At 43.8% G+C, this 115,343-nt stretch carries 102 protein-coding genes, 3 pseudogenes and 1 riboswitch (2 of these 106 only partly in view); of the genes and pseudogenes, 77 read left to right on the forward strand and 28 right to left on the reverse strand.

Annotated features, from left to right (window positions below; genetic code table 11):
* Window positions 1-1,413: the 3' portion of a hypothetical protein gene (locus QT716_RS01400; RefSeq protein ID WP_317933908.1), read on the forward strand. Its footprint begins 237 nt before the window's first position; the window shows 1,413 of its 1,650 coding nt (coding positions 238-1,650); its start codon lies beyond the left edge, outside the window; the stop codon is at window positions 1,411-1,413.
* 226 nt (window positions 1,414-1,639) lie between these two features.
* Window positions 1,640-1,957 (forward strand): annotated as a pseudogene (locus QT716_RS01405) (JAB domain-containing protein); the annotation flags it as partial.
* 793 nt (window positions 1,958-2,750) lie between these two features.
* On the opposite strand, the gene QT716_RS01410 reads toward QT716_RS01405, so the two are convergent.
* Window positions 2,751-3,398, reverse strand: coding sequence for a response regulator transcription factor (locus QT716_RS01410; RefSeq protein WP_317933910.1), 648 nt, complete (start codon window positions 3,396-3,398; stop codon window positions 2,751-2,753).
* Window positions 3,399-3,464: 66 nt separating this feature from the next.
* A riboswitch (cyclic di-GMP riboswitch) is annotated at window positions 3,465-3,546 on the reverse strand.
* Window positions 3,547-3,713: 167 nt separating this feature from the next.
* Between QT716_RS01410 and QT716_RS01415 the strand changes: the two genes are divergently transcribed.
* From QT716_RS01415 to QT716_RS01450, 8 genes are all read left to right on the forward strand, one after another.
* Window positions 3,714-4,253 carry a hypothetical protein gene (locus QT716_RS01415; protein WP_317933912.1) on the forward strand — a complete coding sequence of 180 codons (540 nt, stop codon included), beginning with the start codon at window positions 3,714-3,716 and terminating at the stop codon, window positions 4,251-4,253.
* A 29-nt stretch (window positions 4,254-4,282) separates the two neighbouring features.
* Window positions 4,283-5,056: a hypothetical protein gene (locus QT716_RS01420; RefSeq protein ID WP_317933913.1), complete on the forward strand. Its 774-nt coding sequence runs from the start codon at window positions 4,283-4,285 to the stop codon at window positions 5,054-5,056.
* A 46-nt stretch (window positions 5,057-5,102) separates the two neighbouring features.
* Window positions 5,103-5,759 (forward strand): hypothetical protein, encoded by a 657-nt coding sequence (locus QT716_RS01425; protein ID WP_317933914.1) that lies wholly within the window; start codon window positions 5,103-5,105, stop codon window positions 5,757-5,759.
* A 477-nt stretch (window positions 5,760-6,236) separates the two neighbouring features.
* On the forward strand, window positions 6,237-6,716 hold the full coding sequence (locus QT716_RS01430) for a GNAT family N-acetyltransferase (RefSeq protein ID WP_317933915.1): 480 nt from the start codon (window positions 6,237-6,239) through the stop codon (window positions 6,714-6,716).
* Window positions 6,717-6,859: 143 nt separating this feature from the next.
* Window positions 6,860-9,904: a hybrid sensor histidine kinase/response regulator gene (locus QT716_RS01435; RefSeq protein WP_317933917.1), complete on the forward strand. Its 3,045-nt coding sequence runs from the start codon at window positions 6,860-6,862 to the stop codon at window positions 9,902-9,904.
* 155 nt (window positions 9,905-10,059) lie between these two features.
* The gene (locus QT716_RS01440) at window positions 10,060-10,674 is read left to right on the forward strand and encodes a class D sortase (protein WP_317933918.1); all 615 of its coding nucleotides are present in this window, start codon (window positions 10,060-10,062) and stop codon (window positions 10,672-10,674) included.
* A 26-nt stretch (window positions 10,675-10,700) separates the two neighbouring features.
* Window positions 10,701-16,292, forward strand: coding sequence for a SpaA isopeptide-forming pilin-related protein (locus QT716_RS01445; RefSeq protein WP_317933919.1), 5,592 nt, complete (start codon window positions 10,701-10,703; stop codon window positions 16,290-16,292).
* A 241-nt stretch (window positions 16,293-16,533) separates the two neighbouring features.
* Window positions 16,534-17,445: a sensor domain-containing diguanylate cyclase gene (locus QT716_RS01450; protein WP_317933920.1), complete on the forward strand. Its 912-nt coding sequence runs from the start codon at window positions 16,534-16,536 to the stop codon at window positions 17,443-17,445.
* 47 nt (window positions 17,446-17,492) lie between these two features.
* Here QT716_RS01450 and QT716_RS01455 read toward each other — a convergent pair whose 3' ends face one another.
* Window positions 17,493-18,623 carry a BTAD domain-containing putative transcriptional regulator gene (locus tag QT716_RS01455; RefSeq protein WP_317933921.1) on the reverse strand — a complete coding sequence of 377 codons (1,131 nt, stop codon included), beginning with the start codon at window positions 18,621-18,623 and terminating at the stop codon, window positions 17,493-17,495.
* Between the two features lie 156 nt (window positions 18,624-18,779).
* Complete coding sequence (locus QT716_RS01460) at window positions 18,780-20,537, reverse strand: sulfatase-like hydrolase/transferase (protein ID WP_317933923.1); 1,758 nt, start codon at window positions 20,535-20,537, stop codon at window positions 18,780-18,782.
* Between the two features lie 219 nt (window positions 20,538-20,756).
* Here QT716_RS01460 and QT716_RS01465 point away from each other — a divergent pair.
* Window positions 20,757-21,164: pseudogene (locus QT716_RS01465) on the forward strand (signal peptidase I); the annotation flags it as partial.
* An 86-nt stretch (window positions 21,165-21,250) separates the two neighbouring features.
* On the opposite strand, the gene QT716_RS01470 reads toward QT716_RS01465, so the two are convergent.
* Window positions 21,251-23,506, reverse strand: coding sequence for a TOTE conflict system archaeo-eukaryotic primase domain-containing protein (locus tag QT716_RS01470; protein WP_317933927.1), 2,256 nt, complete (start codon window positions 23,504-23,506; stop codon window positions 21,251-21,253).
* Window positions 23,507-23,742: 236 nt separating this feature from the next.
* Entirely contained in the window at window positions 23,743-24,363 is a 621-nt protein-coding gene (locus tag QT716_RS01475; protein ID WP_317933929.1) for a hypothetical protein, read from the reverse strand.
* Window positions 24,364-24,976: 613 nt separating this feature from the next.
* Here QT716_RS01475 and QT716_RS01480 point away from each other — a divergent pair.
* The 6 genes from QT716_RS01480 to QT716_RS01505 all read left to right on the forward strand — a co-directional run bounded on the left by QT716_RS01480 (window position 24,977) and on the right by QT716_RS01505 (window position 32,075).
* Window positions 24,977-25,198 carry a heavy-metal-associated domain-containing protein gene (locus QT716_RS01480; protein WP_317933930.1) on the forward strand — a complete coding sequence of 74 codons (222 nt, stop codon included), beginning with the start codon at window positions 24,977-24,979 and terminating at the stop codon, window positions 25,196-25,198.
* A gap of 15 nt (window positions 25,199-25,213) precedes the next feature.
* Window positions 25,214-27,106: a heavy metal translocating P-type ATPase gene (locus tag QT716_RS01485; protein WP_317933931.1), complete on the forward strand. Its 1,893-nt coding sequence runs from the start codon at window positions 25,214-25,216 to the stop codon at window positions 27,104-27,106.
* A 12-nt stretch (window positions 27,107-27,118) separates the two neighbouring features.
* On the forward strand, window positions 27,119-27,814 hold the full coding sequence (locus tag QT716_RS01490; protein ID WP_317933932.1) for a Crp/Fnr family transcriptional regulator: 696 nt from the start codon (window positions 27,119-27,121) through the stop codon (window positions 27,812-27,814).
* A gap of 390 nt (window positions 27,815-28,204) precedes the next feature.
* Window positions 28,205-29,446 (forward strand): threonine synthase, encoded by a 1,242-nt coding sequence (locus QT716_RS01495; RefSeq protein ID WP_317933933.1) that lies wholly within the window; start codon window positions 28,205-28,207, stop codon window positions 29,444-29,446.
* A gap of 88 nt (window positions 29,447-29,534) precedes the next feature.
* Window positions 29,535-30,764, forward strand: coding sequence for a dicarboxylate/amino acid:cation symporter (locus QT716_RS01500; RefSeq protein ID WP_317933934.1), 1,230 nt, complete (start codon window positions 29,535-29,537; stop codon window positions 30,762-30,764).
* A 132-nt stretch (window positions 30,765-30,896) separates the two neighbouring features.
* Window positions 30,897-32,075 carry a YeiH family protein gene (locus tag QT716_RS01505; protein ID WP_317933936.1) on the forward strand — a complete coding sequence of 393 codons (1,179 nt, stop codon included), beginning with the start codon at window positions 30,897-30,899 and terminating at the stop codon, window positions 32,073-32,075.
* 40 nt (window positions 32,076-32,115) lie between these two features.
* Here the strand turns inward: QT716_RS01505 and QT716_RS01510 are convergent, their stop codons facing one another.
* The gene (locus QT716_RS01510; protein WP_317933938.1) at window positions 32,116-33,033 is read right to left on the reverse strand and encodes an NADP-dependent oxidoreductase; all 918 of its coding nucleotides are present in this window, start codon (window positions 33,031-33,033) and stop codon (window positions 32,116-32,118) included.
* Window positions 33,034-33,406: 373 nt separating this feature from the next.
* Here QT716_RS01510 and QT716_RS01515 point away from each other — a divergent pair.
* The 12 genes and pseudogenes from QT716_RS01515 (at window position 33,407) to QT716_RS01570 (ending at window position 43,457) form a co-directional block, all read left to right on the forward strand.
* Window positions 33,407-34,206 (forward strand): annotated as a pseudogene (locus tag QT716_RS01515) (DUF3100 domain-containing protein).
* Window positions 34,206-34,658 carry a hypothetical protein gene (locus QT716_RS01520; RefSeq protein ID WP_317933940.1) on the forward strand — a complete coding sequence of 151 codons (453 nt, stop codon included), beginning with the start codon at window positions 34,206-34,208 and terminating at the stop codon, window positions 34,656-34,658. The pseudogene QT716_RS01515 and the gene QT716_RS01520 overlap by 1 nt, the downstream one beginning before the upstream one ends.
* Before the next feature lie 274 nt (window positions 34,659-34,932).
* Window positions 34,933-35,061, forward strand: coding sequence for a hypothetical protein (locus QT716_RS01525; RefSeq protein ID WP_317933941.1), 129 nt, complete (start codon window positions 34,933-34,935; stop codon window positions 35,059-35,061).
* A 23-nt stretch (window positions 35,062-35,084) separates the two neighbouring features.
* The gene (locus QT716_RS01530) at window positions 35,085-35,258 is read left to right on the forward strand and encodes a hypothetical protein (protein WP_317933942.1); all 174 of its coding nucleotides are present in this window, start codon (window positions 35,085-35,087) and stop codon (window positions 35,256-35,258) included.
* A 293-nt stretch (window positions 35,259-35,551) separates the two neighbouring features.
* Window positions 35,552-36,532: an ABC transporter ATP-binding protein gene (locus tag QT716_RS01535; RefSeq protein ID WP_317933943.1), complete on the forward strand. Its 981-nt coding sequence runs from the start codon at window positions 35,552-35,554 to the stop codon at window positions 36,530-36,532.
* A gap of 5 nt (window positions 36,533-36,537) precedes the next feature.
* Window positions 36,538-37,566, forward strand: coding sequence for an ABC transporter ATP-binding protein (locus QT716_RS01540; RefSeq protein ID WP_398292084.1), 1,029 nt, complete (start codon window positions 36,538-36,540; stop codon window positions 37,564-37,566).
* A gap of 27 nt (window positions 37,567-37,593) precedes the next feature.
* Entirely contained in the window at window positions 37,594-39,357 is a 1,764-nt protein-coding gene (locus QT716_RS01545; protein ID WP_317933946.1) for a peptide-binding protein, read from the forward strand.
* Between the two features lie 69 nt (window positions 39,358-39,426).
* A complete protein-coding gene (locus tag QT716_RS01550) occupies window positions 39,427-40,392 on the forward strand; it encodes an ABC transporter permease (protein ID WP_317933949.1) in 966 nt (321 codons plus the stop codon).
* Window positions 40,393-40,403: 11 nt separating this feature from the next.
* Window positions 40,404-41,315 (forward strand): oligopeptide ABC transporter permease, encoded by a 912-nt coding sequence (opp4C, locus tag QT716_RS01555; protein WP_317933951.1) that lies wholly within the window; start codon window positions 40,404-40,406, stop codon window positions 41,313-41,315.
* Between the two features lie 16 nt (window positions 41,316-41,331).
* On the forward strand, window positions 41,332-42,840 hold the full coding sequence (locus QT716_RS01560; RefSeq protein WP_317933952.1) for a carboxypeptidase M32: 1,509 nt from the start codon (window positions 41,332-41,334) through the stop codon (window positions 42,838-42,840).
* A gap of 292 nt (window positions 42,841-43,132) precedes the next feature.
* Entirely contained in the window at window positions 43,133-43,261 is a 129-nt protein-coding gene (locus tag QT716_RS01565) for a hypothetical protein (protein WP_317933953.1), read from the forward strand.
* 67 nt (window positions 43,262-43,328) lie between these two features.
* Window positions 43,329-43,457 carry a hypothetical protein gene (locus QT716_RS01570; RefSeq protein WP_317933955.1) on the forward strand — a complete coding sequence of 43 codons (129 nt, stop codon included), beginning with the start codon at window positions 43,329-43,331 and terminating at the stop codon, window positions 43,455-43,457.
* Window positions 43,458-43,532: 75 nt separating this feature from the next.
* Here QT716_RS01570 and QT716_RS01575 read toward each other — a convergent pair whose 3' ends face one another.
* The 7 genes from QT716_RS01575 to nikC are packed head-to-tail and all read right to left on the reverse strand — an operon-like array spanning window position 43,533 to window position 50,223.
* Window positions 43,533-44,831, reverse strand: a complete 1,299-nt coding sequence (locus QT716_RS01575) for a sodium:solute symporter family transporter (RefSeq protein ID WP_317933957.1) — start codon at window positions 44,829-44,831, stop codon at window positions 43,533-43,535.
* A 6-nt stretch (window positions 44,832-44,837) separates the two neighbouring features.
* Window positions 44,838-45,539, reverse strand: a complete 702-nt coding sequence (locus QT716_RS01580) for a response regulator transcription factor (protein WP_317933958.1) — start codon at window positions 45,537-45,539, stop codon at window positions 44,838-44,840.
* 18 nt (window positions 45,540-45,557) lie between these two features.
* On the reverse strand, window positions 45,558-46,319 hold the full coding sequence (locus QT716_RS01585; protein WP_317933959.1) for a sensor histidine kinase: 762 nt from the start codon (window positions 46,317-46,319) through the stop codon (window positions 45,558-45,560).
* A gap of 40 nt (window positions 46,320-46,359) precedes the next feature.
* Complete coding sequence (locus tag QT716_RS01590) at window positions 46,360-47,364, reverse strand: ABC transporter ATP-binding protein (RefSeq protein ID WP_317933960.1); 1,005 nt, start codon at window positions 47,362-47,364, stop codon at window positions 46,360-46,362.
* Window positions 47,355-48,374: an ABC transporter ATP-binding protein gene (locus QT716_RS01595; protein WP_317933961.1), complete on the reverse strand. Its 1,020-nt coding sequence runs from the start codon at window positions 48,372-48,374 to the stop codon at window positions 47,355-47,357. The genes QT716_RS01590 and QT716_RS01595 overlap by 10 nt, the downstream gene beginning before the upstream one ends.
* Before the next feature lie 13 nt (window positions 48,375-48,387).
* Window positions 48,388-49,308, reverse strand: a complete 921-nt coding sequence (gene nikB, locus QT716_RS01600) for a nickel ABC transporter permease (protein ID WP_317933962.1) — start codon at window positions 49,306-49,308, stop codon at window positions 48,388-48,390.
* Window positions 49,309-49,320: 12 nt separating this feature from the next.
* Window positions 49,321-50,223 carry a nickel transporter permease gene (nikC, locus tag QT716_RS01605; RefSeq protein WP_317933964.1) on the reverse strand — a complete coding sequence of 301 codons (903 nt, stop codon included), beginning with the start codon at window positions 50,221-50,223 and terminating at the stop codon, window positions 49,321-49,323.
* 190 nt (window positions 50,224-50,413) lie between these two features.
* Between nikC and QT716_RS01610 the strand changes: the two genes are divergently transcribed.
* The 9 genes from QT716_RS01610 (at window position 50,414) to QT716_RS01650 (ending at window position 58,710) form a co-directional block, all read left to right on the forward strand.
* Window positions 50,414-51,991, forward strand: a complete 1,578-nt coding sequence (locus QT716_RS01610; RefSeq protein WP_317933965.1) for a glutathione ABC transporter substrate-binding protein — start codon at window positions 50,414-50,416, stop codon at window positions 51,989-51,991.
* 60 nt (window positions 51,992-52,051) lie between these two features.
* Window positions 52,052-53,308 carry an amidohydrolase gene (locus QT716_RS01615; RefSeq protein ID WP_317933966.1) on the forward strand — a complete coding sequence of 419 codons (1,257 nt, stop codon included), beginning with the start codon at window positions 52,052-52,054 and terminating at the stop codon, window positions 53,306-53,308.
* Entirely contained in the window at window positions 53,301-54,530 is a 1,230-nt protein-coding gene (locus QT716_RS01620) for an amidohydrolase (protein ID WP_317933967.1), read from the forward strand. The genes QT716_RS01615 and QT716_RS01620 overlap by 8 nt, the downstream gene beginning before the upstream one ends.
* Window positions 54,531-54,596: 66 nt before the next feature.
* Window positions 54,597-55,490 (forward strand): DMT family transporter, encoded by an 894-nt coding sequence (locus QT716_RS01625; RefSeq protein ID WP_317933969.1) that lies wholly within the window; start codon window positions 54,597-54,599, stop codon window positions 55,488-55,490.
* A 126-nt stretch (window positions 55,491-55,616) separates the two neighbouring features.
* On the forward strand, window positions 55,617-55,745 hold the full coding sequence (locus QT716_RS01630) for a hypothetical protein (protein ID WP_317933970.1): 129 nt from the start codon (window positions 55,617-55,619) through the stop codon (window positions 55,743-55,745).
* Between the two features lie 67 nt (window positions 55,746-55,812).
* Complete coding sequence (locus QT716_RS01635; RefSeq protein WP_317933972.1) at window positions 55,813-55,941, forward strand: hypothetical protein; 129 nt, start codon at window positions 55,813-55,815, stop codon at window positions 55,939-55,941.
* 67 nt (window positions 55,942-56,008) lie between these two features.
* Window positions 56,009-56,137, forward strand: coding sequence for a hypothetical protein (locus QT716_RS01640; RefSeq protein ID WP_317933974.1), 129 nt, complete (start codon window positions 56,009-56,011; stop codon window positions 56,135-56,137).
* Between the two features lie 303 nt (window positions 56,138-56,440).
* Complete coding sequence (locus tag QT716_RS01645; RefSeq protein ID WP_317933976.1) at window positions 56,441-58,135, forward strand: methyl-accepting chemotaxis protein; 1,695 nt, start codon at window positions 56,441-56,443, stop codon at window positions 58,133-58,135.
* 449 nt (window positions 58,136-58,584) lie between these two features.
* Window positions 58,585-58,710: a hypothetical protein gene (locus QT716_RS01650; protein ID WP_317933977.1), complete on the forward strand. Its 126-nt coding sequence runs from the start codon at window positions 58,585-58,587 to the stop codon at window positions 58,708-58,710.
* Between the two features lie 74 nt (window positions 58,711-58,784).
* Here QT716_RS01650 and QT716_RS01655 read toward each other — a convergent pair whose 3' ends face one another.
* Window positions 58,785-59,333 (reverse strand): GbsR/MarR family transcriptional regulator, encoded by a 549-nt coding sequence (locus QT716_RS01655; protein ID WP_317933979.1) that lies wholly within the window; start codon window positions 59,331-59,333, stop codon window positions 58,785-58,787.
* 195 nt (window positions 59,334-59,528) lie between these two features.
* Between QT716_RS01655 and QT716_RS01660 the strand changes: the two genes are divergently transcribed.
* The 4 genes from QT716_RS01660 (at window position 59,529) to QT716_RS01675 (ending at window position 62,780) form a co-directional block, all read left to right on the forward strand.
* Complete coding sequence (locus QT716_RS01660; RefSeq protein WP_317933980.1) at window positions 59,529-60,791, forward strand: quaternary amine ABC transporter ATP-binding protein; 1,263 nt, start codon at window positions 59,529-59,531, stop codon at window positions 60,789-60,791.
* Window positions 60,784-61,635, forward strand: coding sequence for an ABC transporter permease (locus QT716_RS01665; RefSeq protein WP_317933981.1), 852 nt, complete (start codon window positions 60,784-60,786; stop codon window positions 61,633-61,635). The genes QT716_RS01660 and QT716_RS01665 overlap by 8 nt, the downstream gene beginning before the upstream one ends.
* Window positions 61,632-62,534 (forward strand): glycine betaine ABC transporter substrate-binding protein, encoded by a 903-nt coding sequence (locus QT716_RS01670; protein ID WP_317933983.1) that lies wholly within the window; start codon window positions 61,632-61,634, stop codon window positions 62,532-62,534. The genes QT716_RS01665 and QT716_RS01670 overlap by 4 nt, the downstream gene beginning before the upstream one ends.
* Window positions 62,535-62,606: 72 nt before the next feature.
* Window positions 62,607-62,780, forward strand: a complete 174-nt coding sequence (locus tag QT716_RS01675) for a hypothetical protein (RefSeq protein WP_317933985.1) — start codon at window positions 62,607-62,609, stop codon at window positions 62,778-62,780.
* A 193-nt stretch (window positions 62,781-62,973) separates the two neighbouring features.
* Here the strand turns inward: QT716_RS01675 and QT716_RS01680 are convergent, their stop codons facing one another.
* Complete coding sequence (locus QT716_RS01680; protein ID WP_317933986.1) at window positions 62,974-63,987, reverse strand: nuclease-related domain-containing protein; 1,014 nt, start codon at window positions 63,985-63,987, stop codon at window positions 62,974-62,976.
* A 414-nt stretch (window positions 63,988-64,401) separates the two neighbouring features.
* On the opposite strand from QT716_RS01680, the gene QT716_RS01685 reads away from it, so the two are divergent.
* From QT716_RS01685 to QT716_RS01720, 8 genes are all read left to right on the forward strand, one after another.
* Window positions 64,402-66,627: a HelD family protein gene (locus tag QT716_RS01685; RefSeq protein ID WP_317933988.1), complete on the forward strand. Its 2,226-nt coding sequence runs from the start codon at window positions 64,402-64,404 to the stop codon at window positions 66,625-66,627.
* A gap of 515 nt (window positions 66,628-67,142) precedes the next feature.
* On the forward strand, window positions 67,143-67,640 hold the full coding sequence (locus tag QT716_RS01690) for a PH domain-containing protein (protein ID WP_317933990.1): 498 nt from the start codon (window positions 67,143-67,145) through the stop codon (window positions 67,638-67,640).
* Window positions 67,637-69,130 (forward strand): PH domain-containing protein, encoded by a 1,494-nt coding sequence (locus QT716_RS01695; RefSeq protein WP_317933991.1) that lies wholly within the window; start codon window positions 67,637-67,639, stop codon window positions 69,128-69,130. Before QT716_RS01690 ends, QT716_RS01695 begins: the two co-directional genes overlap by 4 nt.
* A 70-nt stretch (window positions 69,131-69,200) precedes the next feature.
* Window positions 69,201-70,028, forward strand: a complete 828-nt coding sequence (locus QT716_RS01700; protein ID WP_317933992.1) for a tryptophan-rich sensory protein — start codon at window positions 69,201-69,203, stop codon at window positions 70,026-70,028.
* Between the two features lie 329 nt (window positions 70,029-70,357).
* Window positions 70,358-70,987 carry a TetR/AcrR family transcriptional regulator gene (locus tag QT716_RS01705; protein ID WP_317933993.1) on the forward strand — a complete coding sequence of 210 codons (630 nt, stop codon included), beginning with the start codon at window positions 70,358-70,360 and terminating at the stop codon, window positions 70,985-70,987.
* 2 nt (window positions 70,988-70,989) lie between these two features.
* Window positions 70,990-71,889, forward strand: a complete 900-nt coding sequence (locus QT716_RS01710; protein ID WP_317933994.1) for an ABC transporter ATP-binding protein — start codon at window positions 70,990-70,992, stop codon at window positions 71,887-71,889.
* A complete protein-coding gene (locus tag QT716_RS01715; RefSeq protein WP_317933996.1) occupies window positions 71,889-73,484 on the forward strand; it encodes an ABC transporter permease in 1,596 nt (531 codons plus the stop codon). The genes QT716_RS01710 and QT716_RS01715 overlap by 1 nt, the downstream gene beginning before the upstream one ends.
* Window positions 73,485-73,698: 214 nt before the next feature.
* Complete coding sequence (locus QT716_RS01720) at window positions 73,699-74,514, forward strand: STAS domain-containing protein (RefSeq protein WP_317933997.1); 816 nt, start codon at window positions 73,699-73,701, stop codon at window positions 74,512-74,514.
* A gap of 55 nt (window positions 74,515-74,569) precedes the next feature.
* Here QT716_RS01720 and QT716_RS01725 read toward each other — a convergent pair whose 3' ends face one another.
* Window positions 74,570-74,857, reverse strand: coding sequence for a hypothetical protein (locus QT716_RS01725; protein WP_317933998.1), 288 nt, complete (start codon window positions 74,855-74,857; stop codon window positions 74,570-74,572).
* 236 nt (window positions 74,858-75,093) lie between these two features.
* Between QT716_RS01725 and QT716_RS01730 the strand changes: the two genes are divergently transcribed.
* Window positions 75,094-76,602 (forward strand): BCCT family transporter, encoded by a 1,509-nt coding sequence (locus tag QT716_RS01730; RefSeq protein WP_317933999.1) that lies wholly within the window; start codon window positions 75,094-75,096, stop codon window positions 76,600-76,602.
* An 89-nt stretch (window positions 76,603-76,691) separates the two neighbouring features.
* Here the strand turns inward: QT716_RS01730 and QT716_RS01735 are convergent, their stop codons facing one another.
* Both QT716_RS01735 and QT716_RS01740 read right to left on the reverse strand, forming a co-directional pair.
* On the reverse strand, window positions 76,692-77,378 hold the full coding sequence (locus tag QT716_RS01735) for an N-acetylmannosamine-6-phosphate 2-epimerase (RefSeq protein ID WP_317934000.1): 687 nt from the start codon (window positions 77,376-77,378) through the stop codon (window positions 76,692-76,694).
* A 12-nt stretch (window positions 77,379-77,390) separates the two neighbouring features.
* Window positions 77,391-78,941 (reverse strand): maltose/glucose-specific PTS transporter subunit IIC, encoded by a 1,551-nt coding sequence (locus tag QT716_RS01740; RefSeq protein ID WP_317934001.1) that lies wholly within the window; start codon window positions 78,939-78,941, stop codon window positions 77,391-77,393.
* 148 nt (window positions 78,942-79,089) lie between these two features.
* Between QT716_RS01740 and QT716_RS01745 the strand changes: the two genes are divergently transcribed.
* Window positions 79,090-79,884 (forward strand): MurR/RpiR family transcriptional regulator, encoded by a 795-nt coding sequence (locus tag QT716_RS01745; protein WP_317934003.1) that lies wholly within the window; start codon window positions 79,090-79,092, stop codon window positions 79,882-79,884.
* A gap of 162 nt (window positions 79,885-80,046) precedes the next feature.
* On the opposite strand, the gene QT716_RS01750 is transcribed toward QT716_RS01745, so the two are convergent.
* Complete coding sequence (locus QT716_RS01750) at window positions 80,047-80,616, reverse strand: manganese efflux pump (protein ID WP_317934004.1); 570 nt, start codon at window positions 80,614-80,616, stop codon at window positions 80,047-80,049.
* 371 nt (window positions 80,617-80,987) lie between these two features.
* Between QT716_RS01750 and QT716_RS01755 the strand changes: the two genes are divergently transcribed.
* The 7 genes from QT716_RS01755 to QT716_RS01780 all read left to right on the forward strand — a co-directional run bounded on the left by QT716_RS01755 (window position 80,988) and on the right by QT716_RS01780 (window position 86,057).
* Window positions 80,988-81,110: a hypothetical protein gene (locus QT716_RS01755; RefSeq protein ID WP_317934006.1), complete on the forward strand. Its 123-nt coding sequence runs from the start codon at window positions 80,988-80,990 to the stop codon at window positions 81,108-81,110.
* A 515-nt stretch (window positions 81,111-81,625) separates the two neighbouring features.
* Window positions 81,626-82,546 (forward strand): ribokinase, encoded by a 921-nt coding sequence (gene rbsK, locus QT716_RS01760; RefSeq protein WP_317934008.1) that lies wholly within the window; start codon window positions 81,626-81,628, stop codon window positions 82,544-82,546.
* Window positions 82,547-82,571: 25 nt separating this feature from the next.
* Window positions 82,572-83,021 (forward strand): M20/M25/M40 family metallo-hydrolase, encoded by a 450-nt coding sequence (locus tag QT716_RS16255; protein WP_398291975.1) that lies wholly within the window; start codon window positions 82,572-82,574, stop codon window positions 83,019-83,021.
* On the forward strand, window positions 82,973-83,284 hold the full coding sequence (locus QT716_RS16260) for a M20/M25/M40 family metallo-hydrolase (protein ID WP_398291978.1): 312 nt from the start codon (window positions 82,973-82,975) through the stop codon (window positions 83,282-83,284). The genes QT716_RS16255 and QT716_RS16260 overlap by 49 nt, the downstream gene beginning before the upstream one ends.
* Complete coding sequence (locus QT716_RS01770; RefSeq protein WP_317934010.1) at window positions 83,248-83,775, forward strand: M20/M25/M40 family metallo-hydrolase; 528 nt, start codon at window positions 83,248-83,250, stop codon at window positions 83,773-83,775. Before QT716_RS16260 ends, QT716_RS01770 begins: the two co-directional genes overlap by 37 nt.
* Window positions 83,772-84,692, forward strand: a complete 921-nt coding sequence (locus tag QT716_RS01775) for a nucleoside hydrolase (protein WP_317934012.1) — start codon at window positions 83,772-83,774, stop codon at window positions 84,690-84,692. The genes QT716_RS01770 and QT716_RS01775 overlap by 4 nt, the downstream gene beginning before the upstream one ends.
* A 75-nt stretch (window positions 84,693-84,767) precedes the next feature.
* Window positions 84,768-86,057 carry a uracil/xanthine transporter gene (locus QT716_RS01780; protein ID WP_317934014.1) on the forward strand — a complete coding sequence of 430 codons (1,290 nt, stop codon included), beginning with the start codon at window positions 84,768-84,770 and terminating at the stop codon, window positions 86,055-86,057.
* 14 nt (window positions 86,058-86,071) lie between these two features.
* On the opposite strand, the gene QT716_RS01785 is transcribed toward QT716_RS01780, so the two are convergent.
* The gene (locus QT716_RS01785) at window positions 86,072-87,064 is read right to left on the reverse strand and encodes a LacI family DNA-binding transcriptional regulator (RefSeq protein WP_317934016.1); all 993 of its coding nucleotides are present in this window, start codon (window positions 87,062-87,064) and stop codon (window positions 86,072-86,074) included.
* Between the two features lie 176 nt (window positions 87,065-87,240).
* Here QT716_RS01785 and QT716_RS01790 point away from each other — a divergent pair, with 176 nt between their 5' ends.
* The 4 genes from QT716_RS01790 to QT716_RS01805 all read left to right on the forward strand — a co-directional run bounded on the left by QT716_RS01790 (window position 87,241) and on the right by QT716_RS01805 (window position 90,593).
* On the forward strand, window positions 87,241-88,470 hold the full coding sequence (locus tag QT716_RS01790; protein WP_317934017.1) for a NupC/NupG family nucleoside CNT transporter: 1,230 nt from the start codon (window positions 87,241-87,243) through the stop codon (window positions 88,468-88,470).
* 337 nt (window positions 88,471-88,807) lie between these two features.
* Window positions 88,808-89,953 carry a PstS family phosphate ABC transporter substrate-binding protein gene (locus QT716_RS01795; RefSeq protein ID WP_317934018.1) on the forward strand — a complete coding sequence of 382 codons (1,146 nt, stop codon included), beginning with the start codon at window positions 88,808-88,810 and terminating at the stop codon, window positions 89,951-89,953.
* 20 nt (window positions 89,954-89,973) lie between these two features.
* The gene (locus QT716_RS01800; protein WP_317934019.1) at window positions 89,974-90,228 is read left to right on the forward strand and encodes a hypothetical protein; all 255 of its coding nucleotides are present in this window, start codon (window positions 89,974-89,976) and stop codon (window positions 90,226-90,228) included.
* Window positions 90,229-90,257: 29 nt separating this feature from the next.
* Complete coding sequence (locus QT716_RS01805) at window positions 90,258-90,593, forward strand: hypothetical protein (protein ID WP_317934020.1); 336 nt, start codon at window positions 90,258-90,260, stop codon at window positions 90,591-90,593.
* Between the two features lie 256 nt (window positions 90,594-90,849).
* On the opposite strand, the gene QT716_RS01810 is transcribed toward QT716_RS01805, so the two are convergent.
* Window positions 90,850-91,704: a GNAT family N-acetyltransferase gene (locus QT716_RS01810; RefSeq protein ID WP_317934022.1), complete on the reverse strand. Its 855-nt coding sequence runs from the start codon at window positions 91,702-91,704 to the stop codon at window positions 90,850-90,852.
* A 115-nt stretch (window positions 91,705-91,819) separates the two neighbouring features.
* On the opposite strand from QT716_RS01810, the gene QT716_RS01815 reads away from it, so the two are divergent.
* Together QT716_RS01815 and QT716_RS01820 are read left to right on the forward strand one after the other, a co-directional pair.
* A complete protein-coding gene (locus tag QT716_RS01815; RefSeq protein ID WP_317934023.1) occupies window positions 91,820-92,371 on the forward strand; it encodes a hypothetical protein in 552 nt (183 codons plus the stop codon).
* A 121-nt stretch (window positions 92,372-92,492) separates the two neighbouring features.
* Window positions 92,493-93,227: a sulfite exporter TauE/SafE family protein gene (locus QT716_RS01820; protein ID WP_317934025.1), complete on the forward strand. Its 735-nt coding sequence runs from the start codon at window positions 92,493-92,495 to the stop codon at window positions 93,225-93,227.
* Between the two features lie 53 nt (window positions 93,228-93,280).
* Here QT716_RS01820 and rsgA read toward each other — a convergent pair whose 3' ends face one another.
* Window positions 93,281-94,345, reverse strand: a complete 1,065-nt coding sequence (gene rsgA / locus QT716_RS01825) for a ribosome small subunit-dependent GTPase A (RefSeq protein ID WP_317934026.1) — start codon at window positions 94,343-94,345, stop codon at window positions 93,281-93,283.
* Window positions 94,346-94,722: 377 nt separating this feature from the next.
* On the opposite strand from rsgA, the gene QT716_RS01830 reads away from it, so the two are divergent.
* On the forward strand, window positions 94,723-96,177 hold the full coding sequence (locus QT716_RS01830; protein WP_317934027.1) for a plasmid pRiA4b ORF-3 family protein: 1,455 nt from the start codon (window positions 94,723-94,725) through the stop codon (window positions 96,175-96,177).
* Window positions 96,178-96,233: 56 nt separating this feature from the next.
* Here QT716_RS01830 and QT716_RS01835 read toward each other — a convergent pair whose 3' ends face one another.
* Window positions 96,234-97,544 (reverse strand): aminotransferase class V-fold PLP-dependent enzyme, encoded by a 1,311-nt coding sequence (locus QT716_RS01835; protein ID WP_317934028.1) that lies wholly within the window; start codon window positions 97,542-97,544, stop codon window positions 96,234-96,236.
* A 193-nt stretch (window positions 97,545-97,737) separates the two neighbouring features.
* On the opposite strand from QT716_RS01835, the gene QT716_RS01840 reads away from it, so the two are divergent.
* Complete coding sequence (locus QT716_RS01840) at window positions 97,738-98,907, forward strand: ankyrin repeat domain-containing protein (protein ID WP_317934030.1); 1,170 nt, start codon at window positions 97,738-97,740, stop codon at window positions 98,905-98,907.
* 128 nt (window positions 98,908-99,035) lie between these two features.
* Complete coding sequence (locus tag QT716_RS01845; RefSeq protein WP_317934031.1) at window positions 99,036-99,971, forward strand: carbohydrate kinase family protein; 936 nt, start codon at window positions 99,036-99,038, stop codon at window positions 99,969-99,971.
* A 49-nt stretch (window positions 99,972-100,020) separates the two neighbouring features.
* Here QT716_RS01845 and QT716_RS01850 read toward each other — a convergent pair whose 3' ends face one another.
* Both QT716_RS01850 and QT716_RS01855 read right to left on the reverse strand, forming a co-directional pair.
* A complete protein-coding gene (locus QT716_RS01850; protein ID WP_317934032.1) occupies window positions 100,021-101,592 on the reverse strand; it encodes a putative bifunctional diguanylate cyclase/phosphodiesterase in 1,572 nt (523 codons plus the stop codon).
* A gap of 365 nt (window positions 101,593-101,957) precedes the next feature.
* Window positions 101,958-102,830: a glycerophosphodiester phosphodiesterase family protein gene (locus QT716_RS01855; protein WP_317934033.1), complete on the reverse strand. Its 873-nt coding sequence runs from the start codon at window positions 102,828-102,830 to the stop codon at window positions 101,958-101,960.
* A gap of 155 nt (window positions 102,831-102,985) precedes the next feature.
* Here QT716_RS01855 and QT716_RS01860 point away from each other — a divergent pair, with 155 nt between their 5' ends.
* The 7 genes from QT716_RS01860 (at window position 102,986) to QT716_RS01890 (ending at window position 108,254) form a co-directional block, all read left to right on the forward strand.
* Entirely contained in the window at window positions 102,986-104,119 is a 1,134-nt protein-coding gene (locus QT716_RS01860) for an ABC transporter ATP-binding protein (protein ID WP_317934034.1), read from the forward strand.
* Window positions 104,116-105,018, forward strand: a complete 903-nt coding sequence (locus QT716_RS01865) for a carbohydrate ABC transporter permease (protein WP_317934036.1) — start codon at window positions 104,116-104,118, stop codon at window positions 105,016-105,018. The genes QT716_RS01860 and QT716_RS01865 overlap by 4 nt, the downstream gene beginning before the upstream one ends.
* Window positions 105,015-105,833, forward strand: a complete 819-nt coding sequence (locus QT716_RS01870; RefSeq protein ID WP_317934038.1) for a carbohydrate ABC transporter permease — start codon at window positions 105,015-105,017, stop codon at window positions 105,831-105,833. Before QT716_RS01865 ends, QT716_RS01870 begins: the two co-directional genes overlap by 4 nt.
* Window positions 105,834-106,070: 237 nt before the next feature.
* Complete coding sequence (locus QT716_RS01875; protein ID WP_317934040.1) at window positions 106,071-107,432, forward strand: ABC transporter substrate-binding protein; 1,362 nt, start codon at window positions 106,071-106,073, stop codon at window positions 107,430-107,432.
* Window positions 107,433-107,724: 292 nt separating this feature from the next.
* Window positions 107,725-107,904 (forward strand): hypothetical protein, encoded by a 180-nt coding sequence (locus tag QT716_RS01880; protein WP_317934042.1) that lies wholly within the window; start codon window positions 107,725-107,727, stop codon window positions 107,902-107,904.
* 28 nt (window positions 107,905-107,932) lie between these two features.
* The gene (locus tag QT716_RS01885; protein WP_317934043.1) at window positions 107,933-108,100 is read left to right on the forward strand and encodes a hypothetical protein; all 168 of its coding nucleotides are present in this window, start codon (window positions 107,933-107,935) and stop codon (window positions 108,098-108,100) included.
* Between the two features lie 28 nt (window positions 108,101-108,128).
* Window positions 108,129-108,254, forward strand: a complete 126-nt coding sequence (locus QT716_RS01890) for a hypothetical protein (RefSeq protein WP_317934045.1) — start codon at window positions 108,129-108,131, stop codon at window positions 108,252-108,254.
* Between the two features lie 132 nt (window positions 108,255-108,386).
* On the opposite strand, the gene QT716_RS01895 is transcribed toward QT716_RS01890, so the two are convergent.
* From QT716_RS01895 to hutG, 3 genes are all read right to left on the reverse strand, one after another.
* Window positions 108,387-109,493, reverse strand: a complete 1,107-nt coding sequence (locus QT716_RS01895; protein WP_317934046.1) for a M24 family metallopeptidase — start codon at window positions 109,491-109,493, stop codon at window positions 108,387-108,389.
* A gap of 120 nt (window positions 109,494-109,613) precedes the next feature.
* Window positions 109,614-110,807: a sodium/glutamate symporter gene (gene gltS, locus QT716_RS01900; protein ID WP_317934048.1), complete on the reverse strand. Its 1,194-nt coding sequence runs from the start codon at window positions 110,805-110,807 to the stop codon at window positions 109,614-109,616.
* Complete coding sequence (hutG, locus tag QT716_RS01905) at window positions 110,804-111,763, reverse strand: formimidoylglutamase (RefSeq protein ID WP_317934049.1); 960 nt, start codon at window positions 111,761-111,763, stop codon at window positions 110,804-110,806. Before hutG ends, gltS begins: the two co-directional genes overlap by 4 nt.
* A gap of 130 nt (window positions 111,764-111,893) precedes the next feature.
* Here hutG and QT716_RS01910 point away from each other — a divergent pair, with 130 nt between their 5' ends.
* Both QT716_RS01910 and QT716_RS01915 read left to right on the forward strand, forming a co-directional pair.
* Entirely contained in the window at window positions 111,894-112,772 is an 879-nt protein-coding gene (locus QT716_RS01910) for a LysR family transcriptional regulator (protein WP_317934051.1), read from the forward strand.
* 133 nt (window positions 112,773-112,905) lie between these two features.
* A protein-coding gene (locus QT716_RS01915; protein ID WP_317934052.1) for an EAL domain-containing protein crosses the window boundary here: on the forward strand, window positions 112,906-115,343 show its 5' portion. Its footprint extends 88 nt past the window's final position; 2,438 of the gene's 2,526 nt are visible here — the first part of the coding sequence; it begins with the start codon at window positions 112,906-112,908; the stop codon falls past the right edge of the window.

Consider the following 115,343-nt stretch of genomic DNA (forward strand, 5'->3'; position numbering starts at 1 on the left):
AATGTTACTGCAGGTAACCTGACTGTGAAAAATGATAATAGTGTTCGTATCGAATCAAATTCTGGCACAGCAATTACAAACACAATCGTTCAATCGGGAGCTACTTTAGATGCAAACGGCGGTTCATTCGGTACGATTGAATTAACACCGACATCTTCAGCACCAATTGAGTTGAGAGGTAACCTAGCAGGAAGTGCAATCACTGTCACAAAGTCAAATGTTGTTCTTAAGGTTGCTGCTGGTGCAACGGTTGGAACTTTAAATATTGAAGCAGCTGCGACTGGTACGACAGTTGATAATGCAGGAACTATTAACGAGGTTATGGCAAATACAGATAACGTTGTAATTGAAGGGAATCAACCAGAAACAGTAACTCCTGGAGAGAATGTTGAATTGGCTGTATCAGTTGGTAGCGAAACTGAACTTAAGTCTGCACTAGAAAAAAATTATGCTGTTATTAATCTGAAAAATGGCTTCGAAGTGATTAGTCCGATTTTAGTTTCCAAAAAAGTTACTATTAATGGTGAAGGTAATATTATTACTAGATCAAATAGCTTCAAAGAAATTGTTCAAGGTAATGGACTTCCAAAGATTAATTCTGTAATTGTAGTGTCTCAAAATGGCGCTATTATCAATAATTTAGTTGTAGATTCTAATGGGAAAGAAGAAACAGGTTGGCAGGGGCTTTACGCATTGCAAGTGTACAATGCAAAGGACGTTCAACTAAATAAAGTTTTGCTTAAAAATGGAGATGGAGGATTAATTGTCAATGGCTCGACAGTAAAAGCTACTGACATTTCCACATCAGGAAATGAATATGGTGGTATTGAAGTCTCAAAAGGAGCAGAAGCTGGACTTTCCAATAGTGCTTTAACTATCACTGGTGAGTCTTCACATGAAGACGCTGAAGGAAAACCAGCAATTTGGGTGTATCCTGGACAAGGAACACTGAGTTCAGATTTATATGAAGTAACTGCTACAGAACAAGGTAATGCCAATAATCAAACGTATTATAACTTACGAACATCTTTAAGTGTATATGACTTCGAGATTGGTGAATTTAGTAGTGTTGTAGCTGGAACTCCTGTCGAGGTCCCAGTGACACTTAAGGCGACAGCAGTAAATAAATTGGGTTACGAATCTGTGATTGCTGAAGTATCAACAACTAAAAAGCCTGCAGATTCTTCTGTTAAATTCTATGCACTTGACTCTAATAACACACCAATTTTACAGACAGATAATGGTGTGTGGGGACCAAATGCCGGTTTCCTATTACCGAAAGATCACAATGCTACAACTCCTTTCAATGTAACATTTAGTAAGTCGGGTAACTATACCATTACTGTAAAGCTGAAGGATAAAGTTACTAATAAATACATTGCAGAGAAAACGGTAAATGTAACTGCTGAATAAATTTAGTAATTGGTGCTAGATTTAAACACAAGTTAGACCCTATGGCTAGTTTAATAAGTAAATGAAAAAAATAGTCCTTTAATCGAGCAATCGGTTAGAGGGCTTTTCTTTTAGCTTCGCAACCGTATCAACTAGCATTTCAAATAGATATTATAATCCTGAATACACGAAGCGTCCTCATCCACTCAACCGGATGAGGACGCTTTCTAATTGTGGAGGAGAAACCATGAAAGAAACTAACCAGTACACGAACACTCTACAGTCATCCGAAACATCACTCACACAGTCTACACAATCCAAGTCTCATCCAGCCAAGCGAGTTGACATTGTGTCCTTGCGAATGGTGAAAGAAACCAGCCTACTGTACAAGAACCGTTCCATCAAGAGTCCAGAAGATGGCTTCCACCTGTTCAAGCAGTTCCTAGGGGAACTCGACAGAGAATACTTTGTCGTCATGTGTCTCGATGTGAAGAACCAACCAACACACATCAATGTGTGTCATGTAGGCAGCCTGAATTCCAGCATCGTTCCTCCAAGAGAAGTGTAAGCGTCAAATAAGAGTTGCCCCATGTTAATGAGTAGCTTCATTACTACTCTTTTCCAACTTTTCCTTATTACCTTTTTGTTTCTGTTCGTTTTGGAATTCAATATATCGTTTAAGTGTGAGGCGATAATGAGAGTCATCAGGATACTCCCTATCAATAGATGCTATCAATGAAGAAGTAAGCTCTGTTTCTCCGTTATATGTGTAGTGCAAAATAGAAGTACAGAGTTGTGAAAAGGAAAAGTACATAACGTTGCAACTATGAATTAATAAAAAAAGGCTTGCCAGCCTTCCAAATGTTTATGGCACACTAGAAATGTAGGGAACGGCAGCTAATTTATGTATAAAAAAAGGCCACTTGCCAACATCTAAATAACTATCTATCCTCTTGTATGGACACAACTTTTACAGGAGGTAGTTAAGGAGATGCTAGCAATGTGTATTAGGAGGACTTTCTTTATTCTGCTTATCTTGAAATTCAGAAGTATCTTCACGACGTAATGTGAGTAAGGATTCAATCGTCCTTCACCCAAGAAATTGATTGAGGTTTTTATGTCTGTGCTACGACCTGTCGGATTTTGTTAAAACGACTTTCAGAATGGTTATTGTACGTTTGTGAAATCGTTTTGATTCTTGGTTATTAGTGGGAATGGCAGGAGAACACCATAATGCCACAGGTGAAGATAATGGGTGTCTAATGTGCGACGCATAATTCGGACATCTTGAAGAGTGAATAATTAGGTCTTTCAACCAACATCTTCTTATTATTGAAAAGATCAGACTTGCAATGTTTTTACACACTCACTTCATAGCAAGCGATACCTCTTGCATTCGCATACAGTGCTGCATGCGTACGATCAGCGAGTTCCAGCTTTGCCAGCACTTGACTGACGTGTTTTTTTACTGTGTATTCCGTTACAAACAGTGATTCTGCGATTTGACGATTAGAAAGCCCATGGCCGAGTGCTTGAAGTACTTCCAACTCTTTTTCTGTTAGCTGGTGATAAGGATCAGATTTTGAACGGCCATCTAGGGATGTTTCTAAAAAGCTTTCTAATATGTGCGAATCATAATAGCGTCTTCCAAGATCCAGTAGCTTCAATGCGTGTATAAATTCTTCTTGAATGGCAGTACTTGCAATAAGTCCTTCTATATGAAGTGCTTTAACTTGTGAGAATTCCTGTTTGGTAACATGTTCTGCTAATAACAACGCTTTCCCTGCGTATCCTTCTTTTCTCGCTTCTTTGATCAGTTCCAGACCACTTGTTGTGCCAAACCTCCAGTTAGTAATAAGCAAATCGGGTGAATGCTGTTTAATGGATTGGATAGCTTGTCCCTTTGATCCGACTTCCCCGATAATATTGAATTCAGGTTCAGCGGATACTATGGAGCATAGTCCTCTTTGCACAAATGGCCTGTGATCTGCAATCAATATCCTCATATTCCACCTCGTTCTGTTTAGTTTTAATCCATAAAAAAGACCTGAAGATATACGGAGGTCTCCGTGATCTCAGGTCGGTTGCACCAATAACTCCATACATTCCAGGTGCCCAAATACAGAATGTATATCTACGTTTTCCTTCTTATATCTTTCCTTCTACCGTAATTATACATTTTGGGGTCAGTATATTCTGTCATATTGTGTATTGAAATTTATCTAGTTTTGTCTAACGGTCTTGGTATTCCCAATTTTAAGACATTTAGGTAGCCAATGGTGGAACTTGAAGTAGACTAATGTTTTAAAAAGAGTAGCCCAATGAGGGAGGATACAGTGACAAAAGATACCTATACTGAAGGTAGTTCCACAGACGCAACAAAACGAAAACAAATAAGGGGGAAGAAACAAACCTATTTGCATGTAGTGAGGTGTGAAATGAAAAAGAAGCTGGTCGCAATCATAATGATCTTTTTACTAGTAGCAAGTTCATCAGTGAGTGCGAAAGAAGAAAGTCATTTTTTAAAAGATTGGTATGAAAAAGCATTTAAACCACTAAGTGAAGAGGTAGGTGCAAAAACTGGTGAGGGCCTAGTGCTTACTATCAGGACTTCTAGAATCATCGGACAGCAAACTAAGTCTGCCTTCAGTATTGCCATGCTTGAATTCGGTGATGCCGAAACCAAAGAAGTGGTTCTAGGGATTGGTGAATATAGAAGGCAAATGCAAAGTGAGCTCACGACTACATCTGATGAATTGAAGAAACAAAATTTCGAAAGCTATAAAGCACAATTATCCATCGAGCAAACGGTAGCTGAAGACGTGGATACACTCTTAGCGGACGTACTAGGACAAGAATAACAACTAAAATTAGAAAAGAGGAATTTATTATGTTGAAAACAATGAAAAGTAAAGTAATCGCAGGAGCAGTTACGGTAGGACTTCTATCAGGTGGAGGTGTAGTACTCGGTGCTACTGATGCTGGTGCTCAACTAAAAGATTGGTACGATGCGAAGTTCTCAGCGGCAAGCAGTAATGTGGTAACTGATTCTTATAACTATGCGAACTCAAAAGTCCCAGGTCTTGCTGCAGAATACCAAGGAATTAAAGATACTACTTCTAGTAAACTTAAAGCAAAGGGTGAATTTGATACTGGCGTGACAAACGCAGCAATTGATAAGCAAAGTAAGGAATATATCGACAAAATTAATGCTCAAAAAGCACACATTGAATCGTACTTATCAAGTCAATTCGATGGCTTGTCTTCAGCCGCAAAAGGTCTTATCGATCAGTCAGGAAAAGATGCTCTGAATTTTGCTAATAGCGATTTAGCAAGTCATGCTAATGCAGAAGGCCAAAAAGCAATTGCAGATGTCAATTTGAAAGTAAAAGAAGCTACTGCAGAAGCGGCAAGACAATTGCAAGCAACAATTGATGGTGCTAAATCATCGTTGCAAAGTCAATTAAATACTGAACAAGCTGCTACAACTGCTGAAATCAAAACTATGATTGACACAGAAATTGCTAGATTGCGTACGGTTATTACTTCCACTAATAATCAACTGATTAAAAAGCAAGAAGGGATGATTTCATTTGCGGCGAAAGGGTTATTATTGGCCGGCCAAGCTGAATTAGACAGCATTGTAAATAACATGAATAAATAAGTTGTGAACAACGTTAGGAATTGGCATCTTAGAAAGGATGAAACCAATGTGGAAAAAAGGCGGGGTATTCCGCAAAGCAATGATCATTCTGTTTCTTTGTCTGATTGGGCTGACAGCAGGAGGCGGACTCAATAAAGCATTTGCAGACCAGGATATCCAAAGCCGACTGACCGATTGGTTTGACAATAGAAAGAATGAGTCAATCAGTGAAATGGACAGAGCGATAACTTTAGAAAAAAACAGGTTGATGGATCAGCTCCGTATTGAACTTCAACTTGAAATGAAAAGAGCGCAAGTCCAACTGGCCCAGCACACTGCGAATGTTACTGCTGAGCAAATCAGTGAGCTCCAGAAGTACGCCGCTGAACTATCAGCGGGAATAAACGTAAGTACGGATGCTGAGAAAAAAGAAGTCTCTGCCAATATATCTACTGCGTTGGAAGAAGCCAAATTATTACTACAGAAATCGGCAGTTGCGCCTAATCTTCCTGAAGTACCTAAGGTAGAAAAGGTACCTGAAGCGGGGCAAGACAAGGCGACTCAAGAGTCTTCGAGTAGTAAACCGGCTGAAACACCAAAATCAGAATCTAGTCTCCCACCGTCAGACTCGACTGATGTGATTGAAGAGCCAGTTACACCTCCTGTGATTTCATCTGAAGTGTCTAAGACGACAGAAGCTTCTTCTGATGACGTCGAGGAGTAATAAACTCTGTGCACCGCCCAGTTTATACGCTATTCAAACAACTTGATAAGATGAGTGAATTGGTAAGTCCTTTGACCGAGCAATCGGTTGGAGGACTTTTCTTTATTCTATTTATCTTGAATTTCAGAAGCTCTTTTAACGACTTAATGTGTGTGAAGAATAGATTGTCTTTCTCCCGAGAAATCAATCGGGGATTTTATGCTAATAATTGGTGCCTGTGCAAAATAAAACTGAGAAGCTCTACAATTCGCTTATTTCATTCCCGTGAAAGAAAGTGGTAGCGCAGTCAGATCGCGCGGTATTTCATATACTTACAGTACGCATGTCTTGGCCCTCAAAACGCTAACTTGCGAATAGTTTACTAACAGTACTGAAAATCCGCTATACTAATGGAAGAAGTAAGAATAGCAGTTCATCGTGTCGAAATGATGTTGTCATCACAATTCATTCACCGTACACGAACAGGAGGTAACAAACATGCAAATCCGTGAAATTGAGGAACCGGACAATCGTGCAATGGAGTCGATTATTAAAAAGTCACTGGAATCTGTCGGCCTAGACATACCCGGCACAGCCTACTTTGACCCTCAGCTTGGGGAGCTAGCTCACTATTATCAGCAACAGGATCACGCTCAATATTGGGTTTTATTAGACGAGCAAGAAGCAGTAGTAGGCGGCATAGGTATTGGTCCTTATGATGAAGAGAATGGAATCTGTGAGTTGCAAAAGCTGTATATTGCCTTTGAAGCACAAGGGAAAGGCTATTCGAAAGAGCTTATGAAAACGGCGCTAAATTTCGCAGGGCGACATTATTCTGCTTGTTATTTAGAGACTTCAACGAAACTTGCAACTGCCAATCTCTTATATAGTAAGTTTGGCTTTCGATTACTCGATGAGCCGCTGGATGGATCGGAGCATGGTGCGATGGATGCTTGGTATTTGAAAGACTTGAGTTGAAGTAAAGGGATATCTAATTTGTCCGATTCGAAGCTATTTACCAAGCAACTTTTCTCAAGTACTCTATAAAGGCAATGAGTACGAACAAAATACCACCTAGTGACATAAAAAGGATTGAAAATGCGATGGCTGAGAGCGAAAAGATGAGTGTTAAGAAAATAGTCTTACTTATTGGCTTATTTGTCGTTGTGCTTACAAGTTTCCGATTGCTTTGGATCCAGCATCATCAGCTGCCTGATCATCCGCATGCTGAGCGAGGTGTAGTGGACTTAAGTGATTGGAAGTTTGAGGGGCAGCGACCGATTACGTTAGATGGGGAATGGGAATTTTTTCCCCATGAGTTCATAACCTCTTCATCTAAAGAGATTGAATCAAATACATACATAACTGTCCCTGGTGATTGGAAAAAACAGCTAAACAGTAAAGATTCTAAAGCTGCATATGGATATGGTACATACCGGTTGAAAATCCGACTTCCTGACACAAAAGAGGAACTGTTTGGGATTCAAATGAAGCAAGCGACATCCGCATCACAGATCTTTATTGATGGAGAGTTGATAAGCGGTCAGAATCATGTTGTGAAGTCGAATAGCAATGCATCAGCGGAAAGAGGGCCATACAAGGCTTTATTTCATAATGAAGCAGACGAAATCGAATTGGTTGTTCATGTCTCGAATTATGATCTTCCTTTCTTTGGAGGGATTATGGATAGCGTTAAGATAGGGACTGCTGCCTCTGTCATCAAAGAACATCATACTTCAACCACTCTTCAGCTCATTGTAGCCATCATGTTTCTGCTCCACAGCCTATATGCCATCTTCATTTACTTCGCCGGTAAATTGAAACATCAGAAAGAAGTCCTATATTTTGGATTTCTTCTATTGTTAAGTGGAATCTCTAATTTAATTGATGATGATGTCGTTTTACAACTGCCTCTATCAATTGAATGGAGCAATAAGTTGTTATTGTTAATTTTGATTAGTGTCCTGTTGGTCATGGTGAAGTTTGTGAAACATCTCTATCATTTGGAAAAAAAGTCTGATCAATATATCTCGATTTTGTATGGATTGTTATTAGCGGCTATGATTTTAACGCCATTTCACTATTACTTTTATTTAATTATTGGACTTGCATTATTTTATGGAGCAGGAAACTATTATTTATTCAAGCATACGATTCATGCAGTTAGAGCAGGTAATCCGAGTTTCTTATTCATATTGTTGTTCATAACCAGCTACACATCAAATATTATTTGGGGATTCGGCATTAAATTTGGATTTTCAGATATACCCTATTATCCATTTGATTTTGTTGTTATGGTACTAGCGATCGCGCTTCTTCTCTTAAATCGTCATATTCATGTAGTGAAGCTGAATGAATACCAAACCAAAGAGTTATTACGAGCGGATCAGCAAAAAGATGATTTTCTTACGAATACTTCCCATGAGTTACGGAATCCGCTTCACGGGATTATTAACATAACTCATACTGTGCTAACGGATAAGAATGAAAGGCTATCTCCAAAAAACAGAGACAACTTGGAGTTGCTATTGCGAATTGGTAAGCAGCTGACGTTTACGTTGAATGACTTGATAGACAGTACGAGACTTTCGGATAATAGTGTTCAACTGAACAAAGAAGCTGTTAATATCCATAATGTCGTGTCGGCCACGGTGGATATGGTTGGTTTCTTGAAAAATGGTAAGCCAATTACGCTGCAATCGAAAATCCCGGAATCATTCCCAGAAGTGAATGCCGATGAAAACCGGGTCATTCAAATTCTATTCAATCTGTTACAAAATGCAGTGAAATTCACAGACGCAGGAACCATTACGGTGTGTGCCACTCATAATGAAAAGGAAGCCACTATTTCTGTCCAGGATACTGGAAAAGGAATGAGTAATGAATTTCAGAAAACCATTTTCAAACGATATATACAGAAAGAGAGCGGTGCTACTTCTTCTGGTGGGGTTGGAATCGGGCTCACCATTTGTAAACAGTTAGTGGAATTGCAAGGAGGAACAATTTCTGTTGAATCGAGCCTTGAGAATGGAGCAACTTTTAGCTTTACACTGCCACTAACAAAAAGTGAAGAACGTCCTTGTATACCTAGTAAAGCAGTTCAAGTCTTGAAGTCAACCGAATATTTGGATCCATATCCAATCCTGGAAGACTCCAATGTTGTAAAACCTCATATTCTAGTAGTGGATGATGTTTGGGTTAACTTGCAGGTGTTGAAAAGTTTACTACAAGAAAACTACACCGTGTCCGTTGCATCGAGCGGTAAGCAGGCATTGGAGTTGATGGAAGACCATGGGTTTGACTTAATGATTATCGATGTCATGATGCCCAACATGTCCGGCTATGAATTGACTCGGATTGTCAGAGAGCGCTTCTCTATTTCTGAACTGCCGATTGTTCTTTTGACCGCACGCAGCAAGCCGGAGGATATCATCACCGGTTTCCTTTCGGGAGCGAATGACTACGTAGCGAAACCGATGGATGCATTATCACTACAAGCGCGAGTTCGCGCGTTAACGAATCTGCGTCTAGCCGTAAAAGAACAGAACCGGATGGAAGCGGCGTGGTTACAAGCTCAAATCAAACCGCACTTTTTGTTCAATACGTTAAATACCATTGCATCGTTAGGCGAAGTCGATCCGGAGAGAATGGTTAAGCTGCTCAACGAATTCGGAAATTATTTACGCAAGAGCTTTTCTGTACAAAATACACAAGATCTTATCCCGCTGTCGAATGAACTTGAGCTGATCAAGTCTTATTTGTATATTGAACAAGTACGGTTTGGAGACCGTCTCCAAATAGAATGGAATATTGATTCGCTTGATAATCATCAAATTCCTCCGTTGTCGATTCAAACTATTGTCGAAAACGCCGTTGCGCACGGAGTGATGAAGCAAATCAGCGGGGGAACAATCTTAATCAGTATTGCCAATTTAGAGCATCAGTTTGAAGTGATGATTAAAGACGATGGAATTGGAATGAATGCCGACCAATTGAATAATTTGGGGAAAGAAACTTCGTCAGGCGAACAAGGAATAGGATTGAAGAATACAAATCGGCGATTGAAAAAACTGTTTGGTACTAAACTAGAAATAACAAGTGCAGAAGGTAAAGGAACGACGGTGAAGTTCAGAGTTCCTTACAAAAGCAGCAGAAATATAGAGTAGTAAAAATGATTTGGAAATCTATTTACATTGGAAGAACTCCTTTTTAGGGGTTCTTTTTTATTTGTTTAAGAATAGGTTAAGAATCTAGTAAGAAGACTGTAAGCTGCGGACAATATAATTATGAAGTGATGAGTCAGTTAAAGAATTGGGGGAGGATGCGTATTCGAAAACTTTTCGGTGCGTTGCTTTTGATGGTCGGAATTGGGATTTTGTTCTTACCTTTTATGGAAAAAAGAGCATATGAGAAAAGCCAGGACGAAATTCTTAAAGCATTTGAGAAACTCGGGAGTTTTGATGCAAGTGCGCAAACTCTAGAACTGCCAAGTAGTGAGGAACACAAAAATGGTGATGACTCTTCAGTAGAGTTACTGGATGGCGTGAGAGGATTACTGCAGATTGACAAAATCGATCTAGAGATGGCGATATTTGACGGGGTCTCAGCAAATGCCCTGCAAAAAGGAATCGGTATGATTGAGCCTAATAAACAATTTGACGCAAACAATATCGGACTAGCCGGCCACCGTGCAGTTGCACATGGTAAACAGTTCAACCGATTGGATGAGCTGAAGCTGGGCGATGAAATGTCAGTTGTAACGCAAGAAGGTACATTTCACTACGTCATTACAGATTCATATGTCGTTCATCAGTCAGAAGTATCTGTCCTCGATGAAGGAGACAATCCAAGACTAACACTCGTTACATGCACGCCAGTCGGCAGTCTTCATCCGCCAAATCGACTGATTGTACAGGGAGAACTGAAAGACAAATAAGTGAACACATATCTAGGGGGAAGAGCATGAAGAAGTTCAGTATCTTTGCACTAATGTTGTTGTTAGTGGGTCAAACAATTTTTGGTCCATTGCTAACAATTCAAGCAAGTGCTGCAGGGATTTCACAATTTACATTTGCTGAAAAGAAGTCGACCGTTGCCGGTGGAGAGCTTTCAGCAGAATCTGAAATCAGTTTAGAGTATCAATGGAATTTAAGTGAAGAGCTTGAACAAGATAGCAAGTTTTCACTGCCATTCCCAAGTGGACTTACAGCAGTTAATGCAACGGGAACAGTTCAAGCAAATGGAGCAGTCATCGCCTATTCAATTTCAAACGGCATGATAAGTGCATCAATCACAAAGGAAGCTCCAACAGGTACAGGGAGTTTCAAGATTGCTGCGAAACTAGCGACTGGCGCTACAGGATTTACATTTGCAGGGCAGACTGCAAATGTACCTGTAATAGCAGAAGAACCTGTAATTGGAAAAGTTGTGGAAAAAGCTGATGATACCGAGAAAGAATCTATCGGTTCTGATTCAACAGAGAAATCCGATGACCATTTAGTGAAGGATCAAAGTCTATCGAATGATAAAGAAAATGAATCTGATTCAACTATCAATGACGAAACTGGTCAAGCAGATAGTGACAATGGAGAAAGCTTAGAAGCAGATTCCGATAGTACTCTTGAAAAACCTGGGATTGAAGAAGATGAAGAGGAGCCAACAGATTCTAAGGAAAACGAAATTGAATCTAACCCAGAAGAAGAGCTGAGTAACGAAGATGATGAGGCGAAAGAAGAAGTTGAAGGAACTCCAGTAGAAATTAAAGAAAATATTTTAACGGGTGTTGAACTTTACTATAAGAATAAAAACGATGGCGAAAAAGTTGAATCTGTAGATAAAGACACGGTTATTGGACTTAAATACACATGGGCATTAAAAGATAAACATGGATACCCAGCAGGTTCTACGTATTCATTCCAGTTGCCACCTGAGTTGAAAATTTTCAACACAGTAAATAAGGAAAAGATGATGTTTAATAACGAAGTAATAGGCTACTTTTCAGTCGATATGAATGGGAGAGCAACTATAGAATTCACAAATATGATCAATGAGTATTCTAATGTGAATGGTTTTGTTGAAGTCCAAACTGAATTGCGCCAAGATACCATTATTACAGACGGAGAAGTTGTCATTACACCAATTGCTGGCGGACACACCGTAACGATACCTGTGAACTTTAATCCAGGCGGACCAGTAATTGAAAAGAGTGGGAAACCAAACAGAGCATATAACGGGGAAACCATCACATGGACAGTAGATGTGAATAAATCGTTAGAGTCACTTAAGAATGCAAACGTACTGGATCCTGACCAAGCAGGACAAGAATTTGTAGCAGGCTCATTAAAAGTTTATAACTTGAATGTGAAAATGAATGGTCATTTTTCAGTTGGCTCGGAAGTAAATCCATCGGGTGTGAATTTCCCATTACACCTCGGAGACATTAAGTCAGCTTATCGAATCGTGTACGAAACAAAAATTACGGATGCAGAAGCGACTAAGTTTACCAACATAGCTACATTGGAAGCTGACGGTAAAGAAAAGGTCAGCGCGACTGCTGAAACAAGCATTCAGCGTGGTAAGCCATTAGAGAAAAAAGCATCGAAGTACAATAAAGCAGAGCAGTCGATTGAATGGGAAGTTCGTTATAACTACAATGAAAAGAAAATTAGTCAAAGTAACGCAGTGCTGAATGATTTATTTACAAATAATCATAAGTTAATCCAAGGATCATTTGTCGTGAAAGAAATTACGATTAATCCGGAAACTGGAGCGGAGTCTAGATCTGCTAATTTCACGAACTATGGTGTGACAGATACTTCAACTGCAGACAAAAACGGATTTACGTTTAGTTTTAATCAAGATATTGAAAAAGCTTATAAAATCACATATAAGACAAAAGCTGCAGATCGGATTTACGATAATACAGAAGTGAAAAATGAAGTGGCTTCAGGAACCTATCATTCCGGAGCTATAGGTCAACAAGTGGGTCCGCAAATTTTGTTTAAAAGTCATGGAACACCAGACTACAAAACAAAAGAGATTGGGTGGACAATCCGCGCAAACAGTGATCAGCATACGATGAAAGATGTAATGATTACAGATACGTTTACAAACGCGGGTCTAACATTTAAAGAGGATTCACTTGTAATAACTGAAGGCGGTTCTAAGGTTGATAAAGCAGACTACACAGTTACGAAGAATGGAACGAATGGATTCACAGTCAATTTCAAAAAACCGATTGAAAAAGAACTTGTCATTATGTATAAGACTGGCTTTGACTACGAAACTAGAACTGACAAAAGTAAGACGTATCTTGAAAACCATGCAAATATGAAATGGAAAGATACAAGTGGAGGAGATCGGGAGCTCGATGCTAAAGCATCATTTACTCCGGATAAATACACTCAATCCAACGGGTTTAAAAATGGCTCTTATAACGCCGTGAAAAAAGAAATTACTTGGGAAGTAGGTATTAACTACAATCTCCAAACGTTAGACAAAGCAGTCGTTGAAGATACTTTTGATGGAAACCAAAAGTTACTGAAGGACACATTGAAAGTATATAAAATGTCTCTTACCGGCGGAAGCAACGGTGTAGAAGTAGGAAAAGCAGTTGAAGGAAAAGATTACGAGATTACCGACATCGCGGATAATCAGTTTAAAGTAGTATTCAAACAACCTATTAGTGAGCCGTACAAGATTGTATACAATACTTCCGTTGAAGACGTAGATCTTGTTGCAAAAACGTATAAAAATACGGCGACATTGTTCAATGACGGGACGAAACAAACCGAATTGAATGCCACGGTCACTACACCGTATGGCGGTAATTACACAAACAAAACTGGAAAACAAAATGGCATGGTAATTGATTGGGATATTGCGGTTAACTTCGCAGAATCACATGTAAAAAATGCTGAAGTCTTTGATGAGCCAGATACCAATCAAGTGATTTTACAAGATACACTGAAAGTATACAAAGCGAAAGTTGTAGGAAATGAAAAAGTAGAGCAAGGGGCTCTTCTCAATGAAGGTTCAGATTACACGGTTAGTTTTACTGAAAACCCTGATACATTCACGCTTAAATTTACTAACCCAGTCAATGAACCTTATGTTCTTAAATACCAAACTCGTATTATTGCAAAAGTAGGTACGGAAATTAAAAACAAAGTATCATTTACTGGTGATAATGTCGTTGAAAAAGAAGGTTCAAGCAACAGTGTTAAAGTAGCACTGACAACTGGAATGGGTGGCGGTACAGGGGAACTTGGCAGTTTGACTGTAGTGAAACAAGACGCCAAAACAGGAGGGTTGCTGCCAGGCGCTGCTTTTTCGTTAGTAGATCTTACGAGCGGTGCAACACTTGCTACCGCTGTAACTGGAGAAGATGGGAAAGTATTCTTTGATAGACTTCTTTACGGGACATACAAGTTGAAAGAGGTAAAGGCTCCTGAAAGATATGTCGGTGTTGCAGACCAAGAGGTGACAATCGACACGCCTTACGAGAAAGATCATGCCGATAAAAAAGGCAATACAATTACGGTCAAAAACAAAAAGATCCATCAATCCTTTGAGTTAACGAAAGTGGATGCGCAAGACAACAGTGTCGTTTTAGAAGGAGTAGTTTTCAAACTTCAAAAAAAGAATGGCAATCTTTATGAAGATGTAGAAAAATACAACACCTTGACAACGAACAAAGATGGCATAATCCTAGTGGAAGACTTAGAACCGGGAGAATATCAGTTAATCGAGATCACTACATTGGATTCTCACTGGCTAGATCAGACACCACAGACATTTAAAATCACTAAAAATCAGACAGAAGTTACGAAGAGAACTATGAAAAATGACAGAATTGGAAACATCACGATTCAAAAAGTGGATGCAGCCGATGATAAGAAAGTACTAGAAGGTGCAGAATTTGTTCTGTTTGATACAAATGGTGTTCAAATGGGTAAAACGGTCACATCGAATAAAGATGGTCTAGTCGTGTTCACAGGAATTAAATACGGAACCTATACGTTAAAAGAGTTAACAGCACCAAATGGTTACGTGGCTGACCCTATAAATAAAACAGTAGTAATCAACGACAAGTCAAAAGAAGCAGCTCCAATTGTTGTGACGAACGAAGAAATCAATCAAGCGGTCAAATTAATTAAAGTCGACAGCAAAGATAGCAGCAAAACATTAGAAGGCGCTGAATTCGTTTTATATGACGAATTAGGCAAGGTCGTTACAGACGCTGACGGCAATGAAATACGAAGAACAACAAACGCTCAAGGTGAACTGACAGTCAATAACTTAGCGCCTGGAAATTATTATTTCCTTGAAACTAAAGCACCAGAACATTACTTGTTAGAAGAAGATGAAGAGAAGCGTAAAACTGAGATCTTCACAATTACTAAAAACCAAACAGTATTTACACCAATATCCGCAAAGAACCAACGGGGGATTGGAAGCCTCATTATCAAGAAAATTGATGCAGATACTGATGAATTGCTTGATGGTGTCGAATTCGAATTGCGTAATAGTGCTGGCGGTATAGTTGCAGGAACGACGTCTGCTACAGAAAACGGTATGTTGGAGTACAAAGAGCTGCCATATGATACGTATACACTTAAGGAAACAAAGCCTAAAAAGGGGTACGCGGATCATGTGAAGGAATACACATTTGTTGTTAATGACACGGAAAAGAATGAGATTGTTCTTGAAAAAACGATTGAAAATAAGAAACTCACTCATTCAGTGAAACTGACAAAGTATAACGCGAGCAAATCACTCAAACTTGCAGGGGCTGTCTTCCAATTAAGAAAGATGGACAGCAGTTTAGCAATTGGTTATCAAGTGGTAGAAAATATTGATCCCGAAAAGCTAAAAACGGATAGTAATGGGGAAATCTATTTGGATAATCTTGAAGTCGGGGAGTATCAGTTTGTCGAGACCAACGCGCCTTCAGGTTATTATTTAGACAAAACGCCAATTCCGTTTGAGATTACTGCACAACAGACAGAAACGATAACTGTTGAAATGATAAACAAACGTATTTATTATCCACCAAGCCCAGTAGATCCAGTGAAGCCAACAAATCCGCCGACGGACCCGGGAAAGCCAGTAGAGCCAGAGAAACCAACAGATCCACCGACGGACCCGGAAAAGCCAGTGGATCCAGAGAAACCAACGGATCCGCCGACGGACCCGGAAAAGCCAGTAGAGCCAGAGAAACCAACAGATCCGCCGACGGACCCGGAAAAGCCAGTAAATCCAGAGAAACCAACGAATCCACCGACGGACCCGGAAAAGCCAGTAGATCCGGGAAAACCAACGGATACAGATAAACTAAGTCTGCCAGGAAAACCTGGTCAACCAGGTAAGCCGGGAACACCAGGTAAGCCAGGTCAATCAGGTTCATCGAGTTATTCAGGATCTTCATTCAACGGTGAAAAACTTCCTCAAACAGGGGAAGCTTATCCAGTGGGGACGATTGCTGGAGGTATTGCATTCATTCTCCTTGGCGGATGGCTATTGCTTGCTCGTCGCAAAAGAGAGATGAATTAAATTAAGAACTGAACGAGAAAAGACCAGCCAGATAATTGGCTGGTCTTTTGCTATAACTGAAGGCGATAGGGTGAATTGTTAGTGGAGTGTAAGAATAGGTTAAGCATTCATTAAGAACGACTTGCTAAACTAGAGGCAACCACGACCTGCTAGTGGATGAAAAAACAATAAAGCAGGTATTTTGTCTGGCGTCTATCCATGGAAAACTCTAAACTAAAAAAATAACAATGGGGTGACTCAAATGGGACTGATTTCCCAATATCACTATGATAATCGCCATGGAGATACAATGTATCACATACTGAATGAATCGTTTCTGATTGCTCACTTGTCTGCTGAAGGTAAGTTTATAGATGCCAATGAAAGTTTTTTAAAGTTGTTTAATTACTCTTTAGACGATTTATATATGAAAGATTGCAATCTTTTACTGAATGGGTATTGGTATGATGTAGAAGGCGTCGCGAAATCTATTCACCAAGGGAAAACATGGCATGGAGAAAGTTGTTTCATCACAAAAGACGGAGACATGAAATGGCTGGAGTCCAATTATATCCCGATACTCAGGAATGATGGCATTGTCGACAAAGTATTATCCTTACATCTCGATCGAAGCCATCAAAAAGAAGCCATCAAATGGCAGCATCTAGCTATGCGTAATGAGTTAACAAATTTACCAAATCGACGTGGTATAATGAACGCTTTGGATTTCCACATAGCTAAAGCAGATTTCAGGTGTACCAGTTTGGGTGTATTGTATATGGATGTCAATCACTTCAAGTTCATTAATGATTCTTATGGACATTGTGTGGGGGATGTACTGCTGCTCGAAATAGGGAGACGACTTTCCAAGGTTCCATTTTGTGAAAATAACATTTTCCATATAAGCGGTGATGAATTCATTGTTTTATTAGAGGATACAGCTGCGATTGAAGAAGCCATGGACAGCATTCACGCCGTGTTTGACGATGAATTCCTAATAGAATCGTTCAAAATAAAAGCGAGTGTGAGTGTTGGCGTGAGCGTCTATCCTGAAGACAGCGATGATCCTAAGCGGCTCATACAACTAGCCGATAGTTCCATGTATGAAGCGAAAATTGTAAGTTGTAGCGCTGACGCCATTCCAAACAGCTGGATTGATAGGCAGGCCGAATAGACAAAGCCAAAAGTGATCGTGCACATCACTTTTGGCTCTCTTTGTTCTCATTTTTTTAACGTTTGATAGAGCTTGGTGACGGAGGGTTCAGGTGAAATTCCTAACTCATCAATTAGTAATTCTTTCATTCGATTATAGACCTTTAACGCTTCTCCTCGATTGCCCATGGATACGTAAAGCTGCATGAGTTGTTGAGTAGCGTAGTCTGAGTATGGATTATGCGTAACAAGCAGTTGTAAATAATGATGCTGTTTGTTGTGAATTTCATTCTTAGCATAGTAATCGACCATAAGTTGCAGTACATGGACTAATTTTTGTCTAAGTGCTGTCGCAATTGGGACAGCCCATTCATAGCCATTCGTCTCCATATAATCCCCGGTGTATTCTTCAACAGCTTTTTCAAATTGCCCAATGTTATCATCTGTTACATTTGGAGAGGTTTCAACTATCTCCTGGAATCGATTTACATCACAGTCAAATTCAAACAAGTTCAATACGTAACTTCCGTGGGAAAAGTGAACAGTGTTTCGATTGTCCCAAGTGGTTAGCTTTTTCCTTAAATAGGACATCGTTGTATGCAACTGGATTTTAGCGCGTTCAAATTCAATATCCGGCCAAAGGCTTTCAATAATGACATCACGCTGTACATGTTTGTTAAGCTGGCTAAGTAAAAGTCCAAATAGCTCTTTTACCTTTACTGTTTTCCATTTCACGACTTCGTCATGATGATAGACGTTAAATTCGTTGAAACAAGTGATTTGAACGGAATTAGATTGACTGTTTGTAAGAAGGGATTCTTTTTCAATGGTTTGAACATCAAGACGGGACTGGATGCGCTGAATCGTTTTCTCCAAACGTTCTTGTATAACAGGCTTAAGTAAATAATCAGTGGAGTCTAGTTCGAACGCTTGAACGGCATAGTCACGAAAAGCGGTTACGAATACTATGATTACGTATGGATTCCAATCAGTGATAAGATCTGCCAAATCTAACCCACTTAATCCGGGCATCTCGATATCTATAAAGGCAACATCAAATTCTAGCCGCTTCAAATCCTTTAAAAAGGAAGTTGTATTCGAGTATTTTGCAACGAGTAGGACGTTGCCTGTTTTTTGTAGTTGCTTTTCCAAGTGCTGTAACGCTAAGTGTTCATCATCCACAATTAGTGCTCGTATCACATCGGATCACCTTCTCCAAACTAGTTATAATGTGTTATATATTTCCAATAATTATCTCAATAAACGCTGAAATTAGCAAGGCGATGTAAAATGAAAAAACGAACTCCCTCTACTTGATGAAGCCGGCAGAGGGAGTATGTCGAGTTTACGGTTTTATTAGTGTGAACCGAATTTCGGAACCAACCGCTTCTGACAACGCTGACCTTCCAGCATCTTTTCGAGTGTCCGCTGAATGGCTTCCGTTTCAGGAGAGCAGCAGCCCGGATCGGCCATGTTTTTCGTCTCAAGTGGGTCTTGTGTTAAGTTATACAGTTCGAATTGGTCTGGAACAGGTTCTGTTTTTACGGTTTCTTCTACGCAGCCGTCGTTTTCGACAAATGTTGTGTCGCTGACGCCAGGATTGGACCAAAACTGTGGATTGTCGTAGTAACGGGCAAGCTTCCAAATCTCAGGTTGACAGTTGGTGCCTGTTTTCAACTTCGTAATAACTGCTTCAATGGAACTTGGTTCGATTACGGCATCGTAAGGTTTTCCAGTAATGGGGTTGGTTTGATGAAGGCCTTTGAACACATTGTCTTCCGTCATGAAATAGAGAGGTTCATCCGCACGGAAAAAGGTGTCGTCTCCATGTAAGAGTGGCGCTAAGTTGCGTCCGACAAGAGGACGGGCATCAGTATGGTCAGTAGCTAGTTTGTGTTGGATTTCAGTTGCGTTAATGTTGGCCAATCCTAGTAAAGTGGGCAATATGTCGACATGGCTCGTGAGTGTCTTCGATTGTTTAGCCTCATTAACTAAGTGAGGGGTGCTGATGATGAATGGAACGTGAATCGATTCTTCGTATATGTTGTACCATTTTTGATAGAGACCGCCATGGGCGCCGAGCTGTTCGCCGTGATCGGAAGTGAAGACGATGATGGTATTGTCGAGAAAACTGGATTGTTGGAGCGCTGTGAGTACTTTCATCAGTTCGTCATCGACTTTTTTCATCAAACTATAATACAACTGGCGATAAAAGTTGTTGTTGATAATCGGCTGCAATCCTTTTGGATAGGTAAGACGGTAACTTTCCTGGACAGATGGTTTAGATGTAAGAACTTCTTTGGTCGTGGGAGCAAGCGGGATATACGGAAGAGTTGGGTCGACTTCGAAATTGTAAGATGGAATAAGTGAGGAAAAGATCCCATAGAGCGCGATGTCATGCGGATTTACAAATGAGCATTGAATGAACCACGGCGTTGTCTTGCCGCAATGTGAGGTTTTATCCAACGCTTCAATCAGTTGAACCGTTTCGGCAGCATAGACTTCGTCCCGGCCACTTGTCCCGAATCCGGCCGAAGAACCAGAGTTTCGCGGATCGGCACCGTGAGGATCTGGCCCAATCCAATCGGAGAATCCGAATGCATCCAACCGATTGCTTTCCCGATAAATCCCTTCGTTCTTTTGGTTGGGCGACCCCGTAATCGTGTTATAACTGGGCAACGCGTCTTTCGTTCCAGGAATCACAATATCTTCTTCGGAAGCATGCCATTTCCCGTGATAAAACGTGTCATAGCCTGCCGCTCTGAAATAATCCCCTGTCGTCGGAACGGTATTCGGATCCAACCAAAACTGGTCCGCATCATACGAGCCTTTCGCTGCGCCAGGCGTTTGAGTAACGCCGTGAAGCGATGGATAATGCCCCGTGTATAAGGACGTCCGGCTCGGTGCACATGCTGTGCTAGCTACATAATGATTCAGGAATGTCATCCCGTGTTTCATCAACAAGTGCTGCGCCACTAAGTTCTTTCGACGCCATTCCTGAATCGCTTGAGTTTCATATACTGGTGGGAACCGATCTTGGTCAACCATTAAAAACAAAATATTCGGCTGCTTCCCCCGACACCCACAGTCACAATTTGCATGGTGTTCTTTCATGAATTTCACCTCCCTGTTTGGTAGTGCTTTCTAGTATATGAAGAGTTGGGGCGTAACGAGTGTGTGCTTGGCCGTGGGAAAAGTAGGATTTATTATTTAAGTCTTGATTGAGAGTCAGTATTATGTATTGGCAGATTGGTTAATTGAAGTGAAAAGCGGTAATTCCTGCCCAAGTGAACTCATGGGAAATAGGGAGAACCGACATCCTTCTTCGGCTATCAACCGTTAACTGTGTTATCCAATAGTATGAATCCCATCTTCAAGACGGGAGATATGCTGTTTGTGAAGAAGGTGGATCCGACGGCAATCCATGAGGGCGATATAATTACGTTCAAAGAAAGTGGCGGCAATTTAATTAATCACAGAGTCGTTGACGTGACTGATAGTTCCGGTGCAATCAGTTTTGCAACAAAAGATGATAATAACAATATGGTCGGTGAAGAGCTTGTTCCTTCACGTAATTTGCTAGGAAAGCAGGTATTCTTCTTCCCGGGCGTAGGGTCTCTAGTGAAGACGATTCAGAGTCCACTCGGGTTACTGTTGGTAGTGATTCTGCCGACAATAGGTTATTTCGCTATAGGGTTATTTAGTCGTAAAGAGGATAAGGTTTCTGTAGAAGGTAACTGAATGTACTCAGCATAATAGTGAAAAAGTAATCCCACATGTCCGAGGAATCGGGTGTGTGGGATTTTTTTAACAGTATCCATTATTAATTAAAACAGACGCATTTGATCGTTTCTTCGTTTGCTTTCCTCGGGGTTACTATATCCCAATCCACGGAATCCTTTTAAGCGTTTTTTTGCCATGGTCACAAGTGTTGGAACATTTCGATCAATGTAATCGTAGACACGGACTTCCTGTTTTTCAGAATGATTCCGATGTAGCCGGCCGACGTATTGGGTAAGAAGTCCTTTTCCTGAAATTGGCATAACGAGTAATATTGTATCAAGTCTCGGGAAATCAAAACCTTCACCAATATACTTTCCGGTTGCGATGATTAGTAATTCTTCGTCATGTTGGATGTGTTTGATTTTACCCAATGCAGTTTCACGTTCCTTCTTTTTCAAATCTCCAGAAAGAACTATGACATTTTTGACAAATCCCTTAAATTGATTTGCTAATACGTTTACATGACCCACGCGCTCTGTCAGGATTAGTGGCGTTCTGCCCTCGTCTAAAGCAGATAATACATCATCGAAAATGAGTTGATTGCGTATTGGGTCTTCTGTCATTTCCGCATACATTTGTTGGAGTGTTTCTGCTTTGGTCCGATAGTTGGTTGGGCGCTCTAGTAAAACATGATGGTACGGGCGGATTTGTGCTTGGATTTTGGCATCTGTCTCATAAAGAATAGGCCCGCATTGCATAGTGATGATCGGATGTAGTCCGTCTTTCCTTTTGGGTGTAGCGGTCAGCCCATACACGTATTTTGCCCGAATGGACTGCATGACGTTTTCAAATGAGAGTGCAGACAGATGATGACATTCATCGATAATGACTTGTCCATACTGTGTGGTGATGGATTGTACGCAACCTTTATAAGTAAGCGATTGTATGGTTGCCACATCAATGACACCAGTTGGCGATTGCTTCCCACTACCAAATTGCCCGATGGAGTCACGGGGGATATCTAGGAATATGGCTAACTGATCCATCCATTGTTTAAGTAATTGAGTGCGATTCACAATGATTAATGTATTGGTATTACGTTCAGCTATTAATGCGGCAGCCGTAACTGTTTTACCAAAGCCGGTTGCTGCGGAAAGAATGCCTGATTCTTGAGATAGAAGTGAATGCAGTGCATCTTGTTGTTGCGGGATCAACTTTCCTGTAAAGGTGACATCAATCGGCTCGCCTGTGAAACGATCTTCCGCTAAGTCAAATCTGATATTCCGTGATGTCATCAAATTCAGCAAGTCATTCTCACAGCCTCTTGGGAGAATTAGGTGAGTTGAGTTTTGTATGAAACAGTCAATTTGTGCTGGAATATTATGTGTAGACAAGCGTTGAGAGCGTGCTTTATAATACGCCGGATTGCTGAAGGAGGCGATACTTTTCATATCCGCTAGTAGGGATTCACTTAGATTCGATAGACATAAGTGAATCCCGTTTTTTCTTGTTGCGGTTAAGGCTGTTGGCGTTTTGATTTCGTTTGGCAAAGACAGAGATGTAGCTTTCTTCAATGCGTTTTCAATCGATTTTTGATCTGCTTTCAAGATGGTGGATAAATATTCCCATTGGTCTCCGATAGGGGTAAAGGTTTCATCCACGAAAACACTATTTCCATACGCGCGGGGATTCCGCTGTAAAGGGAGTGCAATCAGGTTTCCAATACCTCCTTCTTTCAGATAATCTTGGCTTGGGAAAAAGCGGTCGAAAGAGACAAACGTATTGCTATTCTGATTTGATTGAGCAAATTCGAACAATGCCTTACCTAATTCGCGTGCTACTTTTGCCTGAATAGCTTCGGAGAAAAAGATCCATACATGTGCGCCATTACCTGAACGGGAGCGCTCTATATGATAAGGGAGTTGAGCATGCTTACAGCTGGCGGCAAAAGCAAGTGTATCGCTTTTCCAATTACCTTTATCAAAATCTGCAGCCAAAAACCAGCAGGTGTTGTTTGCTAGTAGTGGATAAATGCCGATAGTTTGTTTACCGCTTAAGTGATCGTAAAATGCCTGATCAGATAGGGGTTCATATACATTGTTAGTAGCAGCCGGAAAGTAGATTGATTTTCCATCTTTCGAATTCCGACGAACGGCATATACGTCAGATCGTCCTTTGAATAGACTTCTAAAAAGTCGGATCTTTTCAAGTGCAGGTGATGTAGTCGTCATATAATGCATGTTTGGATTGAACGAAACATCAGGAAGTTGATGTTGAATGACTTTTCTTAAATAATCATTTTCAATTTGAAGTTGATGGCATTGTTCGCATAAGTTCAGATGTTGGTTTGAAGAATCCATAGAGATCCACCTCTCTAGTATTGTTCACTTTTTAGGAAGTCCCTTAGTTAATGGAACGAACCCGTATACTTTACTAGTAGAATACCATGGTTTCTTATAAGGAGAATAGAAAGGATTTAATGCTCCTACTTGGATACCTAGGGGGATATTTATGATTTTATCATTTCTACTTTTAAGAATTAGTGCTCGTATCAATGGCACATCAATTGGTCGAATACCATAATCCGGTTGTTCAATTAAGAATAATGAAAGGTCAAGAACCGTAACACAATGCGAATGGGCGTGTCTTCAAAGAAAACGATAAGAAGAATGCCGCCGACAACTGTCATAGATAGGTAAAAGAGAATGCCATGGAAACCATCGATGGACTTTTGATGATGGATAAGAATGAGCGTAATCGTGAACAGGGGGATGAGAATGAATGCAATGATGAGTGAGATGGATAGAAGGATGGATGCGAGCGGATAGGATTGGGTGAATGTCAGTAAGAAACTTGCGAAGGAAAGAGCGATTGGTATGGCATAGAAACCACCAAGTTTTCTTGTAAGTTCAGATAGTGTTTCAGGTTCTGAAAATAAGCGGGCAGTACTGATATTGGCGATAATGTTGATGACGAATAGCAATAGGAAAAAGATGCTGAAGTAGGACACGAGCTGCAAAGCGGGTACCCCAGGCTCGAGCGATAATCGATAGAGGGCAATCGCTGTCAAAATGATGAAGAGGATGATGCTCAAGACACTGTTTTGAAGTTTGGCGGCAGTTGTATGAAAGTGACCGGATGGAGCTTTGAATTGTTTACTAAGAAATCGCATGAATGCTTTTGTCTCACGTGCTAGTTTTTCAATGCTGTCGTCCACTTTGGCAGGGGGGTATTCAATGGGCTCCCTCGTCTTGAGTGTTGAGAAGGTCGCACCACATTCTGCACAGAACTTGCCGTCTAGTTGCGTGTGTTCGCATTCTGGACAAGTATTTATCGAACTCACTCCTTTGTGATTTGTAGGATCGATGCTAGTTCACACTATGTGACGAGTTGGGGAAATAGAAAGGAATTTTTGAAGTGAGGGTTGGTTGTCGGACACTTGGGGCGTGTTGTCCGACATTGTGGTTGGGTTCTCCGACATTTGTGTGTACTTCTTCATCACATATGGTGATTTCTCCGACACTACGTGGAGTTTCACGATAACGGGACACAATTCAACCTGGTTTAAGGGATTAATTGGTAGCGCTGCGCTTGATTGCATAGGCAATTCCATGTGGCATGGGGAATCGCCAATAGGGGGAGAAACGCCAGCTTGTAGTGGGAAACGGCTGGTTTAGGGAAGGAATGGGCATTAGCAGATGAAGTTTCGGTAGTTTGCATCTATACCTCTTAAATTCTTTTAGCGAACTTGATGTACCTCAAGGTAAGGAATCAGAAACCTTAGTATGCTTAGGTTAAGAAGAAAACAACTACTAAGGAGTGGAGTTAACATGAGAAAAATCACATTGCAATTAGAGCCGTTGTCGTGTCCGTCGTGTATTAAGAAGATTGAAGGGATGTTGAACAAAATGGAAGGCATGACTGAAGCGAGAGTCCTTTTCAATGCGAGCAAAGTGAAGGTTCAATTCGATGAGAAGCGTGTGAGTGCAGAGGTGATTGAGAAATCGATCGCGTCTCTGGGGTATCCGGTTTTATCCAAAAAAGTGGCGTAAGGGAGTGAGGAGAAGATGAATGCGAAACGGACGACTTGGTTGACGGGTATAGCTGCTGTGCTGTTAGCTAGTGCGTTTTTACTTCAATGGATGGGCTATGTTGATGCGCGTAACGTACTTTTGCTGCTGGCAACAGGTGCTGCTGGAATTCCAATTGCGGTGAAAGCAATCCGCTCGTTGAGGATGAAAACATTCAGCATTGAGTTGTTGGTGACGATTGCGGTCATCGGGGCGCTCATTATTGGGGAATACGTGGAATCTGCGGCGGTCACATTCTTATTCATGTTTGGAGCGTATCTGGAGGTCCGCACACTTGAAAAGACACGTTCTTCGTTAAAGAAGCTGGTTGACTTGGCGCCATCCGAAGCGACTCTATTGAAAGATGGAGAGTTGCAAGTGGTGTCTGCCGATTCAATCGAAGAAGGGGATCGGGTCATCATTCGATCGGGTGAGAAGATTGCGATTGACGGACGGATCGCTGCGGGACGTGGGTTGGTAAATGAGGCAGCAATCACGGGGGAATCGGTGCCTGTTTCAAAATCGATTGAAGATCAGGTGTTTAGCGGAACAATTGCTGAAAACGGATATTTGGAAGTGATTGCGGAACGAGTTGGGGAGGATACCACGTTCGCGCGTATCATAGAATTAGTGGAAGAAGCTCAAGAATCCAAATCTATAACACAGAAGTTTCTAGATCGCTTCGCATCGATTTATACACCGATGATTGTTGTGCTGTCTGTCATTGTCTACCTGTTCACACGAAATATTGAAATGACACTTACATTCCTCGTCATCGCGTGTCCGGGTGCGTTGGTTATTTCTGCACCGGTATCGATTGTCGCAGGGATTGGAAATGGTGCAAAGAAAGGTGTTCTCGTTAAAGGCGGAGACATCATGGAACGTTTTGCGAAAGTAGATGTAGTCGTTTTTGATAAAACAGGGACACTGACTCAAGGGAAGCCTGATGTGATAGACATGCATGTATGGGGAATGGATGAACGGGATTTTCTAAAACAAATTGCAGAAGCTGAGCAAGTTTCGGAACATCATTTAGGGCAAACGATTGTCAAGGAAGCGCGTAAACGAGGAATCGTTCTCGCCAATGCACCGGAAGATGTAGAAATTGTTGAAGGCGCTGGCATTCAAGTGAATTCTGGAAAGCGTCAAGTCGTTATTGGGAATCGGAAATTGATGCAGAAGAATGATGTACGGATAGAGAAAGCAGCACAAGAGTATGCTGCGGAGCGGGAACACCTAGGAAATACTGTCGTATTTGCGGCAATCGGCGGGGAATTGGCTGGCCTGGTTTCCATTGCGGATCAAGTCAGACCTGAAGCGAAGGATGCGATTCAGCAGTTAAGGAAAAATGGTGTGAAACGAGTAATTATGTTGACTGGAGACAATCGAATGACTGCTGAAGGTATCGGGAACGTACTTGGGTTGGACCAAGTTCATGCAGAATTGCTGCCGGCAGATAAGGTTTCTTGGATTCAAAAGCTTAAAAAAGAAGGACATCGTGTGGCAATGGCGGGCGATGGCATCAATGATGCACCTGCAATTGCTGCGGCAGATATTGGAGTTGCGATGGGCGAAGGCGGTACGGACATTTCCATGGAAACTGCTGATGTCGTACTGATGGCAGATAAGTTGGACCAATTCGCACATGCGTATTCGCTATCAAAAGCGACTGTTCGGAACATGAAACAAAATACAGTGTTTGCTGTAGGTACAGTGGCTTTGTTACTGGCGGGTGTATTGCTCGGTAAAGTCTTTCTAGCTGCAGGTATGCTCATTCATGAAGCGAGTGTATTACTCGTTATTCTGAACGCAATGCGTCTTCTTCGGTATACTAGTAGGAAGCCGGAAGATAGGAAAAAGCGTGATCGGAAACGCTTATTAGTAGAGTGAGGAGTGACAAATATGGTTGGCAGAAACGCATCGGGGAATGAAATGGAACACAGTTGCATTCAACGAGTCCCTATTTTTAATCATCTAGAAGCGACAGAAATGCTGGAAGTGGCAAAACATGCACATTCTGAAACGTATCGGAAAGGCGAGACGGTTTACAATGCGGGGGAGCAGTCGAATGGGTTGTATATCGTGCATAAAGGGCAAGTAAAGGTGTACCGACTCGCAGAGAATGGCAAAGAACAGCTGATTCGAATACTCAAACCAGGTGAATTTACAGGGGAGTTGTCCCTTTTTAAAAGAACTGAGCATGACGCCTTTGCGGAAACGTTAGCGACCACTGAATTATGTGTGATGGATCGGGACGATTTCCAGTCCTTTCTTATGAAGTATCCTGAAGTAGCACTTAAAATGCTATCAGAGTTCTCAACGCGCTTGCAAGTGGCTGAGCAACAAATGACACGGAATTCTTTAGAATCAGCAGAAAACCGCATTGCGATGTATTTGGCTGAACTGTCGCTGCAACAACAATCTGAAACGATTTCGCTTCCAATCAGCCGGAAAGACATCGCTTCCTATTTAGGCACGACGCCGGAAACGGTGAGCCGAAAGCTTGCTGAATTTGAAGACTTGGGAGTAATTCGCCAGGAAGGTCAGCGTAAGATTGGTGTTTTAAATCTGGAGAAATTACAGGAATACAGCTTGTAGAAATGAATAACGGCATTACCCAAAGCATCGTTGAAAACTAGTCAATGATGCTTTTAACTGTCAATAGCTACTGCATCGATATCGGGATTCGAGAGTTGTTACTGTTACATTCCCGGCAACGATGAAATAGTTGGATGAGAGTAGTACATGTACGTGTGAATAGATAGGATGAAGCGAGCTTCTCAGGTAAATATGTCGCTGAGAAGCTTTTTTATGTGCAATATTCTTTGATTGGCTACGTCGTGATTACTCAATGAATAGATATTGACGGCATCATATAACTGAATAATCAGACATATATTGATTCAACAATTAGAATTGCAACTTGTACAGAATTATAAAACTGGGAATTTGACTATAACGAGTTGCTTGAAGAAGGGGTGGAATCAGTTGAAATTCAGTTATGTCTCGCATCTTCAATGTCCGAAGTGTGATAAGCAGTACAATGCTGGAGAAAAGCATCAGTTATGTGAATGCGGATCGCCTTTGCTCGTTAATTATGATTTAGAATCATTACGCGACATCTTGAAACCGGAAGATCTGATAAAAAGGAAAGCAGATTTGTGGAGATATAAGGAATTACTTCCTGTGCAGCGTGAAGAGAATATCGTGACTTTGGGGGAGGGGATGACTCCTTTAATTCCGATGGAACGGATAGGGGCTGAAATGGGCATACCCAAGTTGCATATGAAAGATGAAGGGATTATTCCTACAGGTACATTTAAAGCTAGAGGTGCTGCGGTAGGTGTGTCAATGGCTAAAGAATTAGGTATCCCGGAACTTGCGATGCCAACCAATGGGAATGCGGGTGCTTCTTGGGCACTTTACGCTGCACGCGGAGGAATAAAATCGACGATTGTTATGCCGGTGGATGCCCCGAAGATTACTAGAAATGAATGTGCAATTGCAGGAGCGAATCTTTACCTTGTGGATGGACTAATCAGTGATGCGGGGAAAATTGTGGCTCAGACTGTACAAAATCAGGGGTTGTTTGACGTTTCGACACTGAAAGAACCGTATCGAATTGAAGGAAAGAAAACGATGGGCTTTGAGATTGCAGAGCAGATGGACTGGAAAGTACCCGATGTAATTTTATATCCGACAGGTGGCGGTGTCGGGCTCATCGGTATTTATAAAGCATTAAAAGAACTGCAGACGCTTGGATGGATTCCTGAAGGAAAACTACCTAGATTGGTTGCTGTACAATCCGACGGTTGTGCTCCAATTGTGAAGGCATGGCAAGAAGGAAAAAAGGAATCTGAGTTCTGGGAAGGCTCAGAAACACTCGCTTTTGGCATAAATGTCCCGAAAGCATTGGGTGACTTTTTAGTGTTGGAATCGCTTTATGAAACAAATGGATGCGCGATCGCGATAGACGATGCCACAGTTTTAGAAGAGCAAAAAAGGATTGCGGAATTAGAAGGCGCTTTCGTTTGTCCTGAAGGAGCTGCGGTATTCGCAGCAGCACGCCGATTACGCGAACAAAATTGGATTAAGGAGGAGGAAGTCGTTGTTGTCCTGAATACAGGCGCGGGAATAAAATATCCGGACACTGTCGATTTTGAGCTTCCTACACTACAGCCGGGGGAGTTGATAACGAAGACAGAGGTTTTGATTGAAGACCAGGAATGAACGGGGCCCCTGGTCTGTCCTATTCGGTTGCAAGCGTGACAGATTAAGATGATTTGCAAACGCTTACAAAATGTTAGGAAGGGGAGAAATGATGAAAATCAAAGGGAACTTGTTGATGCAAATCTTTATCGCTTTTGTAATTGCTATTCTTTTAGGTATTATTTTCGGCCCATCCATCGAAGTTATCAAGCCATTGGGCGATTTGTTTTTACGTCTGATTAAGTTCATTATCGCGCCGCTCATTTTAGCTTCGTTAGTTGTGGGGGTTGCGAGTACAGGTGATCCGAAACAATTGGGCCGCATCGGTGTTAAAACAATTTCTTACTACTTGGTGACGAGTGCCATAGCGGTTATGATCGGTTTGGCATTTGCTTATGCTATTTCACCAGGAAAAGGGATTTCGGTCAGTACACCGGAAGCTGCGGCTGAAGTGAATGAGACAGATGGGGTAATTGCTACTTTACTCAACATCATCCCAGATAATCCATTTACAGCGCTAGCTAACGGGAACATTCTGCAAATAATCTTTTTTGCGATATTCGTAGGTCTGGCAATTACGTTAGTGGGCAAAAAAGCTCAACCTGTCTATCAATTCTTTGAGGGTTTTGCAGAGATCATGTATAAAATCACTGGAATCGTTATGTGGTTTGCTCCAATTGGAATATTGGGTTTAGTTGCTCCGGTTGTTGGAGAATATGGAATAGCCGTGCTGATGCCGCTGCTGAAAGTGATTATTGCAGTCGCAATCGCCTGCATCGTTCATGTGATCTTTATTTACTCAATGGCGGTCAAAAAGTTTGCTAACATGAGCCCGATAAAGTTCTTTAAAGGGATGGCGCCGGCAAGTATCGTTGCATTCAGTACATGCAGCAGCGCGGGGACATTGCCTGTGACACTGAAAAATACTCAAGAGAATTTAGGTGTCTCAAGAAAGATCAGCAGTTTCGTATTACCGCTAGGCGCGACCATTAACATGGATGGTACGGCAATCTACCAAGGTGTGGCGGTTGTCTTCATTGCGCAATTCTACGGTTTGGATTTATCGTTCTTACAACTACTCACAGTAGTCCTCACTGCTGTCTTGGCATCGATTGGTGCTGCTGGTGTACCGGGGGCAGGTGTGATCATGCTTGCGATGGTGCTGACTTCCGTTAATATGCCACTCGAAGGAATTGCATTAGTAGCGGGGATTGACCGGATTCTAGACATGTTCCGCACAACGGTTAACATTCTTGGTGACGCGTCGGCTTCTGTTGTGGTTGCAGCAACGGAGGATGAGTTATGGGTCGATGAACCGGAAGAAGTACAGCCAAGCTGAGGAAAGCACTTCCATTAAATTGGTGTGAAAGAATAATTTAACCTGCCGGCAAGGGGATTGCTGAAAGTCCTCTTGGCGGTATACTAATCTCCTGATATGATGAAGACGCTGATAACGCGAAAGGGAGATAGTATGGGGAAAATCAATAATAAGAATCAAACAGATAGAACAGATCGCATTCGTAGAGTAGTTGTCCGTGTGCTGCCGGGGATATTGTTATGTTTAGTAGTGACGCTAACAGGAATTTACGCGGCAGATCTGATTGGCAAGTTGATAGTTGCGTTGAATTTATTGCCGGAAGGAAGCGCAAGTCCTGTATCGGGGATATTTGTCGCGATACTTATCGGAATTATCATTCGGAATACGATTGGATTACATACCGTTTTCCTAGAAGGCGTCACGTATTCCGTCAAATATGCATTGCGTGCCGGGATTATTTTGCTTGGTCTGCGCCTAAGCTTGACTGAAGCATTGAAACTGGGCGCATGGGGGCTGCCTCTAATTATTGTCTGCATCTCATCAGGGCTGCTCGTCACACTCTATTTTACGAAAAAGATGAATCAATCGAACCGACTTGGGACATTGATCGCTTGTGGAACAGGGATCTGCGGCGTCACTGCAATCATGGCGGTTTCACCAGTCGTTAAAGCAAAAGAAGATGAAATTTCTTACGCCGTTGCGAATATCACGATATTCGGGTTGGTAGGTATGCTGTTCTACCCGTACTTGGCGAACATCTTTTTTGCGGGTGATGCTATTAAAACGGGGTTATTCTTGGGGACGGCGATTCACGATACAGCGCAGGTTACCGGTTCAGCACTTATCTATAGTCAAATGTACGATATGGAAAAAGTAGTGGATGTCGCAACGGTTACAAAGTTAACCCGAAACTTGTTTATCATCGCTGTCATTCCGCTTATTTCGTACTTTTTCTTTAAAGGTGCAGGTAAGAACGAAGACGGTACGGAATACCAAATTCCAAAGTGGTATAAGTTAATTCCGGTATTCGTAATCGGGTTTTTAGCACTGGCATTGGTCAGGACAATTGGAGATTGGACAGCAGCGAATAACGGTTCAGCATTCGGGTTCCTGACGCTTCCGACATGGGAAGGCTTCTACAATTCCTGGAGTTCATTCGGTTCCAAGTACATGCTTGGAATCGCAATGGCCGGCGTTGGGTTATCAACGAATTTTAAAGTCTTTAAAGGATTGGGTATTAAACCATTCTACATTGGGTTGATTGCCGCTGTTTCAGTAGGACTTGTGAGCTTACTCCTGATTTCGTTTTTCGGTCATTTGATTGTTATTTAAATACGAGAACCCCCTTTCATGTAGCGAAAGGGGGTTCGTTTTATTCCAACGTCAATACTAGTTTTCCGCGAGCATGGCGGGTTTGCGTCTTTTTCAATGCTTCCAGCCCTTGTTCGAATGGGTAGGTTTGTTCGATGACCAGTTGGTATGTACCATCAGCAATTTTTTGAATCACTTCTTCCACTTCATTACGTACATCTACTTTATGTGGAACGAATGCAGCGTGGATGCCGCGTTCCGGTTCGATGCGATCACCAGATATCGTAATGACAGTTCCGCCATCTTTGACGACGTGCATGCTGTCAGTCCCAGTTCCCGGTTGAATCGCAATGGCTGCGTCTACGCCATTTGGTTGCCACTCGCGGATTTGATCAGCCCAGTTCGGGTCATTGTAGTCGACGGTCGTTTCTGCGCCAAGTGATTTCATATAGTCATGATTTTTAGGAGAAGCAGATCCAGCCACTTTCCATCCGCGCGCTTTTGCAAATTGAATCGCGAACGTCCCGATTGCGCCGGACGCACCAGCGATAAAGACAGAATCTCCAGCGTTTAAATGAAGTGCAGTCAACGCGCGTAAAACAGTATTTCCCGCAACGGGAACGGCCGCTGCTTCAGCAAATACCATATTCTCGGGAATAGGAAGGATGAGTGAATCTTGTTGAACGACTGCAAACTCAGCCCACGTTCCGCCTTTAGGCTGCATCATACTGACAAAAGCAATGCGATCGCCTTTTTTGTATTGAGTCACTTGACTGCCTGTATCTTCGACAATACCGGCGGCTTCAATGCCAATCGGATAGGGATAGTTCATTTCTTTCGGTAAGAAATAGGAATCATGAATGCCAACACCGACTGCTTTCACGCGGACGAGCAATTCATCTTCATGGATAGTCGGGACATTCACTTCTTCAAGTGCAATATCATCTGTTGCGGCACTCCGTTTAACAAATGCTTTCATGTAGATGCAACTCCTTTATTAAGATTTTAGTAAATTCAGTATATCATATTGGAAGTGTTGTAGTCGGGTTCATGATTTTAGAATTTATCCGGAAGATAGAGTGTCGAGGGTTTATTTATTAAGTGAAGAGGCCGTATTGTATTTTTTTTAGTACCATTTATTAACGCTTTAGCAAGATGAAATTTATCTTTCAATTAAATAAATTATATAGTATACTGCGTATCATAGTTTTTTAAGATTGCATACGTATTCATTATCGTGTTGGATAAACGCTATTACACGCGTGTGTAGTTTTCAGTCTAATCAGACATTGAGTTTTGACGATGTTTTTGTTGCAGAAACAAAATGTGTTCTATACGAAAGGGGAAGTTCGATGGAGGAGAATGAAAGTGTAGTACATGGAATGTGGAAAGATTGGCGTTTGCATGCGGTTGTTTTAGGAATTGTTATTATATGTGAATTAATCGGAACGTATAAATTTAGTGTCGGACCGGGCGTCGTGTTGCTATTGCCGATGCTGTACGCTCTAGTCATCGGAATTCTTTTGTATTTCACGCCTGCAGTAAAAGAACGCCAGGCAAAAAATGAGGAACCTATCATTGTATTGGGGGTCGCGCTGCTGCTAGCTAAGATCGGGTGACAATTGGACCGTCTCTTCCAGACGTTATTGCAGCTGGTCCTGCTCTGTTGCTGCAAGAGTTGGGGAATCTAGGGACGATTTTGTTAGCATTGCCCGTCGCAATTTGGCTCGGTTTAAAACGGGAAGCGGTTGGAATGACGCACTCGATCGGACGTGAGTCGAATGTCGGTCTGATTATGGATAAATTCGGAATGGGGTCACCGGAAGGCCGTGGCGTCATGGCTATGTACATATTTGGAACTGTATTTGGAGCAATATTTTTAGGATTGATTTCCGGTTTACTTGCGACCATTACGCCATTAAGTCCGCTGTCCTTTGCGATGGCGTCGGGTGTGGGAAGCGGAAGTATGATGGCGGCGGCGAGCGGTTCACTAATCGCTGCATTCCCCGATATGGAACAGCAGATTATTGCCTTTTCGGGTGCGAGTAATTTATTGTCCACATCGACAGGTCTTTGGGTTAGTATCTTAATCGGGTTGCCGCTCACTGAAAAAGTGTATAGCTGGATGACCCGGAATAAGGAGGGGTACTGATGCTGAGGAATATCCAAGAGTGGATTTTAATTTTGGTGATTGTGGGTGTTCTTTCAATTGTCGGCAACTATGTAGGGTATGACATTATGCCGCTTGCTGCAGTTCCGGGGATGGCTATGCTGATTGTCATTTGTTTGGCTGGTTTTATTCTTAAAGAGATTATTCCGTTAAATATTCCGAGCATTGCTTACATTTCCATTCTCGGTGTGATTGTTTCGATGCCCTGGTTTCCGGGAGCGGATCTAGTCGTGAAATGGACGACTGAAGTCAATTTGTTAGCGCTGACGACACCGATTCTAGCGTATGCTGGCATTGCGATCGGCCGGTCGTGGTCCGATTTCGCCAAGCTTGGCTGGCGGACGCTGATTGTTGCAAGTCTTGTCATGATTGGTACGTTTCTCGGCTCGGCCGTTGTTGCGGAAATCATTTTGCGCTTTCAAGGAATCATTTAATAGAAGGAGAGGGATTCAGCTGCGCTTTGCGTGGGTGAATTCCTTTTTTGTTGGGCTTGGATAGTGTTGTCGATCAGTTCGTGTGTAATGTGCGTAATTAGTTGGCGGTTGTCCGACATTGGGCGGGGGTTCTTCATCACAACTATGAGTTTCTCCGACATTATGTGGAGTTTCTCGATAACGGGAAACAATTAATGCGAGGTTAAGGGATTAATTGGTAGCGCTGCGCTTGAATTTGAGTGGGCTATCTTGTTGCGCTGGGGGAATCGGAACTATGACGGTGATTATAGGCAATATGGTGTGTGGAATCGGAACAATGCAGGGGGGTATCGGCATTATGAAGCGAACAATCGGCACTATGGGAGAGTTAATCGGAAATAGACTACAATTCACGCGAGGTTAAGGGATTAATTGGTAGCGCTGCGCTTGACTTGGGAGGGCTATCTCGTTGTCCCAGGGGAAATCGGAAATATGGGGAGGGTTATCGGCAATATGGTGTGTGGAATCGGAACAATGCAGAGGGGTATCGGCATTATCAAGCGAACAATCAGCACTATGGGAGAGTTAATCGGCAATAGACTACAATTCAATCTAAGTTAAGGGATTAATTGGTAGCGCTGCGCTTGTTTTGGATGGGCTATCTCGTTGCGCTGGGGAATCGGCAATATTATGATAAATATCGGCAATATGGCAGTGGAAATTGCCTACATTAGATTTAGAATCAGCTAAAAGGTTCAATTGTCGGAGCTAAAATAAGTAGTTTTGAAAGCGCTCTCTTAGTTCAGAAAACTCATTGTTATCTTAATTTCTATGTGTTAAGATAAATGCCATCATATAATCATGATTATAAATTGATTATGATTAATATACTACATATTGAATGAGGTGAATGAATGGGAACTCCAATTTTAGATGTGAAGCAACTGAGGACATATTTTTACTTAGATGATGAAAAGGTTGCGAAGGCGGTGGATGATGTATCGTTTGCAATTCGTCCGGGTGAAACGGTTGCGATTGTTGGTGAGTCTGGGAGTGGGAAAAGTATGACGGCCAACTCTGTCATGGGGCTCATCGGCAAACCGGGTAAAATTGTTGAAGGAAAGATTGAGTTAAACGGTCGTGAATTAACTGGTTTGACTGAGAAACAAATGACGTCCATTCGAGGTAAGGAAATGGCGATGATTTTCCAAGAGCCGATGACTGCGTTGAATCCCGTTTTCACAGTGGGAAATCAGATAATAGAAATGTTAAGAAAACACAAGAAAATGAGTAAGAAACTTGCGAGGGAACAAGCAATACACTTACTTGAAGTAGTAGGTATTTCCCGTCCTGACCAAATTGTTGATGAATATCCCCATAGACTTTCGGGCGGTATGCGCCAGCGTGTCATGATTGCAATTGCCATCTCCTGCCAACCCAAACTGCTCATCGCAGATGAACCAACTACTGCACTCGATGTTACCATCCAAGCACAAATCCTCGCGCTACTCGAAGACATGAGAAAGAAAATGGACATGTCGATTCTAATGATTACTCATGATTTAGGTGTTGTTTCTGACTATGCGGATCGTGTCATTGTTATGTATGGCGGTCAGGTCGTTGAACAAAGCACAACAAAAGAGCTTCTGCGCAATACAAAACATCCGTATACACAAGGACTCCTGGATAGCATGCCTGATTTGTCCACGAACGTGGATAGATTGAAGACAGTTGCTGGAACTGTGCCTGCTGCTACCGAATTTCCTGAAGGATGCAGATTTGCTTCGCGATGTCCTTTTGTGATGGAGAAGTGCGTTGCAACGAATCCTGAATTGATTGAAGTAGGTCATGGTCACCAAGTCCGCTGCCATCTATACGGGGAGGAAACACTATGAAACTAATGGAAGAAGTGAACCAAGGCGTTGCCACGAAGAATTTATTGGAAGTGCGGAATTTAAAAAAGTACTTTCCTATCAAAAGCGGAGTAATCCAGCGCACCACTGGACACGTAAAAGCGGTGGATGATATTTCTTTTCACATACGTGAAGGGGAAACCCTAGGAATTGTGGGGGAGTCCGGATCAGGAAAGTCTACGCTAGGCCGTGTCATCTTGCGCTTGTTGAGTTCGACTGATGGTGAAATTATTTTTGACGGAAATGACATTACCCAAATAAAAGAAAAAGAAATGAAAGGCTATCGTAAAGATATGCAAATCATCTTTCAAGATCCGTTTTCATCGTTAAATTCGAAAATGAATGTCTATGAATTGATCGAAGAAACGCTAGTTGTACAAACGAAGCTGGTGAAAGCTGAGCGGAAAAAGAAAGTGGAAGCGATTGTAGAGAAAGTCGGTCTGCGAATAGACGATCTCCAGAAATATCCCCATGAATTCTCTGGGGGGCAACGACAGAGAATCAGCATAGCCCGCGCACTTGTCAATAATCCTAAGTTTGTCGTGTGTGATGAACCAGTTTCTGCACTCGATGTCTCGATTCAAGCGCAAGTGCTGAATTTGATGATGGATTTGCAAGATGAACTAGGATTGACGTATTTGTTCATCGCTCACGACTTAAGCGTAGTAAAGCATATTAGTAATCGCATCGTTGTGATGTATTTAGGAAGAGTTGCGGAAATCGCACCGAAAAACAGCCTTTACGATACTCCGAAACATCCGTACACCCAAGCACTGCTAGACTCCGTATCTGTCGTAGACCGTGGAGAGAATCGAACAATGGATCGAGAAAAAATTGTGTTAAAAGGAACAATGCCCAGTCCTGCTAACCCGCCTTCCGGATGTGCCTTCCGCACGAGATGTCCATTTGCGTTTGAACGCTGCAGCGAAGAACGCCCAGAGTTAACTGAAGTTGAAGAAGGACACTTTGTTGCGTGTCACTTACACACTGCGGATTCCAAAAAAGGAATCTACTAATATGGCACAGTGGAAAGGAGACGAAAGATGAGGAAAAATAGTTCAAATAAAACAGCATTGAAGATGAAGTTTGTAGCTTTGATCCTGATGCTTGCTGCATGTGGAAATGGTGAGGATAGAGGACCTACTTCTACTGCAGGCGCACAAGGTGAACCCAATGAGGGCGGCATTGTTGTTGGTGCGATGGAAACAGCACCTACGGGGATGTTTAATCCGATTTTTTACGAAGAAGGGTATGATGAAGCAATTCTTCGTATTACGCATGAGGGATTGGTTGGACAAAACGAAGACTTGGAATTCATTCCGAAGCTTGCAAAAAGCTGGGACATGAATGAAGACCAAACCTCGATAACTTTTCAGTTAGAAGAAGGGGTAAAGTGGCATGATGGTGAGGAATTTACGGCAGAAGACGTTGTGTTCACTTACCAAACGATGTCGGATCCTGATTATGTTAAATCAGGAGGATTCAGAACTGAGTATGTACAAGATTTAAAAGGATATGATGCGTATAACACAGGGGAAACGGATGATTTTGAAGGTGTTGTTGAAGACGATAAGTACACAGTTACTTTTAACTTCGAAGAGCCTAATGTCACTCCGCTTTATACAGCAGGCTTTCAAATTATACCAAAGCACGTATTTGACGATATTCCAATCGCTGATATTCCTAAATCTGATGCCTCGCTAAAAGGCGGATCAATTATCGGAACGGGACCCTTCAAACTTACGAAAATAGTAGATCGTCAACAATATGTTTTTGAACGGAATGATGACTATTGGCAAGGAAAACCTCACTTGGACAAGATTGTTTATAAAATTGTTGACGAAGCCATCATGACAGGTTTACTAGAGAATGGCGATATCGATTTTGTAGCAGATCCAAACGGTGTTTCTCCAGCAGATTACAAAACAGTGAAAAAGATAAAGGACATGCAAATTATCGAACAGCCTGAGTTCGGAAACCAATTCTTAGGTTTCAAGATGAATCATCGAAGTTCTAGTGACATTGAAAGTCGTACAATCAACCCTGACAATTGGACAGTAAATGAAAAAATTGCAGATCCGAAAGTTAGGCAAGCGATTGCTTATGCGGTGAACCGTGAAGGAATCGTCAATGGATTGTTGTATGGAAAAGGTAAAAAAACGAATTCAACAATTGCCCAGCAATTTTGGGCATATAGCGAAGATGGTGTAGCCGATTATGAGTATGACGTTGAAAAAGCTACTCAATTATTGGATGAAGCTGGATTTATCGATAAAGACGGAGATGGTTTCCGTGAAAATCCTGATGGTGAGAAATGGGTGCTGAATCTCGACTTCCCGACTGGAAATAAAATTCGGGAACGTTCTGCTCCACTTATAAAACAGCAGCTGGAAGAAGCAGGAATCCAAATCAATATGCGTCAGCCTAAAGAAATGACAGCATATATCGACGGGCTCGAAAACCGTGATAGCGATTGGGACCTTTACCTGCTTGGTTGGGCGCTAAGCAGTCATGACCCCGATCCAGCTAGTTTATGGTCAGCGACAGCACCTTATAACTATTCACGTTGGAACAATCCGGAAGCGGACGCTTTATTGGAGAAAGCTATGAAAGCGCCAGCCGCTTTTGAACAAGAGAATCGAGCGGAAGTATATAAGGAATGGCAAGCACTGTTTTCAGAAGATTTACCTGCCTTATTTTTATATGTGAAAGACAACTTATGGGTAATGAGTGACCGTGTCGAAGGAATAGATCCGCTGCCATTCACTATTATGAATAACACACATGAGTGGTGGGTCACACGGTAAATCAAGTAAACCTGCCGGCAGTCAAACCGGCTGAGAATCGTTATAAGTGCGAATTTAAGGGGGGCAACTATGTTTCAGTATTTAATAAGAAGGATTCTTGTTTTTATACCTATGCTCTTTTTGCTAACAGTTATCATATTTGGCTTAGCAAAAGCAGCCCCGGGAGACCCATTCACAGGAAAGATCTTAGATCCAAGTATTGACCCAGAAGTATACGAACAACGGAAGGAAGAACTGGGGTTGAACGACCCTGTTCCTGTACAATACCTTCATTGGGTTAGTACGGTCGCTAAAGGGGATCTCGGTGAATCGATTACGTACAATGGTCGATCCGTGACCGATCTGATCGGCGAACGATTAATGAATACCGTTTATTTAGGCACGTTTGCACTCGCCATTACACTGATTGTGGCAATTCCAATCGGGTTATATTCGGCGAAATATCCGTATTCGATGCTCGATTATAGTGCAACCGCATTTGGCTTTATAGGTCTTGCGGTTCCAAACTTCTTCTTCGGATTGATTGCTATTTTTGTATTTGCGATCAGTTTCGGATGGTTCCCGGCACAAGGGACGGTGTCGAGTGTTGACGCAACAGGATTTGGACTGGTTATGGACCGCTTGCATCATATGATTTTACCAGGATTGACGCTTGGGTTAGCTGGAACGGCTACCTATATGCGGTACATGCGGTCGGAAGTATTGGACGTTCTCGGCAGTGACTATATCAAAACTGCCAAAGCTAAAGGAATGAGTGAAACGTCCATTTTATATAAGCATACGTTACGGAATGCCATCATCCCGATTATTACGTTGCTTGGATTTGAATTTGGTGCGTTATTGAGTGGTGCGGTTATCACAGAGCAAGTATTTAACTATCCGGGACTTGGTACGTTATTCATCACATCCATTACGAACCGGGATTATCCAGTCGTCATGGCTATAAACTTACTGCTTGGTGTGACGATTCTATTTGGGAACTTACTCGCGGATATGCTATATAGTGCAGTGGATCCGAGGATTCGCTATGAATGAGGTGACAAAGAATGCAAAACTCTATGAATGAACAACCGTCCATGGGGGCGGCTCGGAGTAAAGCGAAACCGAAGAGTCCATTCCAGCTCTCTTTGCGAAGATTCATGAAGAATAAGCTCGCCGTCATCGGTGTTATTTGCTTGATTCTTATAATTTTAGCAACAGTGTTTGCTCCGTTACTCACGAAGTTCGACCCTGAAAGAGGGGACTTACTTATGGTGGATAGTGCTCCAGGCAATGGGCATTTACTCGGCACAGACAGTTCAGGACGCGACAACTGGGCACGATTGCTGTACGGTGGCCGGATATCATTGATTGTCGGATTCAGCGCGATGCTGTTTACACTAGTGATTGGCGTTGTTACAGGTGCCGTTAGCGGCTATTATGGCGGTAAAGTGGACAGCGTGATTATGCGTGCTGCTGACTTGGTATTAGCACTTCCATTTCTTGTGCTTGCGTTAACGATTATTGCGTTATTGGATAATGTAACTATCGGTGTCTTCGTGACAATTATCGCAATCACGACCTGGCCAACGTTGACGAGACTGATTCGTGGAGCATTCTTATCGCTGCGGGAAGAAGAATTCATTACCGGAGCTAAAGCACTCGGTGCGAGTGATTTGCGTATTATTTGTAAGCACTTCTTGCCGAATGCAGTTGGACCGATTATCGTGAATGCGACACTTATGATGGCGACGATGATTATTATTGAATCGGGAATGAGTTTCATTGGTATGGGGATTCCGCAGCCAACGCCAACTTGGGGGAATATGCTTTCGGAAGCACAAAACCTGCGCGTTCTTCGGGATCAGCCTGAAATATGGCTGCCGCCGGGGCTTGGAATTCTTTTGACGGTTCTGTCCATTAACTTCATTGGCGATGGATTGCGCGATGCGTTTGATCCGAAGAGTAACCGTAGATAATTTGTATGTAGTTGAGGTGAATGAAGTGGTTGAATTGACTAGTAAAGAAAAGAAGTTTCTAGAATTTTTAAAAGAACAAAACGCCTATAAAGAAGCGCTGACGACACTTCAATGGGATTCCCACACGCAGATTCCGCGCGGCGGGGTGGACCAGCGTTCGGAAGTGGTCGGCATATTGTCAGGAAAACTGCAGCAGGCGGAAACGTCCGATCGAATGAAAGAATTCATCGATGAAATGAAAATGACATCGGAGAATGAACTGATTCGGAAGGCTGCAGAAGAATGTGAGCGGGTGTATGATAAAAGCCGGAATGTTCCCAATGCTGAGTATCAAAACTATGTAACTCTTTGCTCGAAGGCGGAATCCGTATGGGAGGAAGCGCGGGAGAAAGATGACTTTTCCTTATTTGAGCCTTATTTAAAGGAGATTATCGGATACAATCAAGAGTTTGCTGAACTCTGGGGATATGAAGGCGATCGATACAATGCGTTACTCGATAATAATGAAACAGGGGTTACCGTGGAAATGTTGGATAAGGTGTTTCCCGAGCTTCGGAAATCGTTGACGAGTTTGATAGAACAAGTCCAAGCGAGCCCTGTGAAGGCGGATGTCTCGCTATTGCAGACTCCGTTTCCAATTGAAAGTCAAAAGGTGTTGAGTGAGGAACTGCTGAAGATGATTGGATATCGGTTCGAGGATGGACGCCTTGACACATCTGCACATCCTTACAGTTTTGCGATTAATCCGAATGATGTCCGGCTTTCGACTAAGTACGATGAAAATGATTTCAGGACCAGCGTGTTCAGTTCTGTGCATGAGGGCGGGCACGCGCTGTATGAGCAGAATATAGGAAGACATCTGATGGGGACGCCGCTTTCAGCTGCAAGTTCGATGGGAATGCATGAGTCGCAGTCGTTATATTGGGAAATGTTTGTGACGGCGGATAGAGGATTTTGGGAAACGAATTATGACTGGTTCCGTTCATTTGCACCAGAACATTTTAAGTCCGTTTCGCTTGATGATTTCTATTTAGCTTTGCATGAGGTGAAGGCTTCGCTGATACGAATCGAAGCAGACCCGTTGACATATTCCATGCATATCATGCTTCGCTATGAGTTGGAAAAAGCATTGCTCAATGGTGATGTGAAAGCAGCAGAACTGCCGCATATTTGGAATGAGCTGATGCAGAAGTATTTAGGGGTAATGCCTGGGAGTGATCGGGATGGCGTGCTTCAAGACATCCATTGGTCAAGCGGCGATTTCGGCTACTTCCCTTCGTACACGTTGGGTTATTTGTATGCGGCTCAATTGCACAATACGATGAAAAAAGAAGTTCCGTTTGAGAAGTGCTTGCAGACAAATGATTTTGCCTCAATCCGTGGGTGGTTTACGGAGCATATCCACCGTCACGGCAAGACGAAACAGCCATTGGAACTTTTGAAAGAAGTCTCGTCGGAAGAGTTAAATCCTGCGTATTTGGTGCAGTATTTAACGGAGAAGTATGGAACAATCTATAAGTTTTAGGAAGAATAGCGACCCGCTGTCAGTTTTTATTGGCAGTGGGTTTTTTGATTGTGTTTGGTTTGGGAGGTGGCGTTGGCGGAATGGACTTGTCCATCACTAGGACAGTGTTGTCGATCACTAGTGGGAGGTTGTCCGACATTGTGAGTGGGTTCTTCATCACATCTATGAGTTTCTCGGACACTATGGGAAGTTTCTTGATGACGGGACACGATTTGGCATGGTTAAGGAATTAATTGGTAGCGCTGCGCTTGATTTGGGTGGGCTATCTCGTTGTGCTGGGGGAATAGGAAATATGGGGGTGGTTATCGGCAATATGGTGTGTGGAATCGGAACTATGCAGAGGGGTATCGGCATTTTCAAGCGAGGAATCGGCACTTTGGTAGAATTAATCGGCAATAGACTACAATTCACGCAAGGTTAAGGGATTAATTGGCAGCGCTGCGCTTGATTTGGGTGGGCTATCTCGTTGTGCTGGGGGAATAGGAAATATGGGGGTGGTTATCGGCAATATGGTGTGTGGAATCGGAACTATGCAGAGGGGTATCGGCATTATCAAGCGAACAATCAGCACTATGGGGAAGTTAATCGGCAATAGACTACAATTCACGCAAGGTTAAGGGATTAATTGGTAGCGCTTCGCAGCTGTCGCACAAAAAAAGTACCTCTCACCCGTCTGCGGCGATAGGTACTTCTTATGAATATAGTTCTTTTTCTGCAAATAGCATGGAACCGAACGATACGACGAGTGAAATTGCAAAGCTGCACCAAACCGAAGACAGGGGACCGTTGATGGTAGGTATGAAATACACACTGATTGCTGCAATAGGTGCAGCGTATGGCAGCAAGCGGGAAAGTCTTCTGTTCGAAAGTATGATGAACAGCATGACAGGAATGAGAGCTGCATAGAGCGTGCCGAAGAAAAATAGGAATTCCAGAGCATTAAAGTTAAAAAACAAAGAAATAACAAGAAGTATGAATAATAGAATTCCTGAGAACTTGTAAGATGCTTTGTACAGTTGTTTGTCGGTCATCGAAGGACGGATTTTGTGCTGGATGTGCCGTACATAGTGGACTGTTGTGGCATGCAGTTCGGCGTTCATCGTGCTTGAAATTGTGCTGAAACAAAATAAGAAAAAGATGGATAATAGCAACAGTGGTTCAATTTTATTGACGAGTTCAAATAGCAAAGAGTACGTTTCAGTGAACGACTGGTCGTAAATGACAATCATAAGCATGCCGCCAAGTGACAAGGGAATCGTGCTCCACACTAACGCGGTCAAGTAAAAGCTGGCTCTCACTTTTCCTAGGTCCATTATATAAAGACGCTGCCATGTTGCGCGGTCGGATATCATTTGGCCAAAACCAATGAGCATCGCTGTTGCGGCGAAATAGATGGTCTCCTGATTATTTGTAAAGAGCAGGTAAGGATGCAGCAGCCTCACCCCTTGGTATATATCGTTCGCCCCTTCGCGGATGAAGAAAAACATTGGAATGAAGATAATCGCACTGAAGATGAAGAGCAGTGCGGGACCTTCCAGCCGATGGATCCACTTCATACCGCCTATTCCCGCCAGTAGAAATGTATAAAGGAAAAAGATGAAAAGAGAGATCCACACGGGAATTCCGAGCAATAGCTCAAAAAGGACAGATGCTCCGATAGCTTGCATGAAAAGAGAGTCCAATCCGAGAAACAGGACAATGGAAGACAATAAGTAATAACCGTCTTTTCGAAGTCTCAGTTGAAATAAGTCGCCTAACGTTAGCAAACCAGGATAATTAGTGCGGATTCGAACAGAGATAAACCCGAATAAAAGAAGAGCTGCTGCCCCCATGAAAGAATAGCCGATACTCCCAACTAAGCCGTATTTAATGAGGGCCTCGGGAGACGATAGGATGGTGTTTGCCGTAATCCAGCGTGCGAGTAGGGAAATAATTGCGGTGGATATTCCCAGTGTCACTGCGCCCGTGATGTAGTAATTATAGTTTTTCATAGCTAGTTAGCCCCCAGGAGAGTCTGTGGTCTGCAGACGATATGCGCTTGGTGTTACGCCGAAGTTTTTACGAAATAATGAACTGAAATAATGCTGGCTGTTAAAACCGGTATGATCGGCTACTGCTGAAATACTGGCATCGGGTTCATTGATCAGCATACGTTTTGCCATTTCCAATCGATAGCCATTTAAATAGTCAGCAAATCCAATCTCCATTTCCTCAAGAAATTTTCTGCTTAAATACGTCGGACTCAAGTGGATTTTAGCAGCAACAGCTGATAAGGGAAGCTTTTCAGCATACTCTTCATGAATGATATGCAGCGCCTGCTGAATGGCATCTGACTTCGCATTCCATTTATGATACTTTTCAAGGACTTGAATGAGTTCTTTTTCAATTACCGGTTTAGTGATATAGTCGTTCACGCCGATTCGAATGGACCGTTGTGCATATTCGAATGATTGGTAGGCTGTCACCATGATGATGTCCAAATCATACAATTCTTTCAACTCCATACCAAGCGTCAAGCCATCTTTGCCTGGCATTTGTATGTCTAAGAAAGCGAGTGAAATTTTATTGGATTTCGCTATGGCTATAGCTGTTGCAGCATCATTCGCTTTGAAGAACGTCCAATAGGGAAAATGAGGTTTCATCAAATACTCCAATTGTTCCAGCTCGAGCGGTTCGTCATCCACTAGTAAAATATACATTTTCTTCTCACTCCTTTGTTAGAGTATAGAGCTTTCCCGATAAGGAATAATGATTCGGGCACATGCTTCTTCGCCGATATACGACATATCGAAAGTGGCGGGTTCATCTGGAAACAAAAGGTGCAGCCGTTCACGGATATTAGCAACCCCTAATCCATCTTCGCGAGAGAAATCATCGCGATCATTGATTGATTGTTTAAGATGGGTATTCCACACTTCCATATGGAGCAGGCTGTCTTTACGATAAATAATGATCTTGAGAACAGCTGGTCCTGGGTATTTGTCGAACGCGTGCTTAAATGTATTTTCAACCATCGTTTGGAGAACGAAAGGTAAAATATACGCGTTTTTCGTGTCTTCTGCTATTTGTTGATGAACTAGGACCCGGTTTCCGAAGCGTAACTGTTGGATTTCCAAGTAACTATTCGTATAAGCAACTTCGTCCATGATTGGGACAAGCTTTTCATTCGTTTGATAATTGTATCGCATGAATTTTGACATTACTTCCAAGCTTGAAATCAACTCGGTTTTGCGATCTAATCGTGCGAGACTCAGCATGGTGTTCAATGTGTTAAAGAAGAAGTGAGGTTTAATGCGCTGATTCAATTGGTAGTACTGCGCATATTGTAATTCTTTTTCTAACTTTGAAGAGCTTGCAACATTCTGTAAGAAGTCGAATCGGCTTTCGAAGATCATGGTGAAGGCAAGAGTAAAAGCCCCAACGAGTGGGGCTAGTATACAAAATAATACATATAAGGAAAAGGTTTCGATGGACATCATTTTGAAAACCTCCAACCTGTAACTAGATAAGTCTATCTTATCAGACCACTTGCCCGTTGAGTAAACTTTCCGCGTAATGGCAGGCTACCTGATGAGTTTCGGACAACGATCTTAAGGCTGGAACTTCCTTTTTGCAGTGATCTGTAGCAAATGGACAGCGTGTATGGAATCGACAGCCAGTTGGCGGGTCGATAGGAGATGGAACGTCACCTTTTAGAATGATGCGATCTTTTTTATGCTGCTCATCAATAGACGGGATTGCAGACAACAACGCTTTTGTATACGGATGGCTTGGGGAGTCGAAAAGTGAGTCTTTATCTGCAATTTCAACAATTGTCCCTAAATACATCACGATGACTCGATCAGAAATATGACGCACGACGCTTAAGTCGTGAGAGATGAACAGGAACGTTAAGTCGAGATCCCGCTGCATGCCTTTTAGTAAGTTAATAATTTGAGCTTGAATGGAAACATCGAGTGCTGAAACGGCTTCATCACAAATGATGACTTTAGGATTTACGCAAAGTGCCCGGGCAATGCCGATTCTTTGGCGCTGACCGCCAGAAAATTCGTGGGGGTAGCGTTCCAAATACTCTGGACGAAGACCAACGAGTGACATGAGTTCAAGCAGGCGTGCTTCCATTTGTTCTTTCGGCATCACTTTTTGAATCGTCATTGCTTCTTGAAGCATTTTTCGGATTGTTTGACGCGGATTCAGTGACGCGTATGGATCTTGGAAGATTACTTGGATGTCTCCTCGCATGTTACGAAGTTCTTTCTTGTTAAGAGATGTCATGTTAACCCCGTTAAATAGAACTTCACCTTCAGTCGGTTCGTCTAAACGCAATATAGAACGGCCCGTAGTGGACTTACCACATCCCGACTCACCAACGATGCTCAGCGTTTCGCCGGGAAATAGTTTGAAAGAAATGTCGTCGACTGCCTTTACAGTTTGTTTAGGGGAGAGCAGCGTTTCTTTTTTCAAAGAGAAGTATTGCTTTAAATTGTTCACTTCTAAAATCGGCAGTTTTGTTGTTACGGACATACTAATTCCTCCTCTTTTACGCTCGTTTCCCATTTTTCTGTATGCATGAAGCAGCGGACTTTCGTGTCGGAATTACCCGTTTCAATTAAATCAGGTGCTTCGGCGCGGCAAATGTCCCGTGCGTGTGGACAGCGATCGGCGAAGCGGCATCCTATTGGATAGTCATAAGGACTCGGTACGGAACCTTCAATCGTTTGAAGTTCTTGCTGGTTTTCATGGATATTCGGTAGAGAAGCGAGCAAACCTTGTGTATAAGGATGTAAAGGTGTCTTAAATAAATCCTTCGCGTTTCGGTGTTCAACAACTTGCCCTGCATACATGACAGCTACCTGATCACATACTTCAGAAACGACCCCTAGATCGTGAGTAATGAAGATAATGCTCATTCCTATTTGTTTTTGCAAATCTTTCATCAGCTCCAAAATTTGAGCTTGGATCGTAACGTCTAGTGCTGTCGTCGGTTCATCTGCAATTAAAACTTCTGGCGTACAGGCTAGCGCCATCGCAATCATGACCCGCTGGCGCATTCCGCCGCTCAACTGGAACGGCTCTTGTTTTGCACGTTTCTCAGGGGAGGGAAGCCCGACCATTTCTAATAGATCCACTGCTTTCTGCCAAGCCTGTTTTCTAGGCAGACGTTGATGCAACCGGATTGTTTCGGCAATTTGTTCACCTACCGGAATGATTGGATTCAAACTCGTCATCGGTTCTTGGAATATCATAGACAGCTGGTTACCGCGGACTTTCCTTAACTCTTCTTCTTTCATTTTTACGATGTCTTTATTGTTAAGTAAAATTTCACCTGCAACGATTTTCCCTGGAGGTGTAGGAATCAGACGTAATAGGGAAAGTGAGGTAATCGACTTTCCGCAGCCGGACTCACCGACAATTCCAAGGGTTTCACCTTTATGGAGTGTGAAATCGACACCATCCACTGCTTTTGCTGTTCCTTTTGAAGTGGTGAAATGAGTTTTTAAATTCTTGACTTGTAATACGATTTCTTTGTCCATTGAAAGCCCTCCTTTAGTTTAAGTCGATTCGTTTATTCACAGCACGGTACATAACATCGACGAGTAAGTTCACAAATACGAAGACGAGCGAAGCAACAAGGACGCCGCCTTGAACCATTGGCAGGTCACGAGTTCGGATGGCATCGACGATCATTCTTCCGAGGCCATTAATGGCAAAGACAGATTCGACGAGAACTGTCCCGCCCAGCAAGCTGCCGAACTGCAATCCCACGACTGTAATAACGGGAATCAATGCATTACGCAGTGCGTGTTTGTAAATGACGAAGTGTTCTTTCAAGCCCTTGGCACGTGCGGTCCGAATGTAATCTTGTCCGATGACGTCCAACATGCTCGAACGGGTCATTCGTGCAACGATTGCTGCACCACCGACTCCGAGAGTCAGTGCAGGTAAGATAATATTTAAAGGGCCATCCCATCCTGCGACTGGAAGCCATTGCAGTTTGACGGAAAAGAGGTACATTAACAATAATCCAAGCCAGAAGCTAGGCAGTGAAATACCGAGTAGTGCAATGACCATGACGCTGACGTCACGAACGGAGTAAGGCTTTACTGCTGAAATGATTCCGGCAGCCAATCCTAGGACAATGGTGATGAGAATACTATAGAAGGCAAGTTCCATCGTAATTGGAAGTCTAAGCAGGATTTCATCCAGAACAGGCTGTTTGTTTTTCAATGAATTCCCGAGGTCACCTTGAAACACGTTTCCAACGTAAGAAAGATATTGCTCAACAACAGGACGATTGAGTCCTAAGTCTTCACGGTATTGTTCAATGGTTTCTTGAGAGGCGCCCTCTCCAGCTAATATTGCTGCGGGATCTCCAGGAACCATTTGCATGATCAAGAACACAACCAGCGTCACACCTAATATGACGGGGATAATTTGTGCTAAACGTTTTAAGATGAATAGAAACATAAGTGTACCTCCTTATTTTTTTAGTTTAGGGTCAAGTGCATCACGTAAGCCGTCACCGAATAAGTTGAACCCGAGAACGAGGATGGAAATCATTAATCCAGGGAAAATCGCCATATACGGTGCGCTGAATAGAAAATCACGTCCGCTGGATAGCATGGCGCCCCATTCGGGTGATGGCGGCTGTGCACCGAGACCTAAGAAAGAAAGTCCAGCTGCTGAAAGGATAGCAGTTGCGAGTCGCATGGAGCCTTGTACGATAATTGGTGATAGAACGTTCGGGAAGATATGCTTGAATATGATCGTGAAGTCATTCGCACCAAGTGTTCGGATGGCATCAATGTATTCGAGCTTTTTCACTTCCATCGTGGAACCCCGCACGATCCTTGCGAATAGAGGAATCGAGAATACTCCGACCGCAATCGTTACGTTAATGAGTCCAGGTCCCAGTGCACTAATAATCGCAAGAGCTAACAAAATTCCTGGGAATGCGAGCATGACATCCAAAATCCGGCTAATGATCGTGTCCACCCATTTACCGTAGTAGCCTGCAATCAGTCCAAGCGTGATTCCGAAGAATGCTCCGAATAATACGGAAGCGAAACCAACACCAATCGACAATCGGGATCCGTAAAGAATTCGGCTTAAGATGTCTCTTCCTTTATCATCCGTGCCCATCCAGTGTTCCATTGAAGGCGGCGTCAATTTGTCTTCCAGTGAAATTTCGAATGGGTCGTAAGGGGCGATGATAGGAGCAACGAGCATCATGAGCAGGTAAGCTCCTATAATGATTGCACCGGCCAATGCCGCTTTGTTCTGTGTCATGACACTCCGAAACGAATGCCACCTTTCTTTGCGCGTGTTCTGCCGTGCTTTCGCTAACTCCATCGTTTGTGCCGTAGTTACTTTTGAAGCCATTTGACATTCCCTCCCTGTCGTTGTCTGTAGAAGATACCTCAAATGTAAAACGCTTGGGAGCCCCTGTAAATAGTAATTCTCTAAGTAGTTGAAATATTTAAAAAGGTGTGCAAGATAGTGAAAGTGATTTGCTGATTTGTTTTATATAATCGGATTAGAACGACAAATCGATTTGAAATGGGGGAGCGAAATGAAGAGTTGGAAAAGGTTGCTTACAGTAGTACTGACAGGGGTGTTGCTCCTGGTTTTGCAGGCTTGCTCAACGAGCGGCTCGAATTCAGATGATAAGGCAAGTGCAGGGGAGAAAGACGGAAAGACAGAAGAGGGCGGCACATTGACAGTCGTTCGGCTATCCGATGCAACTGGTTTGGATCCGCATTTCATCACAGACATTCCTTCAGCAAACGTAATTCACGGAAAAGTCTATGAGACGCTTGTCCAGTTCGATAAAGATATGAACATTAAGCCGATGCTTGCAACTGAATGGGAACAACCGGATGATCTTACTTGGAAATTCACTTTGCAAGAAAACGTGAAATTCCACGATGGATCTGAATTTGACGCAGAAGCTGTGAAGAAGACGTTAGATCGGATTCTGGATCCGGCAACAGGTTCTCCGCAGCAATCTAAACTTGGTATGATTAAAGAAGTAGTTGTAGAGGATCCGACTCACGTTACATTGAAATTATCTGAACCTTATGCACCATTACTATCCATCCTTGCAAGTAATGAAGGAAGCATTATGAGTCCGAAAGCAGTGGACGAGTCGGCTGAAAAGCTTGCGACGCACCCAGTGGGTACAGGACCATTCGTGTTTGAATCGTGGAAGTCAGGTCAAGATATTACATTAGTGAAAAACGAAGAGTACTGGGGTACACCAGTAAAGCTGGATAAAGTGATTTTTAAAGTAGTTCCTGAAGATGCAACGAGACTTGCAATGATTGAACAAGGAGAAGCTCAAATCTCAGACCAAGTTCCAGTAACAGAGATCGATAGAATCGAAAGTTCAGATACTCTGAACCTATTCCGTACAGAAGGATTGGCAGTTGAGTATGTTGGATTCAATACGACAGCAGCACCTTTCGATGATGTGAAAGTTAGACAAGCAGTCAGTTATGCAATTGAGCGTGAAGCGATTTTGAGCGGAGTTTATAATGACGTGGGTACACTTGCAAACGTAGCAATGAGTCCAAAAGTTTTCGGCTACAGCAAAGATGTCGAAGCATATCCATATGACATTAACGAAGCGAAGAAATTGATGAAAGAAGCAGGACTAGAAGATGGTGTTACTGTGAAACTACTGACAAGTGACCGGAAAGAGCGCATTAATATGGCAGAAGTCATCCAGTCACAGCTTAAAGGAATTGGCGTAAAAGTGGAAATTCAAGTAATGGAGTACGGTGCATATATCGATGAAGTGGACAGCGGTGATCACCAGATGTTCATCGGCGGTTGGGGTAATGCAACGGGTGACGGGGATTACAACCAGTATAACTTGTTCCATTCAGACTCTATCGGATCACCTGGTAACCATTTCTACTACCAGAATCCGGAAATTGATAAGTTGATTGAGCAAGGCCGCGTAGAAATGGAACCTAGTAAACGTGAAGAAATCTATAAAGAAGCAATGCAGCAAGAGATGGACGATGCAGTTTACGTTCCGATCCGAAACTATGAGCATTTAGCAGTTTACAATAACGACGTGAAGGATTTCTATTTGAACCCATCGAATTATTTAATTATCAACGAAACAACAGTCAGTAAATAAAACTGGAGAAGTAAGGTCGCATCCCGGGCCTTACTTTACTCTTTTGAAGGAGTGATGGAATTGACAACTTTGTTGTTGAAAAATGTAACACTGGAAACAGGATTTCAGGTTGAAGAAGATCGAGTAGTTGCGACAAATACGGCAGTCCGTGACGTTTTAGTGAAAGACGGGAAGGTGGAAAAAATCGGCGAATCGTTGGGGGATTCAGCAGATACAGTGATTGACGCAGCTGGCAATCTACTTATGCCATCCATGCGTGAAATGCACATTCATGTGGATAAAACCTATTTTAGCGGCCCATGGAAAGCGTGTGTTCCGATTACCAATGGAATTATTACGCGTATAGAAGAGGAAGAAAAACTGCTGCCGCAGCAATTGCCGGTTGCGCTCCAACGTGCAGAGAAAATGATTGAATGGCTGTTGTCACAAGGCCATACACACATTCGATCGCATTGTAACGTAGATCCCCAAATCGGGACGAAGCATATTGAAATTACATTGGAAGCCTTTGCGAAATTCGAAGGTATGTTAACGTTTGATGTTGTCGCATTCCCGCAGCACGGATTATTGCGTTCGAATTCTGAAGCATTAATGAGAGAAGCGATGCGTAAAGGGGCAACGTTAGTCGGAGGAGTGGATCCTGCGACAATCGATCGGGATATTGAACGGTCGCTTGAAACAACTATGGATATTGCGGTGGAATCAGGTAAAGGATTGGATATACATATCCATGATGGAGATTCCCTAGGAGCATTTGAGTTTACTAAACTAGTTGAACTTGCAACACAGGCAGGTAAGATTGGACAGACAACGATTAGCCATGCGATTGCTCTAGGTGATTTACAAGGCGCTGAACTGGAGCGCATGACAGCGACTTTGCGAGACGCGCAGATTGATGTCACGTCAACAATCCCAACGAATCGACCAACAATCCCTGTCCAATACTTGCAGCAGAATGGTGTGAATGTTTCCCTTGGCCACGATAGCTTGACGGATCATTGGTCCCCATATGGTACGGGAGATACGATTGAAAAGTTATCCATTCTTGCAGAGCGCTTCCGATTCATGGATGAATTCTCATTGAACCGAACGTGGCAATATGCGACTGGTGGAATTATGCCGCTGGATGATGAAGGAAATGCAGTGTGGCCAAAGATCGGAGATGACGCAAACTTCTTACTGATCGATGCGGTTTGTTCCGCTCAAGCTGTTGCGCGCCGAAAGCCTATTACAAAAGTCATTTTCCAGGGGAACGTGGTTTCCGACAACGGAAAAGTTCAGAACGGTGTACAGATAGGAGGCGGTCTGCGTGGCTGAAACGATATGGCTCATGAATGTGAAGTTAGAGACGGGAAACCGGATGTTAGACAATGGAGCAATTGAAACGGAGACAGGATTGCATACATTGAAAGTTGTGGATGGATTCATTGAGGAGATCCATGACGCGAAGGATCTTGTTGAGATGACAGGCAGCCAGATCGATATGAAGGGACAGCTTGCCGTTCCTCCTTTGAAAGAAATGCATAATCATTTAGACAAAACCTATATGACATTGGACTGGAAAGCCGTCACACCTGTTGCAAATCTGAAAGAGCGTTTGCAGCATGAAGCAGCGGAACTTAAAGAATTGGCGGGTTCAACGGAAACACGTGCGAAGAAGATGATCGAAACACTTCTCGGATACGGCGTGACCCATATCCGGACGCATGTGAATGTGGATCCGTATATCGGATTGAAAAACTTGGAAGGTGTGAAAGCTGCGCTCCAAGCGTATGAAGGAATTGTAACCCACGAAATCGTAGCGTTTCCGCAACACGGTTTGCTTCGGGATGAAGTTCCTGCGCTTGTCCGTGAAGCGATGCGAAGCGGAGCGACAATTGTGGGCGGCCTCGATCCTGCGGGAATTGATCAATCGATTGAACGTTCCTTGCATGAAGTGATGGATATTGCGACTGAGTTTGACGCAGACGTTGACATTCACTTGCACGATGGAGGAATGGCCGGGTATTATACGGCGGATAAGTGGATTGATATCGTTGAAGATGCTGGGTATCGCGGCCGGACGGCGTTAAGTCATTCGTTTTGTTTAGGTGATGTCGCTGTGGGACAGCAGTTGAAAATCGCAGAACGTCTTGCTGCTCAGGATATTGCAATCATGTCCACGGTTCCTATCAATTTGAATAGAACGTTACCGCCGATTGAGTTATTGGATGCAGCGGGTGTACGTGTTCAATTTGGATGTGACGGGTTCTATGATTCTTGGAGTCCGTATGGAACGGGAGATGTGTTGGAAAAAGTGACACGCTTCGGGGAACTGTCACGTAAAATCGATGAAAAATCATTGCGCAACTCGTTACGTTTTGCGACGAACGGTGTAACGCCATTGGATGACGCGGGTAACCGGGTTTGGCCAGCGGTGAACGACAAAGCAGACTTTGTATTTTTTGACGCAGCTTCTACAGCAGAAGTCGTGGCGAGAAAACCACAGGAGCGATTGGTTATGGTAAAAGGTGAAATTGTCACCCCGGTATTAGTTTAAGGAAAGGATGGCTGTTGGCAGCCATCCTTTTTTAGATAGTAGGTGAAGGCGTTGAAACGCAGTCCATTGAAGTTATATCTGATCGGGATATTTTGTGTCACTGCTTGGGGAAGTAATTTTGTTTTCGGGTCGATTTTAGTGAAACAATTCAATCCAGGTATCATTGCCATTATTCGATTGGTGTTCATTTTATTATTTCTATATACAGTAACGAGACAACAGGTCCGAGGAAGTAAGTTCGATAAAAAAGGATGGCTCTTGCTGATCGCGGGCGGATTAATCGGGGTTTCCTTCAACCAATGGAGCTTTTACGCGAGTTTACAATATACAGACCCTGTTACGGCGTCACTCATTTTGGCGCTGTCTCCTATTGTGACGGTCGCGCTGTCCGCTTATTACTTTAAAGAAAAAAGACGGCTGATCTTTTGGGGCGGTGCATTGATTGGACTGATCGGTGTTTGGCTCGTCATTACTCAAGGTACGTGGTTTGTTCCATCGATCGGCCGGGGGGAGTTGCTGATTGCGGGGACGATGTTGTCGTTTTCCGTGTTTCTATTGTTAGTTCAGCACATGTCAAAGACGATGAGTGTAGGTGTTATTACGTGGTACACAAATCTGATTGGCATGATAGGATTGCTGCCCTTTGTGTCTTGGCGGAGTTTTCCTTCTGCTTTGAATGTGCAGTGGAAGTATTGGATTTTGCTTATTGTTACAGCGATTGTGATGCACGGGCTGTGTACGTATTTGTGGAATGGTGTGATTCGGGAAGCGGGAGCATCCAACATTTCGCTGCTGTTGAATTTGGAACCGTTCATCGCGATGATTTTCAGTTATCTAATTTTGCGCAATGCCATCAGCATGCCGCAATTAGTTGGCGGCTTGATCATTATCACGGGCATATTCGTATCGCTGCGGACGCAATCGGTGCGAACGGTTGAGGAAAGAGAAATTGAGTTATGAGTTAAATCGGAGAGGTTCATCCATGGGTGTTGTGGATGGGCTTTTTTGCTGTGGTTTGAGGGATAAATGGGCAGCGCTGCGCTTGATTTTGGTGGGCTATCCCATGGTTCTTAGCGAATCGGCAATATGGGGGGAGTTATCGGCAGTTTGAGTGGTGGAATCGGAACGATGGCGAGGGGAATCGGCAATATGAAGCGAGGAATCGGCATTATGGGAGAATTAATCGGCAATAGACTACAATTCAACCGAGTTTAAGGGATTAATTGGTAGCGCTGCGCTTGATTTCAATGGGCTATCCCGTTGTATCGGGCGAATCGGTAAGATGGGGGAAGTTATCGGCAGTTTGAGTAGTGGAATCGGCACTATGGCGAGGGCAATCGACAATATGAAGAGAAGAATCGGCATTATACGAGAATTAATCGGCAATAGACTACAATTCAACCTAGCTTAAGGGATTAATTGGTAGCGCTGCGCTTGATTTCGATGGGCTATCCCGTTGTATCGGACGAATCGGCAAGATGGGGGGAGTTATCGGCAGTTTGAGTGGTGGAATCGGAACGATGGCGAGGGGAATCGGCAATATGAAGCGAGGAATCGGCATTATGGGAGAATTAATCGGAAATAGAGGACAATTCGGCAAGGTTTAAGGGATTAATTGGCAGCTTCGCGCGTAGTTCTGCTTTATCGAAAGCAAAAATTATAGTTTAGCAGCATACGCTAGGTAGCTAATGAGTTGATTAACTTTTTTTAATAGAATTTGTAAGTTTAGATTAAGAAATGAGGGAATCCAGCCGATAAAATAGAGTATAAATAGTTCTTCGATAATAGAAGCTATGATGAAAAATAGCATGACTTTAGACCTTATTAGGAATATACTAATAAGTAGAGATTTATTTGAGTAATAGAAGTACATTGTTTCAGAATTCAAAGCGGATTAGAGGGAGCCCACTATGAAGAAAAGAGCAGGGTTTAAGAGTATCAAGAGTCGGCTGTTGTCTGCTTTTGCAGCGGTCGTATTATTAGTTTTGGCACTCGGTATTTACACGGTGTTTTCCGTGAATGCAGTTAACCAAAGGACGCAAGAGATTATAAATCAAGACACTAAATTGCTGGCAATCGATTTGAAACTTGCAAATACGATGTCTGACCGGATATCTGCTGTTCGTGCTTATGTCCTATTTGGAGATGAGAAATATAAACAGGAGTTTGTAGAGTTGACTGAAGAAGGAATCCAGTTACAAGGGGAAGCCGAGAAATTGGGAGCATCGGCTGATTTTGGTGAATTAGTCGATCAGATGATTTCTTGGCGAAAGAATATTACTACTGAAGTCATTGATGTATATGACCAAAATCGCAAGGATCTTGCAGCTTTAAATTTGGATGCGTTGTCGATAGAAGGCAAACAGCTCATTTCCAAGTACCATGAAATTGCGGAGAATCGAGAAAAAATCACTCAAACACAGGGGAAAGAAATTATCGCAAGCGGTACAAGAACGCTTACTTGGATTACGGTTGTTGTGGTTTTGGTCATTGTAATTAGTGCAATTGCGGCGCTCGTGACAGCTCGAATCATTACGAATCCGATTAAGCTTGTGATGGAACGGATGAAATTGATTTCATCGGGAGACTTAAGTCATGAACCGTTGGCTGTGAATTCGCGTGATGAAGTGGGGCAACTGGCACATGCTACGAATGAAATGAGCGCGAACACTCGGGAAATGCTGAATGAAATCAGTGATGTATCTTCTTCAGTATCTGCGCATAGCGAGGAATTGACGCAGTCGTCCAATGAAGTGAACGATGCTTCCAGGCAGATTGCAGTCACTATGCAGGAACTGACTTCAGGCATTGAAAGTGAAGCGAATACAGCAACAGATTTAGCGATGGCAATGGAACAATTTGTTGAGAGAGTGGAAGCGGCAAATGAGCGCGGTGAAGCGATACAGTCCTCCACGAAGAATGTTATTGAACAAACTGAAAACGGAACTGAATTGATGGAGATCTCGGCGGCGCAAATGCAGCGGATTGACGGAATCGTTCTAGAAGCTGTTTCGAAAATTAAAGGCTTAGATATCCAAACGCAAGAAATTTCCAAACTCGTAGTTGTGATAAAAGCGATTGCGGATCAGACTAATTTACTTGCACTGAATGCAGCAATTGAAGCAGCACGTGCGGGTGAGCATGGAAAGGGCTTTGCAGTGGTCGCAGAGGAAGTTCGGAAGTTGGCGGAGCAAGTCGCAGTTTCGGTGACAGATATTACCGGGATTGTTGGTACAATCCAAACCGAGTCTGGTAATGTGGCAAGCTCACTTGAAATTGGTTACGAAGAAGTAGAAAAAGGGACGGCCCAACTTTTGACGACCCGTAAAACATTTGCGGAAATCAGCAGTGCTGTGAATGAAATGGCGAGGGATATTGGAGTCGTTTCGGTGAACCTCTCTGAAATTGCAGCGGGCAGTGAAGAAATGAGTGAGTCGGTGGAAGAAATCGCGGCCATTTCCGAGGAGTCTTCAGCGGGTGTTCAACAGACGGCAGCTGCTTCACAGCAGACAAGCAGTTCGATGGAGGAAGTTGCGGGCAGTTCGGCGCAACTTGCTCAACTGGCGGAAGATTTGAATGGCTTGGTACGGGAATTTAAGTTGTAAAGGGAATATTAAAGGAGCCGGTCCGCATGATTCGCGGATTGGCTCTTTTGTTTTTTGCGTTGGGTTCGCGGTTTGGATTGTCCGACACTTTGTGGGGATTCTCCGACATTCGATGTAGGATGTCGGACAGTCATAGGAACTTCTCCATCACTTTTCCTAGTTTCTCCGACACTGCGCGAAGTTTCTCGATAACTGGACACAATTCACTCGAGTTTAAGGGGTTAATTGGTAGCGCTGCGCTTGAATTTGATGGGCTATCTCGTTGCTAGGTAGTATATAACTTCTTCGACATACCGCTGAGTTTGCCAGACAGTACAAGTGGGTTGTCCGACACTAGCTTAGCTTTCTCCATCACTCAATCAAATTACTCCGACACTACGCGAAGTTTCTCGATAACGGGATACAATTCACTCGAGTTTAAGGGATTAATTGGTAGCGCTGCGCTTGATTTGTTTGGGCTACCCCATGGTACATGGCGAATCGGCAATATGCCGGTGGCTATCGGCAATATGAAGCGAAGAATCGGCGCCATGAGAGAATTAATCGGCAATAGATTACAATTCAATCTAGTTTAAGGGGTTAATTGGTAGCGCTTCGCTTGATTTTATCCAAAGAAAAACGACATCTCGGCTTGGGAGATGTCGTTTTTCTATTCGCTCATGTCATCGTTTCTAGGGACGATATCGAAGATTTTTTGGTCTTCGAAAGCATCGATGAGGCGGTCGAGCCAGTTGTAGTATTCGCGAATATATTCTAACTTTTCTATATCGCTGTCGACTTCAGCTAAAAGCTCAGTGCTAATACCTTCATCGCGTTTCAAATCCTTTAACTCGTTAAGAGATTTGCGGATTGCTGCAGTGTGGAGCGAAACAGCTCGTCTCCATTTCACGGTAAACATATCTATGAATATCTGATACCAATCATCTTTTGCTTCATATAAGTCTTTCCTTACGCCACGTTCCCAGACCCGTTCAACGAGTTTTGCCTCCGAAAGAGTTCGGATCGAGGTGCTCATGCTGGTTTTACTCATACCTAGTTCTGCCGACATGTCATCTAATGTAAGTGGACGGTTTTCAAAAAACATCATGCCGAATTGTCTTCCGGCTGACGGCGGGAGTCCATAGAGATGGATGTTTTGAGCAATAGACTCTGTAATTCGTTTGCGGGATTTCTCTAGTTTTTCATGCGCATCCATCATGGACGAGCCTCCTTCTAGCAATTAATCATTAGGTATTTTGAATACTTCAGTATAGCTTAGAACAGGTAGTTAAAGAAAGCAATTACTTTGTACAGAAAAAACTGTACATACAATTTATTAAGTAAATCCCTTGTATTACAAACGTGTTACAGCTATACTGATAAACATCGTTAAGAAATGAAGCGGGGGGTTCGCATGGAAGAAACAACATTTAAAAAGAAAATTGAAGTAAAAAACGCATCGAAAATCTTCGGTAAATCGAGCAAGCGCGCCGCTCAACTTCTTAAAGAAGGAAAATCGAAAAAAGAGATATTGAAAGAAACAGGAGCGACTGTTGGTGTGAATAATGCTGCATTCGACGTTTATGATGGTGAAATATTTGTCATCATGGGTCTTTCCGGAAGCGGAAAGTCGACGCTTGTCCGTTTGTTGAATCGATTGATTGACCCAACAGCTGGTCAAATCCTGTTGGACGGAGAAGACATCGTGAAGATGAATAAGGAACAGTTACGCAATGTGCGTCGTAAGAAAATCGGCATGGTGTTCCAAAACTTCGCATTGTTTCCGCATAGAACGATATTGCAAAATACGGTGTATGGCCTTGAAATTCAAGGAGCACCGAAAGAAAATCGTGAAAAACAAGCGGTTGAATCATTACGACTTGTCGGGCTTGCAGGCTATGAAGCTCAATACCCAGGACAGTTGAGTGGTGGTATGCAACAGCGTGTTGGACTCGCACGTGCACTCGCAAATAACCCTGATATTCTATTGATGGACGAAGCGTTTAGTGCGCTAGATCCATTGATTCGAAAAGATATGCAGGACGAATTGCTGCAGTTGCACGAAGACATGGGCAAAACGATTATCTTCATTACGCATGATTTGGATGAAGCCTTGCGAATCGGAGATCGGATTGCACTGATGAAAGACGGTGAAATCGTCCAAATCGGATCACCAGAAGAAATTCTGATGAATCCTTCGAATGACTATGTTGAGCGTTTTGTAGAAGACGTCGACTTATCTAAAGTATTGACTGCAAACCACATTATGAAACATGCAGACACCGTGCAGATTGATAGAGGGCCGCGTGTTGCGCTTCGTTTAATGGAGAGTTTGCGAATTTCGTCAATCTATGTTGTCGACAAAGGCGGGCGTCTCATGGGTGCATTGACAGCTCAGGATGCTGTGAATGCTGCCGAAAAAGGACTGAAGATTGAAGATGTGCTGATTAAGGATGTCATCACGGTGACAGGAGATAGCGTACTAACAGAACTGTTCGACGTAGTTTCTACAGCAACTATCCCTGTTGCAGTCGTAGATGAAAAGAATCGTTTGAAAGGCATAATTATCCGCGGTGCAATGATCGGAGCGCTTGCAGGAGATAATGCATTCATTAACGAAAACGGCGAGATTACAGAAGTCATCGAGCCGGAAGCGGAGGTGACTGCACATGAATGAGTTGTTACCACGCTTACCGTTTGCAGATTGGATTGATACAGGTGTTGACTGGTTGGTAGACGTGTTCGGACCGGTATTTGACGGGATCGCAACGGGTCTGGAAGCAACAGTTGAAACGTTTGTTGACATAATGGATTTCCCGCCATCGATTTTGTTGGCAGTGATTTTTGCATTGCTTGCATGGTGGTTCTCCACGAAGAAAATTGCCTTGTTTACACTAATCGGCTTTCTCTTCATTGACTACTTAGGCTATTGGTATCCGATGCTTCAAATGCTCGCACTAGTGCTGACATCAGTTGCCATTGCGATTATCGTGGGTGTGCCAATAGGAATTTGGATGTCTCAGAGTTTAACGACTAAGAGAATAATTACTCCGGTTTTGGACTTGATGCAGACGATGCCAGCGTTCGTGTACTTGATTCCGGCAATCTTCTTCTTCAATATCGGGGTCGTACCCGGACTTGTCGCATCGATTATCTTTGCGATGCCGCCGACAATTCGCTTGACGATGCTCGGTATTGAGCAAGTTCCGAAAGACTTGATAGAAGCGACAGAGGCATTCGGTTCGACGACGTGGCAGCGTTTGTTGAAAGTGCAGATTCCACTCGCGAAACCGAATATTATGGCGGGCGTCAACCAAAGTATCATGCTTTCGCTATCGATGGTTGTTATCGCATCAATGGTTGGTGCACCGGGACTTGGAACGAAAGTGTATCAAGCCGTAACACAATTGAAAACAGGTGTAGGTGTTGAAACGGGTGTCGCAATTGTACTCGTGGCAATTATTCTAGACCGCATTACACAGCACGCAGGAAGAACAAAACAAGGGGGAAAAGAATCATGAATTTAACGAAAAAGTTAGCAGGAATGAGCGCAGTATCACTATTGGCATTAGGGCTTGCAGCATGTGGGGATGACGATGCAAGTAAGGATGGAGCTTCTGCGGATAAAACCGCTGGGGAAATGGTTGATTATAAAATCACGGGGATTGACCCAGGTGCAGGAATTATGGAAGCGACGGGTCGAGCGATTGAAGATTACGGTTTGGATAAGTGGGAGCTGCAGACGGGTTCAGGTGCTGCAATGACAGCCGCTTTGAAGAAGGCGTATGACAAAGAAGACCCAATCATCATCACAGGCTGGTCACCACACTGGATGTTTACGAAGTATGACTTGAAATACTTGGATGATCCTGAAGGTTCATACGGCGGCGAGGAAGAAATCCATACAATCGGTAGTTTAGATTTGGCCAAAGACAAGCCAGAAGCTCACCAAATCCTTGAGAACTTCAAGTGGGACGAAGAAGATATGGGTGAAGTGATGGTTGCGATTATCGATGGAGAAGATCCGGAAGAAGCAGCGCAAGCGTGGATCGACGAGAACCAAGACAAAGTCGATTCTTGGACAGAAGGCGTGGACAAAGTCGATGGTGATGAATTCAAGTTCGTTTATGTAGCATGGGACAGTACGGTTGCCAGCACAAACGTAATGGCAAAAGTATTAGAAGACCAAGGCTATAAAGTGAAGATGTCACAAGTTGAAGCCGGTCCAATGTGGACAGCCGTTGCGGACGGCAGTGCAGACGCATTGCTCGCAGGTTGGTTGCCAGTAACTCACAAAACATATGCTGAGAAATACGACGGCAAGTTTGAAGACGTGGGGACAAGCATGACAGGCGTGAAGATTGGATTGACAGTTCCAGAATATATGGACATTGATTCAATTGAAGACTTGAAAGAATAAGAGTGAATAAGGGATCTCCCGCTAGCCGAGTTAGAAGGCTTGCGGGGGATTTTTTTGTTGGGAGGGAGAGTGGTGCGGGGGATCGGGTGGGGAATCGGCAACATGGGGAGGAGAATCGGCATGTTGAGTGGTGGAATCGGAACTTTGGCGACGGGAATCGGCATGTTCGTGAGAAGAATCGGCAATATGGGAGAATTAATCGGCAATAGAGTACAATTCAGCCTGTTTAAGGGAATTAATTGGTAGCGCTGCGCTTGTTTTAAGTGGGCTAGCCCATGGTCCATGCTGAATCGGCAATATGGGGAAGTTAATCGGCAATAGAGTACAATTCAGCCTGTTTAAAGGGATCAATTGGTAGCGTTGCGCTTGTTTTGAGTAGAGTGAATTCCTACCTGGGTAGTGGTTTGTACTATAGTTTCCATGCAAAAAAGCACACAAATTATGTGTGCTTTTGTCTGCGCTTGTTCAGTTTTAATGTATAGGTACGTCCTCGGTTATTGCCGTTGGCAGTTAGCTCCATGGTAGTCATAAGATTTAAGGCAGTTCTTGGATTTTTAACACCAAGGAAAGATCGACAGCATGTATTGGTGAGCGGCTTGTTAAATAACATAAACCAGTCCCGGATTGCTTGGATATGGGCATCATTTGAACGAGTCCCGCATGACGTGCAAAACCAACCTTTCCCACGTTTCCTCATTCCAATTTGCTCACATGACGGACAAGCCACTCCTTTTTTTATGGAATCTGTAGTAATGTCGAAAATGGAACAAATTGAATCCGGTAGATAATCTCTGTGTGCATTTATCAAACTAGTTGTCAGCTGACGCAATTCATTACTTGTCAATTTCGGTGAGTCGGCATGCAGGCTTCTTACATAGTTTGGAACTAGACGTGGAAATAATATTGGTATATGGGTTGGCGGGATCGTTATACGTTGCTTAGCGTAAGCGAGAACAACGCATCCATAAACAGGTATATCAATCTGTTGACTGAGCAGCCAATCTTTAAATAGTGAGCAAGTATTTTCCACTTGTGCGAGCGGACTTATAAACCCTGTTATTGTTCCATCGTCTGCAACACGCAATAATTGTGGAGGATTTTCCTTAACGGTTAGTTCTCCGGAAATGTTTTTCACTTCACAAATCACTGCGAATTCAGGTGTGAGCAGTAACGTGTCAATTTGGAAAAGTGTACGTGAAGATAGGGAGAGGTCATTCAAAATCCATGTATTCGCTGGGAAGTTGTAGTCACGAAGTACACGGTCTAATTCTTCTTCACCGCCGAATCCAGCTTTTATGGACGAAAGCCGCGCTTGGATTTTGGGGATAGCGGGATGATTTGGTGATAGCCTCCGCAATGCAGATTCTAACCCTTCAATCAGTAGAGGCGGAGTTCGTTCTTTAAGAATGATTATGGTCACTTCCTTTCTATAATGATGAATATATAATAACACATTATTCAGATATTAAAAGTGTGAATGAAACACATTTACATATTTAACTTGGAGGCGATGACTGGAGTTGGAATATGAAAGGTTTAATCAGCATGACCAATGACGCAATCGGTACTATCAAGTGGGGAATCGGCGTTATCTTAAGCAGAATCGACACTATGCAGGGAGGAATCGGCAATTTGAAAGAGTTTATCGGAAATAGAGTACAATTTAGTATGATTAAGAGCTGTAGTGTTGGCACAATCCAATATTCTAGGATAACACCATTCGAATTCCACTACTGAATTTTCTGTTATATTATCTTGTACTCTCCCTCCTCGAGTGGTACAATCATCTTCTGTTTAAAATTTCCCCAAGTTCATATCTTTATCCGGAAACGACAGGACAAATTCTAGGAAAGCGGAGGATCTGTACATGCAGAGACACCCTGATTTTGAGTTTGAGGCTGAGCGTCTGGACTACACGGTGCGTTACATGCGACGGCTTTTGGAAGAGTCGCAACGTGATGTCGACGCCTCTCAAGAACAAGTTCGCCACGCGATGGCGGATCTGGATTATTTGGATTCCAGTTTGAGCTACATTAATATCCTCACGAATACTCGTTTTTTTGAAATGGCACGATCCCAAAAAGAGGCTTTTGAAGCGGTTCAGCAAAAGCCTTATTTTGCGCGCATCCACTTTCAGCCTGAACATGAAAAGGATCAGTTTTTGTATATTGGTAAAACATCTGTGTTTCATCAAGAGACGCAAGATCCGATTATCGTCGATTGGCGATCGCCTGTTGCGAATGTGTATTACGATGGCCGTTTGGGCGATTTAACGTATGATGTCCGGGGCGAAGAAGTGAGCGGACACTTGCATTCGAAGCGTCAATACCAGATTGAAGACGGTGAATTGCTTGATGTCCGGGATATCGATTTGACGACGAATGATGAGCTGCTGCAGGAAGCGCTCGCAGGAAAAGCGGACGTCCGGCTGACGGAAATCATCTCGACGATCCAGTCCGAGCAAAATGATATTATTCGCGCGAGTTTACGAAAACCGATTATTGTACAAGGTGCTGCAGGCAGTGGAAAGACCACGATTGCCCTGCACCGGATTTCTTACTTTCTGTATACAAAAGGCACGGATTTCCCAGCAAATAAGTTAATGATATTAGCACCTAGTAAGCTGTTCATGGACTACATCGGTGACGTTTTACCGGAGCTCGGTGTCGGTGATATTTGCCAGACGACTTTTGAAGAATACATGTTGAATGCAACGGGTCTAAAGATGAAGTTGACGGATACGAATGCAAAGCTCGAGCGTTTGGCGTCTTCAGATTCGTTGGATGAAACCGAAGTTTTGATTGCCAGAATGAAAGGTTCTCAGGAGTATCGGACAATAATGAAGCGTTACGTGAAGAAGTTGGAGGCGGAAACGGTTGCGCTGTTTGAAGATGTTTTCATTGATAAATATCGGATTATGGGTGCGAAGCGGCTGCAGAAGTTATTCCTGGAAGACTTCGGATATCTGCCAATTGAAAAGCGGTTGGAGCGTATTAAGCTCATTATGAAAACGGAAGTGACGCGTAAAAGAAAGCAGCTGTATACGTTGCTGTCGGATAAATACGAGGCGGCGCTCGATAAAGCATTATATGGAATTCGTGATGATGAAAAGCGTCGGACACGGATTACGCGAATCATGGATGAGCGTGACGGGCGACTTCCAAGCATTGAGAAGGAAGGCAAGCAAAAAGTAGCTTCTTATATGAAGAAATTCAAAAAGTTCAACGTGAAGCAATTGTATCGGAATTGGCTGACGGATGGTACCTTGCAGGCAGAAATTGCGCCAGAGTGGTCCGAGGCATTCATGGGTTCATTCCGGGAAGCGCATGCGAAAAACACGTGGGAAACTGAGGATTTGGCTGCTTTATATGACTTGCATGTCCAATTGAAGGGACTTGCAAGTGAGTGGAAAATGCGTGTTGTCTTCATTGACGAGGCGCAGGATTATAGTGAATATCAGTTGACTGCATTGCATGATGGACTGGAGACGGATTTGTTTACACTTGTGGGCGATTTGGCGCAAGGGATTCACAGTTATCGGTCGTTGACGTCGTGGGATCCGGTAAGAGAAATGCTCCCGGAAGCGACGTATACGACGCTGCAGAAAAGTTATCGGACGACGATTGAAATTATGAATCTAGCGAATACGGTTCTTGCGCAGATGGAGGAGGACTTGCCGCTTGTCGAGCCGGTTGTTCGGCATGGAATTGAGCCTGTTTTTTACGAGATGGATAAGGTAGATATCGATCAAATCCGAGAGATTTATGATGAAATCGTGGCGCGGGGGCATCGTTCTGTGGCGATGATTTGCAAAACGAATGCAGAAGCGAAAAGTTTGTACGCGGTTCTGCTGAAGGCGGAGATGCCGGTGCAATTGCTGGACGACCAAAGTGATATCGATGACTCCTGCATGCTGATTGTGCCTAGTGTTTTGTCAAAAGGATTGGAGTTTGACGCTGTTGTTGTGGCCGCGTTTGACGATCCATTTCGGGATACGCCGATTGACCGCAAGTTGCTGTATGTCGCGATGACGCGGCCGATGCATGAGCTGCATGTGCTGGGTGATGCGGCTTCGGCGATAGTAGATAGATAATGAATGAAATCTCGTGGGCGCATAGTGTGCAGCGGGATTTTTTGTGTTGAGGAGGGCATATCGGCAAAATGGCGTCGGTTATTAGCAGTGTGGCGAGTGGAATCGGAACTATGAAGCTGTGAATCGGCATTATCGCGTGAAGAATCGGGACTATGGGAGAGTTAATAGGCAGTAGACTACAATTCAACCTAGTTTAAGGGATTAATTGGTGGCGCTGCGCTTATTTTTGTACGGGCAAGCACATGCTTCTGAGGAATCGGCAAAATGGCGTCGGTTATCGGCAGTTTGGCGAGTGGAATCGGAAATATGAAGCTTTGAATCAGCATTATCGCGGGAAGAATCGGCACTATGGGAGAATTAATCGGCAATAGATTACAATTCAACCTAGTTTAAGGAATTAATTGGTAGCCAACGGCGCACTCAAGCAAGCTCAACTACATAATTTCATCGATTCCTTTGTAACATTCGTCGAAATTTGTTGTAATAGAGGAAAGGAATAAGTTAGGGGGACTCCAATGGAGCATACGATGGAAGTACCAGCACATCGGTTGGCGAAACATGCAGTGCCTGCGTTTAGGTGGGGGTCTGCGATTGGACATGTGATTATGTTGGCAATTATAGGAATTTTCTTTGCTGTGAGTATTTACTTTTCTTGGGGACAATGGAGTCGTTGGATCGTGTGGATTGCTGTTGCATTGATGCTGATTTCCGGGATATGGTCGATTGGATTCCGTCCTTTTTATGTACATAAGCATTTTCGATATGGGTTTAGTGATGAGTTTTTGCAGATTAAATCCGGTGCATTTTATGAAACTCATGAGCTGATTCCCATGACCAAAATTCAAGCGGTGTCTACGAATCAAGGACCGATTTTGCGTAAGTTTGGATTATATTCGCTAACGATTGAAACGATGGGCTCCAGTCATGAGATACCCGCGCTGCCTAAAGAAGTGGCGGTTGACGTTAGGAATCAGATTGCCCTGTATGCGAAGATTAGGGAAGTGGACGAATGAATGACATGCAACGGTATCACCCGTTATCGCTCGTTTTCGACTTGGCGGACTTCATCAAAAACTTTGCGTTCCTTCTCGTAATAGTCGCGCTAAATATAGGTTCAGACTCCTGGTTCTCTAAGCTCGGCCGTATCGTATTAGTGCTCTCTGTTCTGTTAACACTAGCTGGAAGTGTATTAAAATGGTTCACCCGAAAATACGCAGTAGACGAGCTTGCATTTCATTTACAAAACGGGTTATTTGAGAAAACGGAGCGGACGGTTTATTTCGACAAAATCCAAAACGTTCAGCGCCATACTTCGTTTCTTCATAAGTTGTTTGGCGTGACTTCAATCACTTTTGAGACGGGTACATCTGGAATGAATTCGAATGTGAAGTTTGACGTGTTGAAACGTTCCGAAGCGGATCGTTTGGAGGCATTGGTAAAAGAGTTTGTGGCGCCGGACAGTAACAAGATAGAATCTGAAATCGAATCAGAAGCAGTTCCAGCTCAACACTCTGAAGCGCCAAAACGTATCGTTCACTTCACGCCTACCCGGAAAGATACCATTAAAGCATCGTTCACCTCATTTAGTTTCTTACTCATCATCGTTATCGGAGCTTCCCTGTTCTCTAAAATCAATCGGTTTTTTGACGTTGAAGAACGGGTGGAGGGCTGGTTAGCAAGCCTGCTTACTTCAGGATGGGTTATCGCAGGAATCATCATTTTACTGATTGTGGTTGCTATTGGTATTGGAATAATTGTGACGTTTGTTCGATATGGGAAATACGAAATTGCTTCAGATGAAAGCCGAATATACATCGCAAAAGGTGTGCTTGACGAGACTGCGTTTTCTATATTGAAAAGCCGCGTTCAGGCAGTAGAAATTACACAGTCGTTCATGAAACGAATTCTGGGACTTGCGGAAGTGAAGCTAATTAGCGCCGGGGACCTTGGAGATGATGAGGATGAGGTGAGTACGCTGTATCCGTTTCTTCCTGTGAAGCGGGCGTATTCCATAATCTCAGAGTTGCTGCCAGGATACGAAGTCAGTTTAACTACGAAAAAACTTCCTAAAAAAGCACTTTGGGCTCGTCTCATAAAACCCTATTGGTTCTGGCTCATAGTAACGGCACTACTCACGTACTTTAGACCAGAGATATTCCGATTACACTATGGCTGGCTGCTTGTATCGCTTGTTTTTCTATTGCTCCTAGTAGTAGGTAGAATACTAAACTACTTCAATACGAATTATGCACTTACAGACCAGTTCATCCAGCTGAGTGAGGGGACTTTTGGAAAGACGACGTTACTTACGAGCCGTCATAAAGTGATTGAAGTATCCGTTAAACGAACCAAGATTCAACAGTGGATGGGGCTTGCGACAATTGGCATCATTAATCGGGCAAAACCTGTACGTCACGATTTACTTGCAGATGTACCAATTGTTGAAGCGAAGCGGTTTTATGAGTGGTATGCCAATCGGATGAAAGAGGTACAATTGAAGTGAAATTGTTTTAATTGAAGGGATATCAGGAATAGACTGTATAAGAATAGATTTCAGGAAAAGAGGTGTTTTCATGGGCAGAAGAAGGAAGTTTGAAAAGATGAGCATTATCGTACTCGTTACATATATCTTAATGATTGTGATGAATTACTTAGCCAATGCACTGCCGTTAAACGGCATGACGACCGGAGAAGTATCCGACTTATATAGTAATTTGTTCGCACCGGCAGGATATACCTTTTCAATATGGGGACTCATTTATGTGTTGTTAGCATTTCATGTGATATATCAGTTAGGGTTCTTCCGTTCCGGAGAGCGTTCTGAAGTAAAGCAGCTTATGCAAAAGCTGGCAGTCTACTTCTCCGTTACCTCCGTTGCGAATGCGTGTTGGATTTTGGCATGGCATTACGGATATCTAGTGATTTCAATCGTGCTCATGCTCGTCATGCTGGTCAGCCTGATTCTTGTCAATGGCATGACAGTAAAAGCAGACCTTTCATTTAAAGAGAAATTTTTCATCCGTCTGCCATTCAGTATCTACTTCGGCTGGATTACTGTTGCCACAATCGCAAACATTACCGCATATTTCGTATCGATAGATTGGAACGGATTTGGTCTGTCTGATCAAGCATGGACCATCATCATCCTCCTAGTTGGAACAGCAATCGGAATTTTAACACTGCTGAAAAATTGGCTAGCTTCCTATGGACTTGTTCTCGTATGGGCATATATTGGAATCTACAACGTCCATGTATCTCCTAATGGTTGGAATGAAGAGTACCCAGGTGTCATTTTAACGGTATCAATATGTATTATTTTGTTGGCTGTTCTAAGCTTATGGGTGTGGATAAAACGACCGAATCGAAAGAAGCGTAAAGGGAAGATGCGATCTTTTAGATGAGGAGTTACTAGAGAAACTCCTCGTCGTTAAAGTCTAAAAACGTGCGAAGAGGCTATATAGAGATGACGTTGGAACTTAGTTTGAGGGACGATAATACGTTCTTTATGAAAAAGTTGAATGAAATTGAAAGAATTATGAAAGTTTCGCTCATTAACTATACCTGAAATTATGCACAATAATTTTGTGTGGACCTTCATAATTTCGGGGTGTTGAATATTCAGAAATTTAATAGACTGCCTGGGTAGAAGTATGATATGCTTACTTCGACCAAGGTGGTCTATTTATATACTATAAAATCGACCGACATGGTCTATTGAGGTGTAATTAAATTGAAATCTTTTGATATATTAGATGAAACGAAGAAAAAACGAATCTTGGATGCAGCCATCAATGAGTTCGCTGAAAACTCTTATGAACAGGCTTCCACCAACCGGATCGTTAAAAGTGCGCAAATTGGTAAAGGGATGCTGTTTCACTATTTTAAGACGAAACAATCTTTATATGAATACTTAATAAGTCATGCCATACAGATAATGGAGGAGTTCTCGGTACTCTATATCGATGATTCTGAACCGGATTTCATCGAGCGGATGAAAGGCTCAGCTAAGTTAAAAATCGGAATTTATGAACAGCATCCGGATCTCTTTCATTTCATCGGGCAAGTCATGTTGGAAAAAGAGTCAAAAGTTCCTGCCACACTCGCTCATCGATTGCATCAGATGCAGCTTGAGGGTATGGCGAGGATGTTCAATGGAATTGATACGGAGAAATTTCGTGAAGATGTAGATTCTGATGAAATCTTGAAATTGATTGGCTGGTCGATTGAAGGATATTCGCAGGAGCTGCTTGCCAAACTCGATGGTCAGAATTTTGCTGAGTTAGAATTGGAACCATATTGGAAAGAATTTTATGCATTTTTGGAAATGCTGAAGAGAATTTATTATAAACAGGAGGTATGAAGATGACGATTGTCGACGTGAAGGGATTGACGAAGACGTTCGGTAAATTTACAGCGCTGGATGGCGTCGATCTTGAAGTGAAGAAAGGAGAAGTATTTGGATTCATAGGACCAAACGGCGCGGGCAAGTCGACGATGATTCGTGTTCTCCTTGGGATGTTGAAACGGGATGCGGGCGTGGCGACGATTTTTGGCCGCGACGTTTGGTCGGATGCGGTTGAAATCCATCGGAAGATTGCATACGTTCCTGGCGATGTAAATTTGTGGCCGAATTTGACGGGCGGAGAAGTGATTGACTTATTTGCGAGTCTTCAAGGGGATGTGAACACCATGCGTCGCGATGAATTGATTGCTAAGTTTGACCTCGACCCTTCTAAAAAGTGCCGAACGTATTCAAAAGGAAATCGTCAAAAAGTGGCTCTCGTGGCGGCGTTTGCCTCTGATGCTGAATTGTTCATCCTTGATGAGCCCACGTCCGGCCTGGATCCTCTGATGGAACGTGTCTTCCAGCAATGTGTGGAAACGGTGAAGGCGGCAGGGAAAAGTGTGCTGCTGTCGAGCCATATTTTGTCTGAAGTGGAACGCCTATGTGATCGGGTTGGGATTATTCGGTCAGGTAAGTTAGTGGAGACGGGGACGCTCGCGGAGTTGCGTCATTTGACGAGATCGAAACTATACGTTGAAACGAAAGTGCCAGTGAAAGGGTTGGATAAATTCAATGGAATCTATGCGCTCATGAATTCCGGGGATGGCTGGAGTTTCGAAGCGGATGCAGCCGAACTGAATGGAATCATGACGCATTTAAGTACGTTTGGTATCAAACGATTGGAAAGTGCACCGCCGACGCTTGAAGATTTGTTCATGCAGCATTACGGAGAGTCGATTGTTGAAGGTGATTCCTGATGGGCAAACTATTTAAGAAATGTGGTCGGTTGTCAGTCTTCATTCTAAAACGGGACGCCATTCGATTAGTGCTTTGGGTCGTTGGGATTGCCGCAGTCACGCTATCGGTTCCGCCCGCTTTTCAGGAATTGTATCCAGCGCAAGAACAGCGGGATGCGATGGCAGAAACGATGCGGAATCCAGCTATGACGGCAATGGTTGGTCCAGGTGATTTACAGCATTATTCAATTGGCGCCATGACTTCGCACCAAATGATTCTGTTGACGGCGGTTGCAGTTGCGATTATGAATATTTTACTTGCAGTGCGTTTTACTCGAGCTGAAGAAGAAGCTGGTATGACGGAAATGATTCGCTCGCGTCCAGTAGGGAGGCTGGCTTCACTTGCATCTGCGGTAGTGGTATTACTAGTGGTAAATGTTGTGCTGGCACTCGTCATTTGGTTAGGACTCTTCAGTTTAGGAATTGAAAGTATCGGGATGCAGGGAGCATTTTTGTATGGAGCTGCACTTGGGGCGGTTGGATTGTTTTTCGCCGGGATATCAGTTGTCTCCGCTCAGCTTGCGGAAAGCGCGCGCGGTGCGACAACATTGTCGATGTTGGTTTTGGTTGTAACGTATTTCGTTCGGGCGGCTGGGGATGTAGCTGATTCTGGGCTTTCCTGGTTGTCACCATTTGGGTGGGTCACTAAAGTGCAGCCGTTTAGTGTAAATAACGGCTGGCCCATTGTGCTGCTCGTTTTGTCTGCTTTAGTTGTTTTAACCGTAGCAGCCGTGTTGCAGAGCAAGCGAGATGTTGGAGCGGGATTCATCCCGGCGAGGCCTGGAAGAACGCGTGCATCGGCATCGTTGACCAATCCGTTCGGACTCGTTTGGCGCTTGCAACGGACAGGGACGATTATTTGGGCGATTGGGTTGGTAGTGCTTGGTATATCTTATGGCTCCGTAATGGGGGATCTTGAATCGTTTTTTGATGGAAATGAACTGCTTGCGAATATGCTTGCGGGTGACTCGAATCTTTCGGTAGCGGAACAATTTCTGCCGATGCTTATGCTTGTGATGGCTTTCATTGCAACGATTCCTAGCGTGTTGGCTGTTCAGAAGATCGTCAGTGAAGAACGAAATGGACGAATTGACCATGTGCTTGGCCGCCGTATTTCGAGGACTAAGCTTGTCCTTTCGTATATCGGGTTTTCAGTGATGGTTGGGATTGTGATGAATTCACTGGCTGCAACGGGTCTATGGCTGGCAAGTCAGAGCGTGATGACAGAGCCGTTTACGTTCGCAACAGTGATTGGCGCGAGTGCAATTTACATTCCTGCTATTGTCATAATGATTGCGTTGGCAGTAGTGGTGATCGGAATTGTACCGAAGGCGGGTTCGCTTATTTGGCTATACATTGTCTATGCTTTCATCACGTTGTATCTTGGCAGTCTGTTTCAAATCCCAGAGTGGGCGACGCGTCTCTCTCCGTATGGATGGGTTCCTGAATGGCCGACAGTCGCGATGGATTGGACGGCGGAAATCGGATTGCTGGTGGTCGCGATATTGTTGGGTGCAGTTGGAGTGGCTGGCTATCGGAAACGGGATATTGGATAGGTGAGAATTGGTTCTGCATCAAAAGTTCGTGAATGTCCGGCAGTATAGCAGGGTCCCCCGATAATGGACCGTGTTTCTCATTCACGTCTCAGTATTTCTTACTGCTTGAAGACCAACCGTTATCGTGCTCGGACTCACTGAAAATGGTCAAAGTCGCTATTAACCTAGTAAGTGGGGTATACTAACTCCAACAAATTGGATGAGGTGTACCTATATGAAACGAGTCGATGATTTTATTGAATATATTAACGTGCATAAGGATAAACTTGCTCAAGATGTAATAGACCGTGTTTGCGTTCAATTCAAAGACCCTGCTTCCGAAGAGGAGAAAGACAAAGCGTTGCTTACTTATATCGACTTATGGGGATTTTTAGCGGATTCACTGGAACAAGAAGATGTTAAAGCGCCGGATCGATTAGTGGAATGGAGTATTGGCAACGCGGAGATGCAAGCGCGCAAGAAGCATCGCATTTCAGTTGTGGTAAATCGTTATCCGCCAACACGGGATGTCTTCGCGGATATGCTATATGAAATTTGTACAGAACTCGACATGCATCTAAAAGAATATGTGAATATCAATAAGCTTATCAATCGATTATTGGATATCAGTTTAAGCGAAACCTTTCTAGCATATGAACAGTTGACGGATCGATATCGGGATGAAGCAGAGCGTGAATTGATCAAGCTGTTAGCACCCATCGTACCTGTTCAAGACGGTATCGTTATATTGCCGTTCATTGGGAAAATTACAGACGATCGAGCAGAAGCGATACTGGATACTATTTTGCCGAAAATTGCAAAACTTCATGTGGAAACCGTCATCTTGGACTTTTCAGGATTATGGTCGATAGATGAGCGGGTCGCCCGATCTTTACAGCAAATTGAAGGTGCTCTCAGCTTAATGGGAATTGAAGTCTACATAACAGGTTTACGCCCTGAGCTCGCGCAAACCATTGTGAATTCAGGAAGTGCACTAGTGGGTAAAGGCTATTTCATCACCGTAAAACAAGCACTTGAGCAACTTAACTAATAGAGAAAAAGCCAGACGCTGAAAAACGTCTGGCTTTTTCTCTATCTATGGTTGCTCAATCATTATAAGTAAGGAGTCTACTCTGTACAGTGAATTCGTCTTCAGTAAGCAGTCCGGATTTTCGTAAGTTTTCAAGGCGTTTCCATTCTTTTGATAAAAACTCTTGCCGAGGCGTTTGTCGTATGTATTTTGGCTGATTTAGCCGTTTTGAATAGTTTTTGATGAAACCAAAGGCTATGTATAAGGCACAGCAACCTAAAAGTATTACGAACCCTAAAGAAATCGATTTTGTAAAACCCCACGTGACGAACAGAACGAAAATACCAAGAACAGACCAGCTCATGTAGTTCAACCTCCACTGTATGATAAGACTATCTTATCTATTATTTGCATTAGTGTATACAGTCATAAAGAACTATATATCGACACAAAAGACGACTTTTCAACATGAAATGTTCACATAAGTCCACAAATAATTGGTGAGGTGAATACCTGGTGAAAACTTTAAGTTTATAGTTGTAGGATAGGGGTAAAATCAGTTAGCGCACAAAAACGTAAAATGAGAGGAGGGCAACCGTTGTGAAACAAGTTACATCCGTTTTTTGGTATGCTCTGATTGGCTGTTTGGCATTAGTGGTATGGGGATCTGTTTCACCAGATACATTAGAAAATAGTACGACTGCGATTACTTCAAGCATTGCAAATCTGTTTGGCTGGTATTATTTATGGCTCGTAGCGGCTATCGTCGTGTTCTGCTTTTATTTAATCTTTTCGAAGTTCGGTCATATTAAATTAGGAAGTAAAGATACTAAACCCGAATTTAGCTTACTGTCATGGTTTGCAATGCTTTTTAGTGCAGGTATGGGAATCGGAGTCGTTTTCTGGTCAGCAGCTGAACCTGTTACGTATGCATTTAAATCGGCACCTGTCGGAGAGATTGGGACAGATGTGGCCATCAAGGACTCGTTGAAATATACATTCCTGCATTGGGGAATCAGTGCATGGGGCATTTACGCCATTGTTGGCCTAACATTAGCCTATTTTAAATTCCACAAAAATTACCCCGGATTGATCAGCTCCACGATGATTCCTCTATTTGGAGAAAAACGAATGACTGGTGTATTCGGTAAAATAATCGATATATTAGCCGTGCTGGCAACCGTGATTGGGGTAGCCGCAACATTAGGATTTGGATCCGCACAAATCAATGGCGGACTCCATTACTTGTTCAACACCCCGAACACATTTTGGATGCAGCTCGTTATTTTAGCGATTTCCACGGTGCTGTTTATGATTTCCGCATGGTCAGGAATTGGGAAGGGCATAAAGTACTTAAGTACGGTTAATATGGGACTCGCGTTCATTTTGTTCTTACTGTTATTCATCATGGGCCCGACGCTTTATATCCTGAATATGTTTACAAATGCATTTGGCAGCTATGTGACAGATCTAGTTGAAATGAGTTTCCGTTCGGCACCGCAAAATGCAACAAGTCGTGAATGGATTAACAACTGGACATTATTCTATTGGGCATTCTGGATATCATGGGCTCCGTTCGTAGGTTCTTTCATCGCACGGATTTCAAAGGGAAGAACCATCAAAGAATTTCTGCTCGGTGTGCTTCTTGTCCCGTCATTCGTATGTTTCATCTTTTTCGCGATTTTCGGAGCTTCTTCACTCAACATAGAGAGCAAGGGACTCGCAATCCTATCCGATATGCCGATTGAAACAATGACGTTCGGGATGCTGGAACAATATCCGCTCGGATTCTTCATGTCCATATTAACGATAATTGTTATCGCCATCTTTTTTGTCACGTCAGCAGATTCTGCGACATTCGTTCTGGGCATGTTCACAACAAATGGAGTGTCCAATCCAGCACAATCCGTTAAATTGGCGTGGGGAATTGTGCAGGCTGCAGTTGCAGCAGTAGTGGTCTATTTTGGAGGTACGCAAGGGCTGCAAAATACCGTCATCATTTCTGCGCTGCCATTCTCCATCATAATTATTCTGATGACCATTTCCTTTTATAAATCTGTTAGCGCAGAGGTTAGGGAAGAGGATTCCGCTGTAAAAGGAAAGAGTTGAGTGTAAGTAATTGTTCCGAACAATGCAGTAAAGGCGCACTTAAACTTGAAACACAAAAAGCCACCCGATTACGGATGGCTTTTTGTGTTTCAAGAAGTTGTGCGAGAATTTTTTAATTCATTAACAAATGTACGGGTGATGTCGCGGGGACGTGTAATGGCGCCTCCGACAACTGCTGCATAGACACCTAGCTCGAATACCCGTTTTAACATATCGGGTGTCGCAATATTGCCTTCAGCGATTACGGGTGCAGTCACCGCTTCCAACACTTCTTTTAAAAAGGCGAAGTCATTGTTGTACACCTTTTTACCGGTAGTATCAGCCGTATAGCCATGCAATGTCGTTCCGATATAGTCGAAGCCTAGCTGATCCGCGTGAATCGCTTCTTCCACAGTCGCAATGTCCGCCATAAGTTCAACGTTGGGTGCAGTTTGTCGTACGTATTGGACTAATTCTTGCAGCGATTCTGCGGGACGCGCAGCTAGGGTTGCGTCCATTGCAATGACTTCACAGCCGCTTGCAAGTAATTCATCCACTTCTGTACGAGTGGCTGTAATGTAGACGTCTGAACCCGGATAATTCCGTTTCACGATGCCGATTACGGGAAGTGATACTTCTTGCTTAATAGCTGAAATATCTTCTTTCGAATTGGCGCGTATCCCTTTTGCCCCTCCTTGGAACGCAGCAAGTGCGAGCTTACTCATGATGAAAGACGAGTGTAACGGTTCGTCTTCCAACGCTTGGCAAGAGACGATTAAGTCTGATGGTAGATGCATGTTGTCTCCTCCTTATGCCTCTAGTTCTTCTTCAACTTCGTTCTTAATAACAGAAACTTGCGGTCCATAGACGACTTGGACGCCATTTCCGTTCATAATAATCCCTTTACTTCCAGTTGCAGTGAATGCATCTTTGTTCACGAGTTCAGCATCCTTAACAGTCACACGCAACCGCGTAGCGCAATTATCTAAATCGATAATGTTATCTTTACCGCCAAACGCATCGATAATCTGATGTGGACGGCTTCCTTGAGGATCGATGGATGGCTGCGCAGCGCCAGATTCCGCCGGTTTTTCATCTTCACGGCCGGGCGTTTTGAAATTGAATTTCTTAATCATGAACTTGAACACGAAATAATACAGGAAGAACCAGATAATCCCGATAGGAATGACAATCATCCAGTGCGTTTTCGCCTGTCCTTGTAAGACCCCAAAGAGGATGAAGTCGATAAATCCGCCAGAGAATGTCTGGCCGATCGTAATGTTGAATATGTCCGCCATCATGAACGCAAGACCATCAAAGATTGCGTGGACCACGTACAATGCAGGTGCAATGAATAGGAATGAGAACTCAAGCGGTTCTGTAATTCCTGTTAAGAATGACGTTAGCGCGGCAGAAAGCATGAGACCGCCGACAACTTTTTTGTGCGCGGGTTTTGCAGTGTGGTAAATCGCAAGCGCCGCACCGAGAAGTCCAAACATCATTGTGATGAAACGGCCAGACATGAAGCGGGACGTGCCTTCATAGAACTGGGTTGTAGAAGGATCACTCAACTGTGCAAAGAAAATGTTTTGGGTTCCTTGTACGAGCTGGCCGCCGATTTCAAGCGAACCGCCGAGACCGGTTTGCCAGAAGGGCAAGTAGAAAATATGGTGTAATCCGAAAGGTCCGAGCATACGGAGAATGAATCCATATAGGAACGTTCCGATGACGCCTGTTGCGTTGACCAAGTTACCAGCTTCTGCAATCAGATTCTGGAATAATGGCCATACAAGATACATGATAGCCCCAAGAATGATGGATGAAAATGCAGTCACAATCGGAATGAAGCGTGAGCCGCCAAAGAAGCCTAAATACTGGGGCAGCTCAATCTTATTAAATCGATTGTGCAGCATACCGGCCATGATTCCGACGACAATACCGCCGAACACACCCATTTCAAGCGTTTGGATCCCGAGTGCTGTCCCTTGTCCGACAGCGGAAAGGTTATCAGCGGCAATTGAATCGGTGATAATCAGGATCGCGTTAATGGTCGCGTTCATGACCAAGTAGCCGACAAGTGCTGCGAGCGCAGCTGTTCCTTTATCAGACCGGGCAAGACCGATTGCGATCCCGACTGCAAAAATGACAGGGAGGTTCGCGAAGACGATACTGCCTGCGCTGCTCATTATAGTAAATAGTGCTTGTAAGAAAGTCTGATCTAAAATCGGATACGAACTGATCGTATTCGGGTTGGATAATGCACCACCGATTCCGAGAAGTAATCCGGCGGCAGGTAAAATCGCGATGGGCAACATGAACGATTTCCCGAACTGTTGCGCCTTACCGAAAAAGTTTTTCATTTCAAATGCACCTCCTGGAAATATTTTTATCAGAATAGCAAACGCTTTCACATATGTCAATGGGTGATTATTGACTATTCCGTGGGTGTCGGTGTTTTTAGGCTGTGCTATGATGAAAGAAAGACCGAGCTGGGAAAGGATTTGGATTATGGATTTCGAAAATCGTCTGCAAAAGCATCGCGCAGAGTTCACGGAAAATGACCGTAAAATTGCAGAACACTTGTTGAATGAAAAAAATATTGCTCAGAAATCGATTACAGATCTAGCGGAAGGGATTGATGTATCGCCTTCTAGTATTACCCGTTTTTGCAAAAAAATCCGGTTTGAAAGTTTTCAGCAAATGAAGTACGCATTGCTTGCTGCGCGCTCTGAAAAAAGAACGAATGACGAAGAAGTGGAGCAGATTGCTAATTATTACATGTCTATTATTTCTTCCACGCAGCAATTCCTGGACCCAAAACAAACTGAACGTATTGCAGCCAACTTAATCGATGCCGATCGCGTGCTGTTTTGCGGTATCGGCAATTCAGGATTGATAGCCGAAGAATTCAACAGTCGAATCGAGCGAATGGGCATCGATTCCACGGCAGTTACAGATGCTCATGCAATGGTTATGAAAAGTACTCTCTTGCGTAAGGAAGACGTCTTCATGTGTTTTTCGTACACGGGAAAGACCCAAAGCGTATTGGACGCCACCCGGCAAGCGAAAGATTGCGGTGCAAAAGTTATCGTAATTACAACAAATACTGCGGAAGAGCTGACTGCGCTCGCGGATGAAGTGGTGCTCATTGCGAACCATGTATTTGTCGATGATTTGAAGTTCATCAACACACAAATCTCAAGTTTGTTTTACTTGGATGTTCTGACCTATCGATTATTGGAAAACGAAAGGTTAATGGAGCAGCGAAACAAGACGTTAGATGCTTTGAAGCGGTTTGGGTGACTTATTACGTTGTAGAAAAATAATTCATCGTGCGCTGAAGACTGCCGAATTTAGTGGACTTATTTTTGAAGAAGTGTTGAACGCACTCCTATATGTGAACACGACAAATAGCTCGTACCCTCTGCCAGTGAGGATGCGAGCTATTTGTGTGAGATGAACTCTTTAAAAAAAGATCTCGGCGCAACCGATGACAAGCAACAAACCCCCTGCAATGCCTGCGGGATACCGGCCAATCCACGTGCGGGCAAGCAATGTCCCGAACCGATGGCTGCCGCCGATTGTGATGAATGAAAAGAATCCGACTGACAAAATTGTCCCGATAATGGAACTGCCGCTGACGCCCATGCCAAACCCAGCTGCAAGACAATTGGCGGACAGTAAAAAGCCAAGTGGCAATGCTTCCCGAACGGAAATGACACGGTCGCCATCGATATCCGCAACGGTCGGATCTTCATATGGGCTCGGTTCTGCAGCACGCGGCTGAAGCAACATCCAAATTCCAATCGCACATAGCAAAAGTCCGCCTAAGATGTCCGCGGTATTGACGGTTATATACGTCGTTACCCGTTCACCAGCCACCATCGCGGCAAACGTGACGACCATCGAAACAAGCGCAATCGTCACATTCGAGCGAAGTGGAATCTTCGTCTTGCGAATACCATACGCCAGCCCAATCCCTAAGTTATCTAAGTTGGCAGCAATGCCAAGAAAAATCACCATAATCCACTGCATTGTCGAGCCCCCTCGGTATACCCTGCAGTATATGCAGGGCAAATGGCGAGAAAGGGGCGGCTGTAGGGGGCAGGTTTTAAAACAAGCGAAGCGCTGCCAATTAATCCCTTAACCGCGGTTGAATTGTGCAGGCGGGGAACCTATCGGGCGGGTTGGCAGCTGAAACGGGCGGGTAGCATAGGGAATCGGGCGGGTAGCCGATTAAAACGGTCGGGTTATAAGGGTAATTGGGCGGGTGATTAAATGAATCGGGCGGGTAGCTCAACGAATCGGGCGAGTTCATCAATTCCATTACGCAGCGGGGTAGCCCATCCTTGAAACGCGCGAAGCGCCACCAATTAATCCCTAAACCGCGGTTGAATTGTAGTCTATTGCCGATTAATTCGCCCATGTTGCCGATTCTGCACTTGAAAGTGCCGATTCACCCGGGCATCATGCCGATTCCACTCACGAAATTGCCGATTCCCTCACGCAGCGGGCTAGCCCATCCCTAAAACAAGCGAAGCGCTACCAATTAATCCCTTAAAAGGGCTTGAATTGTGTCTGCTTATCGAGAAACTCTACGTAGTGTCGGAGAAATGCTCAGTAGTGATCGAGAAGCACGTGCCAATGTCCGAGAACACACTCGCTATGTCGTGCAACCCTTTTGATTTGTCGAAGAACATTAGCCCTGCCCTCAACGCGCGAAGCGCTACCAATTAATCCCTAACGCATGCTAAATTGTGTCTACTTATTGAGAAACTTCGCATAGTGTCGAAGAAATCCCGCGAAGTGATGAAGAACCCTATTCCAATGTAGGACAAACCCCCGCCAATGTAGGACAACCCCAGCCAAGTGTCGAATAACAAAAAATGAGCTCCACCCCAAAACCCAACTGCTCACTATTGACCGAACACTCAAAAAGATCACCCCCACAACACTAAAAAGCATTGCTCAACTAAATTCTCTGTGCTATTCTATAAATGTGTAATCGGTTACACATGGAAATGAAATTCCTGTCTACTACAACTTGAAAACAGGTGATGAATTGAAGAAGCGTATTGTCGTTGTCGGCAGTTTGAATATGGATATTATTATTTCGACGAATCGTCTGCCGCAAATCGGAGAAACGATTTTGGGCAATGAAGTCAACTACTTGCCAGGTGGCAAAGGCGCCAACCAGGCGGTCAGCATCGCGCGTTTAGGCGGCGACGTCTCGATGATCGGGGCAGTGGGACAAGACGAATTCGGGAAAAGTTTATTAGAACAAATGGAACAAAACCAAGTAAATACGGAGTTTATCGACCAAGTCGAAGACGTCAAAACAGGTATCGCGGATATATTCCACGTCAATCATGACAACTGTATCATCGTCGTTCCTGGTGCGAACTTCACGTTAACTCCAGACAAAATCACGCCTGAAATGGAACAGCTTATTTCCGAGGCGGATGTACTTCTCACGCAACTTGAAATTCCTATAGAAACAGTTCAAAAAGTTTTAGAAATCGCAAACAAAAACAGTGTCACGACGATCCTGAATCCAGCACCTGCACAGACACTGCCCGCAGAATTGCTGCAGCTCGTTGACTATTTGACGCCGAACGAAACAGAATTCGCATTACTCGCAGAACACACTTTGACCACAAATGACGAACTCGCAACACTCATGAAAAAGTGGGAAACAACCTATAACCAAACGCTGATCGTCACTCTTGGCGAGCAGGGCAGCGCGTACTTACAAGACGGAAACCTCGTCATTACGCCTGCGCAAAAAGTGAAAGTTGTCGATACGACAGGCGCCGGAGATTCTTATAACGGAGCACTTGCTGTCAGCATTGCACAAGAAAAGTCACTCCCAGAAATGGTCGCATTCGCAACAAAAGTCGCTGCGCACGCAGTTACAAAATTCGGCGCACAAGACGGTATGCCTTACACCGCTGATTTGGATTAATTCTCAACAAAAAGGAGACGGACCAATGGAAGCGATTTCTGTTCAATGGATCGAAGAACGCCTCGACGGGTATCTCCGAGACACATACAAACACTTGCATATGCACCCTGAATTAAGTAAAGAGGAAACGAATACGCAGCTTTTCATTCAACAAGAACTCGACCGCATCGGCATCGAACACAAAGCGATGGCAAAAACGGGCGTTTGCGCGGAAATTACAGGAGCGAATCCAGGGAAGACGATTTTAATGCGCTGCGACATCGATGCATTACCGATCGAAGAAGACACGGGACTGGAATATAGCTCAAAAAACAAAGGTACGATGCACGCGTGTGGTCATGATGCGCACACGACAATCGGACTTGCAATTTTAACCATTCTGAAAGAGCGCAAAGACGAGTGGAACGGAACAGAACAGTTAAAATTATGTTCCAACCGACGGAAGAAGCGCAGCCAGGCGGAGCGAAACCGATGATCGAAGAAGGAATCCTCGAGAATCCTAAAGTCGATGCGGCAATCTGTCTACATACGAATCCATTCCTTGCTCCAGGGACTTTTGAGATGAAACCGGGATACATGCTAGCGAATACGGACCGCGTGTACATTACGCTTATCGGTAAAGGCGGTCACGCAGCGGCTCCTCAACAAGGAATTGACGCGATTGCGATGGCGGGTCAATTTGTTACAGGCGTCCAAAAATCGTGTCACGCCAAACATCTCCGCTCGATAACGGGGTAATCACGTTCGGAACGATCAACGGAGGAACAACTTCCAACGTACTTTGCGGACGCGTTGAAATCTCTGGAACGGTCCGTACCATCAAGACCGAAACTCAAGATAAAATCGCTTCTCAACTTGAAGTATTGCTTCGCTCAATCACTGATTTTTGGGGCGGATCGTATGAATACAACTACAGCAAAGGCTATCCAGCGAGCTGGAATGACCCTGAACTGACAGATGTGTTAACGAAGTCCGTCACAAAGACATTCGGAGACCAAGCCGTTGTTGTCAATGAACACCCGTATATGAGTGGCGACGACTTCTCGATTGTTGCAAGTGAAGTTCCATCCGTCTTCATGTATTGGGGAACGGGTTCATCCGAAAAAGAGAATTTCCCTTGGCATAACGCACACTACCATGTGAACTTGGATGCACTGAAATATGGCGTAGCGACAGGCTTACATTGCATTACCGAACTACTAGAATCTGAAAAGGTGGGACAAGCATGAAAAAAGTGATTATTGACGTAGACACAGGAATTGACGACGCAATCGGAATCTTGCTTGCGGAAAAAAGCGGAGAAGCGGACATCCTCGGCATTACGACAGTGAACGGCAACACGTCTTTAGAACAAGCGACGCTCAATACACGTAAAGTGACAACATTGCTCGGCCGTGATGACCTGAAAGTAGTTCAAGGGGCATCCCGTCCCTTATTGCGCGAACCGTTCTTCGAAGTCAGTGTCCACGGGAACGACGGAATCGGCGGCGCGTTGAAAGACATGGACGTAGAAATCCGGGATGAAGGCTTTGCACCGGACTTCATCATCGAACAGGCGAAGCAGCATCCTGGGGAAATTACAGTGATTTTGTTAGCACCACTTACAAACATGGCGCTTGCACTCCGTAAAGAGCCGCGTCTAAAAGAATGGTTGAAAGAACTTGTCATCATGGGCGGCGCGGTCGACCATCCAGGCAACATTACTCCGACTGCTGAATATAACATCTACATCGATCCGGAAGCAGCGAAAATCGTGTTCCATTCAGGGATTCCGATTACGCTGGTTGGACTGGACGTGACTTCGAACACATTGCTGACGAAAAAAGACGTAGAAGCGATTCAAGCAGGACCAGCACGTGATTTCGTTGAAGAATCGACGGTTCATTACATGAATCATTACCTTCAAAGAAACGGGAAAGAAGCATGCTCGATGCATGATCCGCTTGCAGTGGGCGTTGCACTTGACCGATCACTTGTGAAAACTGAAAAATACTTCGTCGACGTCGAAACGAAAAGTGAACTGTGTGACGGACAAACCGTTTGCGACTTCAAGAATTATACAAAGCGCGAACCGAATGTGGACGTTTGTTTAGAAGTGGATGACGCACGATTCATCCAGAAGCTCGTGGATACATTAGGGAAGTAAGTGCTTGTTGTGAGTCTGACGTAGGTTGTCAGGCTCTTTTCATTCAATAAATCGTTAAGAAAGTGGGAACAAAACATGCCGTCTTTATCGAAACCTGCGTTCTCACTTGCAGGCATTCAATGGCTCTTTTTCATGGTCGTCAATACAGTCGTTGTGCCTCTTTCCATTGGATTGGCATTCGGTCTGACAGATGCTGAAACGGCTGGACTGATCCGTACATCATTCATCGTAGTAGGGGCAGCGAGCCTATTGCAGTCACTCATTGGACACCGCTATCCGCTCCTTGAAGGTCATGGCGGCATTTGGTGGGGACTCGTGCTCAGCTTATGCGCATCCGCACCTGCAATGGGTCTCAGTTATTCAGAGCTCGGAGGGAGTTTAGCCGTAGGGATGCTGCTCGCAGGAATCGTGACAATCATTCTTGGAGCGATTGGTTTTACAGAACTGCTCCAGAAAATATTCAACCCCATTGTTTTGGTCATCTACTTATTCCTGCTGTCATGCCAGCTGATTCTGTACTTTTTCAAAGGAATGATGGGGATTGGTGATGGCGGGGCTATCAATCTGCCCGTTGCGCTTCTTTCAGTGATCATCGTCGTAGCCGTACTCGTCATGTCCATGATGGGAAGGGGAAGTATCGCCAATTTCTCTATACTGATCGGCATGCTGGGCGGTTGGGTCGCATTCGTCCTGTTCTTTGGCAATGAAACCACGCCAACCAGTGGCGGCACGCTCTTCAAATTGCTTCCATTGGGTGAACTGAAGCTGCATATCGGAATCATCGTCACGGCATTCATCGCAGGGCTCATCAATATGGCGAATTCACTCGTTGCCATCTCGACCGTGGAGTCTTTGTTCGAAGAACGCACGACACTCAAGCAATACCAAGCATCGTATTATGTGACAGGTGTTGGAACCATTGTCGCTGGATTATTTGGATTAATTCCCTTCGGACCCTATTCGTCATCTATCGGGTTCTTACAAAGCACTCGTATTTTTCAAAGAGGTCCGTTCATCCTGGGCAGCGCGCTTTTCATTGTACTCGGTCTGATACCCGCACTTGGAGGGTTTTTCTCGACCATGCCAGAAACTGTGGGGGATTCAGTGTTGTTCGTCGCATACTTACAACTATTTAGCACAGCAATCCGGAACGTCAGAAGACTGCCGCTCGACAATATTTCCATGCACAGAATTACGATTCCTATGCTCGTCGGACTCAGTATTTTAAATGTACCGCCTGAAACCTTCAGTGCATTCCCGGTTATGCTGCAGCCACTTATAAGTAACGGTTTGTTAGTCGGGGTGCTGCTGTCGGTCATCATGGAACTCGCATCACGCAACAAACTAAAGGAGCTCACCCAATAATGGGGAGCTCCTTTTTAGTTTGTCATAGTCGATTGTTTGGCGATCAGCGTCACCGGAAAAACTTGATCGGTCAGAATATCGGATTCTTTTCGAATCAATCCCATCAACGAATCCATTGCCGTTTTCCCAAGTTCGGAAATCGGCTGCGCAATGGTCGAAAGTTCAGGGGTCATCATTTCAAGGCCAATGCCGTCAAATCCAATTACTTTCACGTCCCGCGGTACGTTTTTACCCGATTCTTGTAATGCTTTCAGCGCACCGGCCGCCATAAGATCGTTACTGGCAAATATGCCATCGAGATCAGGATGAATGCTCAGCAGCTCGAGCATCGCAGTGTAGCCGCCGTGCACGGTGAAATCACTGTATCCAATCAGGCTTGGCGTGAACCAATCAGTGCCGCGGCTTGCATTCTCAAAGCCTGCTGTCCGTTCTCTGGAAGAAGTAATCGACAAAGGTCCGCATATGTGGGCGATTTTTGAGCATCCCCGCTCGAGTAAATGCTCGACAGCCAGTTCACCACCGCGCTCGTTTTCAACGGTAAGGGAGACGACAGAGTCACTCGAAAACACATTATCTATGAGAATGACTGGAATGGATTGTTTTTGTAAACTGCTTAAGTGTTCAGGTTTTATGCCATAGGAGGAAATGATAATTCCATCCACTTGCTTATGAAGCAGGGTGTCGATGTATTTTTGCTCTTTCGCAGAGTCATTATCGGTATTGCACAACATAACGGTATAGCCATAGTCATTCGCTGCGTCTTCAATCGCTCGCGCAAGTTCAGGGAAGAACGGGTTCAAAATATCAGGAACCATTAACCCGATCGTAGCCGTCTTCATGCCAGCTAGACTTCTGGCAATATTATTCGGACGGTAATTAAGCTTTTCAATGACCTCGGCAATCGTCTCTCCAGCTTCTTTGCTGACGTAGCCATTCTTGTTTAAATACCGGGAAACAGTTGCGACAGAAACGCCCGCTAACTTACTCACATCTTTTATTGTAGCCATCGGTTTCACCTCTGTTATGTTATCGTTTACACAAATATACCAATATTCATGAAGTCATACAAGATGTTGTAAATAGTATGTCACAATTTCTTATTGGCGCTCCTATTCAACCTGTGTTAAATTATATGAAACCGATTACACATTGTTTCATAATCCAATTAATAGAGGAGAATCTAATGAATATCCTAACTGGCCTACTTGGATGCCTCGTCATCCTTTTCATTGCTTTTTTGCTCTCTGACAACAAACGTAAAATCAATTACCGTGTCGTCGTAATTGGAGTTGCGATGCAAATCTTCTTTGGTTATCTCGTCTTAAAGTCTTCAGGAGGACGAGCAGTTATTGAAAAGTTTTCTGGCGGTGTCCAAAATGTGATCCACTATGGTAACGAAGGACTCGCATTCGTATTTGGAAGTCTTGCGGATTCATCTGCTCCAACAGGTTTCATCTTTGGCATCCGAGTTGCGGCGATGGCGATCTTCGTTACGGCACTCATTTCTCTTCTCTACCACTTTGGCATTATGCAATTCTTCGTACGGATCGTTGGCGGGGGATTGGCTAAAATTCTAGGGACAAGCAAACCGGAATCACTCACTGCAGCGTCTAATATTTTCTTAGGACTACAAGAAGCACCGGTGATTATTAAACCATATATTAAAACACTCACGCGTTCTGAACTGTTCGCTGTCATGGTTGGGGGACTCGCATCCGTCGCAGGCGGCACGATGCTTGCATACGCAGCACTCGGTATCCCTATCAATTACTTGCTGTCCGCAAGTTTCATGGCAGCACCTGCAGGACTTGTATTCGCAAAAATCTTGATTCCTGAAACAGAAGTACCGAAAAACGTTGGGGACGATGAACCGAAAGAATTGATCGGCGAAGGCGGAGTGAAGCCAGGCGCAATCGATGCAGTCACAAAAGGTGCTGCGGAAGGATTGAAAATGGCCGGACTCATTATCGCGATGCTGATTGCCTTCATTTCACTTCTCGCGATGGCGAACGGAATTCTGGGCGGAATCGGCGGCTGGTTCGGCCACCCGGAAATCTCGATTCAGCAGATTTTTGGTTACATCTTCTCACCACTCGCGTTCGCAATGGGCGTTCCTTGGTCTGAAGCGATGACAGCAGGTAACTTACTCGGTCAAAAAGTGATCTTGAACGAGATGGTCGCGTTCACATCATTCCAGCCGATGATCGAAGCCCTGTCGGACAAAACCGTCGCGATCCTCACGTTCTCATTATGTGGATTCGCAAACATCGGATCTCTCGGAATCCTAATCGCCAGCATGACAGCATTTGCCGAAAACCAACGCGCAGTCGTTGCGAAATTAGGCTTTAAAGCAGTACTCGCAGGTACGCTCGCAAACTTAATGAGCGGTACGATCGCTGGTATGTTTATGTAAATGAATTATAGAAAAGCACTCGCAGCCGCGAGTGCTTTTTTGGTGCGCAAATCGCCACTAGTCAAGTCTTTGACACGGGGTGAATTGTGTCTACTTATCGAGAAACTTCGCGTAGTGTCGAAGAAATCACTAAAAGTGATAAAGAACACAAGTTGAGTGTAGAAGAATCCGCTCCTAATGTCGGACAACTACCCACAAGTGTCGGACAAGCAAACCCTATATTAAATCCAAACTCAAATCACCAGCCATCCCCACAAACAAATAATCTGCCTATTGACGCAAGAAACGAATGGTGTAATAATACACTAAATGAACCAAATAGAAAGGGGCCTATCCAATGGATGTATTCAAATCGATCATCCTATTCATCCCGCTCGCCATTATTACGTTTTTTGCGGTCGTGCTCACTTTGTTACAAGGACAAATTCAGTACATCCCGCTCATTATCGCAGTGCCGACAGTCACCTACCTGCTCGCGACATTTCTATTGCTCAAGTTTTTCAAAACGAAACGTCGAATTCTTGCATTCAGCATAATCGCAGGCGCAGCGCTTATAGTGACAGCCATTGTGCCAATCCGGGAGTCCTACAAACAAAGCATGCCAACTGTCAGCGCAGAAATCGACGTCTACCAATACGAACCTTTCAGAAACCTAGACAGTCTCGCTAAACTCGATCATCCTGCGACTCTGAAAATCCAAGAACCAGTTCCGAAACTGGATGGGGCAACTGCGCTGTATCCACTTTACGCGTCATTCACAGAAGCGCTTTATCCTAAAAAAGAGTATTATCCGACAGACAGTGACGTCATGGTGAATACAACGCCCGAAGCGTACAACAATTTACTGAACGGCAGTGTGGACGTCATTTTTGCCGCAGGTCCTTCAGACGGGCAAAAGAAAACGGCGCAACGTTTAAAAAAGGAAATGCAGATGACACCAATCGGCAAAGAAGCATTCGTCTTTTTCGTCAACAGCAACAACCCAGTCGACAGTTTGACCGTTCAGCAAATCCAAGATATTTATGCCGGCAAAATCACCAACTGGAAAGAGGTCGACGGGAATAACGAAACTATTCGGGCATTTCAGCGTCCCGCAGACAGCGGCAGTCAGACAGCCCTCGAACGCTTCATGGGCGATGTACCAATCATGAAAGCACCTGAGGAAAATGTCCCAGAAGGAATGGGTGGCATTATTAAAGAGGTCTCCACTTATCGGAATTACACAAACGCAATCGGCTTTTCATTCCGCTACTATTCGATGGAAATGGTCGGCAATGATCAAATTAAGTTAATTCAAGTGGAAGACATTGCTCCAACAAAAGAAACAATTCGTTCAGGGGAATATCCAATTTCCTCGGAATTCTATGCTGTAACAGCAGGTACGAAAAATCCGAACGTACAGCCATTAATCGATTGGATTGTTTCAGATGAAGGCCAGGAACTCGTGGAGAAAACAGGGTACGTTTCGTTGGATGAACACTAATTTCAAAAGGAGAGAGGTCGATGGCCGAGCCACTATCCGCAACGTTAGCAGTTCTATTGTTTCTAGGCACATTCGCCGTTGGACTCATCACAGTAGTGAATGAAGATTACCTTCAACTCCCATTCATCGTGACTGTCCCAACGGTGTTCTTCTTACTCGTTTCTCTCATTCTCTATAAATGGTTCATAACCAAAACCAGATTCTTTACCTTCATGGTCATCGCAGCAATCGCTCTCGCAGTAACCTATCTAATTGCAAATGGCGCATCCAACTAAAACAAACCACCAAGAGGAGCACGAAGCTCATGAAACGCAAACAAATGCTTACAAACTTCCAAAAAATGATGCACACCAGCTATACAATTAATGACAAGCTTTTAGTGAACTTGGTTTTGTCTGCCATCCTATTCGTCATACTAGCAGTACCCACTGTCTTCGGTTACATGATTTTATACTTAAGCAGTCTGACGCAATTCATCCCTGCGCTCTTTGCAGGAGTGTTGTTTCTATTCAGTGCATTCGTTTTGTATAACTTCAATCTGTTGAATACAAAGCGACGTGTGCGCACATTTGTGTTCATCGTAATTTTATTGGCAATCTCAGCAGCCATTTGGCCGATTTACGCAGCCTGGTCAAATTAAAAAGTGCAGCCCCAGTCGGTTTCCCGGCTGGATTTTCATTATTTTTCCCAATGGCAGTTGTCATGAGTGGGGGACGTTACTCTCCGGCTATCTTCGTAGCAGCACTTTGATGGGGCTGATAACAGCCCGCAGAAACGCCCGGATTCCCATTAAAGGAAATCCGGGCGTTATCCGATTAACCATTTCTAACTTCAAAAAACTACAGGTTCCACTTCCGCTACTTCAGAACAAAGACTTTTCACCAGCACTTCCAGCATCACCGGCAAACGGACAAACGCGCTTTCAATAACCCCATATCCACTTCATAGTAATCCTGACGTTGCTGATGCACGAAACCTACTCGTTCGTATAGTTTCAGTGCGTTATCGTTTTTTGTTTCTACGTCCAGTTTGATCGTGTTACCGGTTGGGATTTCCTGTTTCACAATCCATTGCAGTGCTTGGCTGCCGTAGCCTTTGCCTCTGGAATCGGCAGTGATTGCGAATCCAGATAAGTACGATTCATCCAGACTGCGCGTGACCCGGATTTTACCGACTGAAGATCCATCCGCTTCGATGATATAACGGCGTTCTTTCGCCCGGGACAGGCGTTCAGTATAATAGGACTCCGCGTCCGCAAGAGATAGGGAGAAGGCTTCGGCGTCCAAAGCGATTTCAAATACTTTATCTTCTATAGTAGATTCCCGCATGGTGATGTCTATTGTTTCCGCGAGATCTTGTTCGTTCCAATGCATATGGAACTCAGAGAATGAATAATCGCATGGCTGATCGGCAAGCCACCCTTTTGCAGAGTCGGAGGTTCCGGGTGCATTAAAGAGCACTTTGTCAAAGTCGTTATGTTGAATTACCTTCGACGCTTGAGACCACAGTTTCGAGAAGTAACCGTTCCGGCGTTCAGACGGTTTTACCATGCCGCACACTTCGGCTGTTGAACCAAACCCATATAACGCTAGATAGGCAATGAGTTCATCTTCCTTCCACATAAAGAAGTCCAGTGAGTCATCTTTCCTTTCGCGAAGCATATCCCAATTCAATTTCAATTCGATTTGGTCATAATCTTCGCATTGTGTTTGTAACTGCTGAATTCTTTTAATCTGTTTATCCGATAACATGTCGGGCCTCCAATGAGTAGTTACGATTTATAGTTTTCCGTGATGTACATAAATGAGATTTAAACCTATGGTATACTGATTCAAAAGTATCCTATTAATGAAAGAAGGAGAAATTATGAAAAAAGATATGCGCTATATTTGTTATCCGTTCATGAGAGAAACACCATCTACTGTCGACTTTGAAATCCGTACAGACTCGCTGACGACTCGAATCGGAGAAGCATTATCCCTGACGGCAGACGTGGAAAAAGTACAAACGGATCTCCGCTGGCTGCAGCCGCTTGCATACCATTTAAATGGTTCAGTTCGAGGGAAACTGGCAATTTTTCCGGTAGATTTAGAGCGCCTTAGTGAAATGTATGATGAATACGTAGCTGAGCTGGGTGAGCTGATTGAGCAATTCGTCCTTCCACAAGGAACACATGCTGCAACCGTTCTCCATGTGTGCCGAAGTGAAGCGAAAAAATCTGTTCGCGCACTGCACAAAGTTTCTGTGGAGCGTGATGTCCCTGAAATTCTATTCGACTTCGCACAACTAATGGCCAACGTATTATTCGTCATGGCTGTCTATACGAACAAATCACACGGATGTGACGAAATTCCGTTCATCAGTAAATCATATCCGCACCGTAAGATGAAAAAGACGACATCTTCCACTACCTCTTAATAATGAGGTAGATGGAAATGATTCGCAACATAAGGAACCCTTATGTTATTCATTAAAAACTATCGAATTCACTTATGCTGCTTGTGAGAGTATACTGGAAGCAGAAGGGAGGCGAGTGAATATGGAATACGTGCTACTCTTTTTCATAGCACTTGTCGCAATGATGCTTGGAACACTTGCAGGCGGAGGCGGTCTTATCACGATGCCCGCAATGCTGCTTATGGGAATTCCAATCCACTCTGTAATCGGAGCCAGTAAGATCTCCACGACCTTCAGTTCTTTCACTACGTTCTTAACCGTTCTCCTGAAAAAACAAATCACACTCCGTGAATCATGGTGGATTCTCCCGCTCTCCTTAACCGCCGGTACAGTCGGGGGGCTGATTGCCACTCACATATCGGACGCTGCTCTTTATAAGCTGGCCATCGTCTTGCTGATTGGCGCATTTTTCACTTCTTTTCTATCGAAAGCCGACTTTTCGGGTATAGCGACCTTGCAGCCATCAAAAACTGGCGTGACAGGGCTTCTTGGAATTGGTTTGTATGATGGATTATTTGGTCCTGGGCAGGGAACGTTACTCCTCTTTTTGTTCAATCAATTAAAAATATCCTACATGCGCTCAATCGGATTTGTTCGACTCGCCTCGTTTTCAAGTGGATTGGGTGCTGCCATCACCTATATGGCAATGGGGAAAATAATTTGGCCCATCGCCCTTGCACTTGTACTCGGTTCGATGTCTGGTGCGCAAATCGGTGTCCATATTGCAGAGAAGCTGAATCCTAAGCACGTTCGAATCTTACTCAGGCTTGTCATCATCGGATTGATTATCCAGTTGATTGTCAAAGCCATTATATAAGCATGAAGAAAGGAAGCGATCCATCGACCGCTTTCATTTTTTTATGTCAAAACTCATTTGCGCTGTGATTTAGTAATCGTTTTCCATTTTTTTCGTTCAGCAGCTTGCGCTTGTGTATTTGTTTTACGTTCCAAGTAGGCAATTTCGCGCTGAAGTTTGAGATAGCTTGCGAATCGGTCTTCGGCGAGGGATCCATCCGATAATGCCCGTTGTATTGCACATCCTGGTTCAAACTGATGTCGGCAATCATTAAACTTGCATGAAGCAGATAACGAATCGATATCAGAAAAACTGCCTTCAATACTTTCGTGGTCGTTCCAAAGCTGAAATTCTCGCATTCCGGGTGTGTCGATGAGTGCACCGCCTGCAGGCAATGGAATAAGTTCGCGATGTGTTGTCGTGTGGCGGCCTTTCGCATCATCTTCCCGAATCGTTTGGACAGTCATCGTTTGGTCTCCGCAGATAGCGTTGACTAACGAAGACTTTCCGACACCGGACGACCCTAACAGTGCAGCGGTCTTTCCATCTTCAAGAAGTGCCATGACATGTTCAATGCCATCGCCAGTCTTACTGCTGACTGCGAGTACATCCGTACCAAAAGCAATCTCTTGCGCCTGTTCGATGAAATCCTCAGGTGCCTCGCATAGATCTTCTTTTGTCAGCACAATGACGGGCACGGCGCCTGAGTCATACGCCGCGACCAAATAGCGTTCCAGCCTTCGGATGTTAAAATCATCATTCACCGAAGTAACGAGGAACACGATGTCGACATTCACTGCAATGAGTTGTTCTGTCATCGTTTCACCCGCAGTTTTCCGGGAGAAAATAGAAGTTCGCGGTAAAATCGAGTGGATAATTCCGCGTTGCTCTCCGGGCATTTGTTCAAGTGCTACCCAATCACCAACGGCAGGATAATCCTGGCGATCCAGTGCGTTATGAAGTAAAGAACCGGAACAGACCGATAACCATTCGCCTTGTTCGGTGAAAACCCGATACATATGTTTGTGTTCCAATATAACGCGTCCTATCGTGTACGTGTCTTTCTTTAGTTCGTTCCGTTGTTCGTTCCAATATGTTTGATGCACTTCGTTCCAACCATAATTCTTCAATGTTTTCAAATGAATTCCTCCTAAATATGGGCATAGAAAAAAGCATGGGTCCGCGGATTGGACTCCATGCTTTCACGCGCATATCAGAAGAAACATGCCGATTGTTAAGGCATGGCAGGTGAAAGTATGGGTCCAATCCAATTTACAATCGTCAAGTTGAAGTTTGCCATAGTGATCACCTGCTTTCTGGAAGATATATTTATCATAAGGAATGACTCTATAAAAGTCAATGAATTTTTTGAATAGTCGATTGACATAGATAGTTTTAACTCACTTAACCTATGAACAAATGCCTGTATAATAGGTATAGACGCGGAGTTCGTCCGAATTATGTTACACTATTATTAACAGCTAAACTAATTTATGCACTAAGATGAGGTGACTTTATGAAGTCTTATATACTTAAACTAACAATGATCGATGTAGAGCCGGCAGTATGGCGGAGAGTAATTATGCCAGCAGGCGCTACATTCAACCGTCTTCACGAAACGATTCAGCGTGTGACCAACTTCGAAAGTTACAATGTCGATGAACCGTACCACTTCTTTGAAGTCGTAGTGGACGATGTATGCATTACGAATAATTTGGAGCAGCGAGAAGAACTGAGAGAAGGTTCTAAACTCACTCCAAAACAGCCGACACGGATAAAAATCGATAAATATATTGAGAAGCACAAGGAATTGACGTACACATACGATTTTGGAGACGGATGGCGTTTCTTAGTCGAACTCGAAGAGATTGTAGAAGACTATCATTTCGGATTCCCTACAGTACTGGACGGAGAAGGCGACGCGCCTCCTGAAGATGTAGGCGGACCAGGCGGATTCGCTTCGTTTTTGTCAATCATCGAGAATCCTGCACACCCCGAACATGCTCATATGACAGAGTGGATGAAAGGTAGGGAATTTAAGCCGTATGACAAACAAGCTATCAATGACGTGTTGAAACAAGTGAAGTATAAGAAAACCGAGTGGAATGAAGTTAACCACCAAAACTACAAGATTATAAGCGATCCATATCGGGATTCGGAGATGACAGAAGAGCCGTCAACTTCTGCGAAGCCTGAATCTAAACCGAAAACAAAATCTAAACTAGAACCACAAGCTAAAACTAAAAAAGCCAATCCGTTTGCGGAGCATCAGGATACGATTTTAGCTTATATCCGTGCGACTACCCGTCTTTACGGAATGGTGCCGTATGCGCGTGTAATTTCTTTGTATAACACACAAAACGAACATCAGATTACAGTAGAAGAGCTTAGTGAATTCATCGAGGCAAGTGATGTAAGTGTCAGCTTACAAGAAGAGAACATCTTCTATAAAGACGGCGTATTACTTGGGTCGAAACTAATTGGAATCGACCCAGATGTCTTCGTTCGGGAAACAATCGAAAAGCCTTATTATGAGCCAGCGAAAGAAGACGTTCTTCTCTTGGCAGATCCAGGATATGTAGAGAAAACGCCGGAACTGCAGCAATTGGAAAAACTCTTCTTGGAAGAACACATTCCACAAATTCAAGTGGATCGCATGCTTTTCACGTTCATGGAAGGTCTTTCCAAATGGCATGCAAACTTCATGGAAGTGATCGGCCGTCTGATGGCACAAGCGGGTCCATTGGAAGAAGAAAGCGTGAAACGTATAGTTCCCGTAGCGATTAATGTATCAAATGCGGTTCGTTTAATTGAAAACAGAGGACATACACCGCAAGAAATGTCTCTTGTAGAAAGAACACAAGTGAAACCATTAACAAAAGATTCGGCTGTTGCTGAGAAGAAGGTCGGACGCAATGATCCGTGTCCTTGCGGAAGCGGTAAGAAATATAAGAAATGCCACGGTAAATGATCCACACATAAAAATGCCTTTGCTTGTAAACGAAAACAAGCAAAGGCATTTTCTAATTAGAATATACGAGTTTTTAAATTTACAAGCACTTCGTCCAGAATTTCGAAAAACCGGTCGATCTCTTCAACTGTATTGTAATGGACAAGGCTAATCCGGAGGGCACTCCCTCCGAAAGAAGGTGCTAATCGTTTCATCAGATTAATGGCCAAATAGTTTCCAGTTCGAGCTTCGACACCGGCTTCATTCAATTCACGACCGAGTACATCTGGTTCGATGCCTTCAATATTGAATGAAAACACAGGCAGACGTTCAGCGGATTGTTCAGCCGTTTTTCCGTATAAGACGACATGTTCGACATCTGCAAGTTTCGCAAGGAAGTGATCCGTTAATTGCTGTTCAAAAAGATGAGCGAAATGCATGGCACCAGCGAGTTCACGCCGCTTAGGGCGAGCTTGTGCAAGCGGGGTTTCATCTAAAGAAAAACCATTCGCTTGTGCATCTTTTGTTACTTGCGCCAAATAGTCCATCGAGCCGATAAACCCTTCGATGCCTTCGTGATTTTGTGATCCGACTTCAAAGAAGTACGCATCTTTCTCGAGTTCTTCCTTAATACGCCAGCCATTCAACCGGTTTAAGTGATCGCGGTTCACGTATCCAAAGCCCATATGCGGGCCGAAGATTTTGTAGGTGGAGAATGCTGAGAAATCGACGCCTGCCTCTTTAACATCGAGCGCGATGTGACTGGCCGCTTGCACACCGTCTGCAACGACCAGCGCTCCTGCTGCATGAGCCATTGCAGTGATTTTTTTCATATCATGAATGGTGCCAGTCGCATTTGAAGCCCAGCCGGCTGCGACAATTTTAGGGCGCAGTGCAAGTAATTCTTCGTACTGTGCAAAATCCAAATTTCCTTGGTCATCCACATTCCACAGATGAACGTGAATGCCGCGTTCTGCAAGTTCCATCCAAGGATTTACATTTGCGTGATGATCAGCTTCTGTAATCACAATGTGATCGCCCTTTGTCAAATCTCTTCCAAGATGGTGGGCGAAAAGGTGGAAGAAGTTGGTTGCGTTTTGTCCGAAAGCGATTTCAGAATGATCGTTTGCTCCTATCAGATCAGCTGCCAGTTGTCTTGCATCAACGATAGTATGCTGCATCTCTTCAGTGCGTGCAAAAATAGTTCCTTTTTGAGCATTTCGGTGAATATAATAGTCCGTTACACGGTCGATGACAAATTGGGAAACTTGTGCACCCGCAGAGTTATCGAAAAATAACACAGGCCGTCCTTTGTAAGAACTCCCAAGACTCGGGAAATAAGTGCGTGCATGAGTAAATGTTTGCTGAAGCGCTTGCTGCTGATTCATCCAATCATCCTTTCTTTCTTTCTTTGTAAAAAGTATAGCATGATTCCATTAGTGAATGAGATTTCGAAACCCACTTAGATAGACTGATTGCTATTTTCTAACCCTTTAGTTTATTTTGATAGAAATAAGGTAAAGTACAACAACTTCGAGTACACTGAAAGTACTACAAATCAAGACGAAAAGGAGAGGTCACATGGATAGTAAACTGGAACAGCACGAGTTATTGCAAGCGGTACAGGAAGGAAACTCTGCACGTGTTGCCCAATTACTGACGGAACAAGTGGATGTAGAAGCGATAGATGACAGCGGCCGAACAGCCTTAATGGTTGCTGTGCAGCGAAATGACGTAGCAATGGTAGAGCGGCTGCTAGCTGCGGGGAGTGATCCGAATCATCGTGATCATACAGAGTTGACGCCGTTCATATGTGCAGGGGCGAATGGATTTTCGACCTCACTTGAACTGATGGCACAAGCGGGTGCGGACGTAGCGAGTGTGAATCGATTCGGCGGAACGGCATTGCTGCCTGCTGCTGAAAAAGCATATCTGCGTACTGTGGAATCTTGTTTGTCGGTAGGTGTTCCAATTGACCATGTGAATTATCTTGGCTGGTCTGCTTTACTCGAAGCGGTGATTTTAGGGGATGGCGGCCGATTGTATGCAGATGTTGTCCAGACATTATATGAAGCGGGTGCCACTGTAGATATACAAGACTTCGACGGAAAAACAGCAATCTATTATGCAGATGAACAAAAACAAAATAGGGTCCTGGAAATCTTGACTGACACGTTAGAAGACCCTCAGCATCCTGCGTTGTTAGAGGCGAAAGCATTAGCTGCAATTGGCGATTGGAATAGTGCTGCACAAGTGGTCCAAACAGCTCTCGAGTCCGACGGGGATAACTTGGATCTGCTCTACTATTCCGGCTATTACTTAGCTTCACAAGGACGATTTGAAGAAGCGCTGGAACAGTACAGCCGTGCATTGGAAGTGGCTCCAGAAGAGCTTGAATTCTATTTCTACACAGCAGGCTGCTACCGGTCCATGAACCAGTCTGAACACGCATTACTGGAGTTTGATAAAGGAGCGGAACTTTCAGCGGAAAATTCGTTTTTCCTTTATCACAAATCGAATTATTTGCGGGAGCTCGGCCGACACGGCGAAGCTGTCGATATTATGGCAATGCTTGTCGACCGCCATCCTTCTCGCTATGATTTCTGGTTCCATAAAGCGAACAGTCTACGCTCGCTTGGCCGTCATCAAGATGCGATTGAAGCAATCGAATATGCCATTCAGCTGCAGCCGAATAATCCATTGTACAGAAAGCATAAAGCGCAGTCTGAACACTTGCTGGAACAGAACTGACAACCAGCTTCGTCTTCGGATGAAGCAGTCTTTCGTATGAAATCGAATACTACAAAGGACAAAGGATGGATGTGTCTGACTAGCACAGAAGTCACTATATTTAAGATGAACTGGAGGCGGGAACCCGTATGAACAAACACGTGCTGGTTTATGGCGATGTATTCGTCGATTACATTGCAGAGGATGAGACGAATTCATCGTTTCACACCTATTTAGGTGGTGCGACCGTCAATGTAGCAGCAGGTGTTGCGCGACTTGGTGCACCGGTATCCTTCATTACAGTAACAGGAAGTGATGAGACATCGGAATTTGTCCGCAAAGAACTACAGAAAGAGGGAGTCGATTTAAGTGCCGCGATAGAAATTCCCGAAAAGCGAGTGAATGGTGTATTCGTTCACTTAACTCCTGAACACGATCGGGTATTTGCTGACTATCAAAACGAAACGCCTGATCTGCAAGTTACTGCGGCTGATTTGAAAGAAAAGACGTTTCAGCAAACATCCATTTTACATATCTGTTCGGGAACGATGTTTCACCCGACTGCCTTTCACACTACAAAACAAGCAGTCCGTATGGCGAAGGCATCAGGTGCTCTCATTTCGTTCGATGCTAACATTCGTCCTCTGCGCTGGGAGTCCGAAGAGATCTGCCGCGAAACTACAGTTTCGTTTCTTAAGGAAGCCCATTTAGTGAAGTTAACTGAAGAAGAACTGACGTTCATGATGAATACGGAGTCGCTGGAAGTCGGGATACGTAAACTGGAGAACTTTTCAATTCCCGTTGTCATGATTACTCAAGGCGAGAATGGGACACTCGTACTCATTGATGGGGAAACGATTCGGATTCCAACTGTTAAAACGACTCCAGTCGATACGACAGGTGCTGGTGATGCGTTCATGGCAGGAGTCTTATGTCAGATGTACAAGCATGGTGGAACCCTGACATTGGATGATGTGTCTGTTTGGAAAAAGATCATTCAGTTCGGAAATAGGATGGGTGCAATTTGCGTAACAAAGCCTGGCGCGCTCTCGGCAATGCCGCATGCGCAAGATCTTTTGGAATAACAAAAACGCTGTGAGCACCTAGAATTAGGTGTTCACAGCGTTTTTGCCGTTAATGGACTTTCATTAACGTAGTTAGACAATATGCCTGCTCTATTTCTTCTGCAGGAAGCGGCTTGCTAAACAAATACCCTTGTCCGAATTGGCATCCATAATGCTGAAGAAGTAAAGATTGTCCTGCCTCTTCGATGCCTTCTGCAATAAGTTCCATATCCAAATTCCGTCCCATATCGATGATGGTTTGAACAATCGACTGCATGGGTGGGTGGGTCAGCATTTCCATAGTAAAGGAACGGTCAATCTTTAAATAATCGATGGGCAAAAAAGCCAGTTTGCTTAAAGAGGAATAGCCTGTACCAAAGTCATCGATTGCCCATTTCACACCAAGAGTACGGATTTCGTCAATGATTCGAATGGATTCCCAGTCGTCTTGCATCATCGATTCGGTAATTTCCAATATGAGCAAATGTGCTGGGTATTCCGTAATCTCCAATACATCTTTAACGAGATCCGGGAACTGTGGGTTTCGGAATTGACGAATTGAGACATTGACTGCGAGCCCAATATCGCTGTTGACAGCATGCCACTCTTTAACTTGTCGGCACGCTGTCTCGAGCACCCACGTCCCAATATCATTTATAAGCATGGAGCGTTCAGCTACAGGAATGAACTCGGCAGGTGAAACGAGTCCAAGTTTTGGATGCTTCCATCGAACGAGCGCTTCAAAACTTTTCAGCAGTCCGGTTTCTAAATCGATAACGGGCTGATAGTGAAGCAGCAGCTGATCGGTTTCCAATGCATCGCGGAGATCATTTTCAAGCATCAACTGCTTGTGTTCGTCATTTTGGGATAATAAGGAATAGATAGTATACATACTGCCGCCTTGTTCTTTTGCCTGATACATCGCACGGTCAGCGTTCTTTATCAATGTGACTGCGTCTGCCCCGTGGTCAGGGAGATGGCTAATTCCGATGCTTGCAGACGCATAGAGTGTTGTATTGTGAATATTGAATGGCTTTTTAAAAGATTCAAGCACTCCTTCTGCAATTTCAATTGAACGATAATTAGGCAGTTCTGACAAGATAACAAATTCATCTCCGCCATGACGAAAAACTTGGGTGCCAAGAGGAGTGGCTTGCTTCAATCGAATGCTCACTAACTTGATGAACTGATCGCCCGATAAGTGTCCCATCGTATCATTAATGGATTTAAAACGGTCCAAATCGATGAACAATACAGCAAGTTCAGTACGTTCAGAAGCCATTTTGTCCAGAAGGTTAAATAACTGGTATCGATTCGGAAGACCGGTTAAGAAGTCATGATTTGCATTGTAAGCTAATTCAATATTGGATAACTCCAGCTTATGCTGTATTTTTTTGTTAACTTCATGTTGCTGCTCCAAGTAAAAAGCGGTCTGATCCGTTTTCCGGATCAAATAAAAGAAAACTGGAAATGCAAATAGCAGTAAAGCGCCTGTATTTAGCAGGTCATAAAAAGTTTTGTTCTCAAAGTCCAGATGATAGAACTGGATGATGAATTCTTCAAAAAGAAATGGAAGAATTACTACAAAAGTTATGAGTAAAAAGATTCGTTTGTATTTATATCTCTTTGTGGTTAGTTCCACAGTCATCCACCATTTCTGAGTTTGATTTAATGGATTAAGGAAAGAAAGTAAGCTCCATCGAATGCTTATACGTCATTTATCGACAAAAATTGCGCGATGTGAATAGCTTTATAAAAATAGAAGATTTATAGATCATGCAATTCATGGATTGTACATAGTTAATGTTCGGATCTTTATGTGATACCGGTTCCTTGTAATACAAAATAGCTCCATCAGATAGATGAACACCTAATTGTGAGTTGCATAAGTTACTAGAAGGAGCCGAAAAAGGAACCCTTATTGTTGGATTCATTTTCTACTAAAGTAATATATTTGAATTTTGTAGGGAATATTGTAAAATTGTATGTTATAATTATTTTGAAAATTTAATTTAATGATTTGTGTTGATTTAAAGACGTAATAATGAGATCGGGCTTATCAGTGAAAACACCATCGATCCCCATGGAAATCAGTGAGGAGAGTTGTTCGATTTCATTGACGGTAAAAGGATGTATAGCGAGACCGGACTCGTGCACTGTGTTAACTAGGTGTTCTGTGACAACTGATGCGTTAACACCGATTCCGGATGCATAGCGGGAAACTTTTTTCAGTTTTGCAGGAGACAATTTCGCCTTTTTTTTAAAGGAATACAGTTGAATGAGAGGGGTTCCGGGACTCAATGCATGCACTTCTTTTAAACTATCACTGCTGAATGATTGAATGATGACTTTCGGAAGCGGGTCATCTCGATCCAGCAGATGATGATCGCTCAATTGGTCGATGAGCTGTCGTTCAATTCCGGGATAACGGTCTGGAGACTTGATTTCAATATAATAATTGGTTTGGTCGCCGAATTCCCGGAGTACTTGTTCCAAAGAAGGAACGCGGAGACTCGCAAACTTTTGCGATGCGTATTCGTTAGTCGGCTGATTAAACTCTTCCGCCGGTTTGAAAGCGCTTAACACGTCAGACGAAATCTCATCAATCTCGACTTCGTGCCCATTCAGTTCGATCGAATCATTATGAAGAACAACAAGTTTCCCATCTTTCGTCCGATGGAGATCGAGTTCTATATAATGGGCCCCCATTTCAATCGCAAGTTCATAAGAAGGAAAAGTGTGGGCCGGCGCATAGGCTGATGCTCCGCGATGCGCAATAACTAGAAATGGCTCTGACGGCAGGGGGACAGGTTGTTGCACGGCAGGCACGCAACCAGAAAGGAAGAGTATGAGCAAGATGGAAACGTTAAGAACCTTCACGGGAATCTCCTCCATTTCGATTGGAATGTAAATTGTATGTAAAGATGCAGTTAACTTATGTAAATAATGCGTGATCTTGTTAATGAAAATGATACCATGGCCTTGAGAAGAGCGACAGGTCAAATGGAAGTTGACTAGCTGAAAGGATGGATTGAATGAAGAGAGTCGAACTGATTGACGTGTCCAAGTCTTATGACAAACAAGTGGATGTGATTTCGAATATTGACGTCACAATTGAACCTGGGGAGTTTTTTGTTTTGGTCGGACCATCTGGGTGCGGGAAAAGCACGATGCTGCGGATGATTGCAGGACTGGAAGAGATTACAGGTGGCGTGCTTGAAATCGGCGGCAAGCGTGCGAATCATTTATCGCCAGACAAACGGGATTTGTCGATGGTGTTTCAAAACTATGCATTGTATCCCCATCTGACCGTCTTCCAAAACATTACGTTTGGTCTTGACGTGAAAAAAGTGAAGAAAGCGGAACAAACGAAAAGAGCGAATGAAGTAGCGGAGATGCTCGGATTATCCGACTTTTTAAAAAGGAAGCCGCGTGAACTTTCGGGCGGCCAGCGACAGAGGGTTGCACTTGCCCGAGCCATTGTCAGCGAAGCACCGATTTGTTTGATGGATGAACCCCTTTCCAACTTGGATGCGAAGTTGCGGGCGCACATGAGGACTGAGATTCGCAGAATACAACGCAAGCTTGGTATTACGATGATCTATGTTACGCACGATCAAGTCGAAGCGATGACGATGGGCGACCGGATCATGATTCTCCATGAAGGGAAGATCCAGCAAGTCGGAAAGCCGATCGACATTTACAATTATCCTGCCAATCCTTTCGTTGCGACGTTCATCGGATCTCCGCCGATGAATATCAGCCCTGCTCGAATGGAGCCGACAAAGTCGGGGGTCTTCATCGGCGATACGATCCAGGTTTCGATGACGGAACAGCAGATGATCGCGGGGGCTGCGAGACCATTGCTTGCGGGGATTCGTCCAGAACATATTCAACCGGTTGTCACAGGAACTGAAATGGGCAATAAAGTTCAAGTGGACGTAACGAATGTTGAAATCCTGGGCAACGAAACCGTGTTTTCTTTCCAAGTAGGTGATCGTGAATGGATGGCGAAATGGAGCGGGCAGTGGGATATTGCGATTGGTGACCAAGTTCCAATTCTGCTGGGTTCTGAATACTTCTGTGTGTTTGATGAAGAGACAGGAGAACTGATTCGTAAACCTGAGGGGCTTGCGCATCTTTCCATAGCGAAAGAGGTGAGCTTATGACGACCGTTAAAGCGCCTGGCGTCTGGCAGCGATCTGCGAATTTACGTACGGGGTTTTTGTATTTGCTGCCATCGATTGTTTTGTTTGCGGTATTCCTTTTCTATCCGATGATCCGGACGATTTACTTAAGTTTCTTTTTAACGGACCAAAATGGAAATGCCGCTGTGAATGTGGGATTTGAAAACTATAGTTACTTACTCACATCTCCAGCATTTTTGAATAGTATGAAGGCAACCGGGTTATTTGTCCTGTATACAGTGCCCATCGGGATTATTCTATCATTATTTTTCGCTTTGCTGGCGAACGAAAAATTGAAGGGAATCGGCTTTTTCAGAACGATGTATTCCTCGACGATGGGAATTTCCGTTGCAGCCTCTTCAGTCATTTGGCTATTTTTGTTTCATCCGAGTGTGGGGTTGTTCAACCGGATTTTGGTGGCCGTCAATCTGCCTCAAGTGCAGTGGCTGCTGGATCCGGAGTGGGCGCTGTTTTCGATAGCCGTGTCTACGATTTGGATGAATACCGGATTTTCATTCCTCATCCTTCTCGGAGGATTGCAGAACATTGACGAGCATTTGTATGAAAGCTCGCGCATAGATGGAGCGGGGTATTTCTACAGACTGCGCCGCATTACGATTCCGATGCTGTCGCCAACATTATTTTTCATCATCACGATTTCCTTGATAAATGCATTTCAAACCTTTGGGCAGATTGATATTTTAACCAAAGGGGGACCTTCTCAGTCGACAAACCTGATCGTGTATTCGATCTATCGGGAAGCGTTCATCAATTACCAGTTTGGAACAGCCAGTGCTCAAGCAGTTATTTTATTCATCATCATATTGGTTGTCACAATCCTTCAATTTAAGCTCCTTGAAAAGAAGGTGCATTACCAATGAGAGACTCGACACTCAAGAAAGTCTGGATTTACTTTTTGCTGGTCGTGACATCACTGCTAGTGTTCTTCCCTGTGGTATATGCATTCATGATTTCGTTTATGAGTGGACCTGAGATTTTGCAAGGTAAGTTTTTCCCTGAGGCGTTTAAGTTCGATAACTATGTAAAGGTGTTCGATCGACTACCGTTGATGAAATACTTGATGAATAGTTTCGTCGTGTCGCTCACCGTGATGATTGGGCAGCTAGTCGTTTGCAGTTTGGCGGCCTATGCGTTTGTTTTCATCCCATTTAAAGGAAGGGACTTCGTGTTCTTCTTATTCATCTCTACGATGATGATTCCATGGGAAGCGACGATGATTCCTAACTTCTTTACGATTCAAAAGCTTGACTGGTTGAATACGTACCAAGGAATGTCACTTCCATTTTTCGCTCTTGCGTTCGGAACGTTCTTGCTGCGCCAACATTTTAAGACGATTCCGAAAGAGTTGCAGGAAGCTTCTCAAATTGCCGGTCTCAGCCGGTTTAAATTCTTTTGGAAAGTGATCTTGCCAGTTTCGAAAACGAGTCTCGTGACGCTTGGCGCGTATGGCTTCCTGACCACATGGAATATGTATTTGTGGCCGCTGCTCATTACGACGAACAGTTCGGTGCGAACGGTTCAAATCGGACTAAAGCAGCTGCAGTCGCAGGAGATGTCAACCGATTGGGGGGTGGTCATGGCCGGTGTCATTGTCGTCATCATTCCGACGCTCTTGCTGTTGTTCATCGGACAAAAGCAACTCCAGAAAGGCTTGTCGCAAGGGGCTTTGAAGTGAAACGGTGTTGATCTGTGCTTCAGACGGACGCGGGCCTACGGGATGTAGGTCATGCAACCGTTGCGGCAGGACGCCGCGAACTTAGGTTGTTTCCATCAGCATTCCGCAGGAGTCGCCGTCTTCCGCTTCGATCAACGGAGCTTGTGTGACAAAGCAATCCTTAAAAGGGAAAAGGGAAAAAGGAAAAAGGAAAAGGACATAAGAATGAAAACTATGAGAGACGGGGTGTAGAAGAAGATGAGAAAAACTGTAAAGCTCATGTTATTATTTTTAACGATCATCAGTATGGCGGTACTTGCAGCGTGTACGAATAGTGACTCCAGCACGAATAATGAAGGGGACGACACGAAAGGCGAAGCAACGAAAACTGAGGATGGCAAAGTGTCTGTAGAATTCTGGCACGCGATGTCCGGAACCGGGCAAACGTCGTTGGATGAAATCGTTGCGGACTTCAACGAATCACAAGATAAGTACGAAGTGAAAGCTGAATTCCAAGGTACGTACGAAGAATCGCTGACGAAACTGCGAAGTGTCGGCGGAACGAAAGACGCGCCTGCCATTACACAAGTATTTGAAATCGGTACAAAGTATATGATCGATAGCGGATATATCGAGCCGATCCAGAAGTTTATCGACGAAAATGATTTTAATGCAGACGAGCTCGAGCAGAACATCTTGAACTACTACAAAGTGGATGACGAGTTATACTCCATGCCTTTCAACTCTTCGACACCGGTCATGATCTACAACAAAGATGCATTTAAAGAAGCTGGACTGGATCCTGAAAAAGCACCTGAAACGTTTTCAGAAGTGATCGATGCAGCGGCTAAGTTGAAAAAGGGAGAAATGTACGGATTCTCCATGCTGACATACGGCTGGTTCTTCGAGCAATTGCTCGCAACTCAAGGTGGCGACTATGTGAATGAAGACAATGGCCGTACTGGAGATGCAACTGAAGCTGCGTTCGATAGTGACGAAGGACGTCTTGTGTTCCGTACGCTGGATACGATGAACAAAGCAGGAACGTTTGGCAACTTCGGAACGAACTGGGATGATATCCGTGCAGCTTTCGCATCAGAAAAAGTTGCGATGTATTTGGATTCATCAGCGGGAGTTGCAGGAGCAATTGAAACGGCACCGTTTGATGTCGGTGTCGCGTATATTCCATACGCAGACGAGGTGAAGCGTAATGGTGTCGTGATCGGCGGAGCATCACTTTGGATGTCAAAAGGAATTGCTGAAGAAGAGCAAGAAGCGGCATGGGAGTTTATGAAATACTTAACAACTCCTGAAGTGCAGGCGAAATGGCATTTGGATACTGGTTACTTTGCGATTAACCCGAAAGCCTACGATGAGGAAAATGTAAAAGAGAAGTGGGCAGAGTTCCCGCAATATAAAGTGACGGTAGATCAGCTTCAAGATACTGTGCCTGGCTATGCAACTCAAGGCGCACTAATCTCGGTGTTTCCGGAATCACGTCAACAAATTGTGACGGCACTGGAAGATATGTATCAAGGAAAAGATCCGGCCGAAGCATTGAAACAAGCAGCTGAAGGTACGAATCGTGCAATTGAAGTGGCGAATAAAACGAAAAAGTAAGGTGTATACGCTCCGCTTCGGCGGGGCGTTTTTACATTTTTAAGGAGGACTGTTCGGCGACTTTGTAGAAAATAATTGGTATTAGTTATGAAAGAGGTGGCGTCAGATGGATGAGGAGCGGGCTTTGCGGAACGATGAGCGGAAGGGGAACAGGAAGCGGAAGCAGGCAGGGAAAAAAGAGGAGCGCGGCTGCTTGTCCGATTTGTTTTTCGTCTTTCCTGAAATTATATTTGCGCCGTTTCAGTGGTTGTTCCGCGGAATATTGGCGTTTTTTAGGAATGTTTGGTGATGGGTGGACTCGCTGCCAGGAAGAATCGGTAAAATGGCGGGTGTGATCGGCATTATGGAGCGTGATATCGGCACTATGGAGGCGGGTATCGGCAGTTTGAGTGGTGGAATCGGCACTATGGCGAGGGGAAGCGGCATTATGGAGCGAAGAATCGGCAATAGACTACAATTCAGACAAGTTTAAGGGATTAATTGGTAGCGCTGCGCTTGATTTGAGTGGGCTATCCCACGGTGTCGGGAGAATCGGCAACATGGGGGCGAGTATCGGCAGTTTGAGTGGTGGAATCGGCACTATGGCTAGGGGAATCGGCATTATGGAGAAAGTTATCGGCAATATGGGAGAATTAATCGGCAATAGACTACAATTCAACCAAGTTTAAGGGATTAATTGGTAGCGCTGCGCTTGATTTGAGTAGGCTATCCCATGGTGTCGAGAGAATCGGCACTATGGCGAGGGGAATCGGCATTATGGAGAAAGTTATCGGCAATATGGGAGAATTAATCGGCAATAGACTACAATTCAGCCAAGTTTAAGGGATTAATTGGTAGCGCTGCGCTTGTTGAAGAAAAGGCGTTCTCGCTGTGCCAAGCCAATTGACGTACATAAAAAAGCCACCGAACAACCTCGCGGCTATGCAGGGTTTGTTCGGTGGCTTCACTTAATTATTAGCCAATAACACGTAATTCACGTGGGAATGTGGAGAGTACTTCCACTTCGCCGTCTTCATTGATATATACCGTATCTTCAATGCGGACGCCGCCTTCGCCTGGGATGTAGATGCCGGGCTCGATTGTGAACACGAGGCCGGGTTCGGCGATTTCTTCGTTGTTCATATGGATGGATGGTTCTTCGTGGACCTCGATGCCGAGACCATGGCCGACTCGGTTATTGAAATATTCGCCGAAGCCCGCTTCTTGAATGACGCTGCGTGCTGCGATGTCGAACGTTTTCAACGGGTTGCCTGCTTTAACGGCATGAATCCCTGCCTGGTTGGAAGCAAGCACAGTGTCGTAAATAAGACGCTGGCGATCTGTTGCTTCACCGATAATGAACGTGCGCGTTGTGTCGGACATATAGCCGTCTTTTGCGACACCGAAGTCGATAAGAAGATAATCGCCGACTTGCAGTTTGCGTTCGCCGGGTTCGCCATGAGGCAATGCCGCTTTCTCGCCGGACAAAACGATAGATGAGAACGACGGTCCGTCTGCGCCGAATTTACGCATCAAATATTCAAGTTCCGCTGTCAATTCGGATTCCGTCATGCCGACTTTAACGAGTTTGATGCCTTCTTCGAGAACGCGCTCGATAATTTCAATCGGCTTTTTCATGGCAGTGATTTCTTCACGTGTTTTCCGTTTCCGTAATGTGTTGATGAATGCTTGTACATCCGCAACTTCTGCGTTCGGGAATGCAGTGCGGAATTCGTTATAACGGAAATAGCTGAACGCTTTCGCTTCGATGCCGACTTTACCCGTTAAATCTCCAACAGTTGAGCGAATCACATCGAACGGAAGTTGTTCATCTGAAATGGAAACGATTGTCTCAATATCCGAGCTCTCTGCAGCTGCATCTTTGTCTAGCGCGGGAGTGAATAGAATCGTTTTTCCTTCACTTGCTTCTATATATAAGCCAAGGAAACGTTCGTGAGGATCTGAGTTGAACCCAGTGAAATAGAATACATTTGCGGGATCGGTTACGAGCACCGCAGTAAGTGATTTGCCTTTAAGATGAGTGGTCAGCGCATGGCGCCGTTTTTCGTACATGTCAGTCATGAATAATTCCTCCTGTATATGCAGTATATAGCTCCATTATGACGCAGTTGGCAAAAGAACAACAGCGATTTGCATAATGAAATAAGTAAAAACCCGGCTGCCAAGAGCCGGGTTCAAGTGTTAACTAAAAAGATTCATCGTCGTAATGATGATTGGCATTGAAACGACGTCGATCAGGAACGCACCGACAATCGGTACGATTAAATACGCTGTGCGGGATGGACCGTAACGTGCAGTGACTGCCGCCATATTGGCCATCGCGTTCGGTGTTGCACCAAGTCCGTGTCCTGCAAAACCTGCACACATGACTGCAGCGTCGTAGTTTTTCCCGAGGATACGGAATAGGACGAAAATCGCGAACAGCACCAGGAATACAACCTGTACGAAGACGATGACAAGGAGCGGAAGGGCCAATCCTGCAACTTCCCAAAGCTTGATGCTCATAAGTGCCATGGATAAGAAGATGCCCAAAGCGACGTCGCCGATTAGTGTAATGCTGCGCATGTGGACGATGTTTCCGTTGAAACGATCTACTACGTTACGGACAATAACCGCTACAAACATCGCGCCCACGTAGTTTGGCAGCACGATCCCGTTTGTTACGTTAGTAAACACTTCACCAAGTAACGATCCTCCAGCCATAGAAGTGACAATAAGGAACGCCTGCATCGTGAAGTTATCGACTGAAATTGCAGGTTCGTGTGCTTCTGCCGTATATTCAAATGATTCTTCGACTTCAGTAGACTTCAAATCGTGTTTTTTGATCAAATACTTCACAAGCGGTCCGCCGATCAATCCCCCAGCGACTAAGCCGAATGTGGCAGCGGCGATACCGATTGAGAAAGCGGAGTCAATACCCATCGCTTCTACCGTCGTTCCGTAAGCGGTCGCACCTCCGTGCCCGCCTTCCATCGAAACAGCTCCAGCCATCATCCCGATTAACGGATGAATGTCGAATAAGTAAGACATGGACACCCCGATGGCGTTCTGCATAATCGCAAGGAATGCACAAGCGGCCCAGTAAATGATAAGCAATTTCCCGCCAAGTTTAATGAGGGCGAAACTTGCACCAAGTCCCACTGTTGAGAAGAACGTCAGCATGAATAAGTTTTGCAGCGATGTATCGAGCGTAAAGCTCACAAGTCCCGTTGCTTTCAAAATGGTTGCGAGTATCGCAAAAAGCAATCCGCCGACAACCGGGGCGGGTATACAAAACTTCTGTAAAATCCCGATTTTGCGTACAAGTAAGTTACCTAAAAGAAACAACGCCATCGCGAGAAACAGCGTGGTAACTTGGTTCAATTCAATTGTCATTCTGTGTACCCTCCAAGCAGTGAGACAATCGCTTCGTTCGTTAAGTACGCACCGAGTTTTACTGTACGGCCGTTTTCATCGAGGGAAGGATTGATTTCTGAGATGTCAAATGAAAGCGTTTTCTGTGCGGACGCAACAATATGGATGAGGTCCCGTACTTGCTTAGGGGACAATCCAAAAGGCGAGGGCGCGCTGACGCCAGGTGCAGCAGCTGCGTCCAAAACATCGGAACAGAGCGTCAGCATGATATAGTCTTGCGCCGCAATGAATTGATGAAGTTGAGTGTATACGTGCTCGACAGGCATCTCTTCCAAATCACGTTCAGTGATATAGCGGACACCAAGGCGGTCTGCTTCGTCAAACAATAATTGTGTGTTGCCGTACTCTTGAATGCCAAGAACAAAATAAGATGTCGTTGGATCCGTATCGAGTATTTGCTTAAACATCGTACCTGAAGAAGGCTGCTCTTTGTAGCTCCGTAAGTCAAAATGCGCGTCGATATTAATGACGCCGACTTTTGCGTCGGGTCCAACAAATTCGCGTACACCTGAATAATGACCGAAAGCGGTTTCATGGCCGCCCCCTAAAATGACAGGCTTCAAGTTAAGTGCTAAGCTTTCGCGGACAGTTTGTCCAAGCTCGTGTTGTGCTTGTTCCAAATGTGTATCTTTACAATAGACTGTACCTAAATCGACTATGTTATGTGTTTCAGGCTGTCTCCAAGGGAGTTTAGCAAGTTCACGGCGAAGTGAATCGGGGCCTTCAGCAGCTCCGATACGACCATTATTCCGTCGAACCCCTTCGTCAGATGAAAACCCGATCAATGCGCAAGTCGGACTGATAGCGCTTTCTTTCGGAGTATTCAGCTGCATCACTTGATGAAGACGAAAAGCTGCTCGATTGGTAACGTCATCGATTCGGCCGCTCCAAATATCTGGATTCGTTGCGTTGATCATAAGGGTCACCCTTTCAAAGTTAAGTGCAATATGCTTCATTATACGGACTGTCATTTATCAATTCAAATACCTATAATTCATTTACTTATAAATATAAGTTATAATTAAATGATTGAAGGAGATGAACGCGATGGACATTAAACAGCTCCGATACTTTGCAGCTGTCGTGGCAGAAGGCGGTTTTTCAGGAGCTGCAGCGAAACTGCATTTATCCCAGCCTTCCCTGAGTAAGTCAATAAGGACGTTAGAGGAGCAAATTGGGTTCCAATTGCTTGAACGCACAACGAAGCGCGTGGACTTAACGGAGTCAGGACGTGTATTTTACGAACGCGCATTGCTCATATTGGCGGAAATGGACATCTTTGAAAAAGAAGTAAATGAAGTGAAAGTGGCAGGAAGCGGGGAAGTCCGACTTGGAATGATTGAGTCCGTAAAAAATTGGATTCCAGGAATTCTCGGCTGGTATAGACAAGAGTACCCAGACATGCACGTCGTGTTGAAGGAAGTTCTAGGACGGAATGATATTGAGCATGCTTTGCGTGATTATGCAGTTCACGTCTGCTTGACGAACGAATTCATCGACGAACCGGATATTGTCACGGTCCCTTTATATAAGGAAAACTTGGTTCTGGTCATGAATGCCAACCATCCGCTCGCAAACAGACCGACGGTGAAACTTAAGGATATCGAAAAAGAACCGTTCATCATAACGAGTAAGGGATTCCAGACACGTGCCAATATAACGAAAGCGTTTGAAGAAGCAGGCATAAAAATGAATGTCTGTTATGATGCAGATCGATTTGAGACGATTTTAACACTAGTTGAATCGGGAATTGGCTTATCTATTATTCCGAGAAACTATATCGGCGAGATTGTGCCGGAAACATTACGTATTCATGAACTCGATAGTCCTAGTTTAGAGCGCACCGTCTATTTGGCGTATATTAAAAACCGTTACCGCCCACCAGCGATTGAGGCGCTGTTGGATAGGATGAGGGGCGTAGAATAAATCGATTGAAACTTGTAGTACTATACTACTTTTGAAACATTTGGAACATTTGTTGCCAAATGCCTACTTCCGTTATATCATTAAGATTAATTCATAATTCCTGTATATTTATGAGATAAGGAGTGGAGTCGATATGAGGTTTTTCAAAAGCAAAAATAAAAACACAAAAAATGCCTTACCTAAAAGCATTTTAGCGAGTATTGATAAAGTGGAGCTCGGCTCTTTCATTCTTATCTTCAATCGAGAGGGGGAAATTATAGAATATAAGGGAAATATAACAGAAAACAGTGGGGTTATTCGTCTAGGGCAAAAGTACAGTGACTTTTTAACAGAAGAAGAACAAGAGAAATTCACAATACATATGCAAAAAGCGATTTCAGGATCGGTTCAGCACTTTCCGTTCAAGGGTCATCAGGATAATATCGACTATGAATTTAACGTGACGATGTTTCCAATTGCCGAGGATTCCAATAACGTTTCAGGGTTATACTGCATTCTGCATAACATCCGATTGGCGGGTCCAGAAAAAGAATCTTATCCGAACCAACTAAAAGATTATACGTATGTAGATTCAAAAGAGATTACAGGAATGCTGGATGCCCATGGTGTGGTTCAATACATTACGCCGACAATCACATTTTTACTAGGTTATGAAGAGGACGAATGTATGGGGAAATCATTCAAGAACTTTGTCGCAGCGGATCGCTTAGTACCTATTTTGGAGCGTTGGAAAAAACTTGTCCAAGTGCCGAATTCAACGATTCAAGGTGAATTGAAGATGGTCGATGCAAAGGGGCAGCACCGGGATTTTGAGTTGTCCGCGACAAATTATCTTACAGATCCAGCGATTAATGGCATCGTCTTTTCCTGCAAAGACATTCATGAGCTGAAAAAACGAGACCGAAGAATTCATTATTTAACCAATCATGATCACTTAACAGGGCTGCCGAATCGAAAAGTCTTTCTGGACAAGACAGAACTTGAACTGAACGTTGCGAAACTAGCGTCGGAAAAGTTAGCTGTTTTTGTATTAAAAATCCAAAACTTTAAAAATATAAATAGCGCATTTGGACACGAATTCGGAGATCGTTCGTTGTTGAATATCGCAACACAATTACATAAATTGTTTGGAAATGATATGGAGTTACTCGGAAGAAGCAGTTCAAATGAGTTTGTAATTCTAACGAAATTCATACCCGACAAACAAGCAGCAGATGTGCTGGCAACCTCCATGCAGGAAGTTTTTAATGAGCCCTTTTATATAGAAGGACAGGAACTGGTGATGAACACAAGTTTAGGTATTGCAATGTTTCCTGAAGGGGGCGGCACTGCGAAAGAGCTGTATAAAAATGCAAGTACTGCCTTGCATGCCTGCTCGGAGCATCTCAGAAATAGTCACAAATTTTACTCGAAAACGACCACAACTGTCATGAAACGAGAATTTGTGTTAAACAATGATATTACAACTGCTTTAGGAAAAAGCCAATTCGAAGTCTATTTCCAGCCAACTTACCATGCGCATACCAATCAGATCTCCTGTGCAGAGGCATTGATACGATGGAACCACCCAGAGTATGGCATTCTGTCTCCTGGCGAGTTTATCAAACTTGCGGAAGGAACAGGAGAAATTCTGCCAATCGGGGAATGGGTGATGGATAGTGCATGCCGCATTTTATCAGAATGGCATCGCCAGCAGTTTAAAATAAAAGTGGCGGTTAATGTATCCGCTTTGCAGTTTTTAGACGTAACGCTTCCGGAAGTGTTCTATGAGATTACACAGCGGTACAATCTGGATCCGAAATGGATTGAAATTGAAATTACAGAATCGACGTTACTAAACACGAAGAGAATTCCTTTACTGCTTCAACAGCTGCAAGAAATGGGCTTTGGAATCGTATTAGATGATTTTGGCACAGGGTACAATTCGTTGAAAAGCTTACAGGAGTTACAACCTGAAAAGATAAAAGTAGATCGTTCTTTCGTAGAAAAGATGCTGGTTGACGATCGATCAGAAACGATTACAACTTCAATCATCTGGATGGCTAAGATGCTGTCCGTGCAAGTCGTTTCGGAAGGCGTGGAAACAGTAGAACAGCGGGATCGGTTAGCCGATTTGGAATGTAACTATTTTCAAGGCTATTTGTATAGCCGCCCGGTTTCAGCAAAGAACATGACAAGGTTATTGCAGAAACAAAGTGAGCTGGAAGACCCTCGAGAAGGGGAACCAGAACGGAGAAATTACTTTAGAGTGAAGCCGGACAGTCACTTAAAAGCTCAAATGACCATTAATGAAGTCAATGGGAAAAAGATTAATGTGGGAATTGTCAATATCTTGGTAGAAAATATTGGCCCAGGCGGACTTTATTTCATATCTACTGTTGACCTGCCTCAACGTGAAGACGTGGTGTTGAAGTTTTCCATGGAGTTGTTTGGAGAAGAGTATTTCTTTTTCGGCAAGCTGATTCATACAAAATCAGAGCGGCAATACTTTGGCTACGGCGTATCGTTTCAAGCAGATGAAAAAACTAGAAGCACTTACATCCATCTGTTTAACAAAGTAGAAGTTAGATT

Source organism: Sporosarcina aquimarina, from assembly GCF_033253705.1.
GTDB lineage: Bacteria > Bacillota > Bacilli > Bacillales_A > Planococcaceae > Sporosarcina > Sporosarcina aquimarina.

Excerpts from the sequence above, each read along its gene's own strand:
- QT716_RS01720 (WP_317933997.1), top strand. The coding sequence starts at position 73,699 with ATGAAACGAGTCGATGATTTTATTGAATATATTAACGTGCATAAGGAT.
- QT716_RS01695 (WP_317933991.1), top strand. The coding sequence starts at position 67,637 with ATGAATGACATGCAACGGTATCACCCGTTATCGCTCGTTTTCGACTTG.
- QT716_RS01545 (WP_317933946.1), top strand. The coding sequence starts at position 37,594 with ATGAGGAAAAATAGTTCAAATAAAACAGCATTGAAGATGAAGTTTGTA.
- QT716_RS01860 (WP_317934034.1), top strand. The coding sequence starts at position 102,986 with ATGAAGAGAGTCGAACTGATTGACGTGTCCAAGTCTTATGACAAACAA.
- QT716_RS01570 (WP_317933955.1), top strand. The coding sequence starts at position 43,329 with ATGGGGGTGGTTATCGGCAATATGGTGTGTGGAATCGGAACTATGCAG.
- QT716_RS01585 (WP_317933959.1), bottom strand. The coding sequence starts at position 46,319 with ATGATGTCCATCGAAACCTTTTCCTTATATGTATTATTTTGTATACTA.
- QT716_RS01780 (WP_317934014.1), top strand. The coding sequence starts at position 84,768 with ATGCCGTCTTTATCGAAACCTGCGTTCTCACTTGCAGGCATTCAATGG.
- QT716_RS01820 (WP_317934025.1), top strand. The coding sequence starts at position 92,493 with ATGGAATACGTGCTACTCTTTTTCATAGCACTTGTCGCAATGATGCTT.
- QT716_RS01840 (WP_317934030.1), top strand. The coding sequence starts at position 97,738 with ATGGATAGTAAACTGGAACAGCACGAGTTATTGCAAGCGGTACAGGAA.
- QT716_RS01750 (WP_317934004.1), bottom strand. The coding sequence starts at position 80,616 with ATGCAGTGGATTATGGTGATTTTTCTTGGCATTGCTGCCAACTTAGAT.
- QT716_RS01635 (WP_317933972.1), top strand. The coding sequence starts at position 55,813 with ATGGGGGAAGTTATCGGCAGTTTGAGTAGTGGAATCGGCACTATGGCG.
- QT716_RS01895 (WP_317934046.1), bottom strand. The coding sequence starts at position 109,493 with ATGACTGACATGTACGAAAAACGGCGCCATGCGCTGACCACTCATCTT.
- QT716_RS01670 (WP_317933983.1), top strand. The coding sequence starts at position 61,632 with ATGAATTTAACGAAAAAGTTAGCAGGAATGAGCGCAGTATCACTATTG.
- QT716_RS01525 (WP_317933941.1), top strand. The coding sequence starts at position 34,933 with ATGACGGTGATTATAGGCAATATGGTGTGTGGAATCGGAACAATGCAG.
- QT716_RS01790 (WP_317934017.1), top strand. The coding sequence starts at position 87,241 with ATGAATATCCTAACTGGCCTACTTGGATGCCTCGTCATCCTTTTCATT.
- QT716_RS01830 (WP_317934027.1), top strand. The coding sequence starts at position 94,723 with ATGAAGTCTTATATACTTAAACTAACAATGATCGATGTAGAGCCGGCA.
- QT716_RS01490 (WP_317933932.1), top strand. The coding sequence starts at position 27,119 with ATGGTTGGCAGAAACGCATCGGGGAATGAAATGGAACACAGTTGCATT.
- QT716_RS01715 (WP_317933996.1), top strand. The coding sequence starts at position 71,889 with ATGGGCAAACTATTTAAGAAATGTGGTCGGTTGTCAGTCTTCATTCTA.
- QT716_RS01700 (WP_317933992.1), top strand. The coding sequence starts at position 69,201 with ATGGGCAGAAGAAGGAAGTTTGAAAAGATGAGCATTATCGTACTCGTT.
- QT716_RS01415 (WP_317933912.1), top strand. The coding sequence starts at position 3,714 with ATGAGGGAGGATACAGTGACAAAAGATACCTATACTGAAGGTAGTTCC.
- QT716_RS01480 (WP_317933930.1), top strand. The coding sequence starts at position 24,977 with ATGAGAAAAATCACATTGCAATTAGAGCCGTTGTCGTGTCCGTCGTGT.
- QT716_RS16260 (WP_398291978.1), top strand. The coding sequence starts at position 82,973 with ATGTTCCAACCGACGGAAGAAGCGCAGCCAGGCGGAGCGAAACCGATG.
- QT716_RS01540 (WP_398292084.1), top strand. The coding sequence starts at position 36,538 with ATGGAAGAAGTGAACCAAGGCGTTGCCACGAAGAATTTATTGGAAGTG.
- QT716_RS01655 (WP_317933979.1), bottom strand. The coding sequence starts at position 59,333 with ATGATGGATGCGCATGAAAAACTAGAGAAATCCCGCAAACGAATTACA.
- QT716_RS01815 (WP_317934023.1), top strand. The coding sequence starts at position 91,820 with ATGAAAAAAGATATGCGCTATATTTGTTATCCGTTCATGAGAGAAACA.
- QT716_RS01785 (WP_317934016.1), bottom strand. The coding sequence starts at position 87,064 with ATGGCTACAATAAAAGATGTGAGTAAGTTAGCGGGCGTTTCTGTCGCA.
- QT716_RS01735 (WP_317934000.1), bottom strand. The coding sequence starts at position 77,378 with ATGCATCTACCATCAGACTTAATCGTCTCTTGCCAAGCGTTGGAAGAC.
- QT716_RS01810 (WP_317934022.1), bottom strand. The coding sequence starts at position 91,704 with ATGTTATCGGATAAACAGATTAAAAGAATTCAGCAGTTACAAACACAA.
- QT716_RS01520 (WP_317933940.1), top strand. The coding sequence starts at position 34,206 with ATGCTGAGGAATATCCAAGAGTGGATTTTAATTTTGGTGATTGTGGGT.
- QT716_RS01685 (WP_317933988.1), top strand. The coding sequence starts at position 64,402 with ATGCAGAGACACCCTGATTTTGAGTTTGAGGCTGAGCGTCTGGACTAC.
- QT716_RS01640 (WP_317933974.1), top strand. The coding sequence starts at position 56,009 with ATGGGGGGAGTTATCGGCAGTTTGAGTGGTGGAATCGGAACGATGGCG.
- QT716_RS01865 (WP_317934036.1), top strand. The coding sequence starts at position 104,116 with ATGACGACCGTTAAAGCGCCTGGCGTCTGGCAGCGATCTGCGAATTTA.
- QT716_RS01505 (WP_317933936.1), top strand. The coding sequence starts at position 30,897 with ATGGGGAAAATCAATAATAAGAATCAAACAGATAGAACAGATCGCATT.
- QT716_RS01460 (WP_317933923.1), bottom strand. The coding sequence starts at position 20,537 with ATGAAAGAACACCATGCAAATTGTGACTGTGGGTGTCGGGGGAAGCAG.
- QT716_RS01875 (WP_317934040.1), top strand. The coding sequence starts at position 106,071 with ATGAGAAAAACTGTAAAGCTCATGTTATTATTTTTAACGATCATCAGT.
- QT716_RS01845 (WP_317934031.1), top strand. The coding sequence starts at position 99,036 with ATGAACAAACACGTGCTGGTTTATGGCGATGTATTCGTCGATTACATT.
- QT716_RS01440 (WP_317933918.1), top strand. The coding sequence starts at position 10,060 with ATGCGTATTCGAAAACTTTTCGGTGCGTTGCTTTTGATGGTCGGAATT.
- nikC (WP_317933964.1), bottom strand. The coding sequence starts at position 50,223 with ATGGCTTCAAAAGTAACTACGGCACAAACGATGGAGTTAGCGAAAGCA.
- QT716_RS16255 (WP_398291975.1), top strand. The coding sequence starts at position 82,572 with ATGGAAGCGATTTCTGTTCAATGGATCGAAGAACGCCTCGACGGGTAT.
- QT716_RS01410 (WP_317933910.1), bottom strand. The coding sequence starts at position 3,398 with ATGAGGATATTGATTGCAGATCACAGGCCATTTGTGCAAAGAGGACTA.
- QT716_RS01425 (WP_317933914.1), top strand. The coding sequence starts at position 5,103 with ATGTGGAAAAAAGGCGGGGTATTCCGCAAAGCAATGATCATTCTGTTT.
- QT716_RS01725 (WP_317933998.1), bottom strand. The coding sequence starts at position 74,857 with ATGAGCTGGTCTGTTCTTGGTATTTTCGTTCTGTTCGTCACGTGGGGT.
- QT716_RS01565 (WP_317933953.1), top strand. The coding sequence starts at position 43,133 with ATGGGGGTGGTTATCGGCAATATGGTGTGTGGAATCGGAACTATGCAG.
- QT716_RS01450 (WP_317933920.1), top strand. The coding sequence starts at position 16,534 with ATGGGACTGATTTCCCAATATCACTATGATAATCGCCATGGAGATACA.
- QT716_RS01745 (WP_317934003.1), top strand. The coding sequence starts at position 79,090 with ATGGATTTCGAAAATCGTCTGCAAAAGCATCGCGCAGAGTTCACGGAA.
- opp4C (WP_317933951.1), top strand. The coding sequence starts at position 40,404 with ATGCAAAACTCTATGAATGAACAACCGTCCATGGGGGCGGCTCGGAGT.
- QT716_RS01645 (WP_317933976.1), top strand. The coding sequence starts at position 56,441 with ATGAAGAAAAGAGCAGGGTTTAAGAGTATCAAGAGTCGGCTGTTGTCT.
- QT716_RS01630 (WP_317933970.1), top strand. The coding sequence starts at position 55,617 with ATGGGGGGAGTTATCGGCAGTTTGAGTGGTGGAATCGGAACGATGGCG.
- QT716_RS01690 (WP_317933990.1), top strand. The coding sequence starts at position 67,143 with ATGGAGCATACGATGGAAGTACCAGCACATCGGTTGGCGAAACATGCA.
- QT716_RS01660 (WP_317933980.1), top strand. The coding sequence starts at position 59,529 with ATGGAAGAAACAACATTTAAAAAGAAAATTGAAGTAAAAAACGCATCG.
- QT716_RS01870 (WP_317934038.1), top strand. The coding sequence starts at position 105,015 with ATGAGAGACTCGACACTCAAGAAAGTCTGGATTTACTTTTTGCTGGTC.
- QT716_RS01740 (WP_317934001.1), bottom strand. The coding sequence starts at position 78,941 with ATGAAAAACTTTTTCGGTAAGGCGCAACAGTTCGGGAAATCGTTCATG.
- QT716_RS01430 (WP_317933915.1), top strand. The coding sequence starts at position 6,237 with ATGCAAATCCGTGAAATTGAGGAACCGGACAATCGTGCAATGGAGTCG.
- QT716_RS01665 (WP_317933981.1), top strand. The coding sequence starts at position 60,784 with ATGAATGAGTTGTTACCACGCTTACCGTTTGCAGATTGGATTGATACA.
- QT716_RS01575 (WP_317933957.1), bottom strand. The coding sequence starts at position 44,831 with ATGAAAAACTATAATTACTACATCACGGGCGCAGTGACACTGGGAATA.
- QT716_RS01835 (WP_317934028.1), bottom strand. The coding sequence starts at position 97,544 with ATGAATCAGCAGCAAGCGCTTCAGCAAACATTTACTCATGCACGCACT.
- QT716_RS01550 (WP_317933949.1), top strand. The coding sequence starts at position 39,427 with ATGTTTCAGTATTTAATAAGAAGGATTCTTGTTTTTATACCTATGCTC.
- QT716_RS01775 (WP_317934012.1), top strand. The coding sequence starts at position 83,772 with ATGAAAAAAGTGATTATTGACGTAGACACAGGAATTGACGACGCAATC.
- QT716_RS01910 (WP_317934051.1), top strand. The coding sequence starts at position 111,894 with ATGGACATTAAACAGCTCCGATACTTTGCAGCTGTCGTGGCAGAAGGC.
- QT716_RS01710 (WP_317933994.1), top strand. The coding sequence starts at position 70,990 with ATGACGATTGTCGACGTGAAGGGATTGACGAAGACGTTCGGTAAATTT.
- QT716_RS01535 (WP_317933943.1), top strand. The coding sequence starts at position 35,552 with ATGGGAACTCCAATTTTAGATGTGAAGCAACTGAGGACATATTTTTAC.
- QT716_RS01445 (WP_317933919.1), top strand. The coding sequence starts at position 10,701 with ATGAAGAAGTTCAGTATCTTTGCACTAATGTTGTTGTTAGTGGGTCAA.
- QT716_RS01485 (WP_317933931.1), top strand. The coding sequence starts at position 25,214 with ATGAATGCGAAACGGACGACTTGGTTGACGGGTATAGCTGCTGTGCTG.
- QT716_RS01435 (WP_317933917.1), top strand. The coding sequence starts at position 6,860 with ATGAGTGTTAAGAAAATAGTCTTACTTATTGGCTTATTTGTCGTTGTG.
- QT716_RS01420 (WP_317933913.1), top strand. The coding sequence starts at position 4,283 with ATGTTGAAAACAATGAAAAGTAAAGTAATCGCAGGAGCAGTTACGGTA.
- gltS (WP_317934048.1), bottom strand. The coding sequence starts at position 110,807 with ATGACAATTGAATTGAACCAAGTTACCACGCTGTTTCTCGCGATGGCG.
- QT716_RS01500 (WP_317933934.1), top strand. The coding sequence starts at position 29,535 with ATGATGAAAATCAAAGGGAACTTGTTGATGCAAATCTTTATCGCTTTT.
- QT716_RS01805 (WP_317934020.1), top strand. The coding sequence starts at position 90,258 with ATGAAACGCAAACAAATGCTTACAAACTTCCAAAAAATGATGCACACC.
- nikB (WP_317933962.1), bottom strand. The coding sequence starts at position 49,308 with ATGTTTCTATTCATCTTAAAACGTTTAGCACAAATTATCCCCGTCATA.
- QT716_RS01470 (WP_317933927.1), bottom strand. The coding sequence starts at position 23,506 with ATGGATTCTTCAAACCAACATCTGAACTTATGCGAACAATGCCATCAA.
- QT716_RS01800 (WP_317934019.1), top strand. The coding sequence starts at position 89,974 with ATGGCCGAGCCACTATCCGCAACGTTAGCAGTTCTATTGTTTCTAGGC.
- QT716_RS01510 (WP_317933938.1), bottom strand. The coding sequence starts at position 33,033 with ATGAAAGCATTTGTTAAACGGAGTGCCGCAACAGATGATATTGCACTT.
- hutG (WP_317934049.1), bottom strand. The coding sequence starts at position 111,763 with ATGATCAACGCAACGAATCCAGATATTTGGAGCGGCCGAATCGATGAC.
- QT716_RS01595 (WP_317933961.1), bottom strand. The coding sequence starts at position 48,374 with ATGGACAAAGAAATCGTATTACAAGTCAAGAATTTAAAAACTCATTTC.
- QT716_RS01580 (WP_317933958.1), bottom strand. The coding sequence starts at position 45,539 with ATGTATATTTTACTAGTGGATGACGAACCGCTCGAGCTGGAACAATTG.
- QT716_RS01795 (WP_317934018.1), top strand. The coding sequence starts at position 88,808 with ATGGATGTATTCAAATCGATCATCCTATTCATCCCGCTCGCCATTATT.
- QT716_RS01590 (WP_317933960.1), bottom strand. The coding sequence starts at position 47,364 with ATGTCCGTAACAACAAAACTGCCGATTTTAGAAGTGAACAATTTAAAG.
- QT716_RS01610 (WP_317933965.1), top strand. The coding sequence starts at position 50,414 with ATGAAGAGTTGGAAAAGGTTGCTTACAGTAGTACTGACAGGGGTGTTG.